Source organism: Acidianus infernus (assembly GCF_009729545.1).
Classification (GTDB): domain Archaea; phylum Thermoproteota; class Thermoprotei_A; order Sulfolobales; family Sulfolobaceae; genus Acidianus; species Acidianus infernus.
This window is the reverse complement of record NZ_WFIY01000004.1, coordinates 2,103,636-2,186,600: the sequence shown is the minus strand read 5'-3', so window position 1 is coordinate 2,186,600 and position 82,965 is coordinate 2,103,636. Positions and strand designations below refer to the sequence as shown.

Here is an 82,965-nt window from a genome sequence, read left to right as displayed (position 1 = left end):
GCTAATGGTTACTCTCTCAGTAAGTTTGTTAACTGTGAATTCTGGCCTCCTTTCTCATCTCGTGCTTAGCCCTTCATGCAGAGAAATAGCTCCCTCGTAAGGTCACTTTCTTTAATAAGGAAGCGTACTTGTCTTTCCTAATATGGTTCTACATAATATACTTTCTCGTCTTTTCGAAGAAAATGAACGTATTACTTGAACGCACTTTCTCAACAGAACTTCAAGAGACGAACGATTGTCTGTGTTTTTCGCCATACGTCACACTTTCTCAACAGAGTGTGCGTACTTACCTTTTAAAGCTGAGATTTTTATGTTAATCATCTTACTGCTTCTCTTATTTCATCATTCTTTCTATGTTCCGTCACGTGGAAAAGTAAAATGCGTGGAATTTCGTCATGTTTGCCTAGATGTTAACGGAAAGAGGTGCTACTGAAATTGTAACCATAAAACATATAATTTCCTTTATCCAGCTATTTTTATGTCTCAAAATATTGACGAGCTTTTCATGAACGCCCTTGAGGCTTACCACCCTTTTATAGGCTCAGAGAATTGGAAGTACAGCGACGTCCTAACTGCATTTATTCACTCGGTTTCCGCAGCATACTCCGCATATAAGCTTTCCTTAGTCCTAGGTAACGACGACGATTTCGCGGAGAAGGCTTTCTTCATAGGGCTTTTTCACGATTTTTACCAGAAGTTCGGCAAGAAGGTTGAGGACTTAAGGGAAGTAGTTAAAATGTTTGTGGACGATAAGGAGGTTTTAGATGGAATAAATTACAATTTGGCGGAAAACCCTTCTTTGAATCCTAAATTCGGTAAGATAGTATGGTTTGCAGACATGATGCAGTCTTCAAATATGAGCTTTCTAGACCTATTTAATCTAGTGAAGAAAGTAGACCCTTCACTAAATGCTTATTTCTTTACCGTCTCATTACCTCAAATAGGTACAAGAAGCGCAATAATGAAAAAGGTTGTGGAGAAAGTGGAAGAAATGACAGATAACTCCCTCATAGTTTTAACTAAGGATGGGGTAGTGGTAATAACGAATAAGGACATCGAATTACCCATAAGAGTAAACTGGGATGAACTTAAAATTCCGAGGGATGGAGGGGAATGGGCAGAGATTGAGAAGAGAGACAAAGAGCTAATAAATGACTTTTTCGGTAACGGAAAGCCTTCGGCTAATTTTAAGGGTTTCTTTTATAACGTGGAGGTCGATGATATAGAGCACAAGGAAGGCGGAGAAAGGTGTTTTTTATGTGGAATTGAATCCCCTAAGCTTTACGTTCCTCAGGCTTACGGTTATGCTTTATACTCTAAGGCTAGCAATGAGAAGTGGAGCCCTAAAGTTGAGCCTTTGTCAAACCTCCACTACAAGTTTGATAAGAAATATGGGATATGTTTTTGGTGCGCTTACGACGCCTTGTACCTTTCTAAACACTCCTTTGCGGCGAGTAGGGGGCAAACTAAGTATTTTCTAGTTGGGTATTTTACTAGGCCTACGCCTAAGGAAGTCGCCGAAAACTTTTCTATCCTATTGGGCATTAACGTTGATTTTAAGACAGTGGGCAATGTCCGCTTGGACGAGATAGAGAACGATCTTTATAGTTGGAGGGATTTCGTACACGATGTTATCCCAAATATGGCTGGAGATAGGATGGAGACTATCCTTGATTACTCTTCTGCAATGATATTGAGGGACTTCGGCTCCATATATAGAGAAGGTAAAAGGAGTTATCTTTTAAGGGAACAACCTATAAAAGGCTTTGTTGAGTTAATCCCTTCCTTGTCTGCTCTCCTCCTCATTTCGTCCTTTTACCCGGTAAAGGTGACCCCTCACCCAGATCAAGTTATTGAAAGGAGGATATTGACCTTCGGGAAGCCTTTCCCTATAATCGATTACGACCCAGCGATGGAGGACAAGTTGCCTCCCTTTAGCCTTTCCTTGCTTTTCTCCTCCAGATTATTGGAGGAGAAGGATAGGTTTGATTTAATGGACTTCGATTTTTCCTTGACTACTACTCTCCTTTCCTCCGTAAACCCCAGGATTGCGGAGGCTATTAAAGGTTTTAAATCCAAACCGAAGGTGTATTATAATGGCTGAGGAGTTAAGGAAGGAATTAAACCTGGATAATAAAGAAAAATTAGATCTAGGAGACTACGTAACAATAATGGGCAAAATACTGTCATTTAGGGCAAAGAGTTCTCCTTCTATGCACTCTGTAACTAAGGAAGTAAGGGAAGCTTTGGAGGAAGTTAGGAAGAACCCTACTGGCAACCTTGAGGAGATTATAAAGATAATGATTTCACAAGATTCACCTTTTCAAAAGAAGGAGTTGGCAAACCTCTATAGGGAAGCTCTTGAAGGCTTGTTGAAGAAGTTTGCTGAGGTATCTTCAAAGATGAACCCTCAGGAGTCTAGGAAGTTAATGAACATGGTCCTCGAGGGGATATATAATAATGCAGTTTTTTACTCAAAGACTTTTGGCCAGAAAATCTGGAATATTTTGAAAGGTGACCATTCATGACTCAGTTTAGGGTAAGGGGAGAAAAAGATAGAATATTTTCTAAAGGAGTAAAGGCAGAAATAGTATACGTTATAATATCAAAGGGAATCCCTCTTTTTAGGACTGAAGGGGTAGGAGATATTAGTACCATAAGCGTAGTTATTAACAAGGAGAACTACGAACTGCCCGTAATCTTGCCGGAAAAGATTCAAGCTAAGCTAAGGAGGGTAATGTTGGAAAAGCTTAGGGATGAGTATGCGAAATTTGATGACGAATTTAAGAAGAAGATATTGGACACAGCCAAGAACCTAGGGTATAAGAGGACCGGCGATGGGTGGAATTGCTACATTGCCCCGCCCCAAGAGAGGAAATCTTCGACAGACATAGGCATGTGCGGTTACTGTCCTTCTTGCACCATACTAGGGAATATAACGGACGATAGTATGATGAACGATATAAACACTGCATACGGAATAAAGAGTAGGGTAGCCCACGATATAGCCTTTTCCTTAGTTGAGTACAAGAAGGCTATAATGGAGCTAACGCATAACAAAGTAGCAGACGGAGTAAGTTACACCGGGCAAAGTTTGTATTCAGAGCTCCACATTGCCCCTGGAGTAGTTTTCATAGGTAAGTCTACAGCCTACGACTTGACAAAGAACGAGTTTGAAGTAGTACTGGACGCGCTGGCTAGTATAACTAGGCTAGGAGGTGGAGAGACTAAGTACGGTAGTGTGGAGACTAGGATATTAAGCGTTAAGTTCTCGGAAAAGGAGACTATAAGCAGTTACGATATAATGAGGGAGATAGTTGGCAAACATAAGGGAGAAATGATGGATCCCGAGGACTACGTTAGAGAAGTGAGTGACATTCTAAAGGGCAAGGGCTTTACAGATTACTCTTATCAAGTTAATTATAAGGAAGCCTGGGAGGACAGCCTAGATTACGCAGGGAAAATAAGGGAGTTCATTAATATCGTGGAAAATAAAACTGGAGGGAAAGAAAAGAAAAAAGGTAAGTCTTCAGGAGGAGAGGAATGATATATAAGGCGGAGTTGACTGTACACAGCATCTTTTGGTTCAATTCTTTAACTTATCCTCACTCCACCGGTTATGTACAGAAAGTAATGCCGGTAATTCATAACTACCCCTTGACGATAGCCTTTTTAGGAAAGTTGGTCGAGGATAGCTATGTAGGCCCTTATAATAGACCTTCGTATAAGGGAATTCAAGCACTGTATGAAGAAGGGGGGATTTACGTTTATCCTGCTGTTTTCGATAGGACTTTCTACATGAGGTTAACGATGTCGATGGGCGAAACCGACTACATTTTATATAAACCTCAGACCAGGTGGGCCGTGCCTATACTTACGACTAATAACGTAATTTCTGTAGGTTCTAAGGCTACAACTTACGTAATCTCTTCATCGCCACTCGACGTTAAGTATATTAGGCTAGGGGTTAAGAGGGGTATAATGAAAGTTTACCTAAAGGAGATTAAGGATTATGAGGAATTAAAGACGTCTTTTTCTCCAAACGTTGCTTATAATAACAAGGACGTTAAATCTGAAGGAGGTTTTACTCTATTGAGGCATAGGGAAGGAGACGTCGTTTTTGGAGGTAGTGCAGGAAGAGGGATAAGGTTTAAAGATGAAGACGAGGAAATTTATTTGCCTTTACCGGAATTTGTCGAGCAGCTTTAGGCTATATGGAGTTTTCCAGTTTCTTTCAAGGTCGGGAACTATGAACACGCCGAAATTTTCTTAGCCCCATTTCGTCGATATAAATACGCAGGAGAAGTAACTCTTAGTTGACATGCCACAACTTATTGCACACTGTAACGATATGCGAAATATAGTTCAAATTTACGAAAGGACTTAGGACAGCAGAGCTTTACCATAGTTTAGGATAACTATTCCTTCAGAGATTAGAAAGAAACTCAACATAAATTCATTACGTGAATTGAGGCCTTAGTGTAAGTCCTCACTCTTGGAGGAAATTGGCTAATACGTTCTTAACTAACGTCTAATGGTTAAGCTTTTGAATTTACCTTTCCGGTATATGGTGTAACTGAGTATGTCCAACAATTTAAGAAACGCATTCAAGATTAATATCAGATCCGACGTTATCTCTTAATTTAAATTATTATTTTTTAACAATCCCACGTTATGAAAGTTTCACTCATTTATTTTGTAAATACTAATAGTTGGACACACTCTCCTTAGTTTGCGCCTCGGCGTTCTCGCACGCCTTGAGCTAATTTTATTAAATGATACATACTATTTACTCGAAGATCAATAATTGCACTTTTTAAAGTGAAACTAGTACGCTAAGCGGTCTGTTAAATGAAGGTTATTCATTATCTAGCTCGAGATCATTTGATTTAAATCTCTTATAGCGAAACAAATAATGATGGGTATTCTTTATAACATTTAGAAGTAGTCAAGAATAAAAACAAATATTAAACATGTTTTTACTTAATGTATAGGTAAAGCTATAATGTTGTGGGAACCCATCATAAAGCTTGATTTTTCGCCTGGTAGTAAGATAAAATTTCCAATATCTACAGCAGGTTATAAAATATATAGATCTAAACGGAAACTTAAAGCTGATGTAGATATAGCAGGTGGAGGGAAAATAGTAGAATATGTGGAAATTCCAGACCAAACGACAGGATTAATAATTAACCGTAAAATACTTGCCTATTATATACCGTATTCTTGGAATCCAAATACGTGGGGGATTTATATTATAAAAAATTAGGTAATGCAGGATATTAACGTTCTAAACGATATACTGAAGCAAGAGAACATCCCAGTAGATATAACTCCAGTGTATTTATCGTGGATTTTCTTCCATGAACTAACTCACCACGTGCTAGAAGATATGAGAGTTTCTACTTATCTAGATTTAGGAACTTCTGGTAAAATCTATGACACAGAAGACGAGAAACTATGTGAGTACGCTGCATTTATTTTAACCGGACAACTCGTAGAGAAATGTTTGATTTCATCTATCGATTTTAACAAGAATAGTAATAAAATCTCTTTTTCGTACTTATATAATAATCCTAATATTATAGATAGCAATGGATATATATTAGGATATCCGTTACCAGGTTTCTTTTTAGAACATCCTTTAAACCAAAATTACCAGATTGATGCAAAAAATTTGAGAAAATACATACACGATATGTTAGCCTTACTTTATTACTATTATCATTTAGACAAAGACCCTATGTATAACCCAGAAGTTCCAGATTGGGTTGATCCGAAATTATTCACACAATATTTGGCTCAAAACTTATCAGTAGTCTTGGATAGCGCCTGGAGTCCTAAACATCTACCTTCAGTCTATACTAGAGTATTTTATATTTAAAAATGTATAAGCCCAACTTTCCCTGAAGAAACTAATTGGTCTATGGAATTGAGAGTACTAGTTTATGCAAAGCGTAAGAAGGATGTATAAATTTCCACAAAATTAAAATATAGTCTAGAAGCGTTTATGTTTTAGCTTATTTGATAATGTTATGGCTTAACAGTGTTATCCCTTTCACATAAACTTTGTAAAACGCTGTTTTAGTTTCTTTGTGTTGTTACTCCTAAAGATTGTGTTTCACTTTCGCTATAACTAAAGTATTATTGAGTGTCACAATAGCCTCCAATATCGAATCGAACATGAAAAGATCCTGCGCGAAAGACTTGGAGAATGGGCAAATTGTCAGTAGAATTATAAGGAGAACTAGAAACGCGATACCTATTTTGACCTGAGACAGTAAAAGCGGATCGTTAGGGAGTAGCGGGTTGAGCTCCTTCACTTTCTTTGTTTTGAACCCTAGTAGTGTGCTAAAAAGATCGTCAAATTGCATTCCCATAAACAGAAGAATGTCATAAATCATTGCTTATCACTTGTTTTAGTTTCTTTGTGTTGTTACTATTTATGCGTACTACTTATTTAAAGCTTACTCATGTTTTAGTTTCTTTGTGTTGTTACAAACAGTAAAACCCATCTTTCGCCCGCCCATTTCTTGTGTTTTAGTTTCTTTGTGTTGTTACATACTTATCAAAAGCAAGCCAATCAAATTATCGCTGTTTTAGTTTCTTTGTGTTGTTACGTTTTCTTCTAGATTCTAAGAACTTTGTTACGCCTAGTCTTGATGCATAATAACAACCTCCTATTTCTCGGTTAGAAGGGCAATTATTATTGTTTCGTATTTCATCTTAACTGTTAGGGTGTAACTGGTGAACATTAAATAATAACAGGAGACAGACGTGAAGGAGAAAAAGCGAGTTGCCTAAGCCTTAGCCTTAAGGGAGGACTAGTAGCCTTTCGTACTAGCTGCGGAGTTTATTCTACCTGTCTCCTCCGCTGAGTGACTCTTTCCGTAGTCAAGAAGAATGGGTAAAACATGTTTTAAAACGAATTAACTAGAAGAATGAAAAATATGCATTACTTAGACTCGTTGCGCTAAATTATCTGGGCTATTCAGAAGAATGAAAAATATGCATTACTTAGACTCAAGTATTGGCATTGAAGAATCAGGAGGATTTTATGAAAAATATGCATTACTTAGAGATTTTTTCAGGTAGATTTTTGAGTTCATCAATTTCTCTATCTACCTTGACTCTTTTTACTAAATGACTTTCTTTCAATTTCACCTAGAAAGTAGGGGAGTTAGGAATTATTTGTTTGTTAGCGACACTTTAAGATTATTCCTAAAATCCCTTAATTCTTTCAATTAAGCGTGAAGATAAAAATGGTGGACGTTCTTTCACCTTCTCTAGAATTTTTCTATCTACTTTGAGTATTTACCCTCTTTCAATTTCTTCTAAAAACAAGGGGATTTGAAAATATTCGTAATCTGGGAAATTTTTTCATGTAGATTCTTACGTAAATCCACTCACGTCTTTTACCGGGGTTTAAATACCCTTTAAAAACTTTTGTGTTGAAAAATTTCTTTCAAAAAATCGAGAGATAAACTTTTTCTACTCTACCTTCCATCAATTTTAGTGAAAAGTAAAGTTTTTATCTTAAAATGAAGTAGTTTAATCTACACAGAACGCAAAAAGAACGTGAAAATCGACGCACGGTTGAAATAAGGAAGAACTGAAAGCCTGATCCTTACGCTGTTTTCTCTTATTATTTCGGTTGAAATAAGGAAGAACTGAAAGGGAAGATATACAAGATCCCGCCAAGACAATTTATGTTGAAATAAGGAAGAACTGAAAGCTAACTTGCCTTAATTCAATTTGCCTATATTTATGTTGAAATAAGGAAGAACTGAAAGCTATATTCGTTAGCAATCTTGAAGCCCCCATCTAGTTGAAATAAGGAAGAACTGAAAGCTGCAAAATGGTCTAATTTCGTCAGCCCAATCGTGTTGAAATAAGGAAGAACTGAAAGCCGGATTCGAAAGCCATACGCAATGAGAAATGGAGTTGAAATAAGGAAGAACTGAAAGTCAATGATTTACGGCGGAATGACAACAGTCTCTGGTTGAAATAAGGAAGAACTGAAAGTTCAATTGAACCATTTTTCTTATCACCATATTATGTTGAAATAAGGAAGAACTGAAAGCTTGAAGTCATCATAAATGCCATTCTGTTGTACAGTTGAAATAAGGAAGAACTGAAAGAATAATTTATCGTGGCATCTCTAGATGAATTCAAGTTGAAATAAGGAAGAACTGAAAGTCTCGCATGCTTCGTCTATTTCTTTTCTCAATTCGTTGAAATAAGGAAGAACTGAAAGACATTCAAACACGTTATTACCGTGATTGGTATCTGTTGAAATAAGGAAGAACTGAAAGCAAGAATTTCACGAATTAGTAGAGCATTTAGATCGTTGAAATAAGGAAGAACTGAAAGCAGATAGGTGGTGCATGGCAAACGAACTGCCACACGTTGAAATAAGGAAGAACTGAAAGCGAAAAAGAATTATCGCCCCCACTTGAAGGGGTTCAGTTGAAATAAGGAAGAACTGAAAGTCATATTTTGCTGGAGAAATGCAAAAAATTAATAAGTTGAAATAAGGAAGAACTGAAAGACTGGCAGTGGAAAATCTGTGATTTCTATCATAGGTTGAAATAAGGAAGAACTGAAAGTTTCAGGCTTACCGTCCCAATAGTAAACGCCCAGGTTGAAATAAGGAAGAACTGAAAGTGTTCCTATTCTCACATAATCTTTGGGGAATGTTGTTGAAATAAGGAAGAACTGAAAGTGACCCAATTTTACTAGAGAAAGGCGTATATTTGTGTTGAAATAAGGAAGAACTGAAAGTATTAACGGGTGAGCGAATGAGCTTCCAGATGACAGTTGAAATAAGGAAGAACTGAAAGTTGTTGTTGGAAAGACAAAGATTCCCATTCGGCAGTTGAAATAAGGAAGAACTGAAAGTTAGCAATTAACCAATAATGTTTGTGAAAATATGCGTTGAAATAAGGAAGAACTGAAAGAAAATAATGTTATACAATTCCCTTAGCTTCTTCTGTTGAAATAAGGAAGAACTGAAAGAAGATTTCTGGCGGGAATTTTTGTAGTTCTTTAAAGTTGAAATAAGGAAGAACTGAAAGCATCTGAGCGGGCAAATAGTCTGTATAAACAATGCGAGTTGAAATAAGGAAGAACTGAAAGCTGTTGGATTTTTTGACGCTTCATTTAAGAGTTTTGTTGAAATAAGGAAGAACTGAAAGCCAACGCTTCACACCCCGCCAAGTCCCCCGCCAGGGTTGAAATAAGGAAGAACTGAAAGGACGACGTGGCGCTAAGAAATAGGCTGAGGGCATAGTTGAAATAAGGAAGAACTGAAAGTAGCCACATCGATTGCCTCTTTTCTGCTTATCTCAAGTTGAAATAAGGAAGAACTGAAAGTATTATTTTTAACAGCACTAATGTTGCCCCTAGTAGTTGAAATAAGGAAGAACTGAAAGGAAAAAAAGCTGAAGAACTTTACCTCATTTACGATGTTGAAATAAGGAAGAACTGAAAGCTAAAATGCCCTTAATTTTAGGCGCACTGAATTGTTGAAATAAGGAAGAACTGAAAGCAATCTCCACGATTCCTTTCGCATGCGCCACGCCAGTTGAAATAAGGAAGAACTGAAAGGATGTTGTTATCCAATTAACGTAGCTGATAATCGGGTTGAAATAAGGAAGAACTGAAAGCTTGCTACGATTTGTTGAAGATTAAACATGATCTGTTGAAATAAGGAAGAACTGAAAGCTTTTAAAGCAACAAGTTGCAATTTACGAATCCCGTTGAAATAAGGAAGAACTGAAAGTTCTCCCTCAAAAAGAGCGCCAGGTCATCTGGTGAGTTGAAATAAGGAAGAACTGAAAGAGATTACTTAGCTAGATCTGAAAAGAAGAAGAAGGGTTGAAATAAGGAAGAACTGAAAGTGCCACATCAAGTGCGACTCCGCTATCAATTATGGTTGAAATAAGGAAGAACTGAAAGATTCAAAATATAAACAGACTTATAGAGAATTTCTGTTGAAATAAGGAAGAACTGAAAGACTAAATCGAAAGTTGGATACGGCACCTTCTTGTCGTTGAAATAAGGAAGAACTGAAAGATTAACTCTTTTTCGAATCTGACCATTACTTCTTGTTGAAATAAGGAAGAACTGAAAGACAACATCCGTATGTCCAAGATCTTCTAAAACAAGTTGAAATAAGGAAGAACTGAAAGGTGCGCATAGCCACGGCCTCCTTCTTCAAGGCTTAGTTGAAATAAGGAAGAACTGAAAGTCTTTCTCTATCATGTTCAAATACAGAACTAGGGCGTTGAAATAAGGAAGAACTGAAAGAAAAAAACAAAAGAATATGAAAACAAAATTATTGTCGTTGAAATAAGGAAGAACTGAAAGTTTGTAACACCAACAAATCTCACCATACCCTCCTGTTGAAATAAGGAAGAACTGAAAGCCATACCTTAGCCATTTTCTATAAACAACTCCTCTTGTTGAAATAAGGAAGAACTGAAAGTTTGAGTCGAATAAGTCGATCCCGACAAGACTCTCGTTGAAATAAGGAAGAACTGAAAGTTATTGCGCATCAAGTATTCCTTATATGCATCAGGTTGAAATAAGGAAGAACTGAAAGCAGACTACGTAACATCACAAACAAGACTTGAGGAAGTTGAAATAAGGAAGAACTGAAAGCTTTTCGCACAGGCGGATGTGTAAGAAGATACACACGTTGAAATAAGGAAGAACTGAAAGCAAATTGGGGCAATAACTAAGTTCACAGACAATTGTTGAAATAAGGAAGAACTGAAAGCACTGCCTTTGCCAACACACTTGTGTTGTATACCGGTTGAAATAAGGAAGAACTGAAAGCATAATTTCGTTATCATCATCCATCTTGTAGACTACGTTGAAATAAGGAAGAACTGAAAGCCGTATATGTCTCTAACTGTCGGCACATCCGTTAAAGTTGAAATAAGGAAGAACTGAAAGTAGAGTATTACAAAAAAGCTTATATATCATTTTTCCCAGTTGAAATAAGGAAGAACTGAAAGTAACCACAGGCTCTAGCCCATCAGTTACCGGCACGTTGAAATAAGGAAGAACTGAAAGACAAGAGCGGGTTCATGGAAGGGTGTGGCATAGGGTTGAAATAAGGAAGAACTGAAAGTTAGAACTATTGCGATACCTTCATCTCCAGGGGCGTTGAAATAAGGAAGAACTGAAAGAAAAATGAAATGCATTCTTTAAAATTTGAAACTTGTTGAAATAAGGAAGAACTGAAAGGTTACAAGTATTTTACCTTGGGACTATTTGATTTGTTGAAATAAGGAAGAACTGAAAGTCAGGTTGGTGCAACAATACTGCACATGGTAACAGTGTTGAAATAAGGAAGAACTGAAAGAGTAGATATTCCTCCAACTTGAAGGTCACTACTCTGTTGAAATAAGGAAGAACTGAAAGGGCAGTAGGGAAACCCTTTGTGTATACGTTTGAGAGTTGAAATAAGGAAGAACTGAAAGGTATGTGTTTATGATCTTTTCCGATGATAGCTTTACGTTGAAATAAGGAAGAACTGAAAGATAACGAGAACGTAGTGATCCAGAAGGAAAAGAAGGTTGAAATAAGGAAGAACTGAAAGCGGAATTCCATGGTGCCCAGTTTGTCTCAAGCCGGTTGAAATAAGGAAGAACTGAAAGGCAGTAGTAATTTATAGACGTATTCCCACGGTTGGTTGAAATAAGGAAGAACTGAAAGGCTTGGATGCCGGGCACTTTTGCTTAGAAGAGCTTGTTGAAATAAGGAAGAACTGAAAGCTAAAACCACGTAAAAAAGCGTGGAAAAGAGCGAAGTTGAAATAAGGAAGAACTGAAAGTGGAGAAATGACTTTAGATGATGGAAAGGACGTAAAAGAATGCCATGTAAACGATGTTACGTGTAAAACACTAGGTATAAGCAGTAAACCTCGTTGGAGACTTCAGAGAAAGATTTTATGAACTTCGTGCACGTGTGATCTTGTCTTACAATATTACGTTTAATGACGATTAGAAAGTCATCACGGTGAAAGTGTGAATATGCAAATTTGCGGGCTTTCTAATAGTGTCACGCAATGCCAGCTAGGATAAGATTATGCGGTTAAATGGTAAAAACAAGGAGTAGAAGGAAATGCAAGGTTGATATTTTAAATTTTCATTATTTAACGAAAGAAGAACGTTCGAAACGTATTTTATAGAAAGGAATGGACTGGGGCTATAGTACTACGATTGGACGAAGAAATACTCTATTACGTCATCATAGACAAAGAGTTTATTGAGGAAGGTAAAGGAGTTTTTCAAAACTTGTGTCGGGGCTTAAGAAGGTCGTCAATCCTAAACTACGAAAGACGTTATGGATTTAAGCCTTTAGAGCGACTGACGAATTATTACAAAAGAATACAAGAGGTCTATCGGCGGGATTCCGGGCGAATTATTACAAAGAACAAGAATTTAATATAGACCTTTAGAGCGAATATTGTCTGAATAAGAGTTGCTATCAGCTTCTATGAGTGTGTTCAATGATTTAAAAATTATTTGAAACACATTCAAGATCAACATCAGATTGACGTTATCTCCTATTAAAAATATTATCATTTTTTAACAATCCCACGTTATGAAAGTTTTACTCATTTATTTAAATAGTGATTTAACAAAATATAATGATGAATTTGATGAGATATTTATAACAATAACGTTTTTTAACCTAAGGCTACCATTAATTATTCATGGATTTTTTAACAATTAACGTTGATAAGGTTACTGTGGAAGGAGGTTCGAGCGAATACCTCGGCTTCAAATTGAGGAAATTCCAGGAAGAGGTAAAAGATTCTATAGAGGGGAAGGAGAAAGTAGTGCTACAAACTCCTACCGGCTCCGGGAAGACTTTCTCCTTGTTACTCTCTAAACACTCCGTGGGTTTATATCCAGTCCTTGAACTCTTGGAAGATCAATACAGAAGCGTTTCTTCTCTATTTAAAGACGTTGAGTACCAGGACGAGTTTATTAAAATAGTCAGGGCAGGAGGAGAGAAGTTGGCCTTAATCAAGTTCAGTGCAACTCTAGCTAAAGGGAAGGAAGTTAAGCTTAACGTATTGGAAGACAGGAAAGTTGACAGGAAAATAGTTTTCACGACCCCTGACTCTTTTCACATTTATAATCAAATGCTTACTTATCCTTCCCACACAGCCCTAGCAGTAATTTACGGCAATCCTGAGGTTGACGAACTGCTAAACGTTGATATAAAGAGGAAGGAAATAATAAAAAGGCTGGGCCTCTTCCTCAACCTTTTTAAAGGTGACATGATATTTGTAGACGAGTTCCACCTCTACGATAATTACCAGCTCTCTTCCTTGATAATAACGCTGAAAATAATAAAGAGGATACACGACCACGACTTTTCCCTAATTTTGTCCTCTGCTACACCTTCTGAAGAAAAGATAAAGAAGATAGAGGATGGGCTTAAGGTGGAATATGGGGGCAACTTTCATTTTAAGAGGATAAACGCGAGGAAAGGGAATGTGTTAGTGAGGGGGAGGGCGAAGGTTAGGTTAATATTCGTAGATAGCAAAGGGAAAACGAAGCTCTCTCGCTTCGTTAATGCTGGTGATGAAATACCAGATCTCATCCACAAAGGCCTCCTGGACAATGTTTATAATGAACTTAAGGAGAAGAAGCAGAGGGGGATTATAGTAGTGGACAAGGTTTCTCAAGCCTTGGAAATAGCTAAGGCATTACACGATAGGTTTGGAATACGCGTAGTTTGTAAGACTTCGATAAAGGGTGAGTACTGCGGGGAAGATGATGTTTTTGTAGTAGGCAGTTCTGCAATAACTCAAGGCGTAGATTATCCTAACGTTTCCTACGGGTTAATTGCCAGGTTCTTTTCAGAGGCTGTAATTCAAGCTATAGGCAGAGTGGGGAGGAAGATGGAGGAGTGTAAGATAGACCTAGTCCTACCGAAGGTGGGGAATGGCTTGAAAGATGGGATGACCTACGAGGAGTTCGTTGAGTGGATAATTAAGACTTACCCGTCGATCAATGAAATAGACTATGGAGACCAGAGTTTTAGGGAGTTCCTCCTAATAAACTCTGCGATAGCGGTATACGAAAGGTTGACTGGGCACCAAATGAATATGGAAAGCTGGAATAAAGGAATCCCGTACATAGGCGACATCTCCTCACTCTCCCTGCTTTACTATTTTAGATTCACTGGTCCACAAGTGAAGTACAAGTTAGGGAGTATAAGTAGTGAAGCTGACTTGGGCACCATCATGAGGAACTTCTCCTTTGAGGTCGAAAATAACATATTCGAACTCAAGGGCGTTGGAAGGTCTGCTGTAGTTGCTAACTGTGACCAAAAGAAGCTTGAGGGGCTGGCAAACAAAATCGTGTCGTCAACTTTCCTTGAGCTGTTGGGCTGTAAGTTTGAGGACGAGAACGGTAACCCGGTCAGCATCGGTAAACAACTCTTTTTAGTAGTGAGGGACGAGAAGCTTTCAGATTACATCATAAACACTGGGAGGGGGATAGGGGTTAAGAATAGTGACAAATACTGCTTAGCCTTTATATGATGCACGGGAGAGCTCATGTGTATGTTGTCCTTCACCTATAAAGGATCTTTTACAAGGTAAGAGTTAGTAATTTTATAACTAGAGAGAAACAAAATAGTGGAGACCGCAACTGTGGTAGCAAGAGTAATACCAGATTACTCTGCATAATTTTTCTAACATTAGAGTACAATCTGTGGGTCAAGAGAGTATAATCAATCACGACAACCCACTAACTACACAAGACTAAGGACCTTGTTTTCCTGCCCATAATCATAAGGAAGAACTGAAAGGTCAAAGCTTAGGTCAGCAAGTTCTTGTCTATCAGTTGAAATACTGAAAGCTAATATCTTATTTCAACTCTTCCTTAAAGAGGTTTTTTAGTCAATTTTAAGTAGTTTTTCTTCCAGCATTCTCCATTGTCGCTTATTGTGAGCTTAGTGAAGCAGCAAGTTCTGGGAGATAGGAGGTGAGTATACTGCCTGCCTTATTCTTCGAGGTTGAACTCCTCAGCTACCTTAGCGTCACCCCTTTTTTAAGTACTCACTCTTTCATTGTACTTCCTTAGGGTAATTCCCCAAGTCGTTAGTCCTTCAATAAGCCAAGGGAAAAACAATAGCTAACGTCTCCTTTTCATTAGTATTATAGTTATAACAACGATTAAAGTTATGATAACCAAGATAAGAAACCAGTTAAAACCGCCATACACTAATATAGTCTCTGCCTTGGTTAGACCTAGAGAGTCCTTAACGACTACGGTGATGTTATTTTTGCCAGCATCGATTGGTACGTTTATCGAGAGATTGTTACCAACGTAATACTCGCGCCCATTGACGTAAACTGTGTAGGTGTAAGGCGGTGTGCCCCCAAATACTTTACTAGATAAGTTTACAGATGAGGCGTATACTAAAAAGTCGTAGTGTAAGTTATAGCTCACATTTAGTGTTGGGTAATCATTTACCTTGATTGTCACTGAATTTACTGCAGTGAAGTTTACCGAGTCAACGACCTTTAAGGTTACGTTGTAGACTCCGGGCGAGGTGAAGTTGTAGTATAACACATCCTCATTAGAAACAGGGGTACCGTTGACGTACCAGACTTTAATATAAGGTTTTGTACCGCCAATTACTGTTGCGTTAAAGGATATTGGAATCCCCACGTCAGTAGCGTTCCTAGAGGGGGTTATGATAACTACTGGGTCTGGGTTGACCTTTAGTGAATATACTAAGTCAATGACATTGCCACATACGTCCTCTACTTTGATTGGGTAAGTTATTTCACCGGTTATGTTGGGTTTTACGCAGTAATACGTCTTCCCCAAGAAAAGGTCTAGGTATTTCTCGTTCCCTATCTCTACAAAGTAAGGTGGTGTACCCCCGCTGATGTCTAGTTCTACCCTAGCAGTTTGCCCTAGCCCTAGACCCGTTAACTTTTACAACTATGGGGGAGCCGGAATTTGTCAAAACGACCTCATTGCATTCCCCTACCTCTACTTTATAAGCCCCATTGTAGGGGACTGTGAACAAGTTGTTAGAGGCTTCGGCAGTGTCTATGCCAAAGGGGAATAAGGTTTTGGGAGTAAATATGTCTTTACCATTAACGTAAAACATGTAGATTATTGCGTTGAGCGAGTTGAATGAAGTTACACACTTTTCGCCACCAAACACGAACTCAGTGTCATATGCATTCCCACTGCCAGTAGTGTTATAACCGCTAACTAGGAGGTAAGCTGAGGTCACGCAAGGCACCTTGATAGTTACATTATCGTAAATAACGCACGAGGTAGAGTTGATGTAGCCAAAGAGCACTTCCACGCCTTGTGGAACAGTGGACACTCTTATAAATAAAGCGACGTTTAAGGGATAAGACATATTAAACCATTCTGTTGCATAACTGTAGTAGTCGTTTATTCCTAACCCTTCAATGAACCAGCTTACACCCCCTTTTCCTATGATAGAGCTAGAGTTCAACTCGCTATAACAAGACGTAAAGTTCCAAATGTTATCGACAAACCTGTACTCACTAGTATTTGTCATGAAGTTGATGACGTTCTGTAACCAATATTCTTGACTGCCGTACAAAGTATTAACTTGGAGGACTGGGACGCGCCATAATTATTTAACGAGGCGTTGTAGGCCGAGATTGAGTAGATCTGAGCTACCACTTCGTCGAACTTTTCAACGTAAGGTTTAACCACTCCGTTCACTACTTGTATACCATAGTCAGCTATGCCAGTTGGATAAGGCCTACCATCTCCAATGTAAATCTGGATCGTGACGCAAGTCTTTGAGACGTTATTTATGAAGAGGACTTTGTACTCTCCCGGTGGCAAAGCCATAGTAGGAAGATGATTGTATGGAGAACAATGTTATTCCTTCCAAATTATTTACTACGAAGTATATAGGGGCTGAAGAGTAGTAGACTACGAAGAGACCATCGCTGACTTGTAAGTGCAAGGCGGTAAATTGAGTATGTGGCAAGGATATATAGAGCTCGTGGTATTAAGTGAAAGTATTGGGAAGAAGATGGAAAACGAAAGTATTAGGAGTACTAGTGATCTCTCCATAAAAAGTTCTATTCTTCAATCCTTATAAGTTTAGTGTGGAATTGCATCAAGCTGATCCGACACCCACGATCAATATGAGAAGAACAGTCTGTCAAAGGTAGGCTTCCTTAGTCTAGCCTTTTTTGCATGGGATGTTGCTATAAATATTTAAATATTGGTTTAGCTAGTTTAACCATAGGGAAGTTGGTTTGACTCTGAGGGTGGAAGTTGGAAAGAAAGGTTACATAATTATTCCTAAGGATATCAGGGACCTCTTAGGCATAAAGGAAGGTGATAAGCTCATTCTTAGCATACGTGACGGAAAAATCGTCCTTGAGCCTGAGAGAAATGTTGACATAAACGAGATTTTAAAAAGACTCGAGGGGCATTACGCTAAAATATCATCTTATGCGAAAAGCGCTAAATTAGGAGACTTGGCTCATTCAAGCCTTGAGGAGGAATTCGATGATTTTTCTTGACGCAAACTTTCTCATATATTTGAATTTGGGTGTTAAGGAAGTGGAAAATTTTTATATTAAAATATTACAAGAAGATCGACTAGCTTTAGACCCATTAGTTATAGATGAGGTGATTTATATTTCAAAGAAGAAGTATAACGTGAACTTTAACGATACGATAAGCTTTCTAGACGAGATTGTCTTACCTAACTCCCTTATCCTTCCTATAAGAAAGGAAGATTATGAGAAGGCAAAGGACATAATGTTAAAATACGACCTAAAGCCTTCTGACTCATTTCACGTCGCCGTAATGTTAAATAACTCAATTAGTAAAATAATAAGTGAAGATAAGGATTTTGACCGAGTTAAAGAAATACAGAGAGTTTGGTTAAGGTGACCTTTCAGTTTTTCCTTATTTCAACACAAAAACTCCAAAATTTCTTCATATCAGACAAAGCTTTCAGTTCTTCTTTATTTCAACCAATTATAATTTATTCTACTACACAATATTGAGCTTTCAGTTCTTCCTTATTTCAACACGCATTATTCGAAACTCTCTAAAAATCTTTTGTAGCTTTCAGTTCTTCCTTATTTCAACTGATTTCGGAATTGCAAAGATTACCTACCTAAGAAACTTTCAGTTCTTCCTTATTTCAACGGCGGTGAGGTATTAGAGGATGTAAGGATAGTTCTTTCAGTTCTTCCTTATTTCAACTATATGCGTTTATAAATTCCCCTTCATATTTTGCCTTTCAGTTCTTCCTTATTTCAACACATGCTATTTAAACACACCAGGAACAATAACCTCTTTCAGTTCTTCCTTATTTCAACTTTCTTCGTTAGTCATCTTCTCCCACCCCTACCAACTTTCAGTTCTTCCTTATTTCAACTCAAGGATTTCAACATTCCTTATGAGAAGTATGACTTTCAGTTCTTCCTTATTTCAACTGTTATATTTCGTAGGAAGGATATACGGTTACGACTTTCAGTTCTTCCTTATTTCAACCAATTAGGCATATCACAAAGCGAGTTTGTGCGCTCTTTCAGTTCTTCCTTATTTCAACCTGACCTCCTCCTCACTAGGCAGTCTCTCCTGGACTTTCAGTTCTTCCTTATTTCAACATTTCCCTAAGATGTCTGGTCTGTCGGCAGGTTCCTTTCAGTTCTTCCTTATTTCAACTCTACAAATATATACCGTCGGAACAGACAAAAAGCTTTCAGTTCTTCCTTATTTCAACAATTATTCTTGGCGAGAAAAATGAGTGAAGAAGCTTTCAGTTCTTCCTTATTTCAACTACCGAATTTAAAATATTTTATTCGTGCAATTGTCTTTCAGTTCTTCCTTATTTCAACAGACGTACACCATATGGTGAACCAGAAGGAATAGCTTTCAGTTCTTCCTTATTTTAACGTGAGGTTGTCGATAAGATCCATGTAATAGTAGAACTTTCAGTTCTTCCTTATTTCAACTATAGTGACTATTGTTACGACAAAGGACTATCAGCTTTCAGTTCTTCCTTATTTCAACAATGGGACGACTGTTGTTCCCGTAATCGCTGAAAGCTTTCAGTTCTTCCTTATTTCAACCCACTTCGTCGGGTGGATGATATATTGGCGTGTGTCTTTCAGTTCTTCCTTATTTCAACTGAGAAAAAATGAATTAATTTGCGGTTTCATTCGCTTTCAGTTCTTCCTTATTTCAACAAGATAATTTGGATGAGTTGTTTAAGATCGTTTCCTTTCAGTTCTTCCTTATTTCAACTCTCATCTTCAGTGAATGTTTGCTCATACCACACCTTTCAGTTCTTCCTTATTTCAACTTGTTATCTCTGCCACTTTGTTTATATCAGGAATTGCTTTCAGTTCTTCCTTATTTCAACAGAAATTCAAACATAGCAATTGATACATTATCAGAGCTTTCAGTTCTTCCTTATTTCAACTAAAAAATAATTTTTGATTCTTTGTGATACTGAATCTTTCAGTTCTTCCTTATTTCAACTTTTTCCCTTATTGCTTCTGCCACAAATTCTGCCCTTTCAGTTCTTCCTTATTTCAACTGGTAAGGGGCTAATATGTTCGTTGATGCGTAGTTGATGACCTCTTTCAGTTCTTCCTTATTTCAACTGAAAATATTTGTCTAACATATTTTAAACCCTAATGCTTTCAGTTCTTCCTTATTTCAACTTAAAGAAACAGAGTCTCACTATTCCGAGTATGACTTTCAGTTCTTCCTTATTTCAACAAATTCGATAATGCTCTTGACAAAAGAGATCTGAACTTTCAGTTCTTCCTTATTTCAACAAGCCTACTATTAGATTCGCCAAATTCAATCAGGCTACTTTCAGTTCTTCCTTATTTCAACGGATATGTTGTCGTAAGAGGCAGACAGGAAGGCGCTTTCAGTTCTTCCTTATTTCAACGATATTGCTAAAAATGTCCATTTCTTTGTAATTTCCTTTCAGTTCTTCCTTATTTCAACTCATCTGCAACATATGTAAATGTTAGACCTTCAAGCTTTCAGTTCTTCCTTATTTCAACTAATGCCACGTCGTCTGGCAAGTAGAACTCTGCGCTTTCAGTTCTTCCTTATTTCAACAAATGTTCATGGAGAGATGCGAAGAGGGAAGATACTTTCAGTTCTTCCTTATTTCAACAAGTATAGAGCCCCCTGTGTGCCCAATACCAATCCTGTCTTTCAGTTCTTCCTTATTTCAACAAGATAGCCCCCACAAACCAAATAACGGCTTTTTCTTTCAGTTCTTCCTTATTTCAACCCGACGTCGTTCCTCAGAGGAATGGACCGAGAATCTTTCAGTTCTTCCTTATTTCAACTGATTTATGTTTGATTACCTTCATCTTTCTTTAGCTTTCAGTTCTTCCTTATTTCAACTCTATACTCAACTTCCTCTATTTCCTCCCATTTTACTTTCAGTTCTTCCTTATTTCAACGGATAATTTTGCGACATAGCACATTCTTACTCTGGCTTTCAGTTCTTCCTTATTTCAACTAGCTTAATTGTTGACGATTTATGGTTTATATTTCTTTCAGTTCTTCCTTATTTCAACTTGTTTTTATTTCTCCATTTTCATCTATTTTTACTTTCAGTTCTTCCTTATTTCAACAAGAAATAGCACTAGATGGATTTTTAGCGGTTGTCTTTCAGTTCTTCCTTATTTCAACTGATTTTGACGTTTATATAAGACCTAGTGGCGTCTTTCAGTTCTTCCTTATTTCAACTATAAGCGTTGCTTGAGTCCTTGAGCCTGGCACTCTTTCAGTTCTTCCTTATTTCAACGAAGAGTAATGAGACCTTCAATAAATAAAACAAACTTTCAGTTCTTCCTTATTTCAACACTTGGTTAAACAGTTTGCGCAGGCAAAGAAATATCTTTCAGTTCTTCCTTATTTCAACAGAGATATTGGAGTGGCAATTTATACTTTACTTTCAGTTCTTCCTTATTTCAACGCCCTTGTTCTATGAACGGTTCCGATACATAGGTCTTTCAGTTCTTCCTTATTTCAACTATCCAGTATTATTCCTTTTTCTTTATTTATCGCCTTTCAGTTCTTCCTTATTTCAACTTAGAATTCGAATATTTTTGTGTTCTGATCAAGTCTTTCAGTTCTTCCTTATTTCAACGCGAATCTCTGTTTTACTATCTTGACGCTGTTTACTTTCAGTTCTTCCTTATTTCAACTTCATAACTATCTGCAACGATTTTTGCTATTTTCAGCTTTCAGTTCTTCCTTATTTCAACAGGCAAGATCACAGATAGTCTTGATTTTGGACAACAGCTTTCAGTTCTTCCTTATTTCAACTATCAAGCAGATGATTATGACGAAGAGGTAGCAGCTTTCAGTTCTTCCTTATTTCAACGCTAACGTTAGAGATAGGTCCGTTGTAGGAGAACCTTTCAGTTCTTCCTTATTTCAACTTTGGTTTGGTTTGCATACGTTTAGATTAGAAGAACTTTCAGTTCTTCCTTATTTCAACTAAAGTCTTTATTGCTAGACTCGCCAAACAGTGCCCTTTCAGTTCTTCCTTATTTCAACTTTTTCTTTACTGAGCATAATAGAATGATAACGCTTTCAGTTCTTCCTTATTTCAACCTTATCAAACGTTTTATGAACTGAGCCCTCATCTCTTTCAGTTCTTCCTTATTTCAACTTCGGCGTTGACGATCTTGCATTCTCGGCACTTTGCTTTCAGTTCTTCCTTATTTCAACTTCGCTTGCTCTATGTTTATTTCCTTTGCCTTTGCTTTCAGTTCTTCCTTATTTCAACAGTAATGGCACGCCCGATAACAAACTTACTGAGGCTTTCAGTTCTTCCTTATTTCAACTATTTTCGCTCTAATTTCGTTTGCATTATATGTCACTTTCAGTTCTTCCTTATTTCAACCATATAACGGAGGACCAACGTACGGATACGCTTGTCTTTCAGTTCTTCCTTATTTCAACTCATTCTCATTTTAATGGGACTCACGTACAAGACTTTCAGTTCTTCCTTATTTCAACGCGGGAGTGCAGGGGCTTCCGGCGGAGCGATAACTTTCAGTTCTTCCTTATTTCAACCGTGCGTTGATTTTCACGGCTTTTTCACGTTCTTTTTGCGTTCTGTGTAGATTAAGCTACGTCATTTTAAGATAAAAACTTTACTTTTCACTAAAATTGAGGGAAGGCAAAGTAGAAAAACTTTATCTCTCGATTTTTTGAAAGAAATTTTTCAACACAAAAGTTTTTAAAGTGTATTTAAACCCCGGTAAAAGACGTGAGTGAATTTACGTAAGAATCTACATGAACAATTATCTGAAAAAAGAGATTATTACAAACTTCCCTACTTTCTAGGTTAAATTGAAAGAGGGTAAATACTCAAAGTAGATAGAGAAATTGTAGACAAGGGGGGAATAACGTATTCGCCTTTTATCAACATACTAATTGAAAGAAAGGAAGGAGTTTAGGAATAATCTCAAGAGTGAGAAGTTAATTCCTAACTCTCCTAATTTCTAGAGTGAATTGAAAGGGGATAAATACTCAAAGTAGATAGAGAAATGGGAGGATTAAGAGTTCTTCACATTATACAACAAAATACTCAAAGTAGATAGAGAAATTGTAAAAATCCCTTAACGATACTTTGACCAGTATCAGAAGTTTGATGAGTTAGCACAGAAGTTGAGGCTCTGAACGATACCTTAATAGTAGTAAACTTGTTAATTCGTTTAATTACGCATTTCATCATTTTTCACACTACGGATAGGGTAAGGCCTTCAGAGAACCCAAGTTATCGTCAGGGAAAGGTTTTCCGAGTCAAGTAGCTAGGGAGATACTAATTTCTCGTGTAATTGCTTCAACATCTCTACGTACATCTTCCCGTACTTGTCCACCCTTAGTATGATTGTCCTCTTGCACTTGCGGAAGTCCTTGTCAGTGGTTACGATGTAACTGAAATGCTAAACAACAGTTTGATGAAATCCAACACCTTGTCAGTGGTTACGATGTAACCTTGTATTAGCCTAGCGTACATCATTATTTGGTGGTCGTGTTTATATGGGGTAATGAAAGGGTTAAAGCCTAAGCCTCTTCTGGCACCAGTAATAAAACCCTTTATGGGAATTCCCTCGTGCCTCGTAGTGGCTGGAGTCAAGTGGCCTTCGCTCATCGGGAATTCCCCCTTCTCTCTGAGCTTTATTTAAAACGCCACATATGAAAACATGTATTACTCATTTAAAGCACTCCGCCAATCGCACGTTATTAGTTTGGTCGCGCTTACCTAGTAAGGCGTTCTTAGATATCTTCCGCTTGCGTAATTTTTCCCTCCCTCGTTCTCAAAACATTCCTCTGTCAGTAAACGATGGCGTCCTCCATTTAAAGGCTGGCTTATTCTCTAAATTAAGTGCCCTTTAAATAAGTAATTCAAAGCGTTTAAGGGGTCTTGAAGCCCATTCCTCTCAAATTGCCCTTGGTCATAGATAAAAAAGAAAGAGAGAAAGGAAAGGGAAAAAGAAAAAGAAAGAGAGAGAAGAAGGAGAGGACTAAGGTACGCACACATAATTAGAAAAAGAAAAAGAAAGAGAGAAAAATATTAATCTTTACCTATCATTTTTTCGTATACCTTATATTAATTAAGCTTTGTTATTGATGAATGATTTGGCAGAGAAGCTCTGATTTTTTCGTATACCTTTATTAATCCTTGAATCCCATTCCAATTGAAACCATTGCAATGCAACGCTAAGCCCAGTAGGGGAAGAGATAGCTATTTCTAGAACCCGACTTTCTCCTGAAGGGTTTCCCTTCAAGGGGCTCATCGATTCTGGTGGCTCAGAGCATTGGAAGAGTGAGGGACTTTCATTCACCTAGTCCCTTATTGCTTGTTGCTCATACTTGAGCTGGGGAGAAGCGTCATTAACGTCTTGGGCTATCCATCCCCTTTCATCCCCCTTAACCTCAATTTCTTTAAGTGTGCAGCCTTAAACCCTGGTTCGAAGTTCCCTTTCATTATTTTAGGCAAATAGTATTGAACCGTGAAGCAATTTGCAGCGCAGTAAATAACTTCTCGTTGTCTATGCCGAAAGACCTAGCTAGTAAAAGTCCATCGATTTAGCGACAAGGGCCTGGCACGGCTTGATTGGCCCTCGATTTAGCGAAGCTACGACTTGATTAGCCTATGTAAATTATGGTTTTGCCCATCGCCCCGACTCGTTTAAACACGTTCTCCCTACCACCTCTCTAGCTTACTGGCGCGTCTAGGAATTCGATACCGGAGAGTTAGTGCTCATGTCCACAAGGATAAGCCACCTGCTCTCAACGATTCCGTTCCTTCTACATCTGGAGCGTCAATGACCATTGATATTACTATATCGGAGTTTTTAACCACTTCCTTAGGAGACCTACCTTAGCTCCATTTAGCCTTCTCTATAGTTCAGTGAGTTCTTAACCAGCCTTTATCAAATTCGAAGCCATTGAAAAGCCCATTATCCCTAAGCCTAGTTAAGTGAGACTATAAAGCTATTTAAAAAGTGGGGAATTACGTGAAACCTGCAGTGAAAAAATTGTAAACATAACAACTTGCCAGAAAGTGGGCGGTCAAATTTGGAAAATCCACCGTTTCACGCCAGCATAACAACTTGCCAGTGGGGATTACGCGAAACTAAACGTCTTAGAGGAAGAGGAAAACGTTAGTGGAAGTTCTTACTAAAATTGCTCCTTGGCAAATAAACGAGATCTTGAGAAAAGCTATCACGGTTATGAAAGAGGGCATCAAAAGGATCTCGTTAATGCCCTAGAGAGAGATCGTGATTAGGAATACTATGTCGTTATTAAGGACGGTAAAGTAATAGTTACCTCTTTAAAAAGAGGGATCTAAAAGGGAACTTTACGAAATAATCAAGAACGTTAAGGTTAGTTAAGTGATAGCACAGTTGTAGGCGAAGATGAGGAAAGAGTGATAGCACGACTGGCGTGATTGACCTTTCGGCGATTGTTAAGTGATAGACATGCACGATAGGTATCCAGCAAGGTTAGGGCTAATCCAATGATGGTAAATTCACCTAGCCCTTCTTCACCTCGTCAGTTAGCAGAGCTCCACGTGACCAAAACCACTAGCCCTAGAAGACCCAACCCCTATGATTAGCGCTGTCTCCACTAATTTTCTAGTCTCATCGTCGTTCTTTAACAGTCTGTATTCGACTTTACCTATCATCACTGGCTCCTTCCCATTGTCGTATGGTATCCAGATCGTCTTTATCCTAGTCTTCCAGCTTTCAGTAATCCTACTCTCTATCTCAGCTAGCTCTTGAGGTGTTAAGTTGTTCTTATTCTTCATGAGGGCGTAAGGGATCCAAAAGACTGCAGAAGGTGAAGGGAAGAACTTCCTATAGTCCCTATTAGTTATGAAGGGGTTTGCCAGAAGCGTTGGAGAAAAACACAGCTTTACCCTGTTCCCAAAGTTGAACGTGTCCTTTTCTATCCTCTCAATGACGAACTCCAATAGCCCTCCCTCGACCTTTATCCTAGTCCTAACTCCCAAGTCGCCCTTTACCTTTTCCTCAAACCCTTTGGACAACTCGTTGGGTAAGCCAACCCTTATCTTGTACTCACCATCTAGTGGAACCTCTTTCAGTACCCCCCTCTCGTAGTAAGGGTATACGGCCTCCTTGTTGATTGGGGGAGAGACGTGGATTGGCTTAAAAAACCCCTTTGTGGGTCTAAACAAGACCTCTAGTTCTGGGAGCTCGGTTAGGACTACTATCTTACTTATTTTTCCAGTAAAATTATTGAATTTGTTGTCCCCATTTCTTTCGTATTTCATCTTAACGGTGAGGGTATAACTGGAGAACATTAAATAAAGATGGGAGAGGAAATAAATAAAGATTAGCAAATTCGGGGAAGACAGACGTGAAGGAGGAAAAAGCGACGTTGCCTAAGCCTTAGCCTTTGCTGCCTATAAAGCGCCAGTGTAACGCAGGGGCAAACGATAACTCTGGCCTTAGCTTTTGCTGCCTATAAAGGGGGGGACTAGTAACCTTTCGTACTAGCTGCGGAGTTTATTCATATCGGTTACAGTGTTGTTGAGAAAGATGTTGACGTACTAGCTGCGGAGTTTATTCTACCTGTCTCCTCCGCTGAGTGACTCTTTCCGTAGTCAAGAAGAATGGGTAAAATATGCGTTAAAACGAATTAACTAGAAGAATGAAAAATATGCATTAGTTAGAGTCGTCAGCTGACATTTTCTCAACGTCATAACCAAATGAAAAATATGCATTAGTTAGAGCAGATCTGCTTGCATATTGAACAATTTGTTATTAAATGAAAAATATGCATTACTTAGAGATTTTTTCAGGTAGATTTTTGAGTTCATCAATTTCTCTATCTACCTTGACTCTTTTTACTAAATGACTTTCTTTCAATTTCACCTAGAAAGTAGGGGAGTTAGGAATTATTTATTTGTTAGCGACACTTTAAGATTATTCCTAAAATCCCTTAATTCTTTCAATTAAGCGTGAAGATAAAAATGGTGGACGTTCTTTCACCTTCTCTAGAATTTTTCTATCTACTTTGAGTATTTACCCTCTTTCAATTTCTTCTAAAAACAAGGGGATTTGAAAATGTTCATAATCTGGGAAATTTTTTCATGTAGATTCTTACGTAAATTCGCTTACGTCTTTTACCGGGGTTTAAATACCCTTTAAAAACTTTTGTGTTGAAAACTTACTTTCAAAAAATCGAGAGATAGAGTTTTTCTACTCTACCTTCCATCAATTTTAGTGAAAAGTAAAGTTTTTATCTTAAAATGAAGTAGTTTAATCTACACAGAACGCAAAAAGAACGTGAAAAAGCCGTGAAAATCAACGCACGGTTGAAATAAGGAAGAACTGAAAGTTGGGCTCATTGCTTCCATCATTAGCAATTTGCTGTTGAAATAAGGAAGAACTGAAAGATCGTTCCAGTATTCAATGGTATAGTCAGTAACCTGTTGAAATAAGGAAGAACTGAAAGTAGCCAATCGCTACCATTCCCATTTTACAGCCATGTTGAAATAAGGAAGAACTGAAAGTAAAGGTTTTAATTTGGTTTCCTTCTGCCATTTTGTTGAAATAAGGAAGAACTGAAAGTGTCCGGAGAAAATAAGATATTAATATCGGTAAGGTTGAAATAAGGAAGAACTGAAAGAAGAATTTAATAGGTACAACATTTTTTCTCACCAGTTGAAATAAGGAAGAACTGAAAGGTAGATAAACTTGTTAAGACAGTTAATAATGATAGTTGAAATAAGGAAGAACTGAAAGCTATTTATCGTTTGTTGATAAACGCACCAAAACCAGTTGAAATAAGGAAGAACTGAAAGTTATCGACAGGAATTGAAAATTGCATTTGGACAAGTTGAAATAAGGAAGAACTGAAAGCTAACTTGCTATCGATCCACAAGTAATCAAATATGTTGAAATAAGGAAGAACTGAAAGAAAGAAAAATGAGGAGAAGTTCTACGAGGAAGTAAAGTTGAAATAAGGAAGAACTGAAAGATGTTATAGTCCCTGGCACATTTCTCATTGCATCCGTTGAAATAAGGAAGAACTGAAAGATTCCGCCTGGCTCTTTGATAATCGTCCACGTATGTTGAAATAAGGAAGAACTGAAAGTTGAATATTCCATCAAGTTTTTACAATTATTACAGTTGAAATAAGGAAGAACTGAAAGAAGATTCTTCAAAACAAATATCATTACGAAAATGAGTTGAAATAAGGAAGAACTGAAAGTAAGGATAATTTAACTACCTTTGCCTTTTGTACTTCCGTTGAAATAAGGAAGAACTGAAAGTACTCGCCCCAGATCATTAGACCTAAATCCTTGGGTTGAAATAAGGAAGAACTGAAAGGCAAGAGGATTGTGGGTCACGGACTGGAGAAAAAGTTGAAATAAGGAAGAACTGAAAGATCAGAGGTATAATTTCGTTTTTAAGGAATACGAGTTGAAATAAGGAAGAACTGAAAGAATGAAGGTTACAAAGTCGCAAGAATTCCAGTTTCGTTGAAATAAGGAAGAACTGAAAGACTGGTGATGCGTCATTTTGTAAAAATTGCGAATGTTGAAATAAGGAAGAACTGAAAGTTTCGTCTTCGGATTCTGGCAGTTCTTCTATAAATGTTGAAATAAGGAAGAACTGAAAGTAAATTGAAAATCTTAATGCCATTTGATGAATATGTGTTGAAATAAGGAAGAACTGAAAGCCGACAATACAATTTGTGCCGTGGCAGTTGAACTTGTTGAAATAAGGAAGAACTGAAAGGTAAACATTTCTGACCTAAATTGTAAATTTGTAAAGTTGAAATAAGGAAGAACTGAAAGTGGATCACATTTTACTTCAATATCGTCACCAATGTTGAAATAAGGAAGAACTGAAAGATATTTGATTTTTTTTGGCTTAATTGTGTGTATACGTTGAAATAAGGAAGAACTGAAAGTAAATGCTAACCTACCATAGACTATAATCCTCCCGTTGAAATAAGGAAGAACTGAAAGATTTTCCCACTCCCCATTTTACATTTCTCATTTTGTTGAAATAAGGAAGAACTGAAAGCGGTCTTATTTTTTTCCTGCAGAGCGGGCAGAAGAGTTGAAATAAGGAAGAACTGAAAGTTCCCAAGTCGCCATGCCCTCAGCGCATTTGTCTGTTGAAATAAGGAAGAACTGAAAGTTATCCCAAAAAATATCAGAGATAGCCGGGAATGTTGAAATAAGGAAGAACTGAAAGAGGTCAAGGCGTAAACTTCCCATTTTACGCTGTCGTTGAAATAAGGAAGAACTGAAAGCTCTTTTCTAACCTATGCAACCTGGCTAAGAAATAGTTGAAATAAGGAAGAACTGAAAGATAGGGGGGCAGGCAAAGCTATTAAAGTTCTGGATCGTTGAAATAAGGAAGAACTGAAAGTCTGGTACTTCTCCATCGAAAACGTAGCTGTCTGGGTTGAAATAAGGAAGAACTGAAAGATTCTATTCAACCCCTATGCAAGGCACAACCACAGTTGAAATAAGGAAGAACTGAAAGGAGTCTGTTGATCTGATGGAGATTGTTGATTTTGTTGAAATAAGGAAGAACTGAAAGAGATACCATGCCTTGTCTGGTTCAATTCTTCTGAGTTGAAATAAGGAAGAACTGAAAGTTTCAACTCACCCTTTCAATATAGTACAAATCGTAGTTGAAATAAGGAAGAACTGAAAGTTATTTCTAACGAAATCCAGTAAGCCCTTATATTTGTTGAAATAAGGAAGAACTGAAAGTTGCAATGATCCTAACCATACCCAGGGAATCCTTTGTTGAAATAAGGAAGAACTGAAAGAAGTCCACGGGCGGTTGTGGGTTCAGTGTTAGTGGTTGAAATAAGGAAGAACTGAAAGGAACTCCACCGTATAGTCGCTCACTTCATAGTCGGTTGAAATAAGGAAGAACTGAAAGATAAACCCTGTTTATACGTAGATAAAAAAATAGTGTTGAAATAAGGAAGAACTGAAAGTCCTTTCTCGGACAAGAAAACGTAGTAGTATGTCGTTGAAATAAGGAAGAACTGAAAGATTATTTCCATTGCGAATGTTAGTGCATCACACTCCTGTTGAAATAAGGAAGAACTGAAAGTCCTTTACCTGTGAAAACAAAAATTTTGACCTGTCGTTGAAATAAGGAAGAACTGAAAGCTGTTGTATTCAGTGTTGTCTGAACGAAAACGTAATGTTGAAATAAGGAAGAACTGAAAGAAATTCTACTACATAATCGGATACTTTGTAATCAAGTTGAAATAAGGAAGAACTGAAAGTTGGCAATGCTAATTCTCCTTACAATTACTAATGCGTTGAAATAAGGAAGAACTGAAAGGAATTGGGGCATCAGGTCAGTCCACAAATAATTTTGTTGAAATAAGGAAGAACTGAAAGATTCGTTTATGGACTGTATTACTTGTCCTTCTTGTGTTGAAATAAGGAAGAACTGAAAGTATGTGCTAGATAAACCGAAATCCCGTAATTAGTGTTGAAATAAGGAAGAACTGAAAGTAACTCATTAGCCGTTGAAGGGTTAGGTCTAACGCTTTCAACTTTCTTTATGACCACAAAGGGGAAATAGGCTATATTGGCTTCGTGAAAAATTCCCGAACTGGTTAAGGCACATGTGCTAAAGGAAGGCGTGGGATAGAGTTTACGGCTATGCGGAAAGGTTGTATTATATGGAGTACAACAAGGATCTGGACTTAGAGTTTTTGGAAGACCTTCAGAACTTGTTGGTTTGTTTTTAGACGAGATGAAGTGATATTGAGGGAACTCCATAAGTTGATAAACGAAGTTAAGCTGCAGATAATGACTCAAGACGTTATGAGTATGATTAACATAAAGTCATAGTTAGAGTGAGAGGCAAATAGAGTTAAAATTGAACGATAGCGATAAGGCTGACGGTAACATAACTTACAAAGGACAGTTTGGATAAAAACGTGAAGAAGTTGGAAGACCTATACGAAGCAAACTAACGTGGATCTTCAAAATAGTGTGGATATAAGGGAGAAAAAACAAGCACTGCTTAGTCCAGCTCATACCTTCTCCTCACTATCACAGTCGTCACTGACTCTTTAGCGTCTACGTACCTCTTCTTTTCGATTTGCTTTTGCATGTTAGTAAATCTTCCCTGTATATTATAAGTATTACCTCTCGTCAACGGACGGAGGTAATACCAATAACTAGCACAGAAAGTTTAAGAAAAGTGGTAGTTACTGCACGTGGGCAAAAGATATTATATGTCGTTTCTAGATCTGCATAATGCCTTCGCTAAATGAAATATACAACGTGCTTAAAGGTAAGGAAAAGCTGAATTACGACTATAGGAGTTTCTCAAACGATGGTATGTACAAGGCATTCATAGGGCTAATGGACAGGGTAAGGGAAGGCGTTTGCACCCCCTTTGTCCTCAAAGAGTACGTAGTGGTCACTTGCCCTCGTAAGGAGGAGAGCTACGTTATAGGCGTTGACGGTAATAAGATCTTCGTACTTAAGCCACGAACGATGATAAGCGATAACTCAACTGATGAGCTGGTGAGGAGGACAATTGGTTTTGACAAGTTCATAGGGGAGTTAAACTACTCTCTACCTTCTGGTTTTGACAGCCTAAGGGTTAGGGTTCAAGGAGAGATAGTGTTTGACTTTAAGGCTTACAGAAACGAGGACGAGATGATAAGTGATATAGCAATCTCGACTAAAAGGAAGCTAGAGGAGGTTGCGTTAACAAAGGCATCAAATATATTGTCGATAATGTTGGACAATCACATTGAAGTTGTTGACAACAAGTCTTTAGCGTTGCAGTCAATTGATAAGGATGAGTTGAAGTTCATTGAGATGTTGTTAAACAACACTGTAAAAAGGAGAGTCGACGAGGGTAACCGGAAGGTGCTCGTTTTCGACTCTCCGCTAGTTAACATAAGCGTCAACGACGTGTTGGACGTTATTAGGAGAGTTAAGAAGCCAGAGAGCGTAGAGGTTGAGCATGGTTCACATTCTATTTACTTCTACAGCGTTTTTCCATTAAAGCTCAAGACCCGTATGAGCGTCTTCGTTGGACAAATACCGGTTATGGTTAATTTACCTTCGTTAGACGATCAAGAGGACTTCCCGATAGGTTTAGACATTATCTCGCGAATTAATTTGATTTTATGGGATGACGCATACTATTTACCAGGGGGCCAGTACGTGACTGTAAGTCATCCAGAACACGGTGAAGTAAAAATCAAGGTTGATCAGCCACTCAAGTTGACTATTAGGGAAATAGACGCAGAGAGGGAGTTGCATTATGTCGGTGCAGAACGTGAGAGGAGGAGTCATCACTTTTTAGAGATCTGACTTTCTCCTGAAGGGTTTCCCTTCCAAGGGGGTTCATCGATTCGGGTGGCTCAGAGCATTGGAAGAGTGAGGACTTTTATTCACCTAGTCCCTTATTGCTGGTTGCTCATACTTGAGCTGGGGAGGAGCGTCATTAACGTCGCCTAGTTGGACAAGTTTTTAAATCTATAAGGGGCTATCCATTGGCGAGGCTTTCCACCCTTAATCCCCATTTTGTAAAAGATTTATTAATAGGACTGAGATTACTAGAAAAGTTAACGCAGTTAAAAAAAAACTTCCTGCTTATCTTATCCCCTAGTATCCAAATACGATACTGCCTAAGATTGTAACACTTTTACGAAACTACTCGTTGTTTTAAATCATTTCCTAAATACCGTTTTTGAATAGTTAATTTATATAGTATTACACTGTATTTTTACTAATGATCTCCCAACTGATGACTGCTCACTTGGGAGTGATAAAACCAGTTGGGAGGGTAGTGTTGTTTCCCTCAGAGGGCGACTGTGTATGATCCCTTAAGCCGTTGCTAAATTAGAAGCAAGGATAAGTTACGCCACGGGTAAACACTCTGCCTATAAAACCTAAAATAGTGGGAAACAAAAATAAGGAAAGCTGGGAAATGAGAGAGAAAGAGTATCATCGAATTAGTGTTAATAATAAACTACTACATATTAAAAGGTTGGAGAACTTTTCACAAAAATAAATAAAGTTAGACTACTCTTTAAATAATACTGAGGCATAATTCCCTAAATCTAAGAGACCATGACCAGAGAAACTCACCAGTATAGTCTTCTTTTCTCCGCTCTTCTTAGCCTCGTCCGCTATCTCCTTTATTATAGGTAATGCGTGAGAGGTTTCTGGAGCTGGAATATAGCCCTCGATTTCTGAAAATAGCTTTGCCCATTTAAATGCTTCTTCTTGAGAGTAATCCCTCGCTTCAACTATTCCTTTGCTCATCAATAGAAACTAAGAGTAGGGGCAACCGCATGATATCTTAAACCTCCAGCATAAACTGGTGGGGGAATGAAGTCTGAGCCAATAGTGTACATCTTAAGCATAGGTAGTAATTTAGCAGTGTCTGGATAATCATATTTATAAACTCCTTTAGTCATCTTAGGGACTTCTAAGGAACCGCTGGCTATATATTTTCTTCTAATCTTTCCTTTTCTTAGCTCTTCTCCTAAAAATGGATAAGCCAAAGCGGCGTAATTTGAACCACCTCCTACTACTCCTATAATATAGTCTGGATCCTCCCCTGCTATTTCCATTTGCCTCATTGCCTCCATACCCGCTATAGTTTTAAACATTATATCTGAGTTTACAACACTGCCTACCACGTATTTTCCACCGTGTTCTTCAGCATATTTTACAGCCTCACTAATCGCTATCCCTAAAGAGCCTGGATGATTAGGGTCTCTTGATAGTAATTCCCTCCCAAAATCCGTTAAATCTGAAGGAGATGGATGCACTTCAGCACCATACATTTGCATCATATATTTTCTATATGGTTTTGCAAAGTAACTAGTTCTAACCATGAATATATGAGCCTTTATTTTAAATAGTGCAGAAGCTAATGCTACAGCAGAACCCCATTGACCTGCACCAGTTTCAGTAGTAACGAACTTAGCGTTATCTAAAGTTGCATAATAAACGTGGGCTAAAGCGCTGTTAATCTTATGAGATCCAGTATAAGTATAACTTTCCATTTTTAAGAAAATTTTCACAGAATTTCCTAGATATTCCTCTAATTTTTTAGCCCTAATTATGGGAGTAGGTCTTCCGACTTGTAAATATCTATCTAGGACCTCTTCTGGAATTTTTATATATCTTTCTTTACTAAATTCTAATTCAAGGACCTTACTAGGCAAGACTTTTTTAAGCAAATCAAAAGCTTTTCCAGTAGGATCCATAGGTGGAGGTAATTCCTCTGGTAAATCTGGTAAAATATTATACCATTCTGTTGGTATTTCGTCTTGAGGTAAATCTATCCTTATCATAAAATATAATGAGAGCATACATTATAAGCTTTTTATAATAACAATTTATTTGCAAAAATATATTAATATTTTAGTAGTTAATAATCTTATACAAATATTTAGCAAAGAATTTTTATTCAGCACATTGAACCGATCTACTCTATTAACATTTTGTGAACGCTACTTTACAAAAAATTTAAAAAAGCCATGGAATTAATAGGAATACATATGAATGTGATTGAAGTCAAAAACGTTTGGAAGATGTACGGAAAATTAGTTGCAAATGAGGATATTTCCATGACAGTCAATGAAGGAGAAATAGTAGCCCTTCTAGGTCCTAATGGTGCTGGAAAGACAACACTAGTAAAACAGATTTATGGAGAGTTATCCCCAAATAAGGGAGAGATAAAGGTTTTAGGAAAGAAGCCTACAGACAGACAAATAAAGAAATTATTAGGGGTTATTCCTCAAGAATGTGAACCGTACGGAGATCTTACAGTATGGGATAACATTTATTATATGGGAAGATTAAAAGGAGTATCTAAAGAGGTTATAAAAAATAGGGGAGAAGAACTATTAAAGAGATTAGATTTATCGAGTAAGAGAAATACTTTAGCGCGGGATTTATCTGGGGGGCTTAAAAGAAGAGTGCTAATTGCAATGGCCTTAATAAATGACCCGAAACTCTTGATCTTAGATGAGCCTACTACGGGTTTAGATCCGGAGGCAAGAAGAGAAGTATGGGAAATATTAATAGACATGAAAAGAGAGGGTAGAAGTATGCTATTAACCACACATTATTTAGATGAAGCTGAGCGGTTGGCAGATAGGATATATTTTTTAAGTAGAAGAATAATAGTTGAAGGGAAACCTGCAGAAATAAAAGAGAAATTCGCAGACTGGTATGAAGTCATAGACTATGCCAACGGTAAGGTATATAAAGTAAAAGGTGAGGAAGAATTGAAAAGATTAATAATGAACTTAAACGGGAAATTTGAGGTCAGAATGCCAAGTTTAGAAGAGATCTACCTTCAAGTGATTAGAAATGCTGACTGAATTCGTTAACCTAATAATAATGCAAATAAAAATGATTAAGGCATATTTGCCAGTTTTCCTTTTCTTCTCAATCCTCTTCCCAATAGGTTTCATGCTGGTATTCGGCTATATTTCAATCCACTCATTAACTCCTTATATAGTTGCTGGAACTATAACATTTTATATTTCAGTTGGAGTTTTAACATCAGTAGCTCAATCGTTAGCTTTTGAGAGAAATGCTGGTAGATTCTCGTTAATGGTAGCAACTGGGATTCCTAGAGAGCTATACGCTATAAGTATCGCATTAAGTAATGGACTTGCAACCCTAATAATGATTCCAATAATTCTAATCTTAGGAGAATACTTACTTCATGTTGAAATAAAATCGATACCATATTTAATAGTAGCCTTAATATCTTCAATATTCATGGGCTCAATGATGGGAATGACATTAGGCCTGGGAATAAAAAATATGTATGCAGCTAATCAATATTCGGTAATAATAGGATTTGTCCTATCTTTCTTTGCACCAGTATATTTTCCAATAACCTTCATACCACTGCCTTATAGATATATTACATTCCTTGAACCAACCACTTATGTTTCACAAGCTTTATATTACTCATTTGCAGGCAACATAGAATCCTTGCTTTGGAGTTTCGGTATTATAGTTTTCGGTTTCATTTTTGTTATTTTAAGTAGATATGTTGTAAAGAGACAATAAGTATTAAGTTTTTTAATTAACTACTTAAAATCTACCTTATGAATAGGAATAAGTTAATCATAATAGGCTTCATAGTAATGTGCTTTAACTCGCTATATCAATACTCGTGGAACGCGTTAGAACCTCTACTTAAATCGGGTTTTGACGTAACTTTAGTTCAGATAGCATTAGGCTTTACACTATTTAGTATATTTTCTTCAGCCTTCCAACCCATAGGAGGTCATTTTGCGGATAAATTTGGTCCAAGAACAATAGGAACAATTTCCTCTATTTTATCTGCAATCGGTTTTTAGGAACTTACCTATCCCCTAATATTTACGTTTTCTACATAACGTGGAGCATAGGAGAGGGGATACTCTATGGGATAGCTGCAAACTTAGCCATGAAATGGTTTAGGGATAGAATGGGATTCGCTACTGGAGTAGTCTCAATGGGATTCGGGTTAGGCTCCGCAATCTACCGACAAAGTCTATTTCCATGTCGAAATCCTTGAGGATTAATTTGTGGTTTTCTACTTCATATCGATCTTGTCTAACAACTAGTATTAGCTTCCCCTTCTTCGTCTCTCTGTCCTTCCAGTATCTAGGCGGACTAACGTGGTTTATATGCGGTAGTTTTCCCTCCTTCTTCAGCTTCAACAAGGAGAAGAATGACGACCAATCCTCGTTGTTCTTCTGAAGAATAGCTTGAGCATTAACGCCTAACTTGTCCTTGTATTTCTCGTAGTACTTGTTCCACGTTCCCTTAAAGTCTACTTTCCCTTCGTGAAAGAACTGTTGTCTTCTTTCATAGTTAACTTCGTTGAAGAGCTTTGCAGAGAGGTTTGCTAATTTTCTCAACTTTCTTTCCTGAAAACCATTTGGAAGAAGACGTACTACATTGGTTCTTCGATTTGAGAATTTAACTTCGTAGACACCCTCCTCCGGCATTGCGGGAGTAGAACTCGGCTCCCGCTCCTCATAAAGTTGACCAGAGGAGGGTGGCATAACTAATCGTTATTGCTGAAGTTTAAATAGCTTTACCCCGCCCCTAGAATGGGCGAGGTTTGTCGTTTATTTGTCAATAAAACTGATAATATCTCCTAGTTCCTTTCTAATCCTATCTAAAGCTTGTACGATTTCTTTTTCCTTCTTAAAAAGGGCCTTATCTTTCAAGTAATCTGCAGTAGCTATTACGTAACAGTCTGGTAAAGCTATTCCATACTTTTTCTTAATTTCTCCCGCTTTTATCACTATTTCGTGGTTAATCTCCGTTACTTTAAGTTTATTTAATAACCATTCAACAAATTCCTTAGCATAATCGTTAGCATCGTTTAACCCTGCCGCTCTATAAACCCTATAACTTACGTAAATCACTTCACTTAAAGTAATTGGTGTGACGAAAAGTGAAGTATTGCTTTCAATTAACTTCTTAACCTTTTCATGATATTTCCCCGCCTCATTTATACACTCTATTATAACCCCAGTGTCAACTATCATTAAATATTTCCTCTTCTTTTCTCCTTTCAGCCTCCTCTTCTTCCTTAAGGACATCTTCCACTACTTTCGGATCAACTTTCACTATCTTAGGTTTCAACTAACTCTTCACCTTTATCTAGTCTCGATAGAAGATAAGCTAAGATTCCAATTGCGCTTAAAGCTCCTACACTAACTATTATTGGCTGCCAAGCTGTTATTGATTTTGGTGGGTTTAAGGTTACAAAGTAGTGCGTCTTCACTTCTTTAATCCATTTCTTAGCACCGTTGTCAAAGATGTGTAATTTATCATAAGCTGTTCTGTAGAATTCAAATACTTCATAAATTGAAGGGATTGTGTCATACGGCAAGTGTTCAAGATAGTCCCTACTGACTTCAAAATGACCGTCAATAAAGCCATCATCATATATTCTGACGTGAAGTTCCCAGATGTTGAAAAACTTTGTCGATAAAGAGTATTTCTCACCCTTGTAAAATTCCAGCTTTTCCTCTTTAAACCCTTCACTCTTTAAAGCATTAACTACATCATTAATCTTGTTTTTTGGAACAAATAGTCTTAAATTACCTTCCTTTATTACATAATCCTGAGGTAACGTAGCGGAGGTTCCGTCAAAGTAAACTACGTCTCTGGGTAGATATGTTGATATCGGATATTCTATAACCTGCATAACGTATCCTTAATAATATAATTACGCAAAGTACTTAAACTTCATGGTTTGTTGGAAACTGTTGGCATCCCTCATCTGGTGGGCAGTCGGGTGGTCCAGAAAACCACCCTTAGTTTAAAACATAGGATATAGAATCTTAATATGATATAAGTTAAATAATTCATAAAGAAAATTAAACTCATTAATTAACATTTTTTAACACATAATATTAAATGTTTTAAGCATATACCTAACATCTTAAATCATGTTAAGAATACCAACTTTAAGGGATGTAATTAAAGCAAGAAAGGTTATTTCTAGATTTCTTTATAAGACGCCACTAGTTTATTCTAAATCTCTGTCATCCTTACTGGGTTGTGATGTCTATCTTAAGCTCGAAAATACTTTACCTACTAAGGCTTTTAAGGTTAGGGGAATGGTCTATTACGTTAATGTTAAAGAGGTTAAGAAGGGTATAGTAGTAGCCTCTACTGGAAATTTCGCTCAAGCAACAGCTTATGCTGCAAATTTAGTAGGCAAAAAGGCAGTGATAGTAATGCCTCAAGGAGTTCCTACAAATAAAATAGAGGCAGTGAAAGAATTAGGTGGTGAGGTAGTATTTTATGGCAAAATATTTGATGAAAGTTTAGGATATGCTAAGAATTTGGCTGAGAAAGAAGGTTTAGATTTCGTGCATAGTGTAAATGAGTCTTTATTATATGAAGGAGTTGGTACTATGCATTTGGAAGTTTTAGAAGATCTACCAGATGTGGACTTAGTTATTAACCCAATAGGTGGGGGATCTGGTGCAGGTAGTGCTGTAATTGTGTATAAATCAGCTGATCCAAAAATAGAAGTAATATGTGTTCAAGCAGAAGGTGCTTCTAGTGTATATCAATCACTTAAGCAAGGAAAGATAATTAGTACTGGAATAGCCAACACAATAGCTGAGGGAATAGCTACTGGAAGAACTTATGAGTTAGCCTTTACTATTTTAAATAAGAGAATTGATGATGTAATATTAGTAAGTGACGAAGAAATAATTAATGCTGTAAAACTATTATTTAAAAAAGAGAGAATAATTGCAGAACCTGCTGGTGCAGCATCATTAGCTGCTGCAATGAAACTAAAATTTTCCAGTAAGAAGAAAGTTGTTTTAATGATAACTGGAGGAAATATAAGTGATCAGCTAGCAAATAAATTATTTAATGATTAGTATTTAATTAAATTTTTAGTGATCAAGCCCGTCAAGATTTAAAATTACAAGACATTAATATTTTCATAATAGTTGTAAAGAGGAGTTAAACCTAACCCTAATTGCACTTAAAGCTGCCAAATAAAAAGCTCAACGTTAATATTTTTGCATTAGCTCTTCTGGTATCGAATCACTACCATTATAAAGCTAAAAACTTAACGGAATCACTAATATAATTCGAAAAATGTACAAGTTTTCGAATTTTTCTCATTTATAGTTTTATTCATTAACTTTCAGCTCTGATAACATCTGAGCTTAAAGGTAGGATAAACAGAGAGTATAAGTTTACACTTTACTCTTTCTTCTCATTTTTACAAAATATATTTACCAGATAATTTCTACCGTTTGTCCCTACACTTTTTCATGATTGAGTGTCACCCTCAATCTAGGACTCCAACGGCATGGGGCTAACATCTCTATATACATTGATGTGAGTATTTATTGAAAATTTATTATCAAATATAAAAAGATTTCTATTAACATGAAAAAGGATTTAGCCCCTCAATTCTAATCGTTACGATATCATCCTTATTAATTCCGATCTCTTCTCTTATCGTTTTAGGGATTAGTATAATACCATATTAAAATTAAATATAAAATTATCTAGATTTACACACTTGATAAGTTAATGAAGGATTAAATTTCCAGAGTTATATTAAATTATTATTTATTAAGAAATACAATAATAAAAGATAATATTATTCATTATATTATCTATTGATAATAGCCTAAGCTTTCAGCAGCAGCCCTAAATAGCCCTTGAAGGTAACCTATTGCATGAATTCTACCCAGCACGGAATATCCAGGTACGGATAACTGCATAGTATCTCCTAATAGCGTAGGGGTGTGATCTACTCTAAAGGGTCCGTAAAATCCATGTTTTATATATTCCCTCATTTCCTCAAATTGCCTTGTCATACCTTCGTCAATAAACACTTCCTCAAATTTACTTTTATTCCCTATAACCTCTCTGAAATGGACGAAGAATATTCTCTTCTTTTCTAAGAAATGTCTAACTACTGATACTAAATCGTTAGTCATTAAGGAGAAGATTGAGTGGTCAAATGTTATACCATTATACTCGCTTGGGAATTCCTCTATTAACTTATCAAAAGCCTCTACAGTATTCATTATCCTGGCAACGCCTCTGACCTCATCTAATGGTGGATCGTCTGGGTGAATTGCCAATTTTACATTAGCGTCCTCAGCTATTGGAAGAATAAATTTAAGGAATTCCCTTAAGTTCTTCCAGAGTGTGGCCTTATCAATTTTCCCTAATTTTGGTGGAGGTGCCTCCTTTAAATCCTCTTCATCAAAACCAGATGTTAATGCTCCTCCTCTACCCCTTAAGGCAGTCCTAGTCCTAAGCCAGCCGTCAGGCATCCAATTATAGCACCATATTGGAATCTTTAGCTTCCCCATGTTTTCAATTAATTTAGCTACATTTTCTAACTGTTCTTCCTTACCTGGTAAGCCATATATTATCTTATCCATGGGTGGATTGTCCTCAATAACTGTTAACTTAAATCCAGCTTCCTCAATCATCCTTTTATAATTAGATAATGAACTATAATCCCAAGGGTTATCAGATCTCCATTGTCTCCAATCTGGATACCATCTAGGTAATATACCAGTAGCCTCATCAACTCCTATCTGTTTTAAAATATCCCAGAACGGTGTAGGAGAGCTTTCTACCAATATTTCGGCTATACGCATTCTAGGAATTTTTTCATCGTTTAATAAGCCGTTAATCAGATTATTAATTTTATCTCTTACATATATAGTAGTTTGGTATTACATGAGTATATAAACTAATAATGTATAAAACATTCTCTAACATATATTATTTTTTAAAGTTAAATAAGGTAATTCATGTTCGATTTAAAGGAGATCGATAAAGGAGTTAAACTGATAGCAACTGATTATCACGATGTAGATCTTAATCTACTATATATAGAGAAAAATAGTTACCTTTTGGACACCTCAGATAAATTAGAGCTAACCCCCTAAGAATGCAATAATTTACCACACACATTTAGATCATGCAGGGGGTTCTGGATATTTAGCTGATAAAGGAGTATAGCACACGAGATAACTGAATCTCTTTTATCCGATCAGCATAACGGTATTTAATAGTTTCTTTCCTAAGAGATATATAAAATGGGTTGGGAAAGAGGAAAGTAAGAAGTTTATAAAGGAAGAATTGAGTGTGTCCAACTATTTTGTTAAATCACTATTTACAAAATAAATGAGTAAAACTTTCCTAACGTGAGTGGAATTTTTGTTAACTTGATAATATTTTTATTAAGAGATAATGTCTATCTGATGTTGATTTATGAATAAGTTTCAAATAATTTAAATTGTTGGACACACTAGAATAACTAATAATAGAAGATCAGGTTTAATAATATTTGAACCCCAGAGGATTATAATAGAACAACCGGAGCATGGTACTAAATTACTTTTATATCCCTAAGCCTAGCTACGTTAAGTTAAGACTGTAACACTTTCTCGTTATTTTTAATCATCTAAATGCCTTTTTGAATAGTTATGTTTATACAGTATTACACCGTATTTTTTACTAATGATCTCCCAATTGCTCATTAGGGTAGTGATTTTTCCCTCGGAGGGTGTATGATCCCTCAAGAAGTTACGCTACCTGCGTGCAGATTGTCACTACCTTTGTAACTTCTTGGCAACTTCATCAACTTTAACGCACTTGTTATCCATGCACACCTCCACGTCCTTAAACTTCATAAAATGAAGTATTGAGGCTAGGTTAAATATAACACTCGTAACCTCTGCATAAGAAGTCCTCTCTTCTCTAACGCTTGCAAGTTTCACTTCCGCATATTCTGATATCGCTAACCTCTTCCACCTATCGTAAGCCCTTTTATCTGCGGTAACTACTAGGTAGTTCTTAATCAGGTCAGCCTCTATCTTAGGTATCGCAATGTCACAAATCGTCGACTCGCTTGGCAACATCCTACTCTTAGCCCTTAAGGTATCATAAACTAGAAAGACGGCATCACTGAAAGTCTCCTCTCCGTCTTTCCTGTTCACAGTCATTAAGACTTCGTTATGAACGCAGTATGGAATTACTAAGTCCCTTATCTCGTGAGTATGTATCCCAAAATAGATAAGATTAGTGTCTATTAACAACGGCCTCCCATACGCAACCTTCTCTATTTCTTCCCCATCGACGAGGATCTTATAAGCCCCTGCAAGTTTAAATACGCTTTCCCTAATATTAGAATCTTGGATTGCAAAGGCAAGATACTTTTTAGCTTTATCGTAGTCTACGTTAGAAGTGTTTAGGATTTCCTTCCCATTAACCCTTAGTGAGATGTTTGTCTCCTCTAGGTTAAACTTATTCAGCTCATAAGCAGTAAGCTGTATAAGTGCAGTAAACTCTAGATCCCTCTCCACGTAGTCTTCAAGGTTTAAGTCGAGGTTAACCCCATGTAGCTGAGAATGTCCTATTAATAACGCCTTCTCCAAACTTCTTGGAACAAAGGGATAGTAGTACCTTATCCAAGGACCAAAGGCAAACAAGTAGTTGATTAAGGGGTATTTATTACTATCACTTGAGTGTAATAAAGTTAAATAAACAGCTATTATGTTGGCCCCAGAAGTAGGGACTAGAAATACCTTATCACAGCCCCCCGTCTCATCTTCTATCATTTTCTTAAATTCATCGAATTTCATGACGCCCAGCTTTTCCTTCACAACTTCTACGCCGTGGGACTTAAACTCTTCAAAAAGCCTCTCTAGTTTTCTCAAGTGCACATCGTTAAAATCGGCATATAAGATTAGTAACTTCTTATACCTAACTAACTCGTAAGTCCTAACTACTGATGAAAAAGCACTTTCAAACGTGAAGTCTGAACGGTTTATCGGAATTACTGCACACTCCATACTCTCATTTTAAGTGGGAGGCTTAAAAAATAAATAGTATAACAATAAATCTTTAAGAACACGTTAATTGAAGATTCTCCAATTAACCTTACGTCATATTCCAATTCTTTAGTGTCCTCAATTCCAGTAAAGGCTTATGTGAATAGCACTCTGAGAACTTAAACTCATCTAATGTACAAAAATAGTCATAGAGAATTACTGATGGACTGGACGACGTACTATTAGCACAAAAATTGAAGAAATGATCCATAGCGACAATGCATCACTGAGAAAAATATCAAAAGGATAATTCCAAGCCAAGCTAGACCAGGAAGGCATACCGGAAGTATTAGAAGCTAAGTGAAATGTTTTTTAATTCGAATGTAGCAAAGTACTTGATGGTTTAATGTTTCCAACATCATTACCACCAGATCTAAACTACGCACTTATGGAGATTAAACAGAAAATTATAAACTACGCAATAGAATCGGAAAAGGAAAACAGAGAAATTAGATGCATATTTTTTTACGTCAAATACAGCAAGGGTATTGAAGAAATATGTGTAAAAGGTGAAGAAGGTCGAGTAAAAGCTGAACCGTTATATGAAGAACTCTATAACCGAATAACTGAATATGATAAGTATAGGGGGAAGGTCAGTGAAATTATACTTGAATTTCATACACGCCCAACCTCTACTTCTTCACTGAAAAAACTCTACGGGGATCTAACAGAAGATGAGATAATAGCTATGAAAAAGATAGATAGTACATTCTCACCACAAGACCTTGCCCCCACTATATTTTCGTATATGAGCGTAAAAGAGACTCTAGATGTGGAAATAAAATACACAAGTGTGGCAGCGTATATAGCTGAAGAAAATAAGGTATACTTCACATATCTTGATGTAAGAAAATTAATGAAAGAAGCGGCTGGAAAAATAGGAGTACAAGAAATAAGAACAGTGGAGGATATAAGAAGATTTGGCACATATATGCAAAATAATTTTGCCAACAAAGCAGCAGAAGTAATGGAAAAAATAGTTAAAGCACCAAAAGATGAGAAAGATAAATACATTCGCGAACTAGAAAAAATAGTTCTTAGGTTAGAATCTGAGTTCACTATAGGTAGTACTTCGTTTTCCAGTTGAACCTTCCCATTAGGAGCCATCCATCCCCTTAACCTCCATTATCTAGATCTTTCGCAAGAACGTTAATTTGAACAACTTCTCAAGCTTTTTAGCTCTATAGTTAATGATAGATTAATGGAGTCAAAAATACCCGCCATAGAGAAACACAGAGATGCTTACGTAAAGATAAGGATAATAGAAAGCCTAGATGAACTAGCTTTAGGATTAAAATTACTAAAGGAAGGGTTTAGCAGGAACTCCGCTAATAAAGTATTTCAGTCTTGGAAGGCAATAATAAGTGCATTAACAGTCATAAACCTTGAGAAAATGCCTAGAAACGAAAAAGAGAAGGAGTGGTATTATAAGTCTGGATTCCTTGCCCCTACCACTGGATTAAAAGGAATTTCACAGAGGCTTGAAGAACTTGGATATAAGGTAAATTCCCTAACTTCAGTTGCGTTAGAATTACATAGGTATGCTTATAATGGACTTTATAAAGGGGCGAGCTACTATTACGAAAGGGAAGAAGCTATTAATGACATCATTTACTTGTCTAAGGAAATTATGAAGGTTATAAAAGAATTCTTTAAGGAATATTGGGATGAGGAAATTGAAGAACATTACAACCTTGCTGAGAAGGAACTGATGAAATAGCCTTGAATGGTACACTTTCACTATTTAAAGAAAAGATTTATATCCATGGGTTACTAGATGGGAAGGTATGGGTAAGGAGTTTATATTAACAATTGATGACAGAGGCAGAATTACTATACCTAAAGAAGTGAGAGAACTAATTATGAGTGTGGAAGATTCTAAAATAGTACTAGAGCCCATAGTAGTAGACGTTGACAAATATTATGGAATATTTAGGAAAGATTTGGGAAACGTGTAATTTACTAAAGGAAGCGTTAACTGAGCTCTAGTAAGGGAAAATACATTGACGTAAACGTTTTACTATCTAACTGGCTAATGGTGAGAGGGCAAAGAAGTTGCTCAGCGTTAAAGATTATAAACACACTTCCATCATAACTCCATTTCATTAATTTTTAATATCATTATAAATTCTATTATTTCCTATAAATGATATATTATCCTATCAGAATTATTTTTGTGGAAAGATTTTGGGTCTACCGTTAAGGGCGAGGCTTTCCCTTAGGGCCCTTAAAACGAATAACTTATACACCTCTTGATATAATAGTATTAAGAAATATTACTTCTCTGGTCGGAATGAAAAATTCTACCCTCAATTCTAAAACTTGTAAATACGTACACGGCTTACCGTATGTGACGTCATTATAACTTAAAGAGTATGAACTATTCCCCAGATTTAGTTCTGGAGTATACTCCAAAACTCTTTCGATTAACTTATGGAGTATACTCCAAAAGTTTAAAAATGCAAAAAACCCCTATTATGCGTGAACGTTGAGGAAATAAAAAGCATTATAAAGGAACAAAGAGAAGATGCAGAAAACTTAATGAGTAGGGCAATACCCAGAGACGTGCCTAAAGAGGAGTTGCTAACAAACCTATCAATACCAAACATCCTAGCAATATTAGGGGTTAGGAGAAGCGGTAAATCTACTCTATCACTCCTATTATTAAAAGACAAAAACTTCGCTTATGTCGATTTTGATGATGAGAGGTTGAGAAATTTAAAATCTGACGATCTGCATATTGTTGAACAAGCAATTTACGAACTTTACGGTAACGTGGATTATATCCTGTTTGACGAAATACAGAACATTCAAGGTTGGGAGCCATTCGTGAGCAGGCTGAGGAAGACTAAAAGGATAATATTAACTGGGAGTAATTCTAAGTTACTTTCCGGTGAGTTGGCCACAAGCCTAACCGGAAGGCATGTGGACTTCACGCTCTTCCCCTTTTCCTTCAAGGAGTTTCTAAGGTTTAAGGGAGTTAATTACTCCGAACCGCTTACCACAAGGGAGAGGGCTGAGATCAAGAACTACTTGAGAGATTACATGAGCATAGGGGGTTTTCCTGAAGCGTTGCTGCTAAACAGCAGGCAAATAGTCAACAGCATTTATAATGATATACTGTTCAAAGACGTAGTTCAGAGGCTTAAGATAAAGAGGATATCTAGGTTCAAGGACTTTTCCTCAGCAATAATTTCCCTTTACTCTTCTGAAGTTTCTCTAAATAGAATTGCTAGAATGCTCAGAATTGATTATAAAACTGTTGATGAGTGGTTTTACGGTCTAACTTCAAGTTACTTAATTTACTCCGTAGAAAGGTATACAGGAAAGTTAAGCAGAATTGCAGAAAACAAGAAGGTTTACGTAGTTGACATGGGTATTATTCAAGAAGTCTCTATAAAAAAGGATATGGGAAGATTAATGGAGAATTTAGTCGCAATACATTTGCTTAGGAAAAACCAGAACAAGGGAGTTTATTTCGTTAAAGGGGAGGACTACGAGGTAGACTTTTTAGATGAGAAAAATGGAGAGTTAATACAGGTAACTTATGATGAGGAGGGGATAAAGGAGAGGGAGTTAAGTGCTTTAACTAAAGCCTCCTCATCATTGGGTTTTAAACCCAAAATCGTAACGTGGGACATGGAGGAAATAATGGATTATAACGGTAAGAAAATCGAGTTAGAGCCATTGTGGAAGTTTTTATTGAGATGATAAGGTCTCTTCAGTTTTTGATATCTGCTTAATTGCCTTCTTTTGAACGAATAGGTTTATACGATGAGTACTTATTTAGATTCTTTAGAGTAATAATTAAAGAGAAAAAGTAATATATATTGGATTATACTTGTAAGTTTTACGATTTTAACAATTGTATAACATATATCTATCTACATATCCCCTATTGTGTTATCTTTATAATTTATTATCGCTCCTACTTTCCTTAAAAGTCCCTCTCCTACTTTTCTATAACCGGCGAGTTAAGGACAGTTGAAATGACTTCTTTCCCTAAATACTTTATCTTAGCCAATTTAACGTACGTGGAATAGCATTCCATAGAGGCTGTGCAGATTCTAGGCCCTTGAGAAGGATAATATGGAATCTTGTCAAAAACTTCTTTATTTACTATTATATCTCCATCGAACCCAGTATCTATTTTAGCTTTAATTTTCACACCTTCAATCTCTAACTCAAAGTCCAAAGGAAATACACCTTATTTGGAACTTCAACTCTTACTCTCTTTCCTTCCTTTTTCTTTTTCTCCATATAATTATATGCTTCAGTCTCATTATTGAACACTTTCTCTTCTTCACCTTCCACAATCACCTTATAGTATGAGCTAGTAATTCCTGCAGGTAAGTAAATACCTAACATCTTTCTCACCCAATCTTTTAATCTATAGGCATCTTCGCCTTTTCTTTCAACAAGATTCCTTACCTCGAGAAGCCTTACCGGAATTCCCAACTCTTCTGCCTTTTTCTCTGAGAGAGTATAGCCGTAGTTGGCAAAATCGATTAGCCATTCCAGGTATCTAGGACTGATAGTTATTGGGGGTGAAGGAAGAATAACTACATCGTTAAACTCTTGATATTTATAATAAATCAAATCCGCCCCAGCCAAAAGTCCTGCTATCGTGAGGAATGTGGTCTCGGGTTTTAAGCCTGGCGTTGCATTAATGTAAACTTCTTTTCCTTCTTCCTTAAATTTTAAGATTTTATAGACTACTTTATCAAATAGATCTTCTATTCCTTCATAGAAGGTTTCCTCAGAGGAAATGGACTTTACGGTAACTAACTCAGACTTTATCCCTTCTTCCTCTAAGTAATTTTTAATTACCTCTCCTGCAAGTTTAGAGTTCCACGTATTAGTAGTGTAAAGAAACACGTAAAGCTCTTCCTTTTTATGTTGTAATTTATCAATAGCAGAAAGTAGCGAATCCAGTTCAGCAGAGGCTACTTTTCCTTTACTTTTTAAGAAATCAAGCAAGAGACCTTCAAGAGTTGTAAAATTATCTCTAATCTTATTTTGTCTATCGTCGTCAAACTTAAGTCTATCCCAATCTTTAAGGCCTAGGTCTTCCACTTTCTTCCTCACGTTGTCTGCCGATAATGAGTTCTTCAATAGTGAAGTTCCTACAGCACTAACGTGAACTTTATTCATATAATAATAACAACTTAAGCAATTTAAAAGGATTTTGACTTAATTTAGTAATTGCATGCCCTCAATTAATTTTTATGACAAAATAATCGACAAACCTCGCCCTTCAGGCGAAGAGGAGGTCAGAGGAATATCACTCCTCTAGAAAATCTGTGCTTTCCATAAAGCCCTTTATGAAAGAGAATAATACATCTTGTAGATAGTATAATATTTTTACCTTTAACAACTTATTAGGATGTATGGAAGAACTAAAAAGGAATATCGTTAAAAACGTAACAGTACGCCAACTTAGAGGATTTAACGTAATAGACCACGAAAAAGGAGAGATTCCAAATTTACACCCTCGGAAGATTAACGTAATTGTGGGTTGCAATAAAACACTCAAGACCACTTTTCTTGAAGCATTAACAGTCGCGTTATTAATAATTTCTCCAAATGTATATAACGTTAGATCTACTACTTTAGCTTCTACATTAAGGATGGATCCCTTATGGCACTATTTCTTAGCTAAAGAGGGCATAGATATTTCATTAAATGAATATAGGATTACTAATGCTTCTTTGGACGAAGTATCCAAGGTGAGCCCTATTCAGCCTCTTCAAGATCTAGCCTTACCTAACGGATTTAAGTTAACTAGAGATGATAAGGTGATAAGGATTTTGAGAATAGATATAACAGTTCCTCAAAATTCTGTACTTAACATACGAGACATAGCTCAGGATGAGACAAAGAGGTTACCTAACTATAGATTTGTAGCATTCTCTATTCCTAATCCAATATCTGCAGACTTCATAAATAACTTTTTATCCAGCGTTAGTTTTGCCAGCGTAAAGGATAGATTAAAGAAACTGCTAAACCTTGAATTTATAGGCATGAAGCCTGATGAATTCGGTAGACCTAACATTGTCGCAACTGAAAATGATGTGGAAATTCAGTTCCTAGGCAGTGGATTTGTCTCACTTATATTGTTAACTTTGGCATCAAGTAATGATATAGTAATTTATGATAATATAGAGAACCATTTACACCCGCAACTTATGTTTAAAGCTATAGAATTAATGAAGGAAAGTAATTCGCAATGGTTTATAACTACTCAAAGTACGGAGTTCCTAGATTATTTATTAACTGAAACTGACGGAGATAACGTTATGGTTTATGAGTTCATGAGGAGAGGAAATAGTATCCATATTAGGCAAATAGAAGGAAGTTACGCGAAAAAACTGAGCCAGGAACTTTCAGAGGATTTAAGAGGAATGTGTTGAAAGTGAGGAATACGTTGAAAGTTGTTTTAGTAGAAGGAATAACTGATTGCAGGATTATTGAGTATGAAGAATTTGAATAAAGCATCTAACGATGCTAAGAAACTCATTACACAATATAGATGCTTTTACGAGAAAGAGATACTAATCTGTGAAGGAGGAGGTAAAGATAATATATGTAAAAGAGCTAAGGAAATAAGTGAAATTTTAAATTTAAAAAATATAGACTTTCAAGTTTATATACTATTAGATGGAGATGCTAAAAATATTAATTGTAATATAGGATGGATGTTTTATTTAAATGAAAAGAATCTCGACGAGCTCATTTTTGTGACTGCTAAGGAAGTACTATCAAAATTTACACATGCAAAACAATTACTGGAAAATGAGGAAAATTCTGATTCTAAACTAAAAACATATCTAGTTATGTACTTATTTAAGAAACATTTGGCACAAAATGAAACATGGACAGATTTGAGCTCTTTTTCATTTTACGTAGCAGTTAATTTTAAACAATATGTGTTGTCAAGAGATCAAAATTTATGTAATTTGATTAAGTTACTTGACTCATAAAATACGTAGAGTAAACTATCGATATAAAATATCATTATGGGGAGTTGAAGAAAAAGGACAAGAACCTTGCATTATAGGTAAGAGAACTTCCAGAGCGGGAAGGATGTCAGAGCTCCTCCTACAATTACAGCGATGGGGGTTAAGGGATGAAAGGGGATGGATAGCCCCCTTATAGATTTATTCGTTTATTATCTATTAGTGACGTTAATGACGCCCCTCCCCAACTCGAGTGAAGGGCAACCATTATTTATAGATGAAAGTCCTCCACTCTTCTAATGTGGTTCTCTGGGCCACCCGAATCGATAGTGGGAACGATGAACCCTTGGGAGGGAACCCTTTAGGAGGAAGTCAGTAAATATATCCATGGGAATAACGTGTTAAGGCAATTTAAGATAAAATGAAATATTTCTATATAGAATTATTACTCTTTTTAAGTCATGTTAATAAAAAATGTTTAATTAATTACTTTACGCAACTCTTCATTGTTTAACAATGCAAGAAGTGTTAATAAAATTTTTTATAATATACGAATTTTAACTAAATATTTTTTAATACGATAAAATAAATAGTTAAACATCTATTATATTTTGTGTATCCGCCAGATTTTAGTTACGTTAGAGTTACTACTGTGGAAGAAGCGACTAAGTTCTTAGAGTCTCATGACGATGCTAGACCAATAGCCGGAGGGCAGAGTTTAATACCCATGCTTAAGTTGCGAGTGATATCTCCAAGTTATATAGTAGATCTTAATCCGATAAACACGTTAAGCTATATAAGTAGTAGTTATAGTTCTACAAGGATTGGCGCACTGACACGTTATTACGAGATATTGGAAAATGATTTAGTTAAAATAAATGTTCCTTTATTATACCAGGCAGTAAAAGTAGTAGGTGATATGCAAGTTAGAAATCTTGGTACAATTGGAGGAAGTACTGCTAATGCAGACCCTTCAGCTGACGTACCAACAGTATTAACAGCATTAAATGCAGATATTATATTAACTTCATCCTCTGGTAGTAGATCAGTAAAAGCCTTAGATTTCTTTAAAGGTGCTTTTACTACTGATATAAAAGAGGGTGAAATAATAACTGAAATTGTATTACCAAACTTAGAGGGGTATAGAACATTTTACAAAAAAGTCGTGAGAAGGGCTGGTGATTTCGCCTTGGTTTCTTTGGCTTTTGCAATAAAATTGAGGGGTAATGAAATAGAAGATATAAGACTAGCTTATGGGGGAGTTGGAGATAAGCCATTTAGAGCCTTAGAGGTTGAAAAGAACGTTATAGGAAGGAGATTAAATAATGAACTCGTAGAAGAGATCGTAAGTAAGGTTTCTAACCAAGTAAATCCCCCATCAGATACAAGGGGGAGCTCTTGGTACAGAAGGGAAGTTATGAAAATTATAACTCGTAATACCATAAAGGAGGTGATGGGTTAAATGTTAATTGTAAATAAGGGTGAAAAGGTAAAAATTAGGGTAAAGGTAAACGGTATATGGTATGAAAGGTATGTAAGCCCTAGGATGCTACTAGTTGATTTCATAAGAGACGAGTTAGGGCTTACTGGAACTAAAGTAGGTTGTGATACTACTACTTGTGGGGCATGTACTGTATTACTAAACGGAAGATCCGTGAAATCGTGCACGGTGTTCGCAGTACAGGCTGATGGGGCAGAAATTACAACCATTGAAGGTTTATCTGTAGATTCTAAACTTCATCCAATACAAGAAGCGTTTAAAGATAATTTCGCTTTACAATGCGGATTTTGCACGCCAGGAATGATAATGCAATCCTATTTCTTATTAAAGGAAAATCCAAATCCTACAGAAGAAGAAGTAAAGGATGGTCTTCACGGAAATATATGTAGATGTACTGGATATCAAAATATTATTAAAGCTGTTTTAGATGCCTCCAGAAGGTTGAGAGCATGAGTTATGTAGGAAAACCAGTAAAAAGATTATATGATGATAAATTTGTTACAGGTAAAAGTACTTATGTTGACGACATAAGAATGCCAGCACTTTATGCTGGATTCGTGAGAAGTACGTATCCTCATGCATATATTAAAAGAATTGATATAAGTGATGCATTAAAGGTTAACGGTATTGTCGCAGTATTTACTTCAAAAGAGATAAATCCATTATTAAAGGGTGGAATAAGACCCTGGCCTACTTATATTGACCTCAAATCATTCAGATACATAGAGAGAAAGGCATTTCCAGAAAATAAGGTCAAATACCTAGGAGAACCGATTGCGATTGTCATAGGACAAGATAAGTATAGTGTTAGAGATGCAATAGATAAAGTAGTAGTAGATTATGAACCTTTAAAACCAGTAACAAGTATGGAAGAGGCTGAGAAAGATCAAATTATAGTTCACGATGAATTAAAAACTAATATATCTTATAAAATACCGTTTAAAGCAGGAGAAATAGATAAGGCATTTAATGAGGCAGATAAAATCGTTAAAGTCGAAGCTATAAACGAAAGACTCATACCAAACCCCATGGAACCCAGAGGAATAATAGCCAGATATGAGGGAGGAACTTTATCCATTTGGTATTCCACACAAGTTCCCCATTATATGAGATTAGAATTCTCAAGAATATTTGGTATTCCAGAAAGCAAAATAAAAGTCTCAATGCCAGATGTGGGTGGAGCATTTGGCAGCAAAGTTCACTTAACGCCAGAAGACCTAGCAGTAGTAGCATCATCAATAATATTAGGTAGACCAGTAAGATGGACTGCTACTAGAAGTGAGGAAATGTTAGCCAGTGAGGCTAGGCATAACGTATTTACTGGAGAAGTGGCAGTGAAGAAAGATGGAACGGTTCTAGGAATTAAAGGAAAGCTACTGTTAGATTTAGGTGCGTATATGACAGTTACAGCTGGTCTACAGCCATTAATAATTCCTATGATGATACCTGGACCATATAAAATACGCAATTTAGATTTAGAGAGCGTTGCAGTGTATACAAATACTCCGCCGATTACTATGTATAGAGGAGCAAGCAGGCCTGAGGCAACATATATAATTGAGAGGATAATGAGTACGGTAGCAGATGAGCTGGGACTAGACGATGTTACTATTAGAGAGAGAAATCTAGTTACAGAGTTGCCGTATACTAATCCTTTTGGATTAAGATATGATAGTGGAGATTACATAGGTTTGCTAAAGGAGGGTGTTAAAAAACTAGGATACTACGAGTTAAAGAAATGGGCTGAGGAAGAGAGGAAGAAGGGTCATAGAGTAGGAGTAGGATTAGCATTCTACTTAGAAATATGTAGTTTTGGTCCATGGGAATACGCTGAAATTAGGGTAGATGAAAGAGGAGATGTATTAGTGATCACCGGAACGACTCCACACGGTCAGGGTACAGAAACTGCTATTGCCCAACTGGTAGCGGATACTTTCCAAATTGATATAAATAGAGTTAGAGTAATATGGGGTGATACTGATACTGTTGCAGCAAGTATGGGAACCTATGGATCAAGATCAATAACTATTGGAGGATCAGCTGCCATGAAAGTAGCGGAAAAGATATTAGATAAGATGAAAAGAATCGCTGCCTCTACATGGAATGTTGACGTTCAAGAAGTTCAATATGAAAAGGGAGAATTTAGACTAAAAAGTGATCCCAGTAAAAGAATGAGTTGGGATGATGTGGCTAATTTAGCATATAGAAGTCATGATCCAGGTTTAGTTGAAAAGCTAATGTATGAAAATGACGTAACTTTCCCATACGGTGTTCATATAGCTGTAGTAGAGGTTGATGACACTGGAATAGCTAGAGTTTTAGAATATAGGGCATATGATGATATAGGTAAGGTCATTAATCCAGCATTAGCTGAAGGTCAGATACATGGAGGAGGATTACAAGCAGTAGGTCAAGCTTTATATGAACAAGCATTACTTAACGATAATGGTCAGTTAATAGTAACGTACGCAGACTACTATATTCCAACAGTAGTTGAAGCACCTAAATTCACCTCAATATTTGCGGAAAATTATCATCCTTCTAATTATCCCACAGGTAGTAAAGGGGTAGGCGAGGCTGCACTTATAGTGGGTCCTGCAGCTATAATCAGAGCATTAGAGGATGCTGTAGGTGCCAGATTTACTAAGACTCCAACTACTCCAGAAGAGATTTTGAGAACAATTATGTCTAAAAGGTAAATTTTTTGTGAAAATTGGCAAACATATGAGAAAGTAAGGATGGATAGAATAAGGAGTGAGATTAAAATAGGAGAAGAGTGGAATTGGGAGATAGACTATCTCTACTATTTGAGATAAGGATACTGTGTTACACCAAATTCAAGAGACGGCGTATCTAGATAAACCAGATAGCTATTTTCTCATTATTTTGACGATATGTTTTAGTGGGATTGTGTAATAAGTTACACATGGCAGAGAATCAACTAGCAAAATTCTTTCGGCCTCTTTAAGCGATTCCGAAGTATTAAACCTTTTAGGAGAACTTAAGGAGAGCGACAGTGAATTAGAAAGAGAATGCGGAATTAGTAGGAAAACGATATATAAAAGGATAAAGTAGAGGAAATTAGGATGGAAACTAAGGAAAAACTCCTCACGTTCATCTTGAATAAATATGGTAAGGTAGGGCTAATGATGATTGCTAAAGTGAAAAGATACTCTTACGTTCAAATACTTCTAGAGTTAATGAGGAGAGGACTAAGCGAAGAAGAAAAAAGAAATAAGGTTGTTTATTAGTCATTAGAGTTAGTAATTCATCAAAGACGTATTCAAAAATTACCGGTTGACCAAATTTTTCGAAAAAATTTCATTCATCAATTTTAAGGCTTCATTATGATACTTTTCCTTTTTATTTAAAAATGAGTAAATAAACGATGTATCCAGAATTATCATTAATCATTCCATTCAGTTATTACTTTATTCCATTCAGCTTGAAGCATTTTAGGCTCCTTCTTCTCACATGGGTTTCTTACTTCTATTATCATTTCCTCTCTTGAGGAAACAGAGTCTATTAAATGGCCTATAACTAATCCTATAGACGTTCCTAATACAGTCTTTATAATGAAATTTAAATTATCATCATCAGAAAACTTAACATCTGCCCCGTTAGTAACTATCGGTGTAACAATTTTACCTAAGGTATTTCCTCAACAATCCTACTCACAGTGTATTCATCAACTTTACCAAATCTCTCACAAATCGTATTCAGTACCTTATCAAGTTCATCATAAACATTATATTTATCAACGTTAATAGTAATCCTATAATTTGTGCCTCTTACCTTATAGTTGATTGCTAACTTCATAAAATAAAATGGTGTAGTAAATATTTAAACATATTCACTGTTCATTTCTAAAGTTTGTGAACTACCCTAACAGGAGAAACTTCCACCCCTTAAACCCAATTGAACAAATACTACTCTGACCTCCTCCCCGCCAGCTAGGGTTCCCTTAGGGCGATTCATTGGTTTGCGGTTTACCGCCTTCATTTTCATCACTTCATAGCTAGTGGGTGATGACACCCACTCCATTCGTCCAGCGGTAGACCGCGGGCTGGGCCTTCAGCCCATTACCCCTATCCCTCACTAGGAGTTGCCCCAACTCTCAGCTCCTAGGGACTCGGGGATATGTAGGATATTTATCGCACCATTCAAGTCTGCGTTTCCATGCGTGGACACCTATAGAGGCCACACTTAGCATGTCCATCATCATGGGCTTCCCCGCATAGGGAGCTAGTTGTACAAAACCTTAAAGTATTCCAGAGTTTAAAAGGCTTTACCCCGCCCCTAGAAGGGGCGAGGCTTGTCGTCCATTTTATCAAACCTTCCCAATCAAACTATCCCTAGGAACAACATCCTCAATCCCTCTAACTCATTCAAAAGAAACCCTTAGATAATACCAAGGTTAATGTTGTAAACTCCAGTACTTACTTTACAACCTCTCGGCATTGCTTTAAAACCTTGCTTTATCGTTAGGAAATTCGTAGAATTTACCTTGAAAATACGCTATTAGTTTATCTTTTGATGCATCTAACTGGGACCTTCATGCGCATTTATGTTTTATTCGGGCTTTTTGCCCAATTTTCGCCTCAATTGGAGGTTGGCTAAGCTTTAAGCTCAAGGAGGGTCTGCACCCCAGTCAGATCTGACTAATATGTTTTAAAGGAGGTCAGGCAAATGCTTAACGACTCTGACTACGATTTTTCCGGTATCTTGAAATCCCTTATGTGAAGTACGAAAGGTAAATCGCTGACTTTCCTCAGCAGTTTCTCATCGGCTGTGTAGACTTTGTCTCCTAATACCTTACCTAAAGCTACGTAAGCTGAATCATACATTGTAATACCGTAAGTTTGAGAAATCGTCACAATCTCATCTCGCATACTTTCAATATCGTAAAGCGTTATCTGGAAGTCAGAAAGTATTTTACTGACTTCTTTAAGTTCTTTCTCCCCTAGATTATATGTGTACTTTAGTCCATTTAATACCTCAAAAGGTAAAATGCATGGAGCTGATAAATCTTCCAGACCTTTGGCGTAAGCCTCTTTGAGTAATAAAGCCTGTTCACTGTTTTGCTCTTTAGCAAACCATTTTATAACAACTGAAGCGTCAACTACTGCCAATTCTTGTCACGCCACTCCCTAATAGTCTCTTCAGATTTTCTACCCCCGTAATTAAGGAAGAACTCATATGATCTCAATGATGCATTTTTAATCCTTTCAAGATCCTTCTTTTTCTTTCCATCTTCTCTCCTTTTCTTTTCCTCTTCCTCAACTACTTCTTCTATTTTTCTCCTTATTACTTCGCTCCAGTTTATGTAGCTTAGCTCGTCCATTTTCCTCTTTAACTTTTCATCAATCCTTATACTTATTGTTGGCATAATTAATGATAGACAGCGTAAGTTATAAGATTTACGAATATGTAAGACATGTATTTACAGCGTATTCCCCCAATCCTACGATCGATTTTTAAAAAGAGTGTTTAACGAAGTTAAACGTGAGGCGGAAAGCTTATTCGCAATTAAACTTTACTTTTTTACTCCCCCAAAGGGCGAGGATTTCATATCTTTATGATAATACAGATTTTGGAAAAAATATCACATTTTTAGTAAATATGGTGAAAGTGAAACCACCTACAATTTCGAATATAATTCCTTCTGACATAACTTTAATTAAATAACGATAGACAAAAATAAAAGGCTAATCTTAGCTAATATAGCCTAAAATTTTCATGAGAATAATTCAAACTGAAACACATATGTTTGCAAAATAGAGAATTATGCATCTTATTTCATTGGTCAAGATACGCGTAGGTGTGTGACTTAAGAAAAATCTCAAAACAATCAACGAGTTAATTACTAAATTTTAGATTGGAACCACTTTCGCAGCAAACCTTTCTTCTCCAAATCTTATGTCATAACGTTATACAAAACCTTCAATTTCTAGTACCATATATGGTCTAGCCCGTTACGTCATCTTATAAATTAGAAGTTACATTCTCTCCGACCAACCTAAACTGTTCATCGATAAAAAGCTTTTATTAAATCTTTCATATTATTATAAATTCCATTATCTTTCATGAATACTGTATTATTCTATCAGAATTATTTTTGTGGAAAGATTTTGGATCTACCGTGAATGACGAGGCTTTCATCCCTTAACCCCCGCTTCTGTAAAAGAGGACATAAAGTACTTCGCTAAAGGTGATAATAACGTAACTACAGCTTATTTAAATCTTCCAATACTTTAAGCCACTCTTCCTAAAAAGTAATGTAAGTAATTATACATTCCCAAATCCTTCTAATTTTATGGAAAAAAAGTAAAACTTATATTACTATCCTTCATAATATACCCTATGGGACAAAAGTTATTACTATCATTATTGTTATCCTTGCTAATCTTAAGTGTAATGCCAAACTTACCTAACGCTTACAACGCGGTAACCAAAAATAGCTTCCACCCTTTAGTTGACGTACCGGCTAAGGGCAATCTAGCCTTAGCAAACAAGTTCCAACCAAACGGAGTTACTTTACCTCTAGGCGAAAACGAACCCGCTCCCATGGGTATAGCTGATTATGGTATAGGACCCAATGGACCGTACATTATAAGAACTAACGAGTTCTTAGGGCACATTTACCTAAAAAGATTGTTAGCTTATAGTTCACAAGCCAATAGCTATTGGGTAACTTTCCAACTTAACGTAGTATTGAGCTATCAGTATAACGGAAATACTTATTCCCTATGGCTCCAAGACGTCGCAGTATATAATACTATTAATCATAGTATTATTTTTATTGATAATATTTGGAACTTTACGTCATATAACGCTAACGTGACTTGCTTAAAGGGCAATGGTCATATATATAGCTGGGGTTCAACGACGTATTATGCTTATGCTGCATGCAATTATCCCGGGAGTCCCACTACACTGTCGCTTCCTGCAACTATTTGCCTACTTATTAACGTAAGTACAAACGTTGCTGGACAGCCGGTTATTCAGTTTTGGTATGACGATGGATACGGTTGGATAAACTACGACACTGTCGTAGTAACTAATGTTTATGACGCGAGCAACGTTTACATCCTAGTTGACGGATATCAGTACACTGGAAATGGGCTGTATTATGACGCTGAACTAGTTTTAGCCGGTCCGCCTGGAGGATATTGTGCCTATGTTTACAATTCTTCGGTTTACATGATGTTGATGTACTTCAACGGACATAACTTACAAGAAGTAACAAATGCTTACAACTTTGGTAGTGACACTGGAGAAACAGTAAATAACGTTAAAGTAAGTTGCTACTATTACATCTACTGTGGACTATTACTTGCGGGCTTACATGCAGGATATGATACTTTGCATGGGTTATGGAATCAGAATACTGTTATGACTCTTCAAATTAACCCTGGCATTAGCCAAGGTTACTTCATAGTTTACAATAAAAGTTATGGTTATCCACCACCTTACAACAACTTTATGCCGTTTACTAATGGTTACATAAATCTAACCTTAGTGCCTATGGATTACGCAGTGCTAATATACAATTCACAATATCAACTAGTAGGTGAGGCAGAAGTTCCAGCAACTTATGGTTTTATCAGCACTGGAGTAACACAGTTCGAAGTATTTGCTCCTCCTTCAGTAACAATGCAGGAGGGCATACAGAAAACTATTTATATTACAATAGACGCTTACGGTGATGTAAATATTTACGTTAGGGCTCCGCCATCAATAACCTACGTAGTTCAAAGCCCAGTTTACATATACGGCGTGGGGACAGTTGCCTTAACCCTTAACGCCAGTTCTATGGGACTTTACACTATTTGCGTTACCGTTTGTTTAATCCCGGGCTTATATCAAACTGACACCATTTCAGTTTGCGTAAGGCAACCTTTGTATTATGTAACATTTAGTTACAATGTTATAGGTCAACAACTCCCACAGTCTCCGTCAATAACGTTTGAATTTCCGAATGGTACTATAACCACTATTCCATTAACCTCGTCACTTACCTTACTATTACCTCCCGGGACTATCTATAACGTGCAAGGTATAATCGGCAGTGGAGAAATAAGGTGGGCAACAGAAAATACGACTTCTGGAGTAATATATTGCTCAAAAACGCTGTACTTCATCTACTACGAGCAATATTTAGTCACGTTCACTTATAAAGTCCAAGGAGGGACAGGATATGGGGAGCCAACAATACAATACGTTTCCTTCGGAAATATAGAAACCACATACCCTGGCACTGTGTGGGCAGACGCGGACTCTCATTACGTTTACTCTCAGACCTTGCCCGGGTCTAACTCACAAGAGAGGTGGATAGCTAATTCATACAGTGGAGTAGTCACGTCTCCAGGGACTATTTGCGTATACTACTATAACCAATATTACGTCACTGTTAACTCACCAATTAATGTATATGCACTAGTAAATGGAGTTAATACACGCTCACGTCTGGTTGGTACTGTCAGGGGACTTCGGTGCAGATAGAGAACATAACGCAGTATCCATCAAGTGGTGAGAGGATCGTAATCACAGAGGTCTCGCCATCGCTATCTTTCACTGTAAACAGTCCCATTAACGTTAAAATAACTACAGTAACACAATACTTTGTTAACTTAAAGTCACCAATTCCAGTTTACGCATTAATCAACGGTAGTAACGAAACCTTGAGCTCTGGGTGGTATAATGCTAATACTAACATTGTGGTAGAAAATATAACTTACTATCCTCAACAAGGCGTCCGCTACGTTATTACTAGTATAAAGCCTGAGAGTTTCGCAGTAAACAACGAGGTAACTGTGTTAATTACCGCTACAAAACAGTACTATGTCAATCTCGTCTCCCCAATAAAGGTTTACGCGCTAGTAAACGGTGAAAACGTGACCTTTACTTCTGGGTGGTACAATGAGGATACAAAAATAAAAATAGAGAACATTACACAATATCCAGCACCTATGGAGAGAATAATTATTATATCGATAAATCCTCAATCCACCTTTGTAGTCAAATCTCCAATTAATGTCACGATAAACGTTGTGTTACAGTACTTTGTAAAAGTGATATCCCCAATTCCAGTAAAGGCTTGTGTGAATGGCACTCTGGAGAACTTAAACTCCTCTTGGTTTAATAAAGGTACAACAATAGTTATAAATAACTACACTTACTACGTGAGCAACGAGGAGAGGGAAGTGATAGTAAAAATATCCCCGTCACCTTCCGTTACCTTGTCCTCTCCAGTAACGTTTAACATAACTACGCAAAAACAGTACTTGGTAACTATCAACGGAGTCTCTAAGTGGTATAACGCTGGCTCGGTAATAACCTTGAGCGCTAACGTACCGTTCTATGAAGTGGGGGAGTTTAAAGGTACTTATAACGTATCGCCAAATGCGGTAATAGTGGTGAACGGTCCTATTAATGAGACCCTTGTCGAAACTCTAAACTACCCAGTGGTGATATTATTATTTACCGCTGTAGTGTTAGCTATAGCGTTAGCTGTATTTTTAGTTAAGTACAAGTTAAAATGATAAAAATACTTTTTATAATTTAGCGTCAAGATAAAACTAATAGGCAATATAGACTACCAATTTTTTGTCTTTAATTCCCAAGCCGTAGTGACGTGAAGATATTGACAAGTTGAAACAAGACCCAAAATCAAAGAGAGGTTATATGAGACAGCAACAAGGTTGCCCCTTTAGGGAGTCACTAAAAACTTTCTTGACTATCCATTTAGAGAAGTTCTCCTAACAAGAATGGGACTGCTCTTGCAAGGTAAAGTGTATATAACATAAACCTACCGTAAATCCCTCCTTTGCAAATATTTCTCCTCTTAACCGAAAGGAAGAAGGAGTATTGGGTATCCTTCAATATTTTTAAGCTTTTACCATAACGATAATACTTCCTCACGACCTCCTTCAGGTTAAAATCACCGTAGTGGTAAACTAACTCGTCTTTTATTACAAAAATGTCGTTAGAGAATCCGGATGCCTCGTAATAAATTAACTCGTGATCCGGGAAAACCACTTGGCTAAACTTTTCTCTCAAATTTTCCCTTAGCTTCTCTAACGAAGCAGTCAGTAACTCCCTCTTGAATAGCCTAGGCAAGGCAAAGCCCCTAACCGCTTCCGGTGAGTTACATTCCATTATGTTCTCCTTATCCAACTGGGCAGCCATACTCCAGAACGAGTCACCTAACTCCCTCTCGCCTATTATAACCATGTCGTGGAGGTTCTTAGAGAGTATCTCAAGAGCATCTTTCCTTAAGGGTCTCGTCTCGTCAAGCAAAAAAGCGTAATCACCCCGGCTCTCCTTGTTAGCTAAATAACGAGCTTCCAAAAGTTTAACGTCCTTTCTCACTTCTTTGAAACCGTACTCGTGAACTATATCACTGATTACTCCTCCTCCAGAATTAACTACAACTACTTCATAATCTTGAAAAGTTTGCCGTCTTATAGATTCGAAGACCTCTCTTAAGTACTTACCGTGAAGTGCTGGGATTTGAATTGAAAACACATAAGAAAGAAGATGAAGTAATTAAAGAGTTTTTACCTATTCATTTCTCTCAAGCTACGAAACGTTTTATCTGCTCTTCCCATTTACATCTACAAGGAGAATTTTAGCTACTGAGCAGAATTTTAACAGTAATGAGACTCAACACCGGCTGAAGACCTACCTCAAATTGACCCCTACATAATAGGTTGGCAACACTTTCAGTGGGCATGCTTATTGTATTTGGCTTCGAGGTCTACTGCGGTAAAGTCTCCAGCTGAACAAACGTAATTTGTGAGAAGAATAACGTAAAGCTTTGCTAGTTGCGTAGTCGAGGAGGAGTTTCGCTGAACTTACTAGTTAATTTTGTAGCGGATAAGTATCTCAGTGTCTTTATTAATTATACGACTTTCGAGAACTGGCATTCAGTAATGCTCAGTACTCATAAAGAGAGGATAAAGTGTAAACTAAGAAACGGGCAACTACTGATTTGAAACCTAACGAGATAGTCTTGCTGGCTGGGCTAAAGATCGTTGAACTTAATGAAGATAGTGTGAGATTTTAATTTAATGGAAGGGTTGGAAATTAAGTTATCCTTCTCAGATTATTGGAGAATAGACGTTAGGGGAAAGAGAGTGTTAGATATAGGAGCAGGGATTGGGGATTCCCCAATTTTCCATTGCAGGAGCGAAAGAGGTAGTAGCAGTAGAGAGTAAGAAAGTTGAACTAATGAGGGAAAACTTAAAGGCTAACAGTATCAATAACGTTATCGTGGTAGACAAGGGCTTAGGCATAAAGGACGATGAAAATTATATCAGTTGGACAAAATTGGTCATGGTCCATTTGATGTAGCTAAAATAGACTGCGATGGATGTGAGAAAATCATAGCCCCTTATATCAAGGAAATACCGAGTTTGCTCATAGAATGGGATTATAACTATAAGGATATAGTAAGTAATCTGACTAAAAACGGGTATAAAGTAAAAGTTGAACACACCCTAAAGAACTTAGGGTTTATTTATGCAAAGAAGCAGTGATAAACCATGAAGATCTTTTTCCTCACCAGTCATCTTAAAGAAAGAGACGGGGCCAGTAGGGCTATAATAAATTTTTCTAAAGGAATAAAACAAATAAGTCGATATGAACCCGTAATTATTTCATTATCTACCTCAATAGGCGTAAACAAACTTGGAAACATAGAAATAATTAATATCGATAAAGGTTTAGGGCTGCTTTCAAGCTTTAGAATTCTTTTAGGCTCTCCGTCCCCTCTAAAGCCCTTTAAAAAATACCTTCATGATGATGGAATATACATAGTCGCTGCTGATGATATAATTCCCGTTTCAGAATTTAAAGACGACTTAATCTATTGGAGTCAAGGAGTGTTAACTAGTGTATTTTTCTGGGAACCGTTTATTAGAAGGAATAAGCTAGTTTCAGCATTAGCGTCTCCATTTCTCCTATATAATGCGATAAAATTCTCGAATTTCGTTAAGAAATATAAGGTTGTATTAGCGAATAGTAAAACCTCAGCCGTCTATGTTTCTTTATTTTACAACAGACCCCCTAAGGCAGTAGTTTACCCGCCCTTAAATACAGATTTCTTTAAACCTTCTAAGAATAAAGAGAAGTTCGTGTTAGTGTTTCTAAAAAGAGGATATCCTTCTCACGTAGATCTGCTAACTAAAATCGCGGAAAAAGTAAAGATGAAGAGCATAGGGTATAAGATACCTAACGCCGAGTATTTAGAGAGAGTTTCTGATGAGGAATTAAGGGATCTCTACTCTTCAGCATTGGTTACATTGTACCCTATTGACTTCGAGTATTATGGTTATATACCGGTTGAGTCTATGGCCGCTGGGACACCAGTAATTGCTTTTAGGTATTCTGGGGGACCAGCTGAGACTATAGTAGATGGGGAAACAGGTTGGTTAGCATCAGATGAAGAGGAGTTTTATAGACTAACAATAAAAGTTTATAACGAAGGTTACCCAGAAGATACTAGTGTGAAAAGCAGAAAAAGAGCTGAAGAGTTTTCTATACAAAATCAGACTAAACTGCTGTTATCTATTATTGAGAAACTAAAAGCATGATTATATAGAGAGCATTGAGTTACTCCGAACTTTTTTTAGATAGAGACTTCTGCTTTTCTCCGCTGAGAACACTGATAATAAGGAAAGTCCTTGTAGGAAGAAATTCCACTTATTAGGGTATTTTAGGGAATATCTTAACATCTTTACCATGCTAATTAAAGCGTCTCTTTTACTAATTTCTTTTTTAGAAATAATCTTATACAAGAAATCACGCTGAATAATAGACATTTCAATAAAATCTCTCAGGGCTTTGCTACTAAATATTTGCTTAAAATACAATGAGTCTTCGTATTGCATCTTAAACAATTTGTCATTTACCTCTGTATTACTATTTTGGCTCATAATAATCCTGTAATAAGTCAACTTTCTAAAATCTATCATTATAGGTAGGTTATTTTCTACGGCACAAAATAATAGAAATGTATCGACAGTTATATTAACATTTTTCAATAAGTCAACGCATCTCATCGCCAAGTCTCTACTAATTACTATGGAACTAACGTTAAACCCTGCTTTAAACTTGTATAAAAGTTCCTTCAGCCTTCGAGTGTCAATACTAGTATAATACATAAATCTTTGATTATCCGTAGATAAATTAGAACCAGTTAACTTGTTATGAATTACCTCTTGAGCGTTATGATAAAACCCTATATCATATTTACTGAATTTATAGATAACTTCCCTAATTTTATCTTTACTAAATAAATCATCATCCTCCAAAAAGAACAATATATCGCCAGAACTCTGATATATGCCTAATGAAATCTTTCCGCCCAATGTTTCATCATCAGTATAAATATTCTTAACATGATAAGTTTCTAAAAACGAGTCAATCTGATAGTCCTTGAAATTCTTCACTACTATAATCTCTGTTGGTTTCAATGAATTTTCCATGACAGACTCAATAGCGTCCTTTATAAACGCCTTCCTCCTATGCGCTGTAACGATTACTGTTGATCTTAACACAAAAAACTATAATAGATATAACCTATTTAATCCTTCATAATGGCTAACTATGCATCATTTATAGAGGTACTAATAAGTAATTTCAATAGTTATCCATATACCCTTTTCCCTTTATATGCAAAAGCATACAAAAATCCATTAATTGTAGCCCTCAAATCATTATTAAGACATTACCCATTTGTTGTTGAATTAAAAAACGGAGAAAAGGTTTTAGTGACCGGAAAAGGGTATAAGATCGCCTCTTATTATGCTTTTCTCTATTTAGCTCGTAAAAAAGGTAAAAAATAAATATAATAGACATAGATGAGAATACAATTAAAATAATTTATGATACTAATGAAATAATTTTGAAGGATTATACTAAAGGTGATATCATTGGAGTTTACATTAAGGAAGAATATCAAGATGTAAACGTAAAAGATAAAACCGTCATTGATTGCGGGGCTACGATAAGAGATTCTGTTATTTACTTCTCGTTAAAAGGAGTCAAAAGAGTTATGGCGATAGCCTAGATAAATTATATGCTTCTAGAGAATAATTACATCGGCTAAAATAACAAAATCACACTCTGGTTGCGGATCAATAAGAACTAAAATTTTTGTGCCATAATCTGACAGACCCCTTTCAATCGTTTTTAAAATATCTAAATATCTTGAATCTTTGTAATACATAGATTAAGACTAGAATAATGAAGCCCAGAAAGACCAATAAATACGTTATGTGCACTGTTTGTAATATACTCAGTTTTAATGTGGCTACGTAATTTCCAGCTGGCATTAACCACGCATTTGCGTAACCATTAGCTATATAGTGATGGGTATTTATCTCACCGTTTATTGTAACTTCCCATAAGGGCGAATACCCCTCATCGAAGACTAAATAAAATGGTCTTGAGGCATTGACTTGAATCTCGTATACCTCGTTACAGTAATCGTTAACCACTCTAATATGAACGCCAGAGATATTAGTTATATTAATCGCACCTAACCCGTAAATCACGCTCTGTTTCTGTGCTTTTAGCATATTATTCGCGTAAAGAAAGAACAACTGGTCACTACTTAGGTTTTCCGCAAGCCCCTCAGATGGATATAATAGACTTACGTTTAAGTTTATCATATACACGTTGTAATAACTATTTTCCATTACTAACGTTATATTAGGGGTACGAGCTAAAGCCTCAATAAATTTCGTGTAATTCCAAGGATATCCTCCAGCGTAACCCAGAGGAACGCCTGGGCCGGGATATTCTTGCTTGTTTAACACAATGTACTTCGCCCCTAATAATACGAAATAGTTGGTTATGTTAGTTATGTTAAAAGCTGGAAAGTACTTATAAATGGGGTAACTCGCGCTGTTAGCAGGAGATTTTATAACTTGCCCCATAATGTAGTCTGACAAAGGATAAATTGTATACCATACAGCTTTTGTTCCGTTATCATCGTACATTCCCGCAGCATACTGCATTGGGAATTCAATTACATTATAAAATTCGTCGTGCACAGAAAGATAGTTTCCCACACTGACTAACTCAGGGGGTGGGTAGAAAATATTTGTAGCATTAACTGGCAAGTTAAATGCCCTAATTTCTGGGTGTACCTCGCCAGCTCTAAAAGAGTAAATATAAGACGAGGATAAAAGCAAGATTAAGATGAAAAGAATCTTAATGTAATTTCTTCTTTTGCCTAGATATTCAAGGATATACAAGAGTGTATAACCTATTATTAGACTACTAACAAAGGAAACAGGAAAACCAGAAAAGATGTATTGTATACTGTACATTAAGCCTATAGCAATGAAACCTATGGGAGTAGAGTGTAAAGAATATAAGGGTAAAACATTTATGATTCCAGTAGACGATCCTCCTATTATTAATAATAGAAATAAAAGGGGAGCAAAGAATTTACCAGTTTTACCTTTTATAAAGAGTATCGTAGCGAAAATCAGTACAAATATTAATACCCCAATAATTTCATATTTTTCTGGCGAATATAAAGATATAAAAGAAGATAAAGGAAAGTTTTTGTATTGTGCCTCTGTTTCAGATATAACTATTGGCTTCCCTAGCAACTCACCGTGAACACCAACTTGATATGCTCCTATTGATGCATTATATGTCTGATAAAGCTGTTCTAATCCAGCTACGATGACAATTAGAGCTATAACGAGGTTCTTTACGGTAAACTGTACAAAAGAAGGTTTACGTGAAAGTAACCATATTGGAACTACAGTAAATAAATAGAGCACTATAGACCAAAGTAGGTACGTAAATGTGGTAAATTGAGTCCCACTAGCCAGAATTAAATACAAAATTATTAAAGAGAATGAAATGACTTTTTCCTTGAAAATATACTTTATGCTAAAATATAGGACTAAAGGAAATAACATATAAAAAATAAAAAACGGGTAATTTACTCCTAATATAGGCGGCATATAAGAATAAAATCCCCATGAATATATAAATCCCCCTAATAGTCCAGCTATTAAGGTAAAATAGGAACTGTATCGCTTCTCAAGAATTTCAAATATAATATTTAAGAGTTTTACAAAACCCACTTGAGATAGATAAATAAAGGGAAGTAAGTAAATAAACTCTGATAACTCTAAGGAAAAATGGAATATATTGTATAGTAGAAAAATAATAATTCCCATGAATAATGAATCTTGAGAATATCCCAATGGAGCTCCAGAGAAAAAGGGATCGTTCCAATAATAAAATAAAATTTTCCTAAGTAATATTAATGGAGAAAAAGGATAATTAGAGTCTAACCAGTATATTATTCCATTATCAAGATATGTGTATAAAAGTATAATATCAAATATTAAAGGAGTTAAGTAGAGTAATAAATATAAGGGTCTAATTTGCTTTAACATTCTAACAATTTCTCGTTCTTTGTAATTTAAGTTTTATCGTAATGGTTAATAACGATATCCATTAATCAACTTAACCAAACAGATTATTGTACATTTTAACTCTAAAATTATAAATCCTTCTTAGAATGATCTTCCTTAATGTGAATGGGAAATAGGAAGCGATTGCAAGGATAAAGTTTCTAAGTCTGTCTTCGGCGTATGGATTATTAATAACCTTAAGGATATCATAAAAATTCAATTTGCAGATATCATCTGATGGTTTCTTTTTAGTGTTTCTAAATAATTTGTGCAGTACTTTCAAGAACAAATAGTCATACCTCAAAAATTTCTCTATTTCTGAACCTTTACTTAATCTATAAATTATCTGCATATCTTCGCATTGGATTCTAAACTTAGAAGAGTAATTGTTTATAAAATTATTAATTAGTTAAGTTTGAAGATGCAGAATATTTTTGTAATCTATATTTTCCTAGAACTATATCATCAAACAGCATATCATAGTTTGATAAAAATCCTATAACCAAATAAAATGAGTCAATAGCTAATTTGATTTGTTTCAAATAAGTATCATATTCCTCTAAAATTTCTCTTCTGATTGCCATGGAAGACACGGACGCATAACCGCCTCTGTGTAAGTTAATAAATATTGTTTCCCAATATTTCGACTTTTCTTGATAACAATTTTACCAGAATTATATAGGTTATAAGGTAAATTTGCTTCCTTACCGTTTTCATTAATAATCTTAACTTTATGTCTATAAAAACCTAAATTTTGATTTTGCTTAAATATATCATATATTACCTTTAATTTGGTTCTTTCAAATAGATCATCATCCTCTAAGAAAACTACCACATAACCAGATGTTTCTTTTAGTGCTTCAGAAACCTTGGGCCCTATCCATCTATTTTTGGACTGAATAAATTTCCATTTAGTACATAAATACCTAGAAATCTCAGCTTGATCAAAATTGGCTACGACTATTACATCAAAACTTTCCTTATCTAATTCTTGAGTTCTTAGGCTATTTAATGCCTCCACAATATAAGGTCTATAGTTGTAGGCTGTCACTATAACCGAGATAAAAGGATTGTTAGCCACAACAATCTTATAAACTTAAAAATATTTAAAAAATAACGAATGCTTATAACGATAGTTACTTACAACCCTGACATTAAATTTGTCCGGGCAATGATAAAAACGATTAAACAAAAAGGAGATCAGTATAATATCCTCGTTGTGGATAATCACTCTAAATTAGAATTAGAAGAATTAAAAGACTTGACAGACTACTTCGTTCAGCTTGATAAAAACTATGGGCTAGGTGCGGCATACAACTATGCTATCAAGTTTGCGAAAGAGCTAGGAGAGGACTATATGATGTTTCTTGACCAAGATACGATAATATTAGATAATTTCGCTCCTAACAGAGTCCTACGCGAGGCTAAAGAGTTAAAGGATATCGAACCGGTAATTTTGAGCGTTAATATAGATAATGCCTTAGTAAAAAAAGAAATTCCAAATTCTAACTTTTACATAGCTAAAGGCGTAGTTAATAGTGGAATGATCTTGAGTGTAAATTATGCCTTGAAACAACCTTTCCTAAATGGTCTATTTTTAGATAGATTAGATTTTGAGTATACTTATAGGGCTGAAAAACTAGGATATTTACCATTAGTATATAAAGAGAGGATGATTTTACATAAACCAGGAGAAGGGTCAAAATATTATTCAAGTCTATGCGCGAAATTACTTATAGCTATAATGCTCATGCTACATGGAAATGAAAAAGACCGTGAAAGGTATAAGCAGTATGGGTATTACTCCAATTTCCTAAGGTATTATCTCATGTTACGTAATGACATATATTTGTGGTTAAGGAGGAGGATTTATCCTAATTTTTGGAAGATGATTATAGGAGATTTATTCCTTATGTGTGAAGTTCTTGGGTATAGAAAAAGCCTCAAATGGATCTTAAGAGCTATAAAACACGGTTTACTAGGAGATTTAGAAGAGGATAATAAGGAACTCTTTTTCTAACATTCAAGATTCCTCTTTTAACGCTTTTTCGAATTTATCTACTGTTGAACTCCATGTAAATCTCTTTGCAGTCTCCAATCCGTTTTCTATCAGCCTCTCTCTTAACTTATCATCTTGTAAGACTTTGATCAAATTCTCTGCTAAGGATTTAACGTCACCGGGCTGACTTACTAACGCGTTATATCCATGAACTGCGTAATCCCTAGAGCCCTTATTATCAGTCATAACTACCGGAGTCCCACAAGCCATAGCCTCTAAAGGGGGTAAACCAAAGCTCTCAACATATGACGTATGTAAGAAGGCGTCAGCAGATGAATAAAGTTTAGATAACGTTTCATCATCTAAATATGAGAATACAGTATGTGGAAAGTCTATCCCAATGGTTTTAGCGTATTTCTTTACCAAACCTTTCCCACCAACTATTATTGCGTGGACAGGTATCTTTTTACTAACTGTTTTCAAAACTTCTAATGCAATGTCGTCTCCTTTTTGCTTCTGACCCCTTAAGATTATCATAACTCTCTTCTTATTATCGTCTAGTATCTCTCTTCTCGGTCTGAAAACTTCTAAATTAACACCAGGGTGAGCTATGGTAACTCTAGCAGTAGGATTGTTATCAAGAATTAACTGCTTGGCATAAGAGGAAACTGTAACAAAGGAGAAAGGAAGTTTCAGCGAAAGTTTAAACATATTTAAGCCTATTTTACCCTCGTTATTCTCAACTAACTCTGGGAAGTCCTGCATTAAATAAAAGGGTCTTGGCTTTTGAGAAAACCAAACGGAGAACGCTGTTAAATAGTAAGTAGCTATAGTAATGTCAGAATCGAAATTCTGAATGAATTCAGCTAATTCTGTAATTATATCAGGTTTTACTCCAAGAAGGGAGCTGAATAATAAAAGCGAATCATTAATTTTGGTGCTAGCTTTCCTACGTTTTATAAGATTATATATTTTATAAAGATTATATAAGGTATAATTTAACTTATTTTTCATAGGTTCTTTGTATATGACCTCAACTTTTAGATTCTTAAACCAACTATGATCTCCATATAACGATAGGATTTTAACGTCATAACCTCTGTCTTTTAAACCATTAGCAACTTCAAATATGTATCTTACTCCTCCAGCTATACTGGTGAAAATTAGCACAAACGAGATTTTCATAAGTGTTAAACTTTAGATACCTATAAAAATTTAAATGTTTGAATTCTATTGTTATTGATGCTGATTAGTGTTATCATTATAGCGTATAATAGGAGAAACTTTCTTTTGAAAGCAGTGAAGAGTGTGGCTAATCAGACTTTAGATAAAAATTTGTACGAGGTTATCGTGGTAAAAAATTTTGAAGATATGACCATTGACGACATTATAAATAAACTAGGATATAAAAATATAGTGTATGATACACCCTTATACGGTGAACGATTAGCTATAGGGGTTGAAGAGTCATCTGGTGATATTCTGGCCTTTTTAGAAGACGATGACGAATTTAAGCCAGAAAAATTAGCTAGAGTGTATGAGGTTTTTACTTCACATAAAGACGTATCCTATTTTCACGATACACGAGACTACTTGTATGAAGTAGACGATCCAAGGATTAAAGACATTGTAAGGTTTTTAGAAAAGATAACTCCGCACGAGAATATAATAATTGACCCATTTGATAAACGCTCTAAACACTTTTTACTAAAATATTATGGAGCAATTGCTACAACGAGTCTAATGGCTACGAGACGGGAATGTATAGGTGATAAACTAGATTTGTTAAAAAGAATAGAAATATCTGTTGAATTTTTTATACCAGCCTTTTCTGCAGAATGTGGAAAGCTGTATCATACCGGAGAAAGGTTAACTAGATACAGGATTCATCAGAAGAATTCGTCTATAAGATTTACTAGCGAAGACGAGTTAAGGGTTTCTAATACCTATTTTAGGTATATTAAGGATCTAGAACTAATCATAAGTAATATATCTTGGAAAAATCAATTAAGAGATGTTCTTAAAATGTTATTATTAAACAATAAAATAGCCTTGTACAATAGTCCAAAGGAAATTAAAGAAAAATTAGGTTATAAGCAAAACGTATTTGGCGCTATTAAAGACCTTTCGGAATGGTTATTAATCACGCATGACTTACATGGCTATTTTAATTTACTTTTGCACACTGGTTATAATAGTATTCCTTCAAAGCGGGTAAAAATGTTTATTAGAAAGCTGGTGAAAGGGCATGATTAATTATATAGAAAAAGCTAAAATCGCAATTAAGTCTAGGAATTTATTGAAAAATTGGGGAAATAGCCATTATTAAATATGCTCTAAAAAATCCGGTAATTCTTCTTAAATGCAAGGATAATAGTACAATTAAAGTAAGAAGAGATATATTTAGGAATCTTTTGCTCTTATACTATGAAGAAAAGATAATTAATTGTTCGAGTAATTCTATCGCGTTTTACGTTAATGGAAATACTTATTGGATACCGATAGATGAAATACTGAATGCTAGTGGAAAATTTAATACCATTCTGAAAGCCCTTTCTTATAACTGGAATTATAGAGGTGGTTATTGGGAAAAGGGAAACATAAAATTTAAACATATACATGCTGAAATTATTGCAACATTTGAGGACGAAGAATACGGCTACGCGGACGTTAAGAATAAATCAGTAGTAGATATTGGGGCTTTCGTAGGAGAAACGGCAATTTATTTTGCATTAAAGGGAGCTAAAAAAGTATATGCAATAGAGCCTCACCCCGGGGCATATGAAGAATTAGTAGAAAATATTAGGATAAACGCTCTGGAGGAAAAGATTTTTCCATTAAACATCGCTGTAGGGGATAAGGAAGGATATACTGTTATTTCTAACGTGGAAACTAGTCAAGCACCAGTAACATTATTCAACGAGTCTGATGGAAATGGAATAAAGGTTAAAAAAGAAATATTAAATAATATTATTAAAAAATATAATATAGAAACTAATGTATTAAAAATGGACTGTGAAGGTTGTGAATATAATCTAATTTTAAATGACTATGAGGCAGTATCTAAATTTGAACAATTAGTGTTTGAATATCATGCATATAATACTGGTATACCAGTGCGTAGCCTAATAGAATTACTTAAGAGAGTATATAACTGTGAATTTGTAAATGAGCACATATACAAGAAAAATGATCCAAACTGGGATAAGAACAGAATAGGTATGCTGTAATGCGTAAAAAGAAAATAACTCAGTTTTTATTTCGTATTTCCCTTGCATTATTTGACAGAATACTACGATTAAGTCTTACCTAGCTCTTGTTTATATTTACAAAGGGAACCATAAACCTTTAATGACGACTCTTATGTTAATATTTGAGGAATGGCACAAGTTGAAGAAAATATTGTAGTGAGACGTAAAAATATTAAGAACTTTATCTCTGAAATTAAGAGTGTGTCCAACAATTTTATTCACCTTGTTGTATAATGTGAAGAAAGCTTAATCCACCTCATTATTGAAGCGTTGTGTGGGAAGTGTTTACAAGCCTTAAAGGCTTCTGCTTGTTCTAACAAGTTCGTCGAATTTCTAGTGCATCGAAAGCTGAGAGTGTATCATATCAAGATCCACGTCGTGAAGTATTTTACCAGTTAAGCTTAATCCCTCAAAGTCTAATCCTAGTCTAAGACCACAAATACCGTGATTAAATCAATCAAAACCCAATAAACTGATCTAATTCTCATAAACAGCATAGGGTAAGAGAAGAAGTGTACTACAATAATAATGCTAGGAACGTGAAGTAATGCCTCAATCCTCCTCAACAGGCTGATAAAGCTCTTGAGTGAGAGGGGAAATGTTTAAAGCAAGGGCGGTGAGACGTTCCAACTTACTTCTCATATTTCCCCTTATATTATCACCTCACCGTCCTACTAAAATTTTATACAAAAATAGTTGGACACGCTCAGATCAAGTATAATTCGCACAATCTGTGATATCGTCTCTTTAATCGCATGAAATTAGTGCACAGAATGAGAGCATGTGAAACATATTGGCAGAATGAATAGAAAGTAAAGTTAAGGGAACCATCGTTAAGGCTAAAATTAACCTAGGTAATCTTATAAAACCTTTGTCTAAACTGTCAACCACGGCTCGTCTTCTACGAAGAACTTATCATTGATTAAAGGCTCCCACCACCATCTGTTATTCAAATACCATTCATAAGTCCTCCTCAGACCCTCCTTAAATGGCGTTACTTCATATTTCATACTTGTTGTCATACAATACCTTCTATCGTGGCCAGGTCTATCTGAGACAAACTTTATCTTAACCTCTTTACCGCTCACTTCCTCCAATATCTTCAAGATCTCGAGCACATTATACCTCTGCCCTCCCGGTATGTTATATACTTCCCCTTTCCACTCAGCTCTACTCACCACGTCGAAAATTATCCTAGCAGTGTCCTCTACAAATATCCAGTCTCTTTCAGCTTTCCCATCACCGTACACTGGAACGTGCATCCCTAGTAAAGTCCTAATTATAGCCTTAGGTATTAACTTTTCAGGGAACTGCCTAGGACCGTAATTATTAGATGGTCTAACTATAACCGCACTTATCCCATAAGTCCTTACGTAAGCCTTTACGAACAAGTCAGCTGAAGCTTTAGATGCACTATAAGGAGAAGAGGGTTTTAAAGGTGAGTTCTCATCCCCGCACTCCTCACCGTAAACCTCGTCTGTAGAGATGTGGACGTATTTGAAATTGAATTTCCGTGAAGCCTCAAGTAAGTTTACCGTACCTAGGACATTAGTGGTTACGAAATCTTGTGGTTTATAAATTGACCTATCTACGTGGGTCTCGGCTGCGAAATTTATGACGATGTCTGGAGAATACTCCTTAATTATATCATGCATTTTTTCGCTCCTAACATCGGCTTGGACGAAATCGTAGTCTGTCCCAATGAGGTTTTCCTTCCTTCCAGCGTAGGTTAAGAGGTCTACTACGATGGGCTTTATACCCCTCTTGTTTAACTCCCTCACGAAAGCGGAGCCTATGAACCCAGCACCACCAACTACTATGATTTTCATAATATCACCGAGGAGTTCTCACCTATAATTAGCTTTTGCCACCTCCCACCTTTTTCAACAGTAGAGTTATTCCCTATTAAAGAGTCCATTAGTGTCACCCCCCTTATCTTAACGCCGTCAAGGATTACGCTGTATTCTATCTCACTGTCCGTTATTTCGCTCTGGTCACCAATAGAAGTGAAAGGACCTATATAGGAATTGATAATTTTAGTGTCCCTCCCTATGTAAGTTGGTCCTCTTACCACAGAGTTCTTTATTACAGCCCCCTTCTCAATTATCACTCTGCCGTCAACTGTAGAGTTCTCTACTACACCTTCAATCCTACTTTCAGCGTATCTGTCTAGTAGAAATGCGTTAGCCTCTAAGATGTCCTTTGGAGTCCCAGTGTCCTTCCACCAACCCTGAATTATTTCATAATTTACTTCCCTACCTCTGTCTATTAACCCTTGTATTGCGTCAGTAATCTCGAGTTCACCTCTCCAGCTAGGCTTTAACGACTCAATAACGTCAAAGATCTCCCTTGTGAAACCGTAAACACCTACTAGGGCTAGGTCGGAAATCTGTTCTTTAGGCTTTTCGATGAGCTTTACGACCCTCCCGTCTTTTATTACAGCCACGCCAAACCTATTGGGATTATTAACTTTGGCTAGTAGGATTGAAGCTGAGCCTTTGAAAGAGGAGAACTTGCTAAGGTCATAAGGGACTAAGTTGTCCCCTAAGTAGACTAAGAACTTGTCCGAAACCACGTCCTTCACTTTATAAACCGCGTCAGCTAGTCCTCTAGCCTTACCTTGATAAACGTAGGTTATCCTAACCCCGAACTTGCTACCGTCTCCGTAATACTCCACGACACGTGTTGGCGCGTTGTCTCCAAGTACAATAATCACGTCCCTTATCCCTGTATCCCTGATCTGTTCTAAGACCCACTGTGAAACCGGCTTTCCTGCGACTTTTATCAACTGCTTTGGGCCAGTGTGGGTTAACGGCCTGAGCCTTGTACCTTGCCCTCCATGTAGGATTACTGCCTCCATCTCACAACACCATACCTTCTAGGTCTAAACTGTAAAAATCAACGGATAAGATCTTCTTAGCATTTGAGGAGTCCAAAGAGGAGTCAAAGGGTCTCCTAGCTGTCCATCCTTTAACCTCATCTACTTCCTTCACTTCTCCTGACAAATTGAACTTTTCCTTAATCTTTAGAGCCAGCTCGTAACGCGATATTCTCTCTCCTGCAACATTTAGTAAACCAGTTTTCCTAAGGGCCAGTAACTCTTCTATTGCTGATGCTAGTTTCCTCGCTGAAATGGGCGAGTAATAACCTTTATACGCGAAGACTGTCTTCCCTTCCTTTAACGTTTTGTACACATATACTGGAAACCCCTTGTGTCTGAATACCCCAGAAGTCCTTATAACGAGGCTGTCGTCGTATGATAAGGCAAAGGTCTCTCCTAGTAACTTTGTCAGCCCATAGTAGTTTATTGGATTTGGTAAGTCCTCTTCTTTGTAATTCCCCTTCGTGCCGTCAAAAACGTAGTCCGTACTCACGTGAATAAAGTAAGCTTCCACTACCCTACTAGCTCTTACCATGTGTTTTACTGCTTCGGCATTTATTTTATAAGCCTTTTCTCTTTCTACCTCGCACTTGTCTACGTCAGTCATAGCTGCAGTGTTTATTATAACATCAGGCCTAGTCTTGATTATGAAATCCTCCAAACGGAAAAAATCGGTTATGTCCATTTTATGACTGTCAGGAATTTCGGATGAGTTATACACCTTGATCACTTGGTATTTTTTAGAAAGTAACTTATTTAATTCAATGCCTAACTGGCCAGAGGCTCCAATTAGTAGTACTCGCATTGTACTTATTATTCCAATAGAAATTATAAATCTTTTTCCACAAGTGGTCTAAGAAAACACTTCTGCCTTATCAAGTGGGGGGCACTGTTTGTCCTTATCGCTGACTATGATTTCTTTAATCGGCCATTCGATATATGAGTAGTTTATGCACCTCTCGTGTTGAGGCGAGTAGTCGTTATGGGTTACGAAGTAAACGACTAGTGAATCATCTAGAGCTTGAAAACCGTGGGCAAAGCCTGGGGGAATCCACAACATGTGGTGGTTAGACTCACTTAATTCTGCACTTATATGCTTTCCAAAAGTTGGGGAAGACTTTCTGACATCTACTGCAACATCTAATATTTTCCCTTTAGGTACGAATACTAGTTTTCCTTGTTCCTTTGGCGTTATCTGATAATGTAATCCCCTCACTACTCCTCTAACTGAGAAGGACATGTTAACTTGAACTGGCATAGGAATGTTGTGTTTGCTGAAGTCAGTAGCCTTAAACAGCTCAAGGAAGAAACCCCTTTTGTCAGGGAAGACCTTAGGTTTAATTAACAGAACTCCCATACCTAGGTCTTCAAAGTCAAAAGGCATGGTTTAAAATTGTATCTTCAGTATAATAAAATGTTTTAGTTCGGATAGCGAGAGCGATTAGCTTAATATATGCAGTAATGTATATGGAATCCTCCTTGTATAGACTTTATATTGAAAAGTCTGAAATTAACTAATTTTCTCTGCTTATAATCTGACTATTGGTCACTCTGACCTCCTCCCCGCCCTAAAGGACGAGGGTTCTCCGAGGTCTTAAGGGTTACACCCCTTTGTGGGTGCTACTCTGTTATGATCCACAATGAAGGATAATGGTTTTTTCAAGGCTTTGACGAGTATTCTAGTTGCCTTCTTTAGAATGTTTAACGCACCATTTAGGTCGCTGTGAAGTTTATGCCCCTTAGGGCAGATAACTACTCCTCTTGGGTTCCTCTTAACTTCCACGCCATGATAAGCACAATACTTGGACGTGTTATACTCAACAACCTCATACACCTTCATACCGTATTCTTGTGCTTTCAATTCTATGGATTCCATTAGCTTACGATAAGACCACATGTTCACTGTAAACTTATTACCCTTCTCTTGCACAATGTTAAATGGATAACCCAAGTAAATTATTGATACTCCTAGTTCGTGAAGCGTCTTAATAAGGTGAGAATCTAAGTTACGATATAGATGAGTGAGCCTCCTAGTTAGTTTCTTGAACAGTCTCCTCTTTTCTCTCAACAATTCTAGGTATGCTTCACCCTCACTAACGTTTCTGGTTCTGTCAGCTAACGATTGCACTTCTGAAATCCTTCTTTGGAAGTAGAAGTAGTCCTCCTTTGTTCTAACACCCTTGTATAAAAGCCAGGTGCCATCGTTAACTACTGCACTCGCTATTACGTTAATGCCTAAATCGATGGAAGCTACTTTATTTCCCTTCGGTTTGGAAATCTGGATGGCCTTTCTCTCACCCTTGACGACGTGTTTGCTCTTCTTTCCAGCTTCTTCAACGCCTACCTCAACTGGTATGTGAGCATACCAGGCATTTCTGGTCTCGTCAAAAATTATTTCTAGCCTACCTTGTTTACCGTACCATCTAAGCCTGCCGACAAAGTCTATTTCCATGTCGAAATCCTTTAGGATTAATTTATGATTTTCAGCATCTACCTCATATCGATCTTGTCTAACGATTAGTATTAGCCTTCTCTTCTTCGTCTCTCTATCCTTCCAGTATCTAGGCGGAGAAACGCGGTTTATATGCGGTAGTTTTCCTTCCTTCTTCAGTTTTAACAAGGAGAAGAATGACGACCACGCTTCGTTGTTCTTCTGAAGAACAGCTTGGGCATTAACGCCCAATTTGGCCTTGTACTTCTCGTAGTACTTACTCCACGTTCCCTTAATGTCCACTACCTCTTCGTGGAAGAATTGTTGCCTCCTTTCATAATCCACTTCGTTAAAAAGCTTTGCAGAAAGGTTTGCTAACCTCCTCAGCTTCCTCTCTTGAAAACCATTTGGAAGAAGACGGACTACATTGGTTCTTTGATTTGAGTATTTAACTTCGTAGACACCCTCCTCTGGCATTGCGGGAGTAGAAGTCGGCTACCGCTCCTCATCCTCATAAAGTTGACCAGAGGAGGGTGGCATAACTGATAGTCGTTGTTAAAGTTTAAATAGCTTTACCTCGCCCCTAGAAGGGGCGAGGTTTGTCCTTCATTTTATCAAAAGCTTTAATATTTTTTCTCAAAGAACTAAATTGGATGAATCCTATAAAGAACGCGTTGAAGAGCCTCAGCGTAACCATCACTAATGTCCTAATCGCCTTAATCTTCTTCATAGTCACTGCAAAAATTTCTAATCCAGCGTTCTTTGGGAAAGTTGCAATAATTCAACTTCTTGAAGTAGTTACTTCAGCGTTCTTTTACTTTATCCCGGGACAAATAATAACTAGGGAAATATCTTACCTTTACGCAAAGAAGGAGGTAAATAAAGGGGTTGTGGGAAAGTTCCTCTCATTCCCTTTCCTCGCTATACCAGTTTTTCTACTCTTCCTACTTTTCCCAAATTACGTTAAGTTAGCGATCCCTTATCTCTTTCTCTACCTTCTGAATAATGTCCTAGTTGCTATAATGATAGGGATGGACATGTTTACTGAGACAGCAATAACTGGGAACCTTTTTCTAATCATAAGATGGGGGATTTCAATTATCGCTGTCCTCTCTCACAACATTTACTTATTCGTAGAAATATGGATTTTGGGAGGAGTACTCTCAGTCCTCCTTAACTACTCTTTTCTGTCTAGAAAAGTGGGGCTAGTCTTACCTTCTCTAGACTTTGCATTTCTGTTTAAGCACTTCAAGGAAGGCTTGCCTCTCTACTTGTCTTCTTCAGCTAATTTCCTCTCATCGCAAGGGGACAGAGTTACAACAGCCTATTTGTTAGGCTCTTACTATCTAGGCTTATACCAATTTTCTGCATTAGTAGCTGGGGTTCCTGCAATGGTTTTAGGGGCTTTAGGAGGAGTCCTCTTACCTACTGCCTCATTCTATAAGGCTTTAGGTAGTGACGAAAAGAAGATGTCTTCAATTTCTTTTCGCGTCCTAGCCTTAATCTCCTTTCTGTCAGTAATTATTTCAATACCTATTGCTATCCTGGTCGTGGAAAGGTTTTTCCCAGACTACACTGAGGGTATAAGAGTTTTGATCCTACTACTTTTAGCTACAACCCTACCTTTTCCTATAAACTCTTTAACGAACTTCATAATAGCTGCTAAGAAGTCTTTAAGGCCCTTTTTATTCCTTTCATTGCTTAACGCTGGTGTAGTCTTACTGACTTCCTTCCTTCTAATTCCAAGAATTGGAATAATGGGGGGAGCAATTTCCCAAGTAATAGTCGCCGTTATCTCCTCTTCTTTTATCCTTGTGTACGCTTTAAGGACTTCAACGTTTATTTTGGGTAAAAGGGAGGGCATATTACTGACTGCAATGCCTTTAATAGCTCTTTATGAAGTTTTCGTAGATCCTCCCTACCTCGACCTCCTTTTGCTTCTCTCGGTTATTGTTCTTTTTAAGTTATTTAAGATAATTTCTACTGAAGAGGTGAGGTTAATAGAGTCTTTTTTACCTTCTAAGCTAAAATTCATAGCCTCGCTATTAAAGGTAATTAATTGAGTGAGGGGAGAGAAAGTTAATAAGTAACTGATAGTTTTCATCACATTAGATGACATAAGTTTATTCAAAATATCGCCCTTTAGTTGAAGAGTAAATTTTATTTAATTTAAAATTATAATATTTTTCCCATCACTGCAGTCTCTTCCTCCAAATTATTGAGATAGCAACCAAAACTACAGAAACACCTAAAAGCACATACTGAAGGATTGGGTATTCAACGTGTATATTGGCGTCTCTTTGAGCAGAAATTGTTATAACACAAAAGACGTGGGCTGAAGGGAAACTTATGTTAACGATCATGAAAGGAGAAGATACAGTAAGTGAAAATGAACCTTCGCCCAGGCTATTTGTATACCCCTTAGTGTATTCCTTGCCGTTAACGTAAACTACGTAAGGTTGATGAGGAGAAGGAATTGTTACATAAAAACCGCATACAGTTACCGTAGAGGGGTCAATTCTAACTCCCACGTAAGTGAAATTCCAAGGGATAGGAGTTTGGTAGTCAACAATGTATTTTTCGCCGTTAAGGATTACATATTTAACACAAATCGAACCGTTAACGTCTTCCAAGATTGCAGTGTAACTGAAAGGCTTAGTAACGTTAATCCAACCGTCCCTTTGAGGAGCTATGCTAGGGAAAGAACAAGAAAGAGCAAACCAACCCTTAGAAGGAGTGTGAACCAAAAGTCTACCAGTGAAGGGAATTAAGACTGCGGTAAAGTCTTCCTGCGACAAATCTGATACGTGAGGATTAAAATTCCCTCCATAAACTACTATGCCAGGATCCCACCATAGAAATGTATTATCTTTACCTATAAACGTAATTACCACAACTTGTGAGGAGCTGTTTATTTTAAATACTGCGAATGATCCTGCTATTCCCGCCCCCTCAAGTATTAGTGGTTCTTCGCTTACCTCTCTTACCCCTGCACTTATGAAAGGGAAGGCAGTGCTATTTATCTCCTGCTGAGTTAACGAGAAGTTTATGGGAATTTTACTACCTAAGATTACCTCCTTTGGATATTGCACAAAAACTGAGGCAGTGAACGGACTTACTGATGAAAGTAAGGTAATTGTCAGCGTTAATAGTAATAATAGTAATCTCATAGATAAGTCTAAGTAATTACATTAATTTAAAGTTTCTCGATTTCATGGAGTGTGTTCAACAATTTAAATTATTTGAAACTTATTCATAGATCAACATAAGATCCGATGTTATCAACGCTATTAAGGAAGTTTATAAATTTCGTAGTCACACATTGCAATGTAGAAGAGAGTTCTACAATGAACTCTATGGGCAATGTGAGGGGGAGTATAAGTTCAATGAAGGCTTATCATGTCGTGGTTGGCTCCCTAACCTAGGCGTGGGGCAGGGAGAATGGGGACTAGAAGTTAAATTATGAAACCTAAATGATAATCCGACCCCTATGTACGGTGAAATATTGGTGGTGAGCTAAAATGGAGATCAAGTTTTAGGAATCGTAGGTTCCATTCTATTATTAGTAGCTTTTGTTATTCCTTTTTATATGGGCTATTATTTTATGGGAGGATACTACGGTGGCATGATGGGAGGTTATCTGCATAGGGTAATCTTTTTCGCCTTTCCTGCATTAATACTAGGCTCATTAATTTCAGATAGGCAAATAGGCGGTATATTATTAATTATAGCAGCTGTCCTTTCTATTCCAGTATTTTTCGGATTCTTTGGAATTTCTTTCATACTATTGCGGGCATCTTAGCACTAACTCAAATTGTAGTAGTATTATTTTTCTTCTTCTTTTTCCTCTTTTTATCCTTTTGTTCTTTGTTAGAAAATTTTATAAAAAATAGCAAGAGTTCATCATATGAAAGTTGTAATAAAAGAAGGTAAAGGAGGAATATATAAAATAATAGTTAATGACCCGTTTCCTCCAGTAGAATTTCCTTTTGAAGGAAAGGAGTCAGAAAAAGACCTTTCGTTCTTTTCATTAAATATTACAGAAAGCGAGGGCAATATAGTAATAGAGAAGGATTTAGATATTAAAGAGCACGTACTAGGTTTAGGAGAGAAAGCTTACGAGCTGGACAGGAGGAGAGGCAGGTTTATAATGTATAATGTTGATGCAGGAGCCTATGATAAGTTTAGCGAACCCCTTTACTTAAATGTTCCCTTTATAATAACGGTAAAGCATGGTGTAGCTAAGGGGTACTTCATCAATTCTGCCTCAAAGGTTATATTTGACATAGGCTTCGAAGATTACGGTAAGATAAAGATAAAAATTCCAGAACCTTCTGTAGAAATTTACTACTTTGAAGGTCCTACGGTCGAAAAAGTCTTAGAGCAATACGCAGAACTTACTGGTAAGCCTTTTCTTCCGCCTATCTGGGCTTTTGGTTACATGATTTCTAGGTATTCTTATTTTCCTCAGGATAAGATAGTCAAATTATTAGATGA

Annotated in this window: 62 protein-coding genes, 6 pseudogenes and 3 CRISPR repeat arrays (1 of these 71 cut by a window edge); of the genes and pseudogenes, 36 read left to right on the top strand and 32 right to left on the bottom strand. The window is 36.6% G+C overall.

The genetic code is table 11. The features are described 5' to 3' along the window. Nucleotides 1–478: 478 nt before the first annotated feature. From D1867_RS12170 to D1867_RS12135, 7 genes are all read left to right on the top strand, one after another. Complete coding sequence (locus D1867_RS12170) at nt 479–2,104, top strand: hypothetical protein (RefSeq protein ID WP_155864351.1); 1,626 nt, start codon at nt 479–481, stop codon at nt 2,102–2,104. Beyond that, entirely contained in the window at nt 2,097–2,528 is a 432-nt protein-coding gene (locus D1867_RS12165; RefSeq protein ID WP_155864350.1) for a hypothetical protein, read from the top strand. The genes D1867_RS12170 and D1867_RS12165 overlap by 8 nt, the downstream gene beginning before the upstream one ends. After that, nucleotides 2,525–3,547 (top strand): type I-D CRISPR-associated protein Cas7/Csc2, encoded by a 1,023-nt coding sequence (cas7d, locus tag D1867_RS12160; RefSeq protein ID WP_155864349.1) that lies wholly within the window; start codon nt 2,525–2,527, stop codon nt 3,545–3,547. Before D1867_RS12165 ends, cas7d begins: the two co-directional genes overlap by 4 nt. Then, nucleotides 3,544–4,209, top strand: a complete 666-nt coding sequence (locus tag D1867_RS12155; RefSeq protein ID WP_155864348.1) for a hypothetical protein — start codon at nt 3,544–3,546, stop codon at nt 4,207–4,209. Before cas7d ends, D1867_RS12155 begins: the two co-directional genes overlap by 4 nt. A gap of 796 nt (nt 4,210–5,005) precedes the next feature. Continuing rightward, entirely contained in the window at nt 5,006–5,269 is a 264-nt protein-coding gene (locus D1867_RS12150; RefSeq protein WP_155864347.1) for a hypothetical protein, read from the top strand. A gap of 3 nt (nt 5,270–5,272) precedes the next feature. Beyond that, nucleotides 5,273–5,884, top strand: coding sequence for a hypothetical protein (locus tag D1867_RS12145; protein ID WP_155864346.1), 612 nt, complete (start codon nt 5,273–5,275; stop codon nt 5,882–5,884). A 1,711-nt stretch (nt 5,885–7,595) separates the two neighbouring features. Continuing rightward, a CRISPR array of direct repeats spans nt 7,596–11,845; the repeat unit is 24 nt; unit sequence GTTGAAATAAGGAAGAACTGAAAG. 885 nt (nt 11,846–12,730) lie between these two features. Then, nucleotides 12,731–14,575 (top strand): DEAD/DEAH box helicase, encoded by a 1,845-nt coding sequence (locus tag D1867_RS12135; RefSeq protein WP_155864345.1) that lies wholly within the window; start codon nt 12,731–12,733, stop codon nt 14,573–14,575. Nucleotides 14,576–15,170: 595 nt separating this feature from the next. On the opposite strand, the gene D1867_RS12130 is transcribed toward D1867_RS12135, so the two are convergent. The 3 genes from D1867_RS12130 to D1867_RS12660 all read right to left on the bottom strand — a co-directional run bounded on the left by D1867_RS12130 (nt 15,171) and on the right by D1867_RS12660 (nt 16,889). Further along, nucleotides 15,171–15,872: a PKD domain-containing protein gene (locus D1867_RS12130; protein WP_155864344.1), complete on the bottom strand. Its 702-nt coding sequence runs from the start codon at nt 15,870–15,872 to the stop codon at nt 15,171–15,173. Between the two features lie 76 nt (nt 15,873–15,948). After that, nucleotides 15,949–16,632: a thermopsin family protease gene (locus tag D1867_RS12125; RefSeq protein WP_155864343.1), complete on the bottom strand. Its 684-nt coding sequence runs from the start codon at nt 16,630–16,632 to the stop codon at nt 15,949–15,951. Next, entirely contained in the window at nt 16,584–16,889 is a 306-nt protein-coding gene (locus tag D1867_RS12660) for a thermopsin family protease (RefSeq protein ID WP_155864342.1), read from the bottom strand. The genes D1867_RS12125 and D1867_RS12660 overlap by 49 nt, the downstream gene beginning before the upstream one ends. 416 nt (nt 16,890–17,305) lie before the next feature. Between D1867_RS12660 and D1867_RS12115 the strand changes: the two genes are divergently transcribed. Then, nucleotides 17,306–17,575, top strand: a complete 270-nt coding sequence (locus tag D1867_RS12115; RefSeq protein ID WP_155864341.1) for an AbrB/MazE/SpoVT family DNA-binding domain-containing protein — start codon at nt 17,306–17,308, stop codon at nt 17,573–17,575. After that, a complete protein-coding gene (locus D1867_RS12110; protein ID WP_155864340.1) occupies nt 17,562–17,951 on the top strand; it encodes a type II toxin-antitoxin system VapC family toxin in 390 nt (129 codons plus the stop codon). Before D1867_RS12115 ends, D1867_RS12110 begins: the two co-directional genes overlap by 14 nt. A gap of 1 nt (nt 17,952) precedes the next feature. Continuing rightward, a CRISPR array of direct repeats spans nt 17,953–22,130; the repeat unit is 24 nt; unit sequence CTTTCAGTTCTTCCTTATTTCAAC. Nucleotides 22,131–22,986: 856 nt separating this feature from the next. Here D1867_RS12110 and D1867_RS12105 read toward each other — a convergent pair. Both D1867_RS12105 and cas6 read right to left on the bottom strand, forming a co-directional pair. Continuing rightward, nucleotides 22,987–23,214 (bottom strand): hypothetical protein, encoded by a 228-nt coding sequence (locus tag D1867_RS12105; RefSeq protein WP_155864339.1) that lies wholly within the window; start codon nt 23,212–23,214, stop codon nt 22,987–22,989. 1,911 nt (nt 23,215–25,125) lie between these two features. After that, a complete protein-coding gene (gene cas6, locus D1867_RS12100) occupies nt 25,126–25,893 on the bottom strand; it encodes a CRISPR system precrRNA processing endoribonuclease RAMP protein Cas6 (RefSeq protein ID WP_155864338.1) in 768 nt (255 codons plus the stop codon). Nucleotides 25,894–26,909: 1,016 nt separating this feature from the next. Next, nucleotides 26,910–30,096: direct repeats of the CRISPR family, unit length 24 nt; unit sequence GTTGAAATAAGGAAGAACTGAAAG. 753 nt (nt 30,097–30,849) lie between these two features. On the opposite strand from cas6, the gene D1867_RS12095 reads away from it, so the two are divergent. After that, a complete protein-coding gene (locus D1867_RS12095; protein WP_155864337.1) occupies nt 30,850–31,923 on the top strand; it encodes a hypothetical protein in 1,074 nt (357 codons plus the stop codon). Between the two features lie 714 nt (nt 31,924–32,637). Here the strand turns inward: D1867_RS12095 and D1867_RS12090 are convergent. Next, nucleotides 32,638–33,920: pseudogene (locus tag D1867_RS12090) on the bottom strand (TrpB-like pyridoxal phosphate-dependent enzyme). A 207-nt stretch (nt 33,921–34,127) separates the two neighbouring features. On the opposite strand from D1867_RS12090, the gene D1867_RS12085 reads away from it, so the two are divergent. The 3 genes and pseudogenes from D1867_RS12085 to D1867_RS12075 all read left to right on the top strand — a co-directional run. Then, entirely contained in the window at nt 34,128–34,955 is an 828-nt protein-coding gene (locus D1867_RS12085; protein WP_155864336.1) for an ABC transporter ATP-binding protein, read from the top strand. Continuing rightward, complete coding sequence (locus tag D1867_RS12080) at nt 34,945–35,658, top strand: ABC transporter permease (RefSeq protein ID WP_155864335.1); 714 nt, start codon at nt 34,945–34,947, stop codon at nt 35,656–35,658. Before D1867_RS12085 ends, D1867_RS12080 begins: the two co-directional genes overlap by 11 nt. A 38-nt stretch (nt 35,659–35,696) precedes the next feature. Then, a pseudogene (locus D1867_RS12075) lies at nt 35,697–36,115 on the top strand (MFS transporter); the annotation flags it as partial. On the opposite strand, the gene D1867_RS12070 reads toward D1867_RS12075, so the two are convergent. The 4 genes and pseudogenes from D1867_RS12070 to D1867_RS12055 form a co-directional block, all read right to left on the bottom strand. Then, complete coding sequence (locus tag D1867_RS12070) at nt 36,072–36,644, bottom strand: hypothetical protein (RefSeq protein ID WP_240872286.1); 573 nt, start codon at nt 36,642–36,644, stop codon at nt 36,072–36,074. The pseudogene D1867_RS12075 and the gene D1867_RS12070 overlap by 44 nt on opposite strands. A gap of 66 nt (nt 36,645–36,710) precedes the next feature. Beyond that, complete coding sequence (locus tag D1867_RS12065; RefSeq protein ID WP_155864334.1) at nt 36,711–37,136, bottom strand: PIN domain-containing protein; 426 nt, start codon at nt 37,134–37,136, stop codon at nt 36,711–36,713. Next, nucleotides 37,126–37,233, bottom strand: a pseudogene (locus D1867_RS12720) (AbrB/MazE/SpoVT family DNA-binding domain-containing protein); the annotation flags it as partial. The gene D1867_RS12065 and the pseudogene D1867_RS12720, both read right to left, overlap by 11 nt. Beyond that, nucleotides 37,223–37,801 (bottom strand): hypothetical protein, encoded by a 579-nt coding sequence (locus tag D1867_RS12055; protein WP_155864333.1) that lies wholly within the window; start codon nt 37,799–37,801, stop codon nt 37,223–37,225. The pseudogene D1867_RS12720 and the gene D1867_RS12055, both read right to left, overlap by 11 nt. A gap of 244 nt (nt 37,802–38,045) precedes the next feature. Here D1867_RS12055 and D1867_RS12050 point away from each other — a divergent pair, with 244 nt between their 5' ends. After that, entirely contained in the window at nt 38,046–38,996 is a 951-nt protein-coding gene (locus D1867_RS12050) for a threonine ammonia-lyase (protein ID WP_155864332.1), read from the top strand. 515 nt (nt 38,997–39,511) lie between these two features. Here the strand turns inward: D1867_RS12050 and D1867_RS12800 are convergent. The 3 genes from D1867_RS12800 to D1867_RS12040 form a co-directional block, all read right to left on the bottom strand. Then, nucleotides 39,512–39,601, bottom strand: a complete 90-nt coding sequence (locus tag D1867_RS12800; protein ID WP_420809300.1) for a hypothetical protein — start codon at nt 39,599–39,601, stop codon at nt 39,512–39,514. A gap of 148 nt (nt 39,602–39,749) precedes the next feature. Continuing rightward, complete coding sequence (locus tag D1867_RS12045) at nt 39,750–40,751, bottom strand: mannonate dehydratase (RefSeq protein ID WP_155864331.1); 1,002 nt, start codon at nt 40,749–40,751, stop codon at nt 39,750–39,752. A gap of 960 nt (nt 40,752–41,711) precedes the next feature. Further along, nucleotides 41,712–42,953, bottom strand: a complete 1,242-nt coding sequence (locus D1867_RS12040) for a hypothetical protein (RefSeq protein ID WP_155864330.1) — start codon at nt 42,951–42,953, stop codon at nt 41,712–41,714. A 385-nt stretch (nt 42,954–43,338) separates the two neighbouring features. On the opposite strand from D1867_RS12040, the gene D1867_RS12035 reads away from it, so the two are divergent. The 4 genes from D1867_RS12035 (at nt 43,339) to D1867_RS12020 (ending at nt 46,703) form a co-directional block, all read left to right on the top strand. Beyond that, nucleotides 43,339–44,079, top strand: coding sequence for a hypothetical protein (locus D1867_RS12035; RefSeq protein WP_155864329.1), 741 nt, complete (start codon nt 43,339–43,341; stop codon nt 44,077–44,079). 114 nt (nt 44,080–44,193) lie between these two features. Next, nucleotides 44,194–44,712, top strand: a complete 519-nt coding sequence (locus D1867_RS12030; protein WP_155862299.1) for a PaREP1 family protein — start codon at nt 44,194–44,196, stop codon at nt 44,710–44,712. A gap of 67 nt (nt 44,713–44,779) precedes the next feature. Next, nucleotides 44,780–44,950 carry an AbrB/MazE/SpoVT family DNA-binding domain-containing protein gene (locus D1867_RS12025; protein ID WP_155862298.1) on the top strand — a complete coding sequence of 57 codons (171 nt, stop codon included), beginning with the start codon at nt 44,780–44,782 and terminating at the stop codon, nt 44,948–44,950. 523 nt (nt 44,951–45,473) lie between these two features. Further along, nucleotides 45,474–46,703: an ATP-binding protein gene (locus tag D1867_RS12020; RefSeq protein ID WP_338078064.1), complete on the top strand. Its 1,230-nt coding sequence runs from the start codon at nt 45,474–45,476 to the stop codon at nt 46,701–46,703. Nucleotides 46,704–46,944: 241 nt separating this feature from the next. On the opposite strand, the gene D1867_RS12015 is transcribed toward D1867_RS12020, so the two are convergent. Beyond that, the gene (locus D1867_RS12015) at nt 46,945–47,187 is read right to left on the bottom strand and encodes a clan AA aspartic protease (protein ID WP_240872284.1); all 243 of its coding nucleotides are present in this window, start codon (nt 47,185–47,187) and stop codon (nt 46,945–46,947) included. Next, on the bottom strand, nt 47,172–48,146 hold the full coding sequence (locus D1867_RS12010) for a CRISPR system ring nuclease (RefSeq protein WP_155864328.1): 975 nt from the start codon (nt 48,144–48,146) through the stop codon (nt 47,172–47,174). Before D1867_RS12010 ends, D1867_RS12015 begins: the two co-directional genes overlap by 16 nt. 236 nt (nt 48,147–48,382) lie before the next feature. On the opposite strand from D1867_RS12010, the gene D1867_RS12005 reads away from it, so the two are divergent. From D1867_RS12005 to D1867_RS11980, 6 genes are all read left to right on the top strand, one after another. Continuing rightward, the gene (locus D1867_RS12005; protein WP_155864327.1) at nt 48,383–49,405 is read left to right on the top strand and encodes an AAA family ATPase; all 1,023 of its coding nucleotides are present in this window, start codon (nt 48,383–48,385) and stop codon (nt 49,403–49,405) included. Between the two features lie 63 nt (nt 49,406–49,468). Then, nucleotides 49,469–49,975: a hypothetical protein gene (locus tag D1867_RS12000; protein ID WP_155864326.1), complete on the top strand. Its 507-nt coding sequence runs from the start codon at nt 49,469–49,471 to the stop codon at nt 49,973–49,975. Nucleotides 49,976–50,564: 589 nt separating this feature from the next. Further along, nucleotides 50,565–51,413, top strand: coding sequence for a glyceraldehyde dehydrogenase subunit beta (gene cutB / locus D1867_RS11995; protein WP_338078063.1), 849 nt, complete (start codon nt 50,565–50,567; stop codon nt 51,411–51,413). Then, nucleotides 51,414–51,905, top strand: coding sequence for a glyceraldehyde dehydrogenase subunit gamma (gene cutC / locus D1867_RS11990; protein WP_155864325.1), 492 nt, complete (start codon nt 51,414–51,416; stop codon nt 51,903–51,905). Next, nucleotides 51,902–54,151 (top strand): glyceraldehyde dehydrogenase subunit alpha, encoded by a 2,250-nt coding sequence (gene cutA, locus D1867_RS11985; protein ID WP_155864324.1) that lies wholly within the window; start codon nt 51,902–51,904, stop codon nt 54,149–54,151. The genes cutC and cutA overlap by 4 nt, the downstream gene beginning before the upstream one ends. A 387-nt stretch (nt 54,152–54,538) precedes the next feature. Beyond that, nucleotides 54,539–54,703, top strand: a complete 165-nt coding sequence (locus tag D1867_RS11980; RefSeq protein WP_155864323.1) for a hypothetical protein — start codon at nt 54,539–54,541, stop codon at nt 54,701–54,703. A gap of 397 nt (nt 54,704–55,100) precedes the next feature. Here the strand turns inward: D1867_RS11980 and D1867_RS12570 are convergent, their stop codons facing one another. The 5 genes and pseudogenes from D1867_RS12570 to D1867_RS11960 all read right to left on the bottom strand — a co-directional run bounded on the left by D1867_RS12570 (nt 55,101) and on the right by D1867_RS11960 (nt 56,841). Continuing rightward, nucleotides 55,101–55,271, bottom strand: a complete 171-nt coding sequence (locus D1867_RS12570; protein WP_240872282.1) for a hypothetical protein — start codon at nt 55,269–55,271, stop codon at nt 55,101–55,103. A 66-nt stretch (nt 55,272–55,337) separates the two neighbouring features. Then, nucleotides 55,338–55,702, bottom strand: a pseudogene (locus D1867_RS12565) (hypothetical protein); the annotation flags it as partial. A 163-nt stretch (nt 55,703–55,865) separates the two neighbouring features. Then, a pseudogene (locus tag D1867_RS12560) lies at nt 55,866–55,974 on the bottom strand (IS110 family transposase); the annotation flags it as partial. Nucleotides 55,975–56,158: 184 nt separating this feature from the next. Then, nucleotides 56,159–56,584: a type II toxin-antitoxin system VapC family toxin gene (locus tag D1867_RS11965; protein ID WP_155864322.1), complete on the bottom strand. Its 426-nt coding sequence runs from the start codon at nt 56,582–56,584 to the stop codon at nt 56,159–56,161. Continuing rightward, a complete protein-coding gene (locus D1867_RS11960; RefSeq protein ID WP_155864321.1) occupies nt 56,575–56,841 on the bottom strand; it encodes a hypothetical protein in 267 nt (88 codons plus the stop codon). The genes D1867_RS11965 and D1867_RS11960 overlap by 10 nt, the downstream gene beginning before the upstream one ends. A 974-nt stretch (nt 56,842–57,815) precedes the next feature. On the opposite strand from D1867_RS11960, the gene D1867_RS11955 reads away from it, so the two are divergent. Together D1867_RS11955 and D1867_RS11950 are read left to right on the top strand one after the other, a co-directional pair. Next, the gene (locus D1867_RS11955; protein ID WP_155864320.1) at nt 57,816–59,957 is read left to right on the top strand and encodes a thermopsin; all 2,142 of its coding nucleotides are present in this window, start codon (nt 57,816–57,818) and stop codon (nt 59,955–59,957) included. Then, nucleotides 59,948–60,997: a hypothetical protein gene (locus tag D1867_RS11950; RefSeq protein ID WP_155864319.1), complete on the top strand. Its 1,050-nt coding sequence runs from the start codon at nt 59,948–59,950 to the stop codon at nt 60,995–60,997. Before D1867_RS11955 ends, D1867_RS11950 begins: the two co-directional genes overlap by 10 nt. Before the next feature lie 202 nt (nt 60,998–61,199). Here D1867_RS11950 and D1867_RS11945 read toward each other — a convergent pair whose 3' ends face one another. Then, nucleotides 61,200–61,982 carry a glycosyltransferase gene (locus D1867_RS11945; RefSeq protein ID WP_338078062.1) on the bottom strand — a complete coding sequence of 261 codons (783 nt, stop codon included), beginning with the start codon at nt 61,980–61,982 and terminating at the stop codon, nt 61,200–61,202. A gap of 371 nt (nt 61,983–62,353) precedes the next feature. Between D1867_RS11945 and D1867_RS12795 the strand changes: the two are divergent. Then, nucleotides 62,354–62,995: pseudogene (locus D1867_RS12795) on the top strand (class I SAM-dependent methyltransferase). Nucleotides 62,996–63,001: 6 nt separating this feature from the next. Then, nucleotides 63,002–64,051, top strand: coding sequence for a glycosyltransferase (locus D1867_RS11935; protein ID WP_155864318.1), 1,050 nt, complete (start codon nt 63,002–63,004; stop codon nt 64,049–64,051). Here D1867_RS11935 and D1867_RS11930 read toward each other — a convergent pair whose 3' ends face one another. Next, nucleotides 64,052–65,017, bottom strand: a complete 966-nt coding sequence (locus D1867_RS11930) for a glycosyltransferase family A protein (protein ID WP_338078061.1) — start codon at nt 65,015–65,017, stop codon at nt 64,052–64,054. It abuts the gene before it with no gap. A 39-nt stretch (nt 65,018–65,056) separates the two neighbouring features. Between D1867_RS11930 and D1867_RS12545 the strand changes: the two genes are divergently transcribed. Continuing rightward, complete coding sequence (locus D1867_RS12545; RefSeq protein WP_240872276.1) at nt 65,057–65,305, top strand: hypothetical protein; 249 nt, start codon at nt 65,057–65,059, stop codon at nt 65,303–65,305. A gap of 59 nt (nt 65,306–65,364) precedes the next feature. After that, on the top strand, nt 65,365–65,529 hold the full coding sequence (locus tag D1867_RS12540) for a hypothetical protein (RefSeq protein WP_240872274.1): 165 nt from the start codon (nt 65,365–65,367) through the stop codon (nt 65,527–65,529). 112 nt (nt 65,530–65,641) lie between these two features. On the opposite strand, the gene D1867_RS11920 is transcribed toward D1867_RS12540, so the two are convergent. The 3 genes from D1867_RS11920 to D1867_RS11910 all read right to left on the bottom strand — a co-directional run bounded on the left by D1867_RS11920 (nt 65,642) and on the right by D1867_RS11910 (nt 68,987). Continuing rightward, nucleotides 65,642–67,888, bottom strand: a complete 2,247-nt coding sequence (locus tag D1867_RS11920; protein ID WP_155864317.1) for a hypothetical protein — start codon at nt 67,886–67,888, stop codon at nt 65,642–65,644. A gap of 419 nt (nt 67,889–68,307) precedes the next feature. After that, nucleotides 68,308–68,490, bottom strand: a complete 183-nt coding sequence (locus D1867_RS11915) for a hypothetical protein (RefSeq protein WP_155864316.1) — start codon at nt 68,488–68,490, stop codon at nt 68,308–68,310. Next, entirely contained in the window at nt 68,466–68,987 is a 522-nt protein-coding gene (locus D1867_RS11910) for a glycosyltransferase family 2 protein (protein ID WP_338078060.1), read from the bottom strand. The genes D1867_RS11915 and D1867_RS11910 overlap by 25 nt, the downstream gene beginning before the upstream one ends. Before the next feature lie 39 nt (nt 68,988–69,026). Between D1867_RS11910 and D1867_RS11905 the strand changes: the two genes are divergently transcribed. Further along, complete coding sequence (locus tag D1867_RS11905) at nt 69,027–69,926, top strand: glycosyltransferase (RefSeq protein WP_155864315.1); 900 nt, start codon at nt 69,027–69,029, stop codon at nt 69,924–69,926. Between the two features lie 3 nt (nt 69,927–69,929). Here D1867_RS11905 and D1867_RS12270 read toward each other — a convergent pair whose 3' ends face one another. Further along, nucleotides 69,930–71,090, bottom strand: a complete 1,161-nt coding sequence (locus D1867_RS12270; protein ID WP_205737154.1) for a glycosyltransferase family 4 protein — start codon at nt 71,088–71,090, stop codon at nt 69,930–69,932. Between the two features lie 57 nt (nt 71,091–71,147). On the opposite strand from D1867_RS12270, the gene D1867_RS11895 reads away from it, so the two are divergent. Next, nucleotides 71,148–72,161 (top strand): glycosyltransferase family 2 protein, encoded by a 1,014-nt coding sequence (locus D1867_RS11895; protein ID WP_155864314.1) that lies wholly within the window; start codon nt 71,148–71,150, stop codon nt 72,159–72,161. Nucleotides 72,162–72,319: 158 nt separating this feature from the next. Then, complete coding sequence (locus tag D1867_RS11890) at nt 72,320–73,135, top strand: FkbM family methyltransferase (protein WP_240872272.1); 816 nt, start codon at nt 72,320–72,322, stop codon at nt 73,133–73,135. A gap of 896 nt (nt 73,136–74,031) precedes the next feature. Here the strand turns inward: D1867_RS11890 and D1867_RS11885 are convergent. The 5 genes from D1867_RS11885 to D1867_RS11865 all read right to left on the bottom strand — a co-directional run bounded on the left by D1867_RS11885 (nt 74,032) and on the right by D1867_RS11865 (nt 78,945). Then, entirely contained in the window at nt 74,032–74,985 is a 954-nt protein-coding gene (locus D1867_RS11885) for a dTDP-glucose 4,6-dehydratase (protein WP_155864313.1), read from the bottom strand. Next, the gene (locus tag D1867_RS11880; RefSeq protein WP_155864312.1) at nt 74,982–76,016 is read right to left on the bottom strand and encodes a glucose-1-phosphate thymidylyltransferase; all 1,035 of its coding nucleotides are present in this window, start codon (nt 76,014–76,016) and stop codon (nt 74,982–74,984) included. Before D1867_RS11880 ends, D1867_RS11885 begins: the two co-directional genes overlap by 4 nt. Before the next feature lies 1 nt (nt 76,017). Beyond that, the gene (locus D1867_RS11875) at nt 76,018–76,842 is read right to left on the bottom strand and encodes an SDR family oxidoreductase (RefSeq protein WP_155864311.1); all 825 of its coding nucleotides are present in this window, start codon (nt 76,840–76,842) and stop codon (nt 76,018–76,020) included. 48 nt (nt 76,843–76,890) lie between these two features. Beyond that, nucleotides 76,891–77,421 carry a dTDP-4-dehydrorhamnose 3,5-epimerase gene (gene rfbC / locus D1867_RS11870; RefSeq protein ID WP_155864310.1) on the bottom strand — a complete coding sequence of 177 codons (531 nt, stop codon included), beginning with the start codon at nt 77,419–77,421 and terminating at the stop codon, nt 76,891–76,893. Between the two features lie 210 nt (nt 77,422–77,631). Next, complete coding sequence (locus D1867_RS11865; RefSeq protein ID WP_155864309.1) at nt 77,632–78,945, bottom strand: RNA-guided endonuclease InsQ/TnpB family protein; 1,314 nt, start codon at nt 78,943–78,945, stop codon at nt 77,632–77,634. A 176-nt stretch (nt 78,946–79,121) separates the two neighbouring features. Here D1867_RS11865 and D1867_RS11860 point away from each other — a divergent pair, with 176 nt between their 5' ends. Continuing rightward, nucleotides 79,122–80,531, top strand: a complete 1,410-nt coding sequence (locus tag D1867_RS11860; protein ID WP_155864308.1) for an MATE family efflux transporter — start codon at nt 79,122–79,124, stop codon at nt 80,529–80,531. A gap of 129 nt (nt 80,532–80,660) precedes the next feature. On the opposite strand, the gene D1867_RS11855 is transcribed toward D1867_RS11860, so the two are convergent. Next, on the bottom strand, nt 80,661–81,638 hold the full coding sequence (locus D1867_RS11855) for a hypothetical protein (RefSeq protein ID WP_155864307.1): 978 nt from the start codon (nt 81,636–81,638) through the stop codon (nt 80,661–80,663). A gap of 434 nt (nt 81,639–82,072) precedes the next feature. Here D1867_RS11855 and D1867_RS11850 point away from each other — a divergent pair, with 434 nt between their 5' ends. Both D1867_RS11850 and malA read left to right on the top strand, forming a co-directional pair. Next, entirely contained in the window at nt 82,073–82,270 is a 198-nt protein-coding gene (locus D1867_RS11850) for a hypothetical protein (protein ID WP_240872269.1), read from the top strand. 105 nt (nt 82,271–82,375) lie between these two features. Beyond that, nucleotides 82,376–82,965, top strand: the start of a protein-coding gene (gene malA, locus D1867_RS11845) for an alpha-glucosidase MalA (protein WP_155864306.1). 1,450 nt of this gene lie beyond the right edge of the window; only the first 590 of its 2,040 coding nucleotides appear in the window; its start codon is at nt 82,376–82,378; the stop codon falls past the right edge of the window.

Bases quoted from the DNA above. Each gene is read 5' to 3' on its own strand.
- D1867_RS12170 (WP_155864351.1), top strand. From the start codon at position 479: ATGTCTCAAAATATTGACGAGCTTTTCATGAACGCCCTTGAGGCTTAC.
- D1867_RS12165 (WP_155864350.1), top strand. From the start codon at position 2,097: ATGGCTGAGGAGTTAAGGAAGGAATTAAACCTGGATAATAAAGAAAAA.
- cas7d (WP_155864349.1), top strand. From the start codon at position 2,525: ATGACTCAGTTTAGGGTAAGGGGAGAAAAAGATAGAATATTTTCTAAA.
- D1867_RS12155 (WP_155864348.1), top strand. From the start codon at position 3,544: ATGATATATAAGGCGGAGTTGACTGTACACAGCATCTTTTGGTTCAAT.
- D1867_RS12150 (WP_155864347.1), top strand. From the start codon at position 5,006: ATGTTGTGGGAACCCATCATAAAGCTTGATTTTTCGCCTGGTAGTAAG.
- D1867_RS12145 (WP_155864346.1), top strand. From the start codon at position 5,273: ATGCAGGATATTAACGTTCTAAACGATATACTGAAGCAAGAGAACATC.
- D1867_RS12135 (WP_155864345.1), top strand. From the start codon at position 12,731: ATGGATTTTTTAACAATTAACGTTGATAAGGTTACTGTGGAAGGAGGT.
- D1867_RS12660 (WP_155864342.1), bottom strand. From the start codon at position 16,889: ATGGCTTTGCCACCGGGAGAGTACAAAGTCCTCTTCATAAATAACGTC.
- D1867_RS12110 (WP_155864340.1), top strand. From the start codon at position 17,562: ATGATTTTTCTTGACGCAAACTTTCTCATATATTTGAATTTGGGTGTT.
- D1867_RS12105 (WP_155864339.1), bottom strand. From the start codon at position 23,214: ATGAGCGAAGGCCACTTGACTCCAGCCACTACGAGGCACGAGGGAATT.
- cas6 (WP_155864338.1), bottom strand. From the start codon at position 25,893: ATGTTCTCCAGTTATACCCTCACCGTTAAGATGAAATACGAAAGAAAT.
- D1867_RS12095 (WP_155864337.1), top strand. From the start codon at position 30,850: ATGCCTTCGCTAAATGAAATATACAACGTGCTTAAAGGTAAGGAAAAG.
- D1867_RS12085 (WP_155864336.1), top strand. From the start codon at position 34,128: ATGAATGTGATTGAAGTCAAAAACGTTTGGAAGATGTACGGAAAATTA.
- D1867_RS12080 (WP_155864335.1), top strand. From the start codon at position 34,945: ATGCTGACTGAATTCGTTAACCTAATAATAATGCAAATAAAAATGATT.
- D1867_RS12070 (WP_240872286.1), bottom strand. From the start codon at position 36,644: ATGCCACCCTCCTCTGGTCAACTTTATGAGGAGCGGGAGCCGAGTTCT.
- D1867_RS12065 (WP_155864334.1), bottom strand. From the start codon at position 37,136: ATGATAGTTGACACTGGGGTTATAATAGAGTGTATAAATGAGGCGGGG.
- D1867_RS12055 (WP_155864333.1), bottom strand. From the start codon at position 37,801: ATGCAGGTTATAGAATATCCGATATCAACATATCTACCCAGAGACGTA.
- D1867_RS12050 (WP_155864332.1), top strand. From the start codon at position 38,046: ATGTTAAGAATACCAACTTTAAGGGATGTAATTAAAGCAAGAAAGGTT.
- D1867_RS12045 (WP_155864331.1), bottom strand. From the start codon at position 40,751: ATGCGTATAGCCGAAATATTGGTAGAAAGCTCTCCTACACCGTTCTGG.
- D1867_RS12040 (WP_155864330.1), bottom strand. From the start codon at position 42,953: ATGGAGTGTGCAGTAATTCCGATAAACCGTTCAGACTTCACGTTTGAA.
- D1867_RS12035 (WP_155864329.1), top strand. From the start codon at position 43,339: ATGTTTCCAACATCATTACCACCAGATCTAAACTACGCACTTATGGAG.
- D1867_RS12030 (WP_155862299.1), top strand. From the start codon at position 44,194: ATGGAGTCAAAAATACCCGCCATAGAGAAACACAGAGATGCTTACGTA.
- D1867_RS12025 (WP_155862298.1), top strand. From the start codon at position 44,780: ATGGGTAAGGAGTTTATATTAACAATTGATGACAGAGGCAGAATTACT.
- D1867_RS12010 (WP_155864328.1), bottom strand. From the start codon at position 48,146: ATGAATAAAGTTCACGTTAGTGCTGTAGGAACTTCACTATTGAAGAAC.
- D1867_RS12005 (WP_155864327.1), top strand. From the start codon at position 48,383: ATGGAAGAACTAAAAAGGAATATCGTTAAAAACGTAACAGTACGCCAA.
- D1867_RS12000 (WP_155864326.1), top strand. From the start codon at position 49,469: ATGAAGAATTTGAATAAAGCATCTAACGATGCTAAGAAACTCATTACA.
- cutC (WP_155864325.1), top strand. From the start codon at position 51,414: ATGTTAATTGTAAATAAGGGTGAAAAGGTAAAAATTAGGGTAAAGGTA.
- cutA (WP_155864324.1), top strand. From the start codon at position 51,902: ATGAGTTATGTAGGAAAACCAGTAAAAAGATTATATGATGATAAATTT.
- D1867_RS11980 (WP_155864323.1), top strand. From the start codon at position 54,539: ATGGAAACTAAGGAAAAACTCCTCACGTTCATCTTGAATAAATATGGT.
- D1867_RS12570 (WP_240872282.1), bottom strand. From the start codon at position 55,271: ATGAAGTTAGCAATCAACTATAAGGTAAGAGGCACAAATTATAGGATT.
- D1867_RS11960 (WP_155864321.1), bottom strand. From the start codon at position 56,841: ATGCCAACAATAAGTATAAGGATTGATGAAAAGTTAAAGAGGAAAATG.
- D1867_RS11955 (WP_155864320.1), top strand. From the start codon at position 57,816: ATGGGACAAAAGTTATTACTATCATTATTGTTATCCTTGCTAATCTTA.
- D1867_RS11935 (WP_155864318.1), top strand. From the start codon at position 63,002: ATGAAGATCTTTTTCCTCACCAGTCATCTTAAAGAAAGAGACGGGGCC.
- D1867_RS12545 (WP_240872276.1), top strand. From the start codon at position 65,057: ATGGCTAACTATGCATCATTTATAGAGGTACTAATAAGTAATTTCAAT.
- D1867_RS11920 (WP_155864317.1), bottom strand. From the start codon at position 67,888: ATGTTAAAGCAAATTAGACCCTTATATTTATTACTCTACTTAACTCCT.
- D1867_RS11915 (WP_155864316.1), bottom strand. From the start codon at position 68,490: ATGGCAATCAGAAGAGAAATTTTAGAGGAATATGATACTTATTTGAAA.
- D1867_RS11905 (WP_155864315.1), top strand. From the start codon at position 69,027: ATGCTTATAACGATAGTTACTTACAACCCTGACATTAAATTTGTCCGG.
- D1867_RS12270 (WP_205737154.1), bottom strand. From the start codon at position 71,090: ATGAAAATCTCGTTTGTGCTAATTTTCACCAGTATAGCTGGAGGAGTA.
- D1867_RS11895 (WP_155864314.1), top strand. From the start codon at position 71,148: ATGCTGATTAGTGTTATCATTATAGCGTATAATAGGAGAAACTTTCTT.
- D1867_RS11885 (WP_155864313.1), bottom strand. From the start codon at position 74,985: ATGAAAATCATAGTAGTTGGTGGTGCTGGGTTCATAGGCTCCGCTTTC.
- D1867_RS11880 (WP_155864312.1), bottom strand. From the start codon at position 76,016: ATGGAGGCAGTAATCCTACATGGAGGGCAAGGTACAAGGCTCAGGCCG.
- D1867_RS11875 (WP_155864311.1), bottom strand. From the start codon at position 76,842: ATGCGAGTACTACTAATTGGAGCCTCTGGCCAGTTAGGCATTGAATTA.
- rfbC (WP_155864310.1), bottom strand. From the start codon at position 77,421: ATGCCTTTTGACTTTGAAGACCTAGGTATGGGAGTTCTGTTAATTAAA.
- D1867_RS11865 (WP_155864309.1), bottom strand. From the start codon at position 78,945: ATGCCAGAGGAGGGTGTCTACGAAGTTAAATACTCAAATCAAAGAACC.
- D1867_RS11860 (WP_155864308.1), top strand. From the start codon at position 79,122: ATGAATCCTATAAAGAACGCGTTGAAGAGCCTCAGCGTAACCATCACT.
- D1867_RS11855 (WP_155864307.1), bottom strand. From the start codon at position 81,638: ATGAGATTACTATTATTACTATTAACGCTGACAATTACCTTACTTTCA.
- D1867_RS11850 (WP_240872269.1), top strand. From the start codon at position 82,073: ATGGGAGGATACTACGGTGGCATGATGGGAGGTTATCTGCATAGGGTA.